This is a genomic window from Streptomyces sp. NPDC047525, from assembly GCF_040643025.1.
Lineage (GTDB): Bacteria > Actinomycetota > Actinomycetes > Streptomycetales > Streptomycetaceae > Streptomyces > Streptomyces durmitorensis.
Genome location: NZ_JBEYTL010000006.1, coordinates 296,668 through 408,273, shown reverse-complemented (window position 1 = coordinate 408,273; position 111,606 = coordinate 296,668). Strand labels below are relative to the sequence as shown.

At 70.6% G+C, this 111,606-nt stretch carries 107 protein-coding genes (2 of these 107 cut by a window edge); 49 read left to right on the top strand and 58 right to left on the bottom strand.

Features of this window, described 5'->3' with window-relative positions; translation table 11 throughout:
• Positions 1-768, top strand: partial view of a GMC family oxidoreductase N-terminal domain-containing protein gene (locus tag ABZ833_RS20055; RefSeq protein ID WP_361048424.1) — the end only. It extends 795 nt beyond the left edge of the window; only the last 768 of its 1,563 coding nucleotides appear in the window; the start codon falls outside the window, past its left edge; its stop codon occupies positions 766-768.
• An 18-nt stretch (positions 769-786) separates the two neighbouring features.
• Here ABZ833_RS20055 and ABZ833_RS20050 read toward each other — a convergent pair whose 3' ends face one another.
• On the bottom strand, positions 787-1,260 hold the full coding sequence (locus ABZ833_RS20050) for an NUDIX domain-containing protein (RefSeq protein ID WP_361048422.1): 474 nt from the start codon (positions 1,258-1,260) through the stop codon (positions 787-789).
• A 10-nt stretch (positions 1,261-1,270) separates the two neighbouring features.
• Positions 1,271-2,887, bottom strand: a complete 1,617-nt coding sequence (lnt, locus tag ABZ833_RS20045; protein ID WP_361048420.1) for an apolipoprotein N-acyltransferase — start codon at positions 2,885-2,887, stop codon at positions 1,271-1,273.
• A gap of 280 nt (positions 2,888-3,167) precedes the next feature.
• Between lnt and ABZ833_RS20040 the strand changes: the two genes are divergently transcribed.
• On the top strand, positions 3,168-4,235 hold the full coding sequence (locus ABZ833_RS20040) for an O-antigen ligase family protein (RefSeq protein ID WP_361048418.1): 1,068 nt from the start codon (positions 3,168-3,170) through the stop codon (positions 4,233-4,235).
• On the opposite strand, the gene ABZ833_RS20035 is transcribed toward ABZ833_RS20040, so the two are convergent.
• The gene (locus tag ABZ833_RS20035) at positions 4,192-4,746 is read right to left on the bottom strand and encodes a hypothetical protein (protein ID WP_249591560.1); all 555 of its coding nucleotides are present in this window, start codon (positions 4,744-4,746) and stop codon (positions 4,192-4,194) included. The genes ABZ833_RS20040 and ABZ833_RS20035 overlap by 44 nt on opposite strands.
• Positions 4,747-4,887: 141 nt before the next feature.
• Positions 4,888-5,673, bottom strand: coding sequence for an aspartate/glutamate racemase family protein (locus ABZ833_RS20030; protein ID WP_361048415.1), 786 nt, complete (start codon positions 5,671-5,673; stop codon positions 4,888-4,890).
• A gap of 58 nt (positions 5,674-5,731) precedes the next feature.
• Here ABZ833_RS20030 and ABZ833_RS20025 point away from each other — a divergent pair, with 58 nt between their 5' ends.
• Entirely contained in the window at positions 5,732-6,907 is a 1,176-nt protein-coding gene (locus ABZ833_RS20025) for a glycosyltransferase (protein WP_361048413.1), read from the top strand.
• On the opposite strand, the gene ABZ833_RS20020 is transcribed toward ABZ833_RS20025, so the two are convergent.
• Positions 6,908-8,212, bottom strand: coding sequence for a TerD family protein (locus ABZ833_RS20020; protein ID WP_361048411.1), 1,305 nt, complete (start codon positions 8,210-8,212; stop codon positions 6,908-6,910).
• Positions 8,213-8,517: 305 nt separating this feature from the next.
• Between ABZ833_RS20020 and ABZ833_RS20015 the strand changes: the two genes are divergently transcribed.
• The 4 genes from ABZ833_RS20015 to ABZ833_RS20000 all read left to right on the top strand — a co-directional run bounded on the left by ABZ833_RS20015 (position 8,518) and on the right by ABZ833_RS20000 (position 13,167).
• Positions 8,518-8,946, top strand: a complete 429-nt coding sequence (locus tag ABZ833_RS20015; protein WP_249591556.1) for a DUF6643 family protein — start codon at positions 8,518-8,520, stop codon at positions 8,944-8,946.
• 46 nt (positions 8,947-8,992) lie between these two features.
• Positions 8,993-9,817 (top strand): MOSC N-terminal beta barrel domain-containing protein, encoded by an 825-nt coding sequence (locus ABZ833_RS20010; protein WP_361048409.1) that lies wholly within the window; start codon positions 8,993-8,995, stop codon positions 9,815-9,817.
• A 141-nt stretch (positions 9,818-9,958) separates the two neighbouring features.
• Positions 9,959-10,564, top strand: coding sequence for a hypothetical protein (locus ABZ833_RS20005; RefSeq protein WP_361048407.1), 606 nt, complete (start codon positions 9,959-9,961; stop codon positions 10,562-10,564).
• Between the two features lie 176 nt (positions 10,565-10,740).
• Complete coding sequence (locus tag ABZ833_RS20000; protein WP_361048405.1) at positions 10,741-13,167, top strand: right-handed parallel beta-helix repeat-containing protein; 2,427 nt, start codon at positions 10,741-10,743, stop codon at positions 13,165-13,167.
• Here the strand turns inward: ABZ833_RS20000 and ABZ833_RS19995 are convergent.
• Positions 13,127-15,436: a hypothetical protein gene (locus tag ABZ833_RS19995; RefSeq protein ID WP_361048757.1), complete on the bottom strand. Its 2,310-nt coding sequence runs from the start codon at positions 15,434-15,436 to the stop codon at positions 13,127-13,129. The genes ABZ833_RS20000 and ABZ833_RS19995 overlap by 41 nt on opposite strands.
• A gap of 301 nt (positions 15,437-15,737) precedes the next feature.
• On the opposite strand from ABZ833_RS19995, the gene ABZ833_RS19990 reads away from it, so the two are divergent.
• Both ABZ833_RS19990 and ABZ833_RS19985 read left to right on the top strand, forming a co-directional pair.
• On the top strand, positions 15,738-16,631 hold the full coding sequence (locus tag ABZ833_RS19990; RefSeq protein ID WP_249591552.1) for a DeoR/GlpR family DNA-binding transcription regulator: 894 nt from the start codon (positions 15,738-15,740) through the stop codon (positions 16,629-16,631).
• A 64-nt stretch (positions 16,632-16,695) separates the two neighbouring features.
• Positions 16,696-17,184 carry an SRPBCC family protein gene (locus ABZ833_RS19985; protein ID WP_361048403.1) on the top strand — a complete coding sequence of 163 codons (489 nt, stop codon included), beginning with the start codon at positions 16,696-16,698 and terminating at the stop codon, positions 17,182-17,184.
• A 21-nt stretch (positions 17,185-17,205) separates the two neighbouring features.
• Here ABZ833_RS19985 and ABZ833_RS19980 read toward each other — a convergent pair whose 3' ends face one another.
• Positions 17,206-18,303, bottom strand: coding sequence for a PLP-dependent cysteine synthase family protein (locus ABZ833_RS19980; RefSeq protein WP_361048755.1), 1,098 nt, complete (start codon positions 18,301-18,303; stop codon positions 17,206-17,208).
• Between the two features lie 330 nt (positions 18,304-18,633).
• On the opposite strand from ABZ833_RS19980, the gene ABZ833_RS19975 reads away from it, so the two are divergent.
• Both ABZ833_RS19975 and ABZ833_RS19970 read left to right on the top strand, forming a co-directional pair.
• On the top strand, positions 18,634-18,963 hold the full coding sequence (locus ABZ833_RS19975; RefSeq protein WP_361048401.1) for a hypothetical protein: 330 nt from the start codon (positions 18,634-18,636) through the stop codon (positions 18,961-18,963).
• 201 nt (positions 18,964-19,164) lie between these two features.
• Positions 19,165-19,704, top strand: coding sequence for an ATP-binding protein (locus ABZ833_RS19970; RefSeq protein WP_361048399.1), 540 nt, complete (start codon positions 19,165-19,167; stop codon positions 19,702-19,704).
• Positions 19,705-19,742: 38 nt separating this feature from the next.
• Here the strand turns inward: ABZ833_RS19970 and ABZ833_RS19965 are convergent, their stop codons facing one another.
• From ABZ833_RS19965 to ABZ833_RS19955, 3 genes are read right to left on the bottom strand one after another with little or no spacing between them, the layout of a single operon-like run.
• On the bottom strand, positions 19,743-22,304 hold the full coding sequence (locus ABZ833_RS19965) for an FtsX-like permease family protein (RefSeq protein WP_361048753.1): 2,562 nt from the start codon (positions 22,302-22,304) through the stop codon (positions 19,743-19,745).
• A 5-nt stretch (positions 22,305-22,309) separates the two neighbouring features.
• Positions 22,310-23,206 carry an ABC transporter ATP-binding protein gene (locus ABZ833_RS19960; RefSeq protein WP_361048397.1) on the bottom strand — a complete coding sequence of 299 codons (897 nt, stop codon included), beginning with the start codon at positions 23,204-23,206 and terminating at the stop codon, positions 22,310-22,312.
• Positions 23,203-23,502 carry an SHOCT domain-containing protein gene (locus tag ABZ833_RS19955; protein WP_344523883.1) on the bottom strand — a complete coding sequence of 100 codons (300 nt, stop codon included), beginning with the start codon at positions 23,500-23,502 and terminating at the stop codon, positions 23,203-23,205. The genes ABZ833_RS19960 and ABZ833_RS19955 overlap by 4 nt, the downstream gene beginning before the upstream one ends.
• Positions 23,503-23,806: 304 nt before the next feature.
• On the opposite strand from ABZ833_RS19955, the gene ABZ833_RS19950 reads away from it, so the two are divergent.
• Genes ABZ833_RS19950 through ABZ833_RS19935 form a run of 4 tightly spaced genes read left to right on the top strand, consistent with a single transcriptional unit; the run spans position 23,807 to position 26,375 of the window.
• A complete protein-coding gene (locus ABZ833_RS19950; protein ID WP_361048395.1) occupies positions 23,807-24,379 on the top strand; it encodes a TetR/AcrR family transcriptional regulator in 573 nt (190 codons plus the stop codon).
• Between the two features lie 37 nt (positions 24,380-24,416).
• Positions 24,417-24,836 (top strand): cupin domain-containing protein, encoded by a 420-nt coding sequence (locus ABZ833_RS19945; protein WP_361048393.1) that lies wholly within the window; start codon positions 24,417-24,419, stop codon positions 24,834-24,836.
• A 19-nt stretch (positions 24,837-24,855) separates the two neighbouring features.
• Positions 24,856-25,440 carry a DUF4865 family protein gene (locus ABZ833_RS19940; RefSeq protein ID WP_361048391.1) on the top strand — a complete coding sequence of 195 codons (585 nt, stop codon included), beginning with the start codon at positions 24,856-24,858 and terminating at the stop codon, positions 25,438-25,440.
• The gene (locus ABZ833_RS19935) at positions 25,437-26,375 is read left to right on the top strand and encodes a phosphotriesterase (RefSeq protein WP_361048389.1); all 939 of its coding nucleotides are present in this window, start codon (positions 25,437-25,439) and stop codon (positions 26,373-26,375) included. Before ABZ833_RS19940 ends, ABZ833_RS19935 begins: the two co-directional genes overlap by 4 nt.
• Positions 26,376-26,387: 12 nt before the next feature.
• On the opposite strand, the gene ABZ833_RS19930 is transcribed toward ABZ833_RS19935, so the two are convergent.
• A complete protein-coding gene (locus ABZ833_RS19930) occupies positions 26,388-27,215 on the bottom strand; it encodes an alpha/beta hydrolase (RefSeq protein WP_361048387.1) in 828 nt (275 codons plus the stop codon).
• A 164-nt stretch (positions 27,216-27,379) separates the two neighbouring features.
• Here ABZ833_RS19930 and ABZ833_RS19925 point away from each other — a divergent pair, with 164 nt between their 5' ends.
• Positions 27,380-27,976 carry a TetR/AcrR family transcriptional regulator gene (locus ABZ833_RS19925; protein ID WP_361048385.1) on the top strand — a complete coding sequence of 199 codons (597 nt, stop codon included), beginning with the start codon at positions 27,380-27,382 and terminating at the stop codon, positions 27,974-27,976.
• A gap of 164 nt (positions 27,977-28,140) precedes the next feature.
• Positions 28,141-29,397 carry an MFS transporter gene (locus tag ABZ833_RS19920; RefSeq protein ID WP_361048383.1) on the top strand — a complete coding sequence of 419 codons (1,257 nt, stop codon included), beginning with the start codon at positions 28,141-28,143 and terminating at the stop codon, positions 29,395-29,397.
• On the opposite strand, the gene ABZ833_RS19915 is transcribed toward ABZ833_RS19920, so the two are convergent.
• Positions 29,394-30,626, bottom strand: a complete 1,233-nt coding sequence (locus ABZ833_RS19915; protein ID WP_361048382.1) for an ROK family protein — start codon at positions 30,624-30,626, stop codon at positions 29,394-29,396. The genes ABZ833_RS19920 and ABZ833_RS19915 overlap by 4 nt on opposite strands.
• Positions 30,627-30,802: 176 nt before the next feature.
• Between ABZ833_RS19915 and ABZ833_RS19910 the strand changes: the two genes are divergently transcribed.
• Complete coding sequence (locus tag ABZ833_RS19910) at positions 30,803-31,999, top strand: MFS transporter (protein ID WP_361048380.1); 1,197 nt, start codon at positions 30,803-30,805, stop codon at positions 31,997-31,999.
• An 88-nt stretch (positions 32,000-32,087) separates the two neighbouring features.
• Here the strand turns inward: ABZ833_RS19910 and ABZ833_RS19905 are convergent, their stop codons facing one another.
• Positions 32,088-32,459, bottom strand: a complete 372-nt coding sequence (locus ABZ833_RS19905; RefSeq protein ID WP_361048378.1) for a hypothetical protein — start codon at positions 32,457-32,459, stop codon at positions 32,088-32,090.
• 223 nt (positions 32,460-32,682) lie between these two features.
• Positions 32,683-33,246, bottom strand: coding sequence for a TetR/AcrR family transcriptional regulator (locus ABZ833_RS19900; RefSeq protein ID WP_361048376.1), 564 nt, complete (start codon positions 33,244-33,246; stop codon positions 32,683-32,685).
• Positions 33,247-33,396: 150 nt separating this feature from the next.
• Here ABZ833_RS19900 and ABZ833_RS19895 point away from each other — a divergent pair, with 150 nt between their 5' ends.
• A complete protein-coding gene (locus ABZ833_RS19895; protein WP_361048374.1) occupies positions 33,397-34,866 on the top strand; it encodes an MFS transporter in 1,470 nt (489 codons plus the stop codon).
• A gap of 244 nt (positions 34,867-35,110) precedes the next feature.
• On the top strand, positions 35,111-35,647 hold the full coding sequence (locus tag ABZ833_RS19890) for a hypothetical protein (RefSeq protein ID WP_361048372.1): 537 nt from the start codon (positions 35,111-35,113) through the stop codon (positions 35,645-35,647).
• Between the two features lie 159 nt (positions 35,648-35,806).
• Here the strand turns inward: ABZ833_RS19890 and ABZ833_RS19885 are convergent, their stop codons facing one another.
• From ABZ833_RS19885 to ABZ833_RS19875, 3 genes are all read right to left on the bottom strand, one after another.
• On the bottom strand, positions 35,807-36,670 hold the full coding sequence (locus ABZ833_RS19885; protein WP_361048370.1) for a carbohydrate ABC transporter permease: 864 nt from the start codon (positions 36,668-36,670) through the stop codon (positions 35,807-35,809).
• Positions 36,667-37,632, bottom strand: coding sequence for a sugar ABC transporter permease (locus tag ABZ833_RS19880; RefSeq protein ID WP_361048368.1), 966 nt, complete (start codon positions 37,630-37,632; stop codon positions 36,667-36,669). Before ABZ833_RS19880 ends, ABZ833_RS19885 begins: the two co-directional genes overlap by 4 nt.
• A 73-nt stretch (positions 37,633-37,705) precedes the next feature.
• Entirely contained in the window at positions 37,706-39,025 is a 1,320-nt protein-coding gene (locus tag ABZ833_RS19875; RefSeq protein ID WP_361048366.1) for an ABC transporter substrate-binding protein, read from the bottom strand.
• Positions 39,026-39,301: 276 nt separating this feature from the next.
• Here ABZ833_RS19875 and ABZ833_RS19870 point away from each other — a divergent pair, with 276 nt between their 5' ends.
• Together ABZ833_RS19870 and ABZ833_RS19865 are read left to right on the top strand one after the other, a co-directional pair.
• Entirely contained in the window at positions 39,302-41,731 is a 2,430-nt protein-coding gene (locus ABZ833_RS19870; protein WP_361048364.1) for a glycoside hydrolase family 2 protein, read from the top strand.
• Positions 41,728-42,762 carry a LacI family DNA-binding transcriptional regulator gene (locus tag ABZ833_RS19865; RefSeq protein WP_361048362.1) on the top strand — a complete coding sequence of 345 codons (1,035 nt, stop codon included), beginning with the start codon at positions 41,728-41,730 and terminating at the stop codon, positions 42,760-42,762. Before ABZ833_RS19870 ends, ABZ833_RS19865 begins: the two co-directional genes overlap by 4 nt.
• Positions 42,763-42,848: 86 nt before the next feature.
• On the opposite strand, the gene ABZ833_RS19860 is transcribed toward ABZ833_RS19865, so the two are convergent.
• Complete coding sequence (locus ABZ833_RS19860) at positions 42,849-43,886, bottom strand: glycoside hydrolase family 5 protein (protein WP_361048360.1); 1,038 nt, start codon at positions 43,884-43,886, stop codon at positions 42,849-42,851.
• A gap of 391 nt (positions 43,887-44,277) precedes the next feature.
• On the opposite strand from ABZ833_RS19860, the gene ABZ833_RS19855 reads away from it, so the two are divergent.
• Both ABZ833_RS19855 and ABZ833_RS19850 read left to right on the top strand, forming a co-directional pair.
• Complete coding sequence (locus ABZ833_RS19855) at positions 44,278-45,309, top strand: LacI family DNA-binding transcriptional regulator (protein WP_361048358.1); 1,032 nt, start codon at positions 44,278-44,280, stop codon at positions 45,307-45,309.
• Positions 45,310-45,373: 64 nt separating this feature from the next.
• A complete protein-coding gene (locus ABZ833_RS19850; RefSeq protein WP_361048750.1) occupies positions 45,374-46,108 on the top strand; it encodes a maleylpyruvate isomerase family mycothiol-dependent enzyme in 735 nt (244 codons plus the stop codon).
• 40 nt (positions 46,109-46,148) lie between these two features.
• On the opposite strand, the gene ABZ833_RS19845 is transcribed toward ABZ833_RS19850, so the two are convergent.
• Positions 46,149-46,553 carry a MarR family transcriptional regulator gene (locus ABZ833_RS19845; RefSeq protein ID WP_361048356.1) on the bottom strand — a complete coding sequence of 135 codons (405 nt, stop codon included), beginning with the start codon at positions 46,551-46,553 and terminating at the stop codon, positions 46,149-46,151.
• A gap of 89 nt (positions 46,554-46,642) precedes the next feature.
• On the opposite strand from ABZ833_RS19845, the gene ABZ833_RS19840 reads away from it, so the two are divergent.
• Together ABZ833_RS19840 and ABZ833_RS19835 are read left to right on the top strand one after the other, a co-directional pair.
• Complete coding sequence (locus ABZ833_RS19840; protein WP_361048354.1) at positions 46,643-48,139, top strand: MFS transporter; 1,497 nt, start codon at positions 46,643-46,645, stop codon at positions 48,137-48,139.
• Between the two features lie 76 nt (positions 48,140-48,215).
• Positions 48,216-48,488 carry a DUF6332 family protein gene (locus ABZ833_RS19835; protein ID WP_361048352.1) on the top strand — a complete coding sequence of 91 codons (273 nt, stop codon included), beginning with the start codon at positions 48,216-48,218 and terminating at the stop codon, positions 48,486-48,488.
• Here the strand turns inward: ABZ833_RS19835 and ABZ833_RS19830 are convergent.
• The 3 genes from ABZ833_RS19830 to ABZ833_RS19820 are packed head-to-tail and all read right to left on the bottom strand — an operon-like array spanning position 48,449 to position 52,595.
• Positions 48,449-49,114, bottom strand: a complete 666-nt coding sequence (locus ABZ833_RS19830) for a response regulator transcription factor (RefSeq protein WP_361048350.1) — start codon at positions 49,112-49,114, stop codon at positions 48,449-48,451. The genes ABZ833_RS19835 and ABZ833_RS19830 overlap by 40 nt on opposite strands.
• Positions 49,111-50,367: a sensor histidine kinase gene (locus ABZ833_RS19825; RefSeq protein WP_361048348.1), complete on the bottom strand. Its 1,257-nt coding sequence runs from the start codon at positions 50,365-50,367 to the stop codon at positions 49,111-49,113. The genes ABZ833_RS19830 and ABZ833_RS19825 overlap by 4 nt, the downstream gene beginning before the upstream one ends.
• A 53-nt stretch (positions 50,368-50,420) precedes the next feature.
• The gene (locus ABZ833_RS19820; RefSeq protein ID WP_361048346.1) at positions 50,421-52,595 is read right to left on the bottom strand and encodes an MMPL family transporter; all 2,175 of its coding nucleotides are present in this window, start codon (positions 52,593-52,595) and stop codon (positions 50,421-50,423) included.
• 150 nt (positions 52,596-52,745) lie between these two features.
• On the opposite strand from ABZ833_RS19820, the gene ABZ833_RS19815 reads away from it, so the two are divergent.
• Entirely contained in the window at positions 52,746-53,558 is an 813-nt protein-coding gene (locus ABZ833_RS19815) for a BTAD domain-containing putative transcriptional regulator (RefSeq protein ID WP_361048344.1), read from the top strand.
• A 30-nt stretch (positions 53,559-53,588) separates the two neighbouring features.
• Here ABZ833_RS19815 and ABZ833_RS19810 read toward each other — a convergent pair whose 3' ends face one another.
• Positions 53,589-54,287, bottom strand: coding sequence for a TetR/AcrR family transcriptional regulator (locus ABZ833_RS19810; RefSeq protein WP_361048343.1), 699 nt, complete (start codon positions 54,285-54,287; stop codon positions 53,589-53,591).
• Between the two features lie 174 nt (positions 54,288-54,461).
• Here ABZ833_RS19810 and ABZ833_RS19805 point away from each other — a divergent pair, with 174 nt between their 5' ends.
• A complete protein-coding gene (locus tag ABZ833_RS19805; RefSeq protein WP_361048342.1) occupies positions 54,462-54,947 on the top strand; it encodes a nitroreductase family deazaflavin-dependent oxidoreductase in 486 nt (161 codons plus the stop codon).
• Between the two features lies 1 nt (position 54,948).
• Here the strand turns inward: ABZ833_RS19805 and ABZ833_RS19800 are convergent, their stop codons facing one another.
• Positions 54,949-56,151, bottom strand: coding sequence for a geranylgeranyl reductase family protein (locus ABZ833_RS19800; RefSeq protein WP_361048340.1), 1,203 nt, complete (start codon positions 56,149-56,151; stop codon positions 54,949-54,951).
• Between the two features lie 135 nt (positions 56,152-56,286).
• On the opposite strand from ABZ833_RS19800, the gene ABZ833_RS19795 reads away from it, so the two are divergent.
• On the top strand, positions 56,287-57,642 hold the full coding sequence (locus ABZ833_RS19795) for a dipeptidase (RefSeq protein ID WP_361048338.1): 1,356 nt from the start codon (positions 56,287-56,289) through the stop codon (positions 57,640-57,642).
• A 150-nt stretch (positions 57,643-57,792) separates the two neighbouring features.
• On the opposite strand, the gene ABZ833_RS19790 is transcribed toward ABZ833_RS19795, so the two are convergent.
• Positions 57,793-58,836 carry an NUDIX domain-containing protein gene (locus ABZ833_RS19790; RefSeq protein WP_361048336.1) on the bottom strand — a complete coding sequence of 348 codons (1,044 nt, stop codon included), beginning with the start codon at positions 58,834-58,836 and terminating at the stop codon, positions 57,793-57,795.
• Between the two features lie 302 nt (positions 58,837-59,138).
• Between ABZ833_RS19790 and ABZ833_RS19785 the strand changes: the two genes are divergently transcribed.
• Positions 59,139-59,528 carry an STAS domain-containing protein gene (locus ABZ833_RS19785; RefSeq protein WP_361048334.1) on the top strand — a complete coding sequence of 130 codons (390 nt, stop codon included), beginning with the start codon at positions 59,139-59,141 and terminating at the stop codon, positions 59,526-59,528.
• A 161-nt stretch (positions 59,529-59,689) separates the two neighbouring features.
• Here the strand turns inward: ABZ833_RS19785 and ABZ833_RS19780 are convergent, their stop codons facing one another.
• Complete coding sequence (locus tag ABZ833_RS19780; protein WP_361048332.1) at positions 59,690-60,775, bottom strand: helix-turn-helix domain-containing protein; 1,086 nt, start codon at positions 60,773-60,775, stop codon at positions 59,690-59,692.
• A 99-nt stretch (positions 60,776-60,874) separates the two neighbouring features.
• Between ABZ833_RS19780 and ABZ833_RS19775 the strand changes: the two genes are divergently transcribed.
• Positions 60,875-62,116, top strand: a complete 1,242-nt coding sequence (locus ABZ833_RS19775) for an MFS transporter (RefSeq protein ID WP_361048330.1) — start codon at positions 60,875-60,877, stop codon at positions 62,114-62,116.
• 452 nt (positions 62,117-62,568) lie between these two features.
• Here the strand turns inward: ABZ833_RS19775 and ABZ833_RS19770 are convergent, their stop codons facing one another.
• From ABZ833_RS19770 to ABZ833_RS19750, 5 genes are all read right to left on the bottom strand, one after another.
• Positions 62,569-63,051, bottom strand: coding sequence for a hypothetical protein (locus ABZ833_RS19770; protein ID WP_361048328.1), 483 nt, complete (start codon positions 63,049-63,051; stop codon positions 62,569-62,571).
• A gap of 243 nt (positions 63,052-63,294) precedes the next feature.
• Entirely contained in the window at positions 63,295-63,624 is a 330-nt protein-coding gene (locus ABZ833_RS19765; RefSeq protein WP_361048326.1) for a hypothetical protein, read from the bottom strand.
• 12 nt (positions 63,625-63,636) lie between these two features.
• Entirely contained in the window at positions 63,637-63,891 is a 255-nt protein-coding gene (locus tag ABZ833_RS19760; protein ID WP_361048324.1) for a hypothetical protein, read from the bottom strand.
• A gap of 13 nt (positions 63,892-63,904) precedes the next feature.
• Positions 63,905-65,623, bottom strand: a complete 1,719-nt coding sequence (locus ABZ833_RS19755; protein ID WP_361048322.1) for a S8 family peptidase — start codon at positions 65,621-65,623, stop codon at positions 63,905-63,907.
• Positions 65,624-65,729: 106 nt separating this feature from the next.
• Positions 65,730-66,044, bottom strand: coding sequence for a hypothetical protein (locus ABZ833_RS19750; RefSeq protein ID WP_361048320.1), 315 nt, complete (start codon positions 66,042-66,044; stop codon positions 65,730-65,732).
• Between the two features lie 375 nt (positions 66,045-66,419).
• Between ABZ833_RS19750 and ABZ833_RS19745 the strand changes: the two genes are divergently transcribed.
• The 5 genes from ABZ833_RS19745 (at position 66,420) to ABZ833_RS19725 (ending at position 68,410) form a co-directional block, all read left to right on the top strand.
• Complete coding sequence (locus ABZ833_RS19745) at positions 66,420-66,641, top strand: hypothetical protein (protein ID WP_361048318.1); 222 nt, start codon at positions 66,420-66,422, stop codon at positions 66,639-66,641.
• An 82-nt stretch (positions 66,642-66,723) separates the two neighbouring features.
• Positions 66,724-67,134 carry a hypothetical protein gene (locus ABZ833_RS19740; RefSeq protein ID WP_361048316.1) on the top strand — a complete coding sequence of 137 codons (411 nt, stop codon included), beginning with the start codon at positions 66,724-66,726 and terminating at the stop codon, positions 67,132-67,134.
• Between the two features lie 46 nt (positions 67,135-67,180).
• Positions 67,181-67,522: a hypothetical protein gene (locus ABZ833_RS19735; protein ID WP_361048314.1), complete on the top strand. Its 342-nt coding sequence runs from the start codon at positions 67,181-67,183 to the stop codon at positions 67,520-67,522.
• Between the two features lie 184 nt (positions 67,523-67,706).
• Positions 67,707-67,832, top strand: a complete 126-nt coding sequence (locus ABZ833_RS19730) for a hypothetical protein (protein WP_361048312.1) — start codon at positions 67,707-67,709, stop codon at positions 67,830-67,832.
• A gap of 143 nt (positions 67,833-67,975) precedes the next feature.
• Positions 67,976-68,410, top strand: coding sequence for a hypothetical protein (locus ABZ833_RS19725; RefSeq protein ID WP_361048310.1), 435 nt, complete (start codon positions 67,976-67,978; stop codon positions 68,408-68,410).
• A 63-nt stretch (positions 68,411-68,473) separates the two neighbouring features.
• Here ABZ833_RS19725 and ABZ833_RS19720 read toward each other — a convergent pair whose 3' ends face one another.
• Genes ABZ833_RS19720 through ABZ833_RS19710 form a run of 3 tightly spaced genes read right to left on the bottom strand, consistent with a single transcriptional unit; the run spans position 68,474 to position 71,599 of the window.
• The gene (locus ABZ833_RS19720; RefSeq protein ID WP_361048308.1) at positions 68,474-69,400 is read right to left on the bottom strand and encodes a carbohydrate ABC transporter permease; all 927 of its coding nucleotides are present in this window, start codon (positions 69,398-69,400) and stop codon (positions 68,474-68,476) included.
• A complete protein-coding gene (locus ABZ833_RS19715; protein WP_361048306.1) occupies positions 69,397-70,311 on the bottom strand; it encodes a sugar ABC transporter permease in 915 nt (304 codons plus the stop codon). Before ABZ833_RS19715 ends, ABZ833_RS19720 begins: the two co-directional genes overlap by 4 nt.
• A gap of 19 nt (positions 70,312-70,330) precedes the next feature.
• Positions 70,331-71,599: an ABC transporter substrate-binding protein gene (locus ABZ833_RS19710; RefSeq protein WP_361048304.1), complete on the bottom strand. Its 1,269-nt coding sequence runs from the start codon at positions 71,597-71,599 to the stop codon at positions 70,331-70,333.
• A gap of 267 nt (positions 71,600-71,866) precedes the next feature.
• Here ABZ833_RS19710 and ABZ833_RS19705 point away from each other — a divergent pair, with 267 nt between their 5' ends.
• Entirely contained in the window at positions 71,867-73,948 is a 2,082-nt protein-coding gene (locus tag ABZ833_RS19705; RefSeq protein WP_361048302.1) for an NPCBM/NEW2 domain-containing protein, read from the top strand.
• A 153-nt stretch (positions 73,949-74,101) separates the two neighbouring features.
• Here the strand turns inward: ABZ833_RS19705 and ABZ833_RS19700 are convergent, their stop codons facing one another.
• Complete coding sequence (locus ABZ833_RS19700; RefSeq protein WP_361048300.1) at positions 74,102-75,067, bottom strand: ROK family protein; 966 nt, start codon at positions 75,065-75,067, stop codon at positions 74,102-74,104.
• A gap of 236 nt (positions 75,068-75,303) precedes the next feature.
• Here ABZ833_RS19700 and ABZ833_RS19695 point away from each other — a divergent pair, with 236 nt between their 5' ends.
• Positions 75,304-76,290, top strand: coding sequence for a LacI family DNA-binding transcriptional regulator (locus ABZ833_RS19695; RefSeq protein ID WP_361048748.1), 987 nt, complete (start codon positions 75,304-75,306; stop codon positions 76,288-76,290).
• A 21-nt stretch (positions 76,291-76,311) separates the two neighbouring features.
• Here ABZ833_RS19695 and ABZ833_RS19690 read toward each other — a convergent pair whose 3' ends face one another.
• Entirely contained in the window at positions 76,312-78,069 is a 1,758-nt protein-coding gene (locus ABZ833_RS19690; RefSeq protein ID WP_361048298.1) for a serine/threonine-protein kinase, read from the bottom strand.
• Between the two features lie 75 nt (positions 78,070-78,144).
• Positions 78,145-79,437, bottom strand: coding sequence for an aldolase/citrate lyase family protein (locus ABZ833_RS19685; RefSeq protein ID WP_361048296.1), 1,293 nt, complete (start codon positions 79,435-79,437; stop codon positions 78,145-78,147).
• 228 nt (positions 79,438-79,665) lie between these two features.
• On the opposite strand from ABZ833_RS19685, the gene ABZ833_RS19680 reads away from it, so the two are divergent.
• Positions 79,666-80,562 carry an endonuclease/exonuclease/phosphatase family protein gene (locus tag ABZ833_RS19680; RefSeq protein ID WP_361048294.1) on the top strand — a complete coding sequence of 299 codons (897 nt, stop codon included), beginning with the start codon at positions 79,666-79,668 and terminating at the stop codon, positions 80,560-80,562.
• Between the two features lie 62 nt (positions 80,563-80,624).
• Here ABZ833_RS19680 and ABZ833_RS19675 read toward each other — a convergent pair whose 3' ends face one another.
• From ABZ833_RS19675 to ABZ833_RS19660, 4 genes are all read right to left on the bottom strand, one after another.
• Positions 80,625-81,587: an electron transfer flavoprotein subunit alpha/FixB family protein gene (locus ABZ833_RS19675; RefSeq protein ID WP_361048292.1), complete on the bottom strand. Its 963-nt coding sequence runs from the start codon at positions 81,585-81,587 to the stop codon at positions 80,625-80,627.
• A gap of 61 nt (positions 81,588-81,648) precedes the next feature.
• Positions 81,649-82,434 carry an electron transfer flavoprotein subunit beta/FixA family protein gene (locus tag ABZ833_RS19670; protein WP_361041041.1) on the bottom strand — a complete coding sequence of 262 codons (786 nt, stop codon included), beginning with the start codon at positions 82,432-82,434 and terminating at the stop codon, positions 81,649-81,651.
• Positions 82,435-82,664: 230 nt separating this feature from the next.
• Complete coding sequence (locus tag ABZ833_RS19665; RefSeq protein ID WP_361048290.1) at positions 82,665-83,174, bottom strand: flavin reductase family protein; 510 nt, start codon at positions 83,172-83,174, stop codon at positions 82,665-82,667.
• 328 nt (positions 83,175-83,502) lie between these two features.
• A complete protein-coding gene (locus ABZ833_RS19660; protein ID WP_361048288.1) occupies positions 83,503-83,865 on the bottom strand; it encodes a thioredoxin family protein in 363 nt (120 codons plus the stop codon).
• 200 nt (positions 83,866-84,065) lie between these two features.
• Here ABZ833_RS19660 and ABZ833_RS19655 point away from each other — a divergent pair, with 200 nt between their 5' ends.
• Positions 84,066-84,794 (top strand): lysophospholipid acyltransferase family protein, encoded by a 729-nt coding sequence (locus ABZ833_RS19655; protein ID WP_361048286.1) that lies wholly within the window; start codon positions 84,066-84,068, stop codon positions 84,792-84,794.
• A gap of 13 nt (positions 84,795-84,807) precedes the next feature.
• Here the strand turns inward: ABZ833_RS19655 and ABZ833_RS19650 are convergent, their stop codons facing one another.
• The 8 genes from ABZ833_RS19650 to ABZ833_RS19615 all read right to left on the bottom strand — a co-directional run bounded on the left by ABZ833_RS19650 (position 84,808) and on the right by ABZ833_RS19615 (position 92,444).
• Positions 84,808-85,515 carry a phenylalanine--tRNA ligase beta subunit-related protein gene (locus tag ABZ833_RS19650; RefSeq protein ID WP_361048284.1) on the bottom strand — a complete coding sequence of 236 codons (708 nt, stop codon included), beginning with the start codon at positions 85,513-85,515 and terminating at the stop codon, positions 84,808-84,810.
• A 27-nt stretch (positions 85,516-85,542) separates the two neighbouring features.
• On the bottom strand, positions 85,543-86,139 hold the full coding sequence (locus tag ABZ833_RS19645; protein ID WP_361048282.1) for a transglutaminase family protein: 597 nt from the start codon (positions 86,137-86,139) through the stop codon (positions 85,543-85,545).
• Positions 86,140-86,229: 90 nt separating this feature from the next.
• Positions 86,230-87,300: a low specificity L-threonine aldolase gene (locus ABZ833_RS19640; protein ID WP_361048280.1), complete on the bottom strand. Its 1,071-nt coding sequence runs from the start codon at positions 87,298-87,300 to the stop codon at positions 86,230-86,232.
• A gap of 29 nt (positions 87,301-87,329) precedes the next feature.
• Entirely contained in the window at positions 87,330-88,100 is a 771-nt protein-coding gene (locus ABZ833_RS19635) for an SDR family NAD(P)-dependent oxidoreductase (protein ID WP_249591493.1), read from the bottom strand.
• On the bottom strand, positions 88,097-89,512 hold the full coding sequence (locus ABZ833_RS19630; protein WP_361048278.1) for a DUF6421 family protein: 1,416 nt from the start codon (positions 89,510-89,512) through the stop codon (positions 88,097-88,099). The genes ABZ833_RS19635 and ABZ833_RS19630 overlap by 4 nt, the downstream gene beginning before the upstream one ends.
• A gap of 81 nt (positions 89,513-89,593) precedes the next feature.
• A complete protein-coding gene (locus tag ABZ833_RS19625; RefSeq protein WP_361048276.1) occupies positions 89,594-90,604 on the bottom strand; it encodes an alpha/beta hydrolase in 1,011 nt (336 codons plus the stop codon).
• Positions 90,601-91,731, bottom strand: coding sequence for an LLM class flavin-dependent oxidoreductase (locus ABZ833_RS19620; protein WP_361048274.1), 1,131 nt, complete (start codon positions 91,729-91,731; stop codon positions 90,601-90,603). Before ABZ833_RS19620 ends, ABZ833_RS19625 begins: the two co-directional genes overlap by 4 nt.
• A gap of 161 nt (positions 91,732-91,892) precedes the next feature.
• Entirely contained in the window at positions 91,893-92,444 is a 552-nt protein-coding gene (locus ABZ833_RS19615; RefSeq protein ID WP_361048746.1) for a TerB family tellurite resistance protein, read from the bottom strand.
• Positions 92,445-92,589: 145 nt separating this feature from the next.
• Here ABZ833_RS19615 and ABZ833_RS19610 point away from each other — a divergent pair, with 145 nt between their 5' ends.
• Both ABZ833_RS19610 and ABZ833_RS19605 read left to right on the top strand, forming a co-directional pair.
• Positions 92,590-92,781 carry a hypothetical protein gene (locus ABZ833_RS19610; protein ID WP_361048272.1) on the top strand — a complete coding sequence of 64 codons (192 nt, stop codon included), beginning with the start codon at positions 92,590-92,592 and terminating at the stop codon, positions 92,779-92,781.
• On the top strand, positions 92,691-92,936 hold the full coding sequence (locus ABZ833_RS19605; protein WP_361048270.1) for a VOC family protein: 246 nt from the start codon (positions 92,691-92,693) through the stop codon (positions 92,934-92,936). Before ABZ833_RS19610 ends, ABZ833_RS19605 begins: the two co-directional genes overlap by 91 nt.
• Positions 92,937-92,948: 12 nt before the next feature.
• Here ABZ833_RS19605 and ABZ833_RS19600 read toward each other — a convergent pair whose 3' ends face one another.
• On the bottom strand, positions 92,949-94,115 hold the full coding sequence (locus tag ABZ833_RS19600) for an acyl-CoA dehydrogenase family protein (protein WP_361048268.1): 1,167 nt from the start codon (positions 94,113-94,115) through the stop codon (positions 92,949-92,951).
• A gap of 742 nt (positions 94,116-94,857) precedes the next feature.
• On the opposite strand from ABZ833_RS19600, the gene rox reads away from it, so the two are divergent.
• On the top strand, positions 94,858-96,318 hold the full coding sequence (gene rox / locus ABZ833_RS19595; protein ID WP_361048266.1) for a rifampin monooxygenase: 1,461 nt from the start codon (positions 94,858-94,860) through the stop codon (positions 96,316-96,318).
• Positions 96,319-96,346: 28 nt separating this feature from the next.
• Here rox and ABZ833_RS19590 read toward each other — a convergent pair whose 3' ends face one another.
• Entirely contained in the window at positions 96,347-97,537 is a 1,191-nt protein-coding gene (locus ABZ833_RS19590; RefSeq protein WP_361048263.1) for a hypothetical protein, read from the bottom strand.
• A 50-nt stretch (positions 97,538-97,587) separates the two neighbouring features.
• Positions 97,588-97,998 carry a nuclear transport factor 2 family protein gene (locus tag ABZ833_RS19585; protein WP_361048260.1) on the bottom strand — a complete coding sequence of 137 codons (411 nt, stop codon included), beginning with the start codon at positions 97,996-97,998 and terminating at the stop codon, positions 97,588-97,590.
• A gap of 122 nt (positions 97,999-98,120) precedes the next feature.
• On the opposite strand from ABZ833_RS19585, the gene ABZ833_RS19580 reads away from it, so the two are divergent.
• Positions 98,121-99,830 carry an Imm49 family immunity protein gene (locus ABZ833_RS19580; RefSeq protein ID WP_361048257.1) on the top strand — a complete coding sequence of 570 codons (1,710 nt, stop codon included), beginning with the start codon at positions 98,121-98,123 and terminating at the stop codon, positions 99,828-99,830.
• Between the two features lie 450 nt (positions 99,831-100,280).
• The gene (locus tag ABZ833_RS19575) at positions 100,281-100,853 is read left to right on the top strand and encodes a dihydrofolate reductase family protein (protein WP_361048254.1); all 573 of its coding nucleotides are present in this window, start codon (positions 100,281-100,283) and stop codon (positions 100,851-100,853) included.
• On the opposite strand, the gene ABZ833_RS19570 is transcribed toward ABZ833_RS19575, so the two are convergent.
• A complete protein-coding gene (locus ABZ833_RS19570) occupies positions 100,850-102,487 on the bottom strand; it encodes an ABC transporter substrate-binding protein (RefSeq protein ID WP_361048251.1) in 1,638 nt (545 codons plus the stop codon). The two genes, ABZ833_RS19575 and ABZ833_RS19570, sit on opposite strands and share 4 nt — an antisense overlap.
• 4 nt (positions 102,488-102,491) lie before the next feature.
• On the bottom strand, positions 102,492-104,582 hold the full coding sequence (locus ABZ833_RS19565; RefSeq protein WP_361048249.1) for a hypothetical protein: 2,091 nt from the start codon (positions 104,580-104,582) through the stop codon (positions 102,492-102,494).
• A gap of 186 nt (positions 104,583-104,768) precedes the next feature.
• Between ABZ833_RS19565 and ABZ833_RS19560 the strand changes: the two genes are divergently transcribed.
• Positions 104,769-105,146: an amidohydrolase family protein gene (locus tag ABZ833_RS19560; RefSeq protein WP_361048246.1), complete on the top strand. Its 378-nt coding sequence runs from the start codon at positions 104,769-104,771 to the stop codon at positions 105,144-105,146.
• Between the two features lie 18 nt (positions 105,147-105,164).
• Here the strand turns inward: ABZ833_RS19560 and ABZ833_RS19555 are convergent, their stop codons facing one another.
• Together ABZ833_RS19555 and ABZ833_RS19550 are read right to left on the bottom strand one after the other, a co-directional pair.
• A complete protein-coding gene (locus tag ABZ833_RS19555) occupies positions 105,165-105,578 on the bottom strand; it encodes a cupin domain-containing protein (protein WP_361048244.1) in 414 nt (137 codons plus the stop codon).
• A 64-nt stretch (positions 105,579-105,642) separates the two neighbouring features.
• On the bottom strand, positions 105,643-106,485 hold the full coding sequence (locus tag ABZ833_RS19550; protein ID WP_361048241.1) for an SDR family oxidoreductase: 843 nt from the start codon (positions 106,483-106,485) through the stop codon (positions 105,643-105,645).
• A gap of 196 nt (positions 106,486-106,681) precedes the next feature.
• Between ABZ833_RS19550 and ABZ833_RS19545 the strand changes: the two genes are divergently transcribed.
• Positions 106,682-107,542, top strand: a complete 861-nt coding sequence (locus ABZ833_RS19545) for a helix-turn-helix domain-containing protein (protein ID WP_361048238.1) — start codon at positions 106,682-106,684, stop codon at positions 107,540-107,542.
• On the opposite strand, the gene ABZ833_RS19540 is transcribed toward ABZ833_RS19545, so the two are convergent.
• Positions 107,476-108,324 carry a helix-turn-helix transcriptional regulator gene (locus tag ABZ833_RS19540; protein WP_361048236.1) on the bottom strand — a complete coding sequence of 283 codons (849 nt, stop codon included), beginning with the start codon at positions 108,322-108,324 and terminating at the stop codon, positions 107,476-107,478. The two genes, ABZ833_RS19545 and ABZ833_RS19540, sit on opposite strands and share 67 nt — an antisense overlap.
• 84 nt (positions 108,325-108,408) lie before the next feature.
• Between ABZ833_RS19540 and ABZ833_RS19535 the strand changes: the two genes are divergently transcribed.
• Complete coding sequence (locus tag ABZ833_RS19535) at positions 108,409-109,869, top strand: MFS transporter (protein WP_361048233.1); 1,461 nt, start codon at positions 108,409-108,411, stop codon at positions 109,867-109,869.
• A 43-nt stretch (positions 109,870-109,912) separates the two neighbouring features.
• Here the strand turns inward: ABZ833_RS19535 and ABZ833_RS19530 are convergent, their stop codons facing one another.
• On the bottom strand, positions 109,913-110,359 hold the full coding sequence (locus ABZ833_RS19530; RefSeq protein ID WP_361048230.1) for an SRPBCC family protein: 447 nt from the start codon (positions 110,357-110,359) through the stop codon (positions 109,913-109,915).
• 174 nt (positions 110,360-110,533) lie between these two features.
• Here ABZ833_RS19530 and ABZ833_RS19525 point away from each other — a divergent pair, with 174 nt between their 5' ends.
• Positions 110,534-111,606, top strand: the 5' portion of a protein-coding gene (locus ABZ833_RS19525; protein WP_361048227.1) for an amidohydrolase. It continues 175 nt past the right edge of the window; only the first 1,073 of its 1,248 coding nucleotides appear in the window; it begins with the start codon at positions 110,534-110,536; the stop codon falls past the right edge of the window.

Below are 111,606 nucleotides of genomic sequence, written 5' to 3'. Positions count from 1 at the left end.
GACTCGCCGAAGCTCCTGATGCTGTCGGGCATCGGACCCGCCGCGCACCTGCGGGAGTGCGGCGTGGAAGTGCTCGCGGACTCCCCCGGCGTCGGCGCCCACCTCCAGGACCACCCCGAGGGCGTGATCATGTGGGAGGCGAAGCAGCCGATGGTCACCTCCTCCACCCAGTGGTGGGAGATCGGCATCTTCGCGGACACCGAACCGGGCCTCGACCGCCCGGACCTGATGTTCCACTACGGCTCGGTGCCCTTCGACATGAACACCTACCGGCGCGGCTATCCGACCACCGACAACGCCTTCTGCCTGACCCCGAACGTCACCCGGGCCCGCTCCATGGGCACGGTGCGGCTGCGCACCCGAGACTTCCGGGACAAGCCGAAGGTCGACCCGCGCTACTTCACCGACGAGCACGACATCCGCGTGATGACGTACGGGCTGCGCCTCGCCCGCGAGATCGCCGCGCAGGCCCCGATGGCCGACTGGGCGGGCGCCGAACTCGCTCCGGGACCGGACGCCACGACGGACGACGAGCTGTTCGCCTACATCCGCCAGACCCACAACACCGTCTACCACCCGGCGGGCACCGTGCGGATGGGCGCGACGGACGACGCGGACTCGCCGCTCGACCCCGAATTGCGCGTCAAGGGCGTCACCGGGCTGCGCGTCGCCGACGCGTCGGTCATGCCGTTCCTGCCCGCGGTCAACCCGTGCATCACCACGATGATGATCGGCGAGAAGTGCGCCGACATGATCAAGGCGACCTGAGCCGCCCCGCGGCGCCCCTCAGGTCCGGTCGAACCAGGTGGGCTGTTCCTCCGCCATGGCCTGCTTGATCCGGAAGAGCCCGAACTCGTGCAGGTCGGGCAGCTGGTCCAGGGCGAACCAGCCCACTTCGAGGGACTCGTCGTCGTTGACGCGGGCCTCGCCGCCGACGGCGCGGCAGCGAACGGTGACGTCCATGAACTGGCACGTGTCGCCGTTCGGGTACGTCACCGGCTCCAGGGCCTCGACCAGCACGACGCGCTCGGGCACGCAGTGCACCGCGGTCTCCTCGAACACCTCGCGCACGGCACACGCGGCGGGCTGCTCCCCCGGGTCCGGGATGCCGCCGATCACGGACCACTTGCCGTTGTCGCTGCGCCGACCGAGCAGCACTCTGCCCGCGTCGTCGAAGACGATGGCGGTGACCCCGGGGAGCCACAACAACTGGTGGCCCGCGTCGGCCCGGATCGTACGGATGAAGTCAGGAGTAGCCATGCCATCGACCCTAACGGGCGCGCCTGGCCCGGACCGCGCCCGTCACCGCCCAGCCGAGTCCGCCGGCCGCGATCAGCACGAGGATGCCCTCGGGCAGTACGCCGTACCGGGTGGCCGGGGTCTGCGAGGACCGCAGCGGCACCTCCTCGACCAGTGAGTCGGCGGTGAACCACTTCGTCTTCTGCGATACCCGGCCGTCCGGCATGATGATCGCGCTCACACCGCTGGTCACCGGGACGGTGACGGTGCGGCTGTGCTCGACGGCGCGGATCCGCGACATGGCCAGCTGCTGGTAGGTCATCTCGCTGCGGTCGAACGTCGCGTTGTTGCTGGGCACCGAGATCAGCTGCGCGCCGTGGGTGACGGTGTCGCGCACGGCCCAGTCGAAGGCGGCTTCGTAGCAGGTGGCGAGGCCCACCTTCGTGCCTGCCATGGTGAAGACGCCGGGCTTCGTGCCGCGGCTGAAGTCCTGGCGCACCATGCCGACGTCGCTGCTGAAGAAGCCGACGACGTCGCGCAGCGGGATGTACTCGCCGAAGGGCTGGATCTGCCGCTTGTCGTAGGTGTCCGTGGGGCCCTTCTCCGGGTCCCACAGGATCTGCTCGTTGAAGAGCTTGCCGTCCTTGGACTCGACGACGCCGCCCACCGAGATGGGGGCGCCGACCGCCTTCACCGCGCGCTCGATCGCCTCGCGGGCGTCGGGGTTGGTGAACGGGTCGATGTCGGAGGAGTTCTCCGGCCACAGGACGAAGTCCGGCTGCTTCGCCTTGCCCGCCTTCACCCGGTCCGCGAGCCGCTCGGTCTCCCGCACGTGGTGGTCGAGCACGGCGCGGCGCTGGGCGTTGAACTCGAGGCCCGCCTGCGGCACGTTGCCCTGGATGGCCGCGACGGTCGCGGTGCCGTCCTCGGCGTCGTCGCTGACGAGCGGACGCGCGGCGAAGGCACCGGCGACCGGGACGAGCACGCTGAGCAGGGCCGCGGCGGCGGCGCCACGGCGTACGGAGCCGGTGCTGTGTGGGTCGCGGGCCTCGCGCACCTGGCGGACGAGCTCGTACAGGCCGAAGCCGCACAGGACCACCGCGAACCCGAGCACCGGGGTGCCGCCGAGCGCGGCCAGCGGCAGGAAGACACCGTCCGCCTGCCCGAAGGCGATCTTCCCCCACGGGAATCCGCTGAACGGCACGCGCGCGCGTGCCGCCTCACCGGCGATCCAGAGGGCCGCTGCCCAGAGGGGGTAGCCGGGCAGCCGCGAGACGGCGGCGATGCCCGCTCCGACGAGGGCGACGAACATCGCCTCGATGGCGGCGAGCGCCAGCCAGGGGCCTGGACCGACCTCCACGCCGGTCCACACCAGGAGCGGCAGCAGGAATCCGAGGCCGAAGAGATAGCCGAGCCCGAGGCCCGCCTTCCAGCTGCGGCCGTGCAGACACCAGGCGAACACCGCGAAGGCCGGCAGCGCGAGCCACCACAGGGTGCGTGGCGGAAAGCTGACGTACAGCAGCACTCCGGAGAGTGCCGACGCGGCGGCCGGGACGAGCGCGCGCAGGACGCGGGCCTTGCGCGAGAGGGGCGCGGACTGCGGTCCGAGCTGCTTCGACTCGTCTGCGGGGGTGGTGGTGGCGGTCACTCGGGGAGTGTACGGCGCGTCACTTGGACACGGACAGGATGGTCGTGTCCGGCCACCGCGGACGCTGTCCGGCCCTCCGGCGGCAGCCCCGCGGGCGTGCCGTGGGAGGCGTGCCGCGGGAGGCCTTGTCCATGCGATAGCCGGATCGTTCCTGCGCAAGACGTCCACATCTCACGTTCCCAGCGACTACGGTGTGCCCGAGTCCCTGACCTGCGGCGGATCCCGCCACAGCGTTCGGGGCCCGCACACAGCGGGGGGCGACGGGGTGGGGACAACGGGGATGGCCGCGACGGCCGGGCCACCGGGGGCGTACGAACGGCGCAGCGCGTCCGACGCGACGGGCTGCGCCCTGCTGGGCGTGTGCGCGGCCTGGACCTTGATCACCGCCGGGGTGCACGGCGGTCAGCCCGAGGGCGTGCTCCTTGCGGTGCTCGCCGTGGCCGCGGGGTACGCGGGCGGGCGGATCTGCGGCGCGCTCCTGCCGGTCGCCGCGCCCTGTGCCGGTGCGCTGGCCGGGATCGGCCTCGCGGCGGCGGCCCCGCACCTGTCGCCGGGGCCCGCAGGCACGGCGCCACTCGGCCACACCGGCGCCGCGGCCGCGCTCCTGATCCTGGCGTCGGGGGCGGCCTGCTCCGCGGCGTGGGCGGCCCGCAGGCCCGCGACCCGGCTCGCGATGCGGCTGCTCTCCGTGGGGATCGTGGTGGCCGCCGTGGCGCTCGGCTCGATGGCCGGATTCGTCGCGTGCACCGGGATCCTGCTCTGTTCGCTGGCGACCGCCCTGATGCGGCGCCGGGCGCTCGGCCTCGCGGGGCTCGCCCTGGCGACGGCGGTGGTGACCGGTCTGACCTGGGCGATCGCCGATGACGTACTCCCGGAGGGGCTGAGTGCGTCCCTGGTGGGCCAGCTCGACGGACAGCGGGTCCAGCTGTGGCACGACGCGCTCGCGCTCGCGGGCCGGGAACCGGCGCTCGGGGTGGGGCCAGGCCGGTTCGCCGACGCCAGCCCCACGGTGGCGGAGAACCTCCTCACGGACGGCAGGCCCCATTCGGCGCCGCTGCAGCAGGCGGCGGAGCAGGGCCTCGCGGGCGTGGTCCTGCTCGCTGCGGTGTTCTGCTGGCTTCTGTACGCCCTGTACCGCTCGCCGCGCTCCACCCAGGTCGTCCTGTCTGCGGGCGCTGCCCTGACGGCGCTGGCCGCCGTGGCATCGGTCGGCAACGCGCTGAGCGTCACGGCGGTGACGACGGGCGCCGGATACCTCGCGGGCATCGCCACGGCGAGACCGCTGGGCGACGAACCGGCGCAGATCAGGCCGCCGGGCTCCCCGCCACTCCCAGCCGCTCGCGGATGATCCGTACGGCCGCTTCGGCGTCGTCGACGGTGACCGTGAACGTACGGCCGTCGCCCAGGCTCAGCACCAGGCCCTCACCGCGGCGGACCACGACGGCGGTGCCGATCTCGGGCCGCGAGCGGTAGCCCCAGCCGCCCCACTGACGGGGGCTGACGGCCTGCGCGAACTCGGCGCCCACCACGTGGGAGAGAAGGATGCGGCGGCGCGGCAGCCCCATGTGGCCGCAGCGCACTTCCAGGGAGTCCTTGTCGACCTTCACGGCGACATGGACGAAGGCGAGGGTGCCGAACAGGATCAGAAGCCCTGCGGCGATGCACCCCACGACGGACATGGCCAGGGCCGCGATCCCGGTCGTCCACATGTTGTCGACGGCCAGTTCGATGCCCAGCGCCAGACAGAGGGCACCGGCCGACGCCAGCAGCCACTGCACGCGGTTGGTCGCGCTACCGGTCCAGACTTCCGGCGGGGCGTCGGCTGTGCTGCCCCGCTCGCCGTGGGTGTGGTCCCTCATGCGTCCGAGACTACTCACGTTCCGGAGGGAAGGCACCGCATCGCGGAGCGTTACTGCTCCGGGTGGACGGGCGACACCGTTCTGTACGCGGGGCCGGCGGGCCCTCGCACGCGGGCTCGGCGTGCGTCCGTACGGGACTGCTCAGCGCGCGGGGCTGACCGCCGCGAGCAGCCTGCCTTCGGCGTACGTGTGGGCGGCGACGGGCAGCTCGGACGGTCGCCCGCTCAGGATCACCGTCAGGCCGCCCTCCGTGCCGGTGCCCGGACCGGGGAGCTCTCCGGCCCTGCGCAGCCCCTGGGCGGCGACCGCTCCGGCGGAGCCGTGCAGGACGAGGGGCGGCAGGTCGGGCTGCTGGAGGGCCGCACGGATGCGCTCGCCGACCAGCTCGTAATGGGTGCAGCCCAGGACGACGGCCCTTACGTCACGCGGAGTCAGGGCGGCCGCGGCGGCGACCGCGCGGTCGATGGCCGCCTCGTCGGCGTACTGCACGGCGTCCGCGAGGCCAGGGCAGGGCACCTCGGTGACACGGGCGCCGCCGGCGAACTCCTCGATGAGGCCACGCTGGTAGGGGCTTCCGGTGGTGGCGGGAGTGGCCCAGATGGCGACGGGGCCGCCGCCTGCCGCGGCCGGCTTGATCGCCGGTACGGTCCCGATGATCGGCAGGCCGGGCTCGAACCGGGCGCGCAGGGCGGGCAGGGCGACCACGGAAGAGGTGTTGCAGGCCACGATCAGCGCTTCGGGGTGGTGCGCCGCGGCTGCCTCGGCGATGTCGAGCGAGCGCTGGATGACGTCCTCGGCCGAGCGCGGTCCCCAGGGCAGTCCGTCGGGGTCCGAGGAGAGGATGAGATCGGCGTCCGGCCGCAGACGACGGACCGCCGCCGCGGCGGGGAGCAGGCCGATACCGGAGTCGATGAGCGCGATCTTCACCCGGTCACCATAGTCGATCGGCCTCCGGCGCCCGATGCCGTGGGGCAGACTTCGGCGGATGAGCGCCGTTGTGTGGACCGCCGCCGCATCGCTTGCCGCCTGGCTGTGGCTCCTGTTGGGGCAGGGCTTCTTCTGGCGCACGGACCTGCGTCTGCCACCGCGCCGCGAACCGGACACCTGGCCCTCGGTCTGCGTCGTCGTCCCCGCCCGTGACGAGGCCGCCGTGCTGCCCCAGAGCCTGCCTTCGCTGCTGGCCCAGGACTATCCCGGGCAGGCCGAGATCTTCCTTGTCGACGACGGGAGTTCGGACGGCACCGGCGCCCTGGCCCGCGCGCTGGCCGACCGGCACGGCGGCCTGCCCCTGACCGTCGGTTCACCGGGTGAACCCCCGCCCGGCTGGACCGGCAAGCTCTGGGCCGTACGGCACGGAATCGGCCTGGCACGCCCACGCGCGCCCCGGTATCTGCTCCTTACCGACGCGGACATCGCCCATGAGCCGGACAGTCTGCGGGAGTTGGTCGCCGCGGCGGAGACGGCCGGATTCGACCTTGTCTCGCAGATGGCACGGCTGCGCGTCGCGAGCATGTGGGAGCGGCTCGTCGTCCCGGCGTTCGTGTACTTCTTCGCACAGCTCTATCCGTTCCGCTGGATCGCGAAGGAGGGCTCGCGCACGGCCGCAGCCGCGGGCGGATGCGTCCTGCTGAGCGCGTCGGCCGCCGAGCGTGCGGGGATCCCCGACTCCATCCGGCACGCGGTGATCGACGACGTGACGCTCGCCAGGGCGGTGAAGCGCTCGGGCGGCCGCATCTGGCTGGGGCTCGCGGAGCGCGTCGACAGCGTGCGCCCCTATCCCGGGCTCGGCGACCTGTGGCGGATGGTCTCGCGCAGCGCGTACGCCCAACTGCGGCACCATCCCCTGGTCCTGCTCGGTACGGTCCTGGGGCTCGCCCTGATCTATCTGGTGCCGCCGGTCGCGCTGTTCGCCGGCCTGGCGACCGACCGTGCGGTGCCCGCCGTGCTCGGTGGGCTCGCGTGGCTCGTGATGACGGCGACGTACATCCCGATGCTGCGCTACTACCGGCAGACTCTCTGGCTCGCTCCCCTCCTGCCGTTCACCGCTTTCCTCTACCTCCTCATGACGGTGGATTCGGCGGTGCAGCACTACAGGGGGCGCGGAGCGGCGTGGAAGGGGCGGACGTACGCCCGCCCCGATCCAGCTCCCGATCAGCGCTGATCACTTCCTGCCGGGCGTCCAGTTCATGCCCCAGCCGTACGCGTAGTCGATGGTGCGCTGCGGGCTCACGCCGCGCTCGGGCACCAGATAGCGGGCCTCGCGCTGGACGAAGAGATCGCCGTTGTTGTTCGTGAGCAGGGCGAGGGCGCACACCGTGGAGGGCACCGTGCACTCGTCGAGCGAGAAGTCGATGGAGGCGCCGTGCTGCGGCTGCAGGGTGACCGTGGCGTTGAGGTCGGCGAAGCTGCGCGCGCCTTCGTAGATCGTCACGAAGATGACGATGCGCTTGAAGTCCTTGATGTGGTCGAGGTTGACCGTGAGGTTCTCGCCGCTGGCCACCGCGCCGGTGCGGTCGTCGCCGTCGAGCAGGAGGTACGGGGGCTGGTCCAGCGCTCCGAAGGCGTTGCCGAGCGCCTGGACGACGCCCTTGCGGCCGTCGGACAGTTCGTACAGGGCGCACAGGTCCAGGTCGAGGTCCGCGTGCATCGCCACGGCACGGCCGAGCTTGCTGGCCCAGCCCTTGAACTGCTTGCGCACCTCCCAGTTGAGGTTCACGCGCATCGCACCCGATGTGCCGCCCTGCTTGGTCAGCGAGACGGACGGCGCGTCCTTGGTGAGCGTGACCTTGGTGAGGCGCACGGGCTGGGCCGCGGGAGCCGGAGCGGCGGCGGGCGGCGGCGGGGCCTGGACGGGGGCGGCCGGGGCCGCCGGAGTCACCGGGGCCGCGGGGGCCTGCACCGAGGCCGGAGCGGGGGGCGCCGGCTGCGGCTCGTCCACCGAGATCCCGTAGTCCGTGGCCAGACCCTGGAGTCCGCTGCCGTAGCCCTGCCCGACGGCGCGGAACTTCCACGCGCCCTGGCGGCGGTAGAGCTCCCCGAGGACGAACGCCGTCTCCACGGTCGCGTCCTCGCTGTCGTAGCGCGCGATCTCGGAGCCGTTCGCCGCGTCGACGACCCGGATGAAGAGGCCGGGGACCTGCCCGAAGACGCCGCCGTCCGTCGACGCGGCGAGCACCACGGTCTCGACGGCGGGCTCCACGCGCGCGAGGTCCACCACCAGCGCGTCGGTCACGCGGCCGCCGTCGCTCTTCTTGCCCTCGTGGCGCACGGCTCCGGAGGTGTGGACCGCCTGGTTGTAGAAGACGAAGTCGTCGTCCGAGCGGACCTTTCCGGAATCGGCGAGCAACAGGGCCGACGCGTCGGCGTCCGGTACCCCGGCTCCTGAGGCCCACCCCAATTCGACGCGCACGGCAGGTGCCGGCACAGGAACATTCGATCCCTTAGGCATTGTCATGTCCGCCCCCATCGCAAGTCACATCGTAAGTCGCCACGTCCGGCCAGGCCGCCGTCCCGTTCATGACCAACCTATTACCCGGACCCCCGAGTGGCCCATGTCCACCGCCGACACCCTGTCGCACGGCCTTCCCGTCAACCGTGCGTCAACCGCCGGTAACCCGTACGGAGCTTGGCTTTTACAGGATCCCTACGCCCGTGTGCGACCGATTTTTCCTAAGTTCGCTCGCATTGGGGATGCAGAGTCACTACCGACACGTAAAACAACCCTCTTATCGGTCTCCCCAACCAGCACATCAAGGGCTTAACTTATGTGTCATGACCTCCCCCCGCTCCACCTATGGCGGCGGTTACTACTCCGCGCCGTCCTTCCCGGACACTCCGATCTACGACTCCCTTGTCGCCGAGCGGGGTACTCCTCAGATCGCCCCGATCCGGGTCCCCTCTGCGTACGACACGGGCAGTCACCTGCCCGCGCTCCCGGTAGCAGCCCTGCCCGCCCTGCCGGCGGCCCCGTCCCACCACAACCCCGCGTACGGCTACGCGCAGCAGCCCGCGCCGCTGCAACAGGCGCCCGCGCCGTACATCCCGCAGCAGCCTTCGGCGCCGCGCGGATACCCGGGCCCGCAGCAACAGCAACAGCGTCCCCCGGCCGGAACGGGCTACGAGGCCATGCGCCCCGCGGCACCCCGCCCCGCCCCGGCGACGTACGAGGATCCGTACAACCGCCCCTACCGCGGCTACTGATTCGCCCGCATGCGCCCCTGTCAGCGGCTGCTGGCAGGATGACCGCATGCCGAATCCAGCGCTGCACTCGATCCACTACTACCCGCTCAAGGCGGTCGGGGGACACGCTCCGCGTGAGGCCGTCGTCGAGCCCTGGGGGCTCGCGGGTGACCGACGGTGGGTGCTTGTGGACGGCGATGGACGGATCGTCACGCAACGGCCGCATCCGAGCCTTGCGTTGGCCGCCGCCGAGCTCCTGCCCGGCGGCGGCATACGCATGTCCGCGCCCGGCCGGGAGCCGCTGACGGTCGCCGTGCCGCCCTCCGGCGAGACCGTCACGGTGGAGATCTGGAAGGACAAGGTCGAGGCGGTGCCCGCCGACGCGGCGGCGCACGCCTGGTTCAGCGCCTATCTGGAAACGGACGTCCGGCTCGTCCACCTCGACGACCCCGCGACCCGCCGCCCCATCGATCCCGCGTACGCCAAGGACGGCGAGACCGTCTCCTTCGCCGACGGGTATCCGCTGCTCCTGACCACGCTCTCCTCACTCGACGCCCTGAACTCGCTCGTCGCGCAGGGCGACCACTCCGACGAGGGCCCGCTCCCCATGAACCGTTTCCGGCCGAACGTGGTCGTGGACGGGACCGCGCCCTGGGCCGAGGACGACTGGTCGCGCGTCGCCATCGGCGACGTCACCTTCAGGGTGGCCAAGAAGTGCGGCCGCTGCGTCGTGACCACCACCGACCAGCGCAGCGCGGAGCGCGGCAAGGAGCCGCTGCGGACGCTCGCCAAGCACCGCCGGTTCGGTGATCAGCTGGTCTTCGGCCAGAATCTGGTGCCCGAGACGACCGGACCGATCCGGATCGGCGATCCGTTCACGGTCCTCGATTGAAGGTCCCCGGCTCGGGAACTCGAAGGCCGGGCACGGTCGTTGAGCATGGATGAGAAGGGTGATTTCCCTCTCTCTTCTTCCCGCCGACGCGTGGGCCGTGCCGTTCGCGGTTATGACGGACGCGGAAGGGGGTGCAGGACTGTGCGAGCACTCGTCGGACTCTGGCGCTGGCGGCACAATCCGCTGCGCCGGAAGACCGACCTCGTCGAGGCCTGGGTGGCCTGCGCGGCCGTGCTGCTCATCGTCGTCGCCGCGCCGCTGGCCGGTCTCGCGATCGGCGGGCTCACGCAGGACGCCCTGCTCCAGTCGGTGCGGGAACAGCGCGCGATGCGTCACGAAGTCGCGGGCACGGTGGTCAGGAAGGTCTCCAGACCCCCGGTCGACCCCGATCCCGAGACGTCGTCCGCGCGAGACAGGCACAGCCGTGTGCTCGCCGAATGGACGGCCCCGGACGGCACGGCGCACTCCGGCACGGTGCTCGCCGACCTCCGCTCCCCCGACCCGGGCGACCGCTTCCGGCTCTGGACGGACGAGCACGGCCAGGTGGTCGGCCGCCCGCTGGACGACGCGACCGCGACCACGCATGCGGCGCTTGCCGGATTCGGCGTCGCGGTGGCGGTCGCCGGACTCGTCGAAGGGGCGAGGCGGCTCGTCGTCTGGCGGATCGTCCTGCGGCGCTACGACCGCTGGGACCAGGCCTGGGACAAGGCAGGGCCCGACTGGGGACGGACCGGCACCGGCTCCTGAGAACACCGGCACCGGCTTCCGGGACCGGTGAGAGACCGGCGATGACCAGGTGAGAGCCTGGCGATCGGGTCAACTCGCCCTCGCCGCGCGCGCTACGGTGGACCGGCCGAACTCTTCGGCTCCTTGCGCGAGGTCGTGAGGTCCCGCGTACGACAAGGTGGGGGCAGAGCAACTCCATGGCACAGGGCACGGTCCAGGTGACGCACACCGGTACCTCGCGGTGGCGGCGCCGCACGGGTGAGTACGCATCGCTCGCTGCCGCCTTGGAGGCCGCGAGCGACGGGGACGTCCTCACCATCGCCCCCGGCACGTACCGCGAGAACCTCGTCGTCCAGCGGGCGGTGACGCTGCGCGGCCCCGAGGGCTCCCCCGGCTCCGTGCGCATCGCGCCGTCGGACGGGGTGCCGCTCACCGTCCGTTCGTCCGCCGTGGTGCAGGACCTGCACGTCGAGGGGCAGGACTCGGCGGCGCCCGCGCTGCTCGTCGAGGACGGGGCGCCCGAACTCGTCGACGTACGCGTGGTGACGCGTTCCGCGAGCGGCATCGAGGTGCGCGGCGGAGCGCGCCCGACGGTGCGGCGCTGCACGGTCGACAACCCCGGCGGCATCGGCATCGCCGTGCTCGACGGCGGGGGCGGTGTCTTCGAGGAGTGCGAGATCGTCTCGGCCGGGCAGTCGGGCATCGCCGTGCGCGGCGGTGCGCACCCCCGCCTCGAGCGCTGCCGGGTGCATCACGCGTCCGGCGCGGGGCTCTCGGTGACCGGTGAGCACTCGGGGCTCGAGGCCATCGGCTGCGAGGTCTACGAGGTCAAGGGCTCGGGCGTGCAGATCACCGGGCGTGCGGTGGCGCATCTGACGGACTGCGACGTGCACCGCACGACCTCGGACGGCGTCACGCTCGACACGGACGCCGTGCTCACGCTCGCCGACTGCCGGATCCACGACATCCCGGAGAACGCGATCGACCTGCGTTCACGCTCGGTGCTCACCCTGACGCGGTCCACCGTGCGGCAGTTCGGGCGCAACGGCCTCTCGGTGTGGGACCCGGGCACGCGCGTGGACGCCAACCAGTGCGAGATCCACGACAGCACGGGCGACTACCCCGCGGTGTGGGTCAGCGACGGCGCGACGGTCGTCCTGGAGTCCTGCCGCGTGCACGACGTGCCGGACGCCCTGTTCGTCCTGGACCGCGGCTCGCGCGCCGACGTCGTCGACAGCGATCTCTCCCAGGTGCGCAACACGGCGGTGTCCGTGAGCGACGGCGCGACGGCGCAGCTGGACGACTGCCGCATCCGCGAGGCCGCCACCGGCGCGTGGTTCCGCGACCACGGCAGCGGCGGCACCCTGGCCAACTGCACGGTCGACGGCGTCCAGACGGGCGTGATCGTCACCAAGGGCGCCGACCCCACCATCGAGCGCTGCACGGTCACTTCACCCGCGGAGGCCGGTTTCTACGTCTCGGCGGGCGGCCGCGGCAGCCTGCACGGCTGCCGCGTGACGGACAGCGGCGGCTACGGCTTCCACGTCATCGACGGATGCCGTACGACGCTGAAGAAGTGCCGCACGGAGCGGTGCGCGCGCGGCGGCTTCGAGTTCGCCGAGGACGGGCCGCTCGTCGAGGACTGCACCAGCGACGAGAGCGGCGGGGCGCGGACCGCGGCGTCCACGGCGTCCGCGGCGAAGGAGTCCGCCCCGCAGACGGCCACGCAGTCCGTGGGCCTGCTCGGCGCGATTCCCGGGCAGCGCACCACCGACCCGGCGGCCGAGAAGAGCGCGGCCCCTGAGCAGCCGTCCCGCTCGTCGAAGGACGTGCTCGGTGAACTCGACAAGCTGGTCGGCCTGGAGAGCGTCAAGCGCGAGGTGCGCGCCCTGACCGACATGATCGAGGTCGGGCGGCGCAGACAGCTTGCAGGGCTCAAGGCGGCATCGGCGCGTCGCCATCTGGTGTTCACCGGCTCCCCCGGCACCGGCAAGACGACCGTGGCGCGGCTCTACGGCGAGATCCTCGCGTCGCTCGGCGTCCTGCAGAGCGGGCACCTGGTCGAGGTGTCGCGGGTCGATCTGGTGGGCGAGCACATCGGGTCGACGGCGATCCGCACCCAGGAGGCGTTCGACCGGGCGCGCGGCGGTGTGCTGTTCATCGACGAGGCGTACGCGCTCTCGCCCGAGGACTCCGGGCGCGACTTCGGCCGGGAGGCCATCGACACGCTGGTGAAGCTGATGGAGGACCACCGCGAGGCGGTGGTGGTGATCGTCGCCGGCTACACGGCGGAGATGAAGCGCTTCCTTTCCGTCAACCCCGGTGTGGCGTCCCGCTTCTCACGGACCATCACCTTCGGCGACTACGCCCCCGAGGAGCTGCTGCGGATCGTCGAGCAGCAGGCCGACGAGCACGAGTACCGCCTCGACACGGGGACGGGCGAGGCCCTCCTGAAGTACTTCACCGCGCTCCCGAAGGGTCCCGCGTTCGGCAACGGCCGCACCGCCCGCCAGACGTTCGAGGCGATGGTGGAGCGGCACGCGGGGCGGGTCGCCCAGTTCGAGGAGCCGAGCACGGACGACCTCACCCTGCTGTATCCGGAGGATCTGCCGGAGCTGCCGTGACCGTCACGGCGGGCCCGGCGGCCTCGGAGGCCTCGGCGGTCTGCGGACGCGGGGCGGGCACGGCGGGCTTGAGCCGCGCGAGCAGCCGGGCGCGCTCCTCGGCGAAGGCCGGGTCGGCCTGGTAGTCCCCGTGGCCCAGGATCGGTGCGGGCAGGGGGTGTTCCTCCGTGCGTCCGTAGACCAGGGGGTCCTTGAGGGCTTCGCGGTCGACCTGCGGTCCGTCCCCGTCGGGGATGACCCGGACGGGGCCGCCGATCGGGTCGGTGGTGCGGTGCAGGTTGCGCCAGCAGTCGACCTCGCGGTGCAGCGAGCTGAGGGCGGCCGGGCCGAAGTGGGCGGGGAACCAGCGTCCGTAGAGGCGCTCAAGGGGTGAGCCGTACGTGAGGAGGGCGACCCTTTTGCGGACGGAGGGCCACAGCTGCCAGGCGGCAGCGGCGGCCAGGACGCTGCCCTGCGAGTGGCCGGAGATGACGAGTCTGCCGCCCGTGGCGCGCGTCGCGCGGGTCCAGGTGTGCATGCGCCAGGTGAGGTCGGGGACGGCCCGCTCGGCGTAGCAGGGCGGGGCGAAGGGGTGGGCGGCGCGGGGCCAGAACGTGCCGACGTCCCACAGGATGCCGATGGTGCGGCGTGCGGAGGGGTCGCGGTAGGCGCGGCGGCCCCAGGTCACGAACAGTATGAAGCCGAAGCCGATCAGCCAGGAGCCGAGCGCCTGGGAGGTCTCGGCCGCTCCTTCGAAGAAGAGGGGCAGCCCCTGCGCGGCTTCGCTCGGCACCTCGTCGCTCACCCAGGCGCCGACGAGCGCCCCCGCACCGAGCAGCAGCGTCACCGCCGAGGTGATGCCCACAAGGAGCGGGGCCCGGTCGGTGAGGGCGGCACGCGCGCGCGTGCCCGCGATGCGGCGGCTGCGGGCCGCGTCCTTCGGCTCGCCCGGGTATTCGCTCGGGATGGTCGCCCGGTCGCGGCGGGCCCGCCGCATGGTGCGGACGCCGAGCCAGCCGCAGAGCGCCGCGACGACCACGAGGAGGGGCGGGATCACGGACGCCTGCCAGGTCAGGAGCACGGGCGGGCCGTCGATGGTGCCGCCGGAGCCGGGCTCCCCCGAGCCGTCGAGCCAGTCGGCCACGCGCTGGGCGCCGCCGCCCGACATCACGCCGCCAAGGGCGCAGGACAGCATGGCGACGGCAGGTCCCGCGAAGCCCCGCAGGGCGGTGCGGGGGTCGGGGGCCGTGCGGTAGAGCGCGCGGGCGACCACTGCGAGGGCGATGACCAGGAGCCCCTGGACCAGGGCGATGCCGCCGAAGGTCGCGTTGCCCGGCAGCCTGCCCTCGGAGGTCCAGCCGGGGCGTGACCATCCTGCGTACAGGAGGGTCAGGACGAGGAGGGTGAGCGCGCCCAGGGGCAGCCGGCGGATCAGCTTCTCGTCGAGGTGCCGGTCGAGCTTGTTCTCGCTGCGGCCCCTGCGCCAGACCACATGGACGACGACGGCCGCTCCCAGGACGAGCGTCACGTCGAGGATCCAGCCGAGGGCATCGAGCAGCGCGGGTCCGCCGGGCCGCCGGTCGTGGCGAGCCGCCGATGTGCCGACCGCGGCGGCCACCGTGAGGAATCCCGCGGCCGTGTGCGCGGCGCGCAGCCGGGCCACCAGCCTGCGGCCGTACCAGAAGCCGGGCCTGCCGAGCGCGGTGCGCCCGGTCTCCTCCTCCGGGTCGGCCTGGTGGGGCAGCGGCGTCTGGGATTCGTACGCGCTCCAGGTGCGCTGGGAGAGGTACCAGAGGAGGCCGGTCAGCGCGGCGGGCAACAGCGCGGCGAGCGCGAGGCGGCGTCCCGGCTGGCTCCACCAGCCGCCGTGCCCGGAGGCGTCGGGCGCGAGGAAGCCGAGCCAGGAGCGTTCGGCCGCGCACTCGGGGGTGCCCGCGCACTGCCAGGCCGTCAGGTCGATGGCGACCTCGCAGGCGGCGGCGACGAGCAGGACGGTGAGGCTGAGTCCGGTCAGCCGCACCAGGAGGCCGTACGTACGGACCGTCTTCTTCATGCGCCGCGACGTGGGGCGCATCCAGTGCGCGAGGTTGACCACCATGAACGGCAGCAGCAGGAGCCACAGCGCCCGCGAGCCGTTCCCTGAGGTCAGATTGCACCAGACGTACGCCTCGGGGACCGGCTTGCCGCGGTAGTCGTCCGGGCGCTTCTCGGCGTCGGCGTCCTCGGTGCGGCGGAAGACGGCCGCCGTCTCGTCACCGGTGATGCGGACGGTCCTCGGGTCGCCCAGCATCTCTTCGGGTGTGGTGCCCCCGACTCCGTGGACGAGGAGTTCGAGAGCCGTCTCTTCTCTTTGGTCTGCTGCCACTGTTCGCTTCCCCCGAATGTGCGCGTGTTCCCCCGAACGTGCGCATGGTCAGGCCACAAGGATCTCCGCTGACGGCCCCGTCCACACCTCCCGTCACGTAATCTCCCCGTTCCGAGTGAGTGCGCGCTCTCGGGCGGTGGACCGCCTGTCGGTGGCGCATGCGAGGATGAGGCAGCGCAATGGACGGGCGCGACGGGCGTGACGAGGCAGAAGGGCCGGGACGGACGTGAGCGAGAATCAGAACCTCCTCGCGGAGCAGCGCCGCGCCTTGATCCTCGATGAGGTACGCCGCAGGGGCGGGGTCCGGGTCAATGAACTGACCCGCAAGCTGGGTGTGTCGGACATGACGGTCCGCCGGGATCTCGACGCGCTGGCCCGCCAGGGCGTCCTGGAGAAGGTGCACGGCGGCGCTGTGCCGGTGGTCGAGGCGAGCACGCACGAGCCGGGGTTCGAGGCCAAGTCGGGCCTGGAGCTGAACGCCAAGGAGGACATCGCGCGCACCGCGGCCTCCCTGGTGGCGCCGGGCACGGCGATCGCACTCTCCGGCGGCACGACCACGTACGCGCTGGCCCACCACCTCCTGGACGTGCCGGACCTGACGGTGGTGACGAACTCGGTGCGGGTCGCGGACGTGTTCCACTCCGCGCAGCGCACCTCGGGCCAGCGTCAGGGCGCGGCCACCGTGGTCCTCACGGGCGGCGTGCGCACCCCGTCGGACTCACTGGTCGGCCCGGTCGCCGACCAGGCGATCGGCGCGCTCCACTTCGACGTGCTCTTCCTGGGTGTGCACGGCATATCGGCGGAGGCCGGCCTGTCCACTCCCAATCTCGCGGAGGCGGAGACCAACCGGCGTCTGGTGCAGTCGGCGCGGCGGGTCATCGTGGTCGCCGACCACACCAAGTGGGGCACGGTGGGCCTCAGTTCGTTCGCCACCCTGGAGCAGGTCGACACGCTCGTGACGGACGCCGGTCTTCCCGCGGCGGCGCGGGTGGAGATCTCCGAGCATCTACGGCGTCTGGTGGTCACGGGCGAGCCCGAGGAGCCGGGCGTCGACGAGCGGGGCGAGCACGGCGAGAGCGTCGGGCAGCCGGAGAACGCCGGAAGCACCGCAGACATCTGACGGTCCGCCAGCTATGGTGACGGTGCCCGGTCAACCACCCGATGCCGCTTGGGGGCTGAGTTCGATGGCACGCCGACTGAGGCCCGTGGGGCTCGAGTTCGTCGAGTCCGCTCCGTTGCGTCTGGTCTTCGCCCGTGAGGTGAGCGCGCCCCCGGAGACGGTGTACCGCGCCCTCGCCGACGACATGACCGGCTGGCCCGAGTGGTTCACGGCGGTCACGCTGTGCCGACCCATCGACGGCGCGGACGGCGCCAAGGGCCGCGAGGTCCGCCTCAAGGGCGGCACGCGCTTTCGGGAGACGATCGTCGCGACCGACCCGGCGGAGCGGTACGCCTACCGCGCCGATGAGTCGAACGCCCCGGGCCTGAGCGCCCTCCTCGAAGAGTGGCGGCTGACCCCGGCGGGGACCGGCACCCGCGTGCAGTGGACGTTCGCCGCGGACGGCGCCGCACCCTTCCGCTTCGTCATGAAGCTCGGCAGGGCGGGCATGGGCCGGGCCTTCCGCGACGCCGTCACGGCCCTGGACCGACGCCTTGCGGCGGCCAACGCCTGACTCCCGTACGTCGGTTGAAGGTCAGTCGGTCCAGGAGCCGGTGGCCAGGAGCGACTTGATGGCGGCCTCGTACGGCGTGATGTCCATGCCCTGCTCGGCCAGCCACGCGTCCGAGTAGTACTTGTCCAGATAGCGGTCGCCCGGGTCGCAGATGAGCGTGACGACGCTGCCCGTGCGGCCCGCGGCCACCATCTCGGCGACGATCTTCAAGGAGCTCCAGAGGCCGGTTCCCGTCGAGCCGCCCGCCTTGCGGCCGATCGCCTGCTCCAGGGCCCGCACGGCGGCGACACTCGCCGCGTCCGGCACCTTCATCATGCGGTCGATCGCGCCGGGCACGAAGCTCGGCTCCATCCGGGGCCTGCCGATGCCTTCGATGCGGGAGCCGCAGTCGCTGGTGGCGTCCGGGTCGTGGTTGGTCCAGCCGTCGAAGAAGCAGGAGTTCTCCGGGTCGGCGACGCAGAGCCTGGTGTCGTGCTGCATGTAGTGGACGTAGCGGGCGATGGTCGCCGACGTGCCGCCCGTGCCCGCCGTGGCGACGATCCACGCGGGCTCCGGATACCGCTCCAACTTCATCTGCTGGTAGATCGATTCGGCGATGTTGTTGTTGCCTCGCCAGTCCGTGGCCCGTTCCGCGTAGGTGAACTGGTCCATGTAGTGGCCGCCGGTCTCGACGGCGAGAGCGGCCGACTCGGCGTACATCGTGCGCGAGTCGTCCACGAAGTGACACTGGCCGCCGTGGAATTCGATCAGTCGGCACTTCTCGGCGCTGGTCGTGCGGGGCATCACCGCGATGAAGGGCACCCCGATCAGCTTCGCGAAGTACGCCTCGGAGACGGCTGTCGAGCCGCTGGAGGCCTCGATGACCGGCCGCCCCGGCCGGATCCAGCCGTTGCAGAGGCCGTAGAGGAAGAGCGAGCGGGCCAGACGGTGCTTGAGGCTGCCGGTCGGGTGGGTCGACTCGTCCTTGAGATAGAGGTCGATGCCCCATTTCTCCGGCAGTGGGAAGCGCAGGAGGTGCGTGTCGGCCGAGCGGTTGGCGTCGGCCTGGACCTTGCGTACGGCTTCTTTGAGCCAGGCGCGGTACTCCGCGTCGCTGCGGTCCACGTCGAGCGTGGTCATCGGCTCATCGGCTTGATCCTGCTGCGTGGTGCTCACGGCGCGGCTCCTTGGCGTCAACCCGGCCGCGCTTCGAGCGGGCCGGACGCCTCGATCATATGCACCTTCCGCACGCTTCTCACCTGCATAAACACACCTTTGAGACCCTCAAAGGCACACCTGGCGCAGTCGATCGGCACGGGGGCACGGCACACTGGTGAGGGGACGGCGTCCACTTATGACCACGTCTTCATACGCACTGGTGCTCGACGCCAGGTGCGTGCAGACTGCACCGCACGGGACGGCGGTCCCGTGCGGAACGGCATACCGAATCGCTCAAGGGGGCGGAACGTCATGGCGGAGCCGGATTTCACGGCCACAGGCGTGCGGATCGGACGACGGCTGCGCTCCCTCACCCGGGCGGGTCAAATCCGTATCACAGACGGCAGGTTCGAGCTGCTGACCAGTTACGGCAGGGAGATCGACAGCGCGCCGGTCCAGACCGTGCGGGCCGGCAAACCGTGGTTCGCCGCCGACGACCGGGCCCTCGCCGAACTGAACGGCACGCGCTATCGCCTCACCCTCGCCGACCATGATCCGGCGCCCGGCAAGGCAGGTCCGCCGACGGTGCGCAAGTTCATCGACGCGGTGCGCCGGGCCGGAGGCAGCAGGGCACGGGCCTGAGGAGGCCCCGCACTCCGGCTGGGGCGGTGCGAGTTGCACGCCCGCACCCCCTGAGTCACTCTGGTCTCACATCACTCTGGGTTCACCGGCGATGACGCTGCGAACCAGCCCGCCGGCCACGAACAGCAGCCGGCAGACCCCGCGGCCGCTGCTGAATCCGATCGTCGCCTTCTTCCGGACGCAATTCGGGGAGTCGCAGCCGTGATCAGCCAGCCAAGCAGGTATTGCACGGTGGAGCTTCAGGCTCTGCCGTCGCGGATCGGCCAGGTCCGCAGAATCGTATCGGCGCAGTTGCGCTACTGGCATCTCGATCCGTTGATAGACCAGGCCGCGCTCGGTGTGACCGAGCTCCTGACCAACGTGCACCGGCACGCACAGCCGGACAAGGTGTGCACCGTGGAGATCGAGCTGCTGCTCGACCGCCTCACCGTCTCCGTGCACGACCACGACCCCCGCCTTCCCCAGGTGCGCGACGCCGAGGCGTTCGCGACCTGTGGCCGCGGGCTCGCCATGGTCGCCGCCGTCAGTGAGAGCTGGGGGGTGCGCCCCCACGGTGACACGGGCAAAGTCGTCTGGTTCACCCTCCCGGCCCCTGCGTCGGCCGCGGCACTGCCGTCCAGGTATCCGGCGTACGGCGCGGCCACGGCCGGTCCCTTCGCGGACCTGGGCGCCGGGCCGCAGTCGCTCGCCGACGGGCACGCGCCCGGACATGCTCCCGCCCGGTCGGCCGTTGTCGGCTGACCGGGCGGTGACAGGCTCCGCCGGGCGGGCGTCCTACGTCACTCGGTGGCGATGGCACGCAGCACGTCCAGGCGTGCGGCCCGCCGTGCCGGACGCAGACCCGCGAGGGCTCCTGCCGCCAGGCCCACCAGGACGACCACCGCGAGCTGGACCGGCGGCACCGCGAACGCGAAAGCACTGCTCGTCGCGCCGTCCGAGGCCTTGACGAGCACCCAGCCGAGGAAGCCGCCGAGCACCAGGCCACCGGCCGTGCCGAAGGCGGCGACCAGCACCGACTCCCAGCGGACCATGGCCCGCAGCTGCGCCCTCGTCTGCCCGACCGCACGCAACAGGCCCAGCTCACGGGTGCGTTCGTGGATCGCGAGGGTCAGCGTGTTGGCGATGCCGAGCAGGGCGATCAGGACGGCGAGCGCGAGCAGGGCGTAGACCAGCGTGAGCATCATGTCGATGCCGCCCGCCGCCGACTGCGCGTACTCACCGCGGGTCTGCACATCCGGATTGCCGTACTCCTGCGCGGTCTTGGAGACCGCCGCCTTGCCGTCGGCCGCGCTCACACCGTCCTTGAACGTGACGGACACGAGACTGTCGGCATCCTGCATGCGGTGCGGCGCCCAGGCCTCACGGGTGATGACGTAGTCCCCCGCGAGCTCCGACCGGCCGAACAGCGCGCGGACGGTGAAGGTCGCCTTCTTGCCGTCGGTGAAGGCCAGCTCGGCCTTGGAGCCGACCTTCAGGTCCTGCTTCTCGGCCGCCGAGCGCGTGATGGCGATGCCGTTGGTGCCGAGGTCGTCGAGGGACCCTTCGACCTTGCCGAGGTCGAAGGACTTGGCGAAGGGGCCCGGGTCGGTGACGGTCAGGGCGCGCCCTTCCCCGTCGACCTCCGCAGCGCCCTTGCCGAGCCCGACCGCGGTCTCGACCTCGGGCTGTTCGGCGAGCGCCGGGGCCAGCTTGGGGCTGAGTCCGCTGCCGCCCGCGCCGAAACCCGGGGTGCTGATGGCGAGGTCGCCGGCGAAGGAGCGGTTCACCGTCTGGTCCATGGTGGCCTTCAGCGAGGCGCCGAAGACCGTGAAGAGCGAGACGACGGCGACCCCGATCATCAGGGCGCTCGCGGTGGCGGCGGTCCGCTTGGGGCTGCGCAGGGCGTTGCGCCGGGCGAGCCCGCCCGTGACGCCGCGCAGCCGGTCGAGGGGCCCGCCGAGAATGCGTACCGCCCGCGAGGACGCGACCGGACCGAGCACGACGAACGCGGCGAGCGCGAGCACCGCCCCGGCCCCTGCCAGCCACACGGACGGACTGACCAGGACGCCGGTCAGCGAGAGACCGACGGCGGCGAGCGCGAGGACCGACCCCGAGACGGCGCGCCCCCGCGAAGCCCCGGAGTGGTCGACCGCGGTCTCGCGCAGCGCGGCCAGGGGTGCGGTGCGCCCGGCGCGGACGGCGGGCAGCAGGGCGGAGCCCAGACAGACCACGATGCCGACGGCCAGCGGCAGCAGCATCGACAGGCCGCTGATCACCAGGTCACCCTCGGGGAAGGGGAATCCGATGGCAGGGAAGAGTGCCTGAAGCCCGGCCGCGATCCCGATGCCGCCCGCGAGGCCCGCGGCGGACGCCGCCACGGCGACCACGCTCGCCTCGACCAGGGTGGACGCGGTGACCTGTCGGCGCGAGGCGCCGAGTGCGCGAAGGAGGGCGTTCTCGCGGGTGCGCTGGGCGACGACGATCGCGAAGGTGTTGTGGATGCTGAAGGTGGCGACGAGCAGGGCGACGCCGGAGAAGACGAGCAGGAAGCTGGTGAAGAGCGTCAGGAACTGACCGGAGATGTTGTCGGTGTTCTCCGCCGCCGACGCCTCACCGGTGATCGCCTCAACTCCCTTGGGCAGTACGGGACTCAGCGCGTCGACGAGTTCCTGCTCGCTCACTCCGGGTCCGGCCCGCACCTGGATGGTCGCGGCCTCGCCTGGCTTCGGCGTCAGGTACTTCTCGGCGTCGGCCTGCGCCATGCCGGTGAAGGTGGTCTGCGCCATGCCGTCCTCGCCACCGAAGGTCGCGAGGCCCACGATCGTCACCTTGACGGGGTCGGGGGTGCGCAGCGTGGTGGTGTCGCCGATCTTCAGGTCGCCGGATTCGGCGGCGCCTCGGTTGACGACGACCTCGCCGGACTTGGCGGGGGCGCGGCCTTCGGCCAGCCGGTAGGCGTTCAGCTCTTTGTCGTCGATCCAGTTGCCGGCGAGGGTGGGCGGGCCTTCACCGCCTATGGGCTCCTTGTCCTTGCCGAGGAGCTGGCCCGCGCCCTGGATGGCGGGCGCCGCGGCGGCCACGCCGTCGGTCTGCTCGATCTTCTCGACGAGCGAGGTCTTGACGGGCTGCCGGGTGCCCTGGCTGTCGTCGGGGGTCGTGATGGTGTCCGCACTGCGGACGACTGCGTCGGTACCGCTCGTCGCGTTGCCGAACATCGTGTCGAAGCTGCCGCGCAGGGTGTCGCCCATGACGAGCGTGCCCGCCAGGAAGGCGACACCGAGCATGACCGCGAGGAACGTACCCGCGAAGCGCCGCTTGTGGCCGCGCAGCGAGGACAGACTGATGCGCGCGGAGGCGCTCAGGGAACTCATGACGGTGCCCCCTTGGTGCCTGATGTGGTGGTACCTGCTGTGGTGCCACCGGATGTCGTGGTGCCGGATGCGGTGGTGCTGGATGCGGTGGTGCTGGATGCGGTGGTGCCAGAGGTCGCCGAGGCCTTCGTGTCGAAGGCCTTGAGCCGGTCGAGGACCTTGTCGGCGGTCGGGTCCGTCATCGTGTCCACGAGACGGCCGTCGGCCAGGAAGACGACCTCGTCGGCGTGGGCGGCGGCCACCGGGTCATGGGTGACCATGACGACCGTGCGGTTCATCTGCCGCACCGCGCGGCCGAGGAGGCGCAGGACCTCCTCGCCGGAGCGCGAGTCGAGGTTGCCGGTCGGTTCGTCGGCGAAGACGACGTCCGGCTGACCGGCGAACGCCCGTGCCACAGCGACGCGTTGCTGCTGACCGCCGGAGAGCTCGGCGGGCCGGTGGTGGAGCCGGTCGCGCAGCCCCACCACGTCGATGAGGGCGTCGGTCCACTCCGCCGCCGCACCGTCACCACGCCTGCCCGCTAGGTCCATCGGCAGCGTGATGTTCTCGGCCACGGTCAGCGTCGGCACCAGGTTGAAGGCCTGGAAGACGAAGCCGATGCGGTCGCGGCGCAGCAGAGTGAGGCGTCGGTCGTCGAGCGCGCCCAACTCGGTGTCGCCGATGTAGGCGGCCCCCGAGGTGAGGGTGTCGAGGCCCGCGGCACAGTGCATCAGGGTGGACTTGCCCGAGCCCGACGGGCCCATGATCGCGGTGAAGCGTCCGGCGGGAAACCCGACGCTCACCCCGTCCAGGGCCCGTACGGCGGTGTCGCCACTGCCGTAGACCTTGACGGCCTCGGTGACGCGGGCGGCGTCGAGGGTGGTGGTGCCGCGGTGTCCGGTCGCGGTGGTCATGCCGCACCGCCCTTGGACGTACGCCCGAACTCCTCGTTCAGGACGGACAGACGCCGCCAGTACTCGTCCTCGTCGATCTCGCCGGAGGCGAAACGACGGCCGAGCACGGCGATGGGCGAGTTCTCGTCGATGCGTACGTTGCGCTCGGCGCCGTCCCGCTGCCACGGAGCCCGGCGGCCGCGCCACACGGTGCGGCGCAGGAGGGTGATGCCGCCGATCACGACGGCCGCCCAGATGAGCGGGAAGAACAGGATCCACGGGCCGGGCCCGCCATCGAAGTGAGCCAGGGTGTTCATCGTGTCCATCTCCTCGGGAGCGATTTCTGCGGCGTGTTGTGCGATGTCTTGAGACTCGCGCTCCGAGGGGGTCCGAGTCGTCGTACGGCCAGCGGCAGTGCGTGTACCACTGCGGGAGTACGTGGGGGCTGGGGGGCTGCTCCCGGTGGGGTCGGGGCAGCGATGGGGAGCCGTGGCCGGGCGCTGTACGTACTGGTATGTACAGGGCTTCGGTGGCTTCGCCGGTGAGGGCGAAGGGCAGCCACACGCACAGCTGGGGGCCGCCACCTAGACCTCTGTACCTACTAGTATGTACAGTACGTTCATGAGCACCCCGGAGCGTCTGATCGAGTCCACCCGCGAACTGCTGTGGGAGCGCGGCTACGTCGGCACGAGCCCCAAGGCGATCCAGCAGCACGCGGGCGCCGGACAGGGCAGCATGTACCACCACTTCGCCGGGAAACCCGACCTCGCGCTCGCCGCGATCCGGCGCACGGCGGAGGAGATGCGCGCCACCGCCGACGGCGTCCTCGGCGGCACCGGATCGGCGTACGAACGCATCGAGGCGTACCTCCTGCGCGAGCGTGACGTCCTGCGCGGCTGCCCCGTCGGGCGGCTGACGATGGACCCGGACGTCGTCGCGAGCGACGAGCTGCGCGCGCCCGTCACCGAGACGCTCGACTGGCTGCGGGACCGGATCGCCGGGATCGTCCAAGAGGGGCAGGAGCGGGGTGAGTTCGCGGCCACGCTCGACGCGCAGGCGATCGCGGCGACCGTCGTCGCCACGGTCCAGGGCGGTTATGTGCTGGCCCGCGCCTCGGGGTCGCCCGCGGCTTTCGACACCGGAGTTCGAGGCCTGCTGGCCCTCCTGTTCGCCGCCACCATCCCTGCCCCGTAGGCGCCACCACCCTTACCCCGCAAAGGAATTGAAGAGCGTGCGCATCACTCGCAACCGCCCCGAAAGCAAGGCGGGCCCCGCCGAGAACTTCACCGGCACGGTGTGGCTGGACGAGATCGCCGCGCCGCCGTCTCCCTCCCGGCTACGGATGTTCAACGTCCGCTTCGCCCCCGGAGCGCACACCGCCTGGCATCGCCACCCGCACGGCCAAGTCCTGCACGTCCTGGACGGCGAGGGTCTGGTGCAGCGCGAGGGCGGCGACGCGGAGACGATCCGCGCGGGAGACACCGTCTGGATCGAGCCGGACGAATGGCACTGGCACGGCGCCGCGCCCCGCACCTTCATGACACATCTGGCGGTCGTCGAGGCCACGGACGACGGCACGACCACGCACTGGGACGCGCATGTGGGCGCGGACGAGTACGCGGCGGCCTCGGACGAACACCCGGCGGCCTGAGCCCGAGGAGCGAACCACCATGCACGCGATGCAGTACGAGATCACGCTTCCGGCCGACTACGACATGGGCATCATCCGCAACCGGGTGGCGGCCAAGGGCCACTTGCTGGACGACTACCCGGGCCTCGGCGCCAAGGCGTACCTGATCCGTGAGCGCGGCGTCGACGATTCCCCCGTGAACCAGTACGCGCCGTTCTACCTCTGGAACACACCCGAGGGCATGAACTCCTTCCTCTGGGGCCCCGGATTCCAGGGCATCGTCGACGACTTCGGGCGACCTGAGGTGCAGCACTGGACGGGCCTCGCCTTCGCCGAAGGGTCGGCGTCGGGCGCCCCCGCGAAGTCCGCCGTGCGACACCGGATGCGCATCCCGGCCCGCACCCACCTCGGCGGCCTGGCTGCCGAACTCGCCGAGGAGGCAGGGCGTTTGGCACATCGCGAAGGGGCTGTGTACGCCGCGGCGGCCATCGACCCGCGCACATGGGAAGCACTGCTCTTCTCCGTCTGGGACCACGGCTCCCCCACGGGAGCGGGCGACGTGTTCCAGGTCCTGCACCTGTCCGCGCCGGAGCGCGACCTCCTCCCGGGAGGGCAGCAGTGGTGAGCGCGGACCGCACGGTCGGCACGGCTCGCACCGTACGTACGGTCCTGGGAGACGTCGCACCCGAGAGCCTCGGAATCTGCGACGCCCACGACCACCTTTTCCTGACGAGCCCTCAACTCCCCGGCCAGGAACTGGACTCGGTCACCTCGGCGGACCAGGAACTGGCGGCCTTCCGTGAGGCGGGCGGCGAGAGCCTGATCCAGTGGACGCCTTACGGGATGGGACGCCACGCGGGCGACCTGCCCTCGCTGTCCCGGACGACGGGCGTACACGTCGTCGCGGCCACAGGCCTGCACCAAGCGGCCCACTACACACCGGAGTTGCTGGACCGCCTGAGGGCCGAAGGGCTCGCAGACCTCTTCGTACGGGAGCTGACCGAGGGCATCGCCGACACCGGCGCAAGGGCGGGTCTGACCAAGGTCGCGGGCGGCTTCCACGGCCTGGACACGCACGCCCGCTGGACGATGGAAGCGGCGTCCGAGGCCCACCACGCGACCGGCGCCCCCATCGCCGTCCACCTGGAGCTGGGCACGGGCGCACTGGACGTACTCGACCTGCTGTGCGGGAAGTTGGACGTACCCCCGGGGAAGGTGATCCTCGGCCACCTGAACCGCTCTCCCGACCTCGCGATCCACCACCAGGCCGCCGAAGCCGGCGCGTACCTCGCCTTCGACGGCCCCTCCCGGGCCCATCACGCCACAGACTGGCGCATGCCGGAAGCCGTACAGACCCTGACCGAGGCAGGTTTCGCGGACCAGCTGCTCCTGGGCGGCGACACGACGACATCCGGGGCACGCGCGACGAACGGCGGACCCGGGCTGCCGTACCTGCTGCGCGGGGTGCGACCGCGACTCGAACTCGCCGTGGGGAAGGACGTGGTGGAGCGAATGCTGACGGTCAATCCGGGGCGGGCGTTCGCGGTGGAGTGGGCGTAGGAGCGGCCGCGTTCAGACGACCTCGGCCCGGAAGTCCGCCGCCAGGTGCGAAAGCAGCCGCGCCGGTGCGTCGTCCTGGATCGTGTGGCCCGCGCCGTCCACCCAGGTCAGTTCGGCGTGCGGGATGCGCGCGTGCAGGAACTCGGCGAACTCCGTTGGCAGCAGGCGGTCTTCGCTGCCCCAGATGATGCGGGTCGGCACGGTCACGTTGCCGAGGAGGGGCTCAAGCACGTCCGTCTGGGACTGTGCGAACTGGCGGTACTGACGGTAGAAGGCCGCCTGCCCCTTCATGCCGCGCCACGGGTCGATGTACGCGTCCAGGACGCCCGGTTTGTAACCGGTGTGTGTGGCGTGGCGGAGGTGGCTGGCCACCAGTGACTCATGGGCGTAGTCGGGGAGTTGCTCGAAGACGTGCGCGTTCTCGCGGATGAGCTTGAAGTAGCCCGTCCCCCACGCACCCCCGCCGACCGCGTCCACCAGCGTGAGGTCTCCGTACTCCGCACCCTCCAGGAGCAGCGCCCGCAGCGCCACCGCACCGCCCACATCGTGGGCGACGACACTGGGGCGGGACACGCCCCAGTGCGCGAGGAGACCGGCGAAGATCCTTCCCTGTGCCGCAAGACCGACGTCCTGCCCTTCCCGCTGCTCCGACTGCCCGAAGCCGAGCAGATCCCAGACGTAGACCTTGCGCGTGCGGGCCAGGGCGGGGGCGATCTCGCGCCAGATGTACGACGAGAACGGCGAGCCGTGCAGGAGGACCACCGGGTCGCCCTCACCGAACGATGCCCACCTCACGTACCCGTCCGACGTCTCGAACCTCTCCGCCAAGTGCCATGTCACTGGGTACCTCCCGCTGGCCGGAATCCGCAGTCCGCCCTGTCGTCCACTTGTCTTGGAGATCGACGTTACCAGTAGACGTACTTAAGGGGTAACCCCCGCCAGCCCTCGCGGAACCCTTGATTCGCGTATTGCACTGGCCGTTCCAAAACCGGTACCGTACCGACATGGCCCGACCGAGAACCTTCGACGAGGAACGGGCCCTGGACGCTGCGATGCACGCCTTCTGGGCGAATGGCTACGAAGCCACCTCGACCCAGGATCTGTGCGACGCCACCGGCCTGGGCCGCAGCAGCATCTACAACACCTTCAGCAGCAAGCACGAGCTGTTCCAGCGAGCCCTGGCCCGCTACATCGACTCCATGACATCCATCCAGGTCGAGATCCTGGAGGACGCGGAGCAGCCCCCGATGGACCGCCTCCGCGCCCTGTTCGCCCGCATCGTCGACTCCGAGTTCGAGTGCCGCAAGGACGGGCACAGCATCGGCTGCCTGACCGTCAACACGACCGTGGAGCTCGCCGGGCGCGACCCCGAGGCCGCCGAGATGCTCGCGCGTGACCTCGCGATGCGGCTGGCCGCGATCAGCGCCGTCATCCGTGCAGGACAGAGCGGCGGCGACATCACGTCCTCGCGGGACGCGGGCGATCTGGCCCGCTTCGTGAACGCCATCATCGGGGGCATGCGGATCGCCGCCCAGGGCGGCGCCGATCGAGACGCCCTCACCGCCATCGCCGAGACCGCCTTGGACGCGCTGAACCGCTGAGCCGCCCGCATCCCCACCCGTCGGCCTCCCGACCCGCCGACCTGCCGGTTTCCCGACTCTCCCCCGGCAGCGATCCCGCACGCCTTCATTGTGAACTGATTTTGAACTGTTCAGTCCATAACCAGCCGCACCCCCTCTCCACCCCACCCCTGACAGGAGCCCTCATGCCCCGCGCCGTCTATCTCCTGGCCCTAGGCATCTTCGCCATGGTGACCAGCGAGTTCGTGGTCGCCGGTCTGATGCCGCAGATGGCCGACGGACTCGACGCCACGATTCCGGAGATCGGCTACCTGATCACCGCCTTCGCCGCGGCGATGGCCTTCGGTGGGCCCTTCCTCACCATCGCGCTGCTGAAGATGCGTCAGAAGTCAGCGCTGACAGTGCTGTTCGGTATCTTTCTGGCGGGCAACGTCCTCGCCGCCCTCGCCCCGGACTACCGCACCATGCTGGTGGCCCGCGTCATCACCGGCGTCGCATCGCAGGCCTTCTTCGGCGTCTCCATCTCGCTGTGCGCACAGCTCACCCGTCCCGAAGTCCGGGGCAGGGCCATCGCGGTGGCTCTCAACGGGCTGATGCTGGGCACGCTCCTCGGCCTGCCGCTCTCCACCGTCATCGGTGAACACCTGGGCTGGCGCGCGGCGTTCTGGGCCATCACCGGCCTGACCGTTCTCGCCGCGCTTGCCACCCTCATCGGGGTTCCGCGCATCGAGCGCGCCGACGACGGCGGCAACCTCCGTCAGGAGCTCGGCGCCTTCCGCAACCCCCGCCTCTGGCTGACCCTCACCACCAGCACCTTCATCATCGGCGCCACGTTCTCCGCCTTCAGCTACCTCAACCCGATCCTCACCGAGGTCACCGGCTTCTCCACGGGCACGGTTCCCCTGCTGCTCATCGCGTACGGAGCGGCCACCGTCATCGGCAACACCATCGTCGGCCGGTTGGCCGACAAGCACACCGTCCCTGTCCTGCTCACCGGCCTGCTGCTCAACCTGGCGTTCCTCGCCGGTTTCGCCGTCTTCGCCCAACTGAGCGTGGCCGCCGTGGTGTTGATGATGGGGATCGGCCTGGTCGGGGTCACGATGAACCCGGCCCTGGTGACCCGCGTACAGCGCACGGGCAACGCCCGGCCGCTGGTCAACACCGTCCACTCCTCGTTCATCACCCTCGGCATCATCATCGCCACGTCCGCCGGCGGACCCGCCATCGATGCATTCGGTCTGCGGGCGCCGCTCTGGATCGGCGCCGTCCTCGCCGCACTCGGCCTCATCACGCTGCTGCCCGACCTGAAGCGGATGCGCAAGCTGCGCGACGACCGAACTACGCCCGCCGCAAAGGCAGTTGAGGCGCCGAGCAGCCCGGCCACGAGGAAGTCCGCGCAGGGGTCCGCAAAGGATTCCGCGAAGGAGTCCGCGCGCGTCTAGCCCAGCGCCCCGAGGGGGTCGTCGAGCACTGACTGCCAGGCCAGCTCGGCGGCCCCCACCAGGCTGTTGTGGTCCAGCGTGCAGGCCAGGATCGGTACGCCGCCACTGCGCCCCCACAGGCTCCGGTCGGCGACGACGGCACGCAGGCGCTCAGGGTCGGCCTCAAGGAGCGCGCGGTGCAGGCCGCCCAGGATGATGCGGTCCGGGTTGAGGATGTTCACCAGGCCCGCGAGCCCCAGGCCGAGGCGGTCGATCAGCTCCTCGGCGGCCGATCGGACCGCGGGGTCACCACCCGCGTCGCGCAGCAGTTCGCGGGCCTGCACCAGCAGCCCTTCGGGGCCGGGCTCGCGGCCCGCCGCCGTGAGGAAGGCCAGCGGGTCCGTCTCGACGTCCAGGCAGCCCCGGCTTCCGCAGTGGCACGGGCGGCCCTCCGGATTGACGGTGAGGTGGCCGACCTCGAGCGCGAGCCCCGAACTGCCCGTGTGCAGGCGCCCGTCGAGGACGAGCGCACCGCCCACACCCCGGTGCCCGGTCGCGACGCACAGCAGATCGCGGGCTCCGCGCCCGGCGCCGTGCCGGTGCTCGGCGAGCGCCGCGAGGTTGACGTCGTTGGCGGCGAACGCGGGTCCCGTGATGCCCGCGTCCCGTACGCAGTCGGCGAAGATCTGGCGCACCTGCGATCCCGCGGGCCACGCCAGGTGCAGCGGATTGAGCGCGGTGCCCTCCGGTTCGGCGACGGCCGACGGCACGGCGAGGCCCGCGCCCACGCAGCGCCTGCCCGTCTCCCGCAGCAGTTGCGCACCGGCGTCGATGACCGAGCCAAGCACCTGCGCCGGGTCGGCGTCGATCGTCTCGCAGCCGGGAGCGGTGGCGACGATCCGGCCGCCGAGCCCGACGAGGGCGGCCCGGAACCCGTCCGAGTGCACCTGCGCGGCGAGCGCCACAGGACCGTCCTCCGCGATGGAGAGCCCGTGCGAGGGGCGGCCCTGCGAACCCGCGGGCGCGCTCGGCCGCGCGTCGATCCGGATCAGGCCGAGCGCCTCGAGCTCGGCGGCGACGGCGCCCGCGGTGGCACGAGTGACGCCGAGTTCGGCGGTGAGCACGGCACGGGTCGGGGCGCGCCCGGTGTGGACGAGCTCAAGGGCGGGACCGAGCGCGCCGCGCCCGCGCTCCAGGCGCGTACGCGTGGACAGATCCCCCTCGGTACGGGAGGCAGCCTTGCCGTTCATGAGGGCGAGTCTCCCATGATCCGTACGCCGCCTCGCCGTTCACTCGTCATCTGCTCGTGCACTGCGCTTCCGCCGCCCTTCCCCTGCCGCCTCACGAGAACCTTCCGCTCACCGGTGACCGCCGCCTCACAGGAACTGTCTTGTACGCCATGGGGGCACACCTCTACTCTGACTTTGTGCCGCTCCTAAACAAAACCACGTCCGCAGCGTCGCGGGCCACTCCCCCGGGCCTCGCCCGGCTCCGTGTCGCACTCACCGTCTTCTTCGCGCTCGACGGATTCATCTTCGCCGGGTGGGTCGTCCGCATCCCCGCCATCAAGGAACAGACCGGCGCTTCGGCGAGCGACCTGGGCCTCGCTCTGCTCGGGGTCTCAGCGGGCGCCGTCATCACGATGACGCTCACCGGGCGGCTCTGCCGCCGCTTCGGCAGCCATCCGGTGACGGTGGCTTGCGGGGTGCTGCTGGCGCTGAGCATCGCGCTGCCGCCGCTGACGCATTCGGCGCTCGCGCTCGGGCTCGTGCTCCTGGTGTTCGGGGCCGCCTACGGCGGGATCAACGTGGCGATGAACAGCGCCGCCGTCGACCTGGTGGCCGCCCTGCGGCGCCCGATCATGCCCAGCTTCCACGCGGCGTTCAGCCTGGGCGGCATGGTCGGCGCGGGGCTCGGCGGGCTGATCGCCGGCTCCCTCTCCCCCACACGCCACCTGCTCGCACTCACCGTGATCGGCCTGATCGTCACCGCCGTCACCGGACGCATCCTGCTGCGCCTCGGGCCCCCGGCCCCGCCGAGCGACGTCCGCCGCGAGGACGCGACCGGTGCCCCACGGCGCCTGGACAGCCGCACCCGAGGCCTGGTCGTCGTCTTCGGCCTCATCGCCCTGTGCACGGCGTACGGCGAAGGAGCACTCGCCGACTGGGGCGCCCTCCACCTCGAACAGGACCTGAACGCCCACCCGGGCATGGCAGCCGCCGGCTACTCCTGCTTCGCGCTCGCCATGACGATCGGCCGCCTCAGCGGAACGACCCTCCTCGAACGCCTCGGCCAGACCCCGATACTCGTGGCCGGCGGCACCCTGGCCGCCGCCGGCATGCTCCTGGGCGCACTCGCCCCCTCCGTCTGGCTGGCACTCATCGGCTTCGCCGTCACCGGCCTCGGCCTGGCCAACATCTTCCCCGTCGCCGTCGAGCGCGCGGGCGCACTGGCCGGCCCCAGCGGAGTCGCCACCGCCTCCACCCTCGGCTACGGCGGCATGCTCCTGGGCCCACCCGCCATCGGATTCATGGCGGACTGGTTCACCCTGCCCACGGCCCTCACCAGCGTCGCCGTACTCGCGGCCCTCGCCGCGGCCATCGGCTACACCACCCGCCGCTGACGTTGCCGCGAAGCGGGCGTCCGGCCGGCCTCCACCGGCACGCCGGAGGTGACCGTCGCCTGCCACCGGTCCGGCCCGGGACGCGCTCTCAGGCAGGGACGAAGACGTCCTCGTGGGCCCCGTCGAGGATGAACCCGTTGTCGAAGCGGACCCGCACGCTCACGCGAGGCGCCCGTTCCTGGAAGGCGGTCCACGCGGGCTCCAGAGAGCCGACCTTCTCTTCGAGCTGCCTCCTGGTCTCCGTGGGCATCTCGTACCCGAAGGTGTCGAGCAGCGACTTGAGCCGCTCGTACTCGTGCACGTCGTCGCTCGCGTCCTGGTGGCCGACCACCTGCTCGACGGTCCCGCCGGTGCCCGCCGCCAGGGACAGGAACCCGACGACGACCCCCGACACCTCGGCCGAATCGGTCAGCGGGGTGTCCGCTGCCAGCACCACCCGCTGGCCTGTCTTCAGAGTCATCTGCTCCCCATCTCCCCTGCGTCGGCTACGTCCGCTACGTCCGCGCGGTGCAGGAACGCCTCGACGAGGCGGTCGGTGAAAGCCTGGTCGACGGGTCCGCCGTCACCAGGACGCGGTGGTAGAACGGTCCCACGAGTTGGTCGATCTCCGCCGCCATGCCGAGTCCGGCGGCGAGCTGGCCGCGCGAGCAGGCCGAGGGCTGATCCCCGGGGACCGGTCGAGGTCACAGCATTCGGTCGACAAGCCCGTCGACGTAGTCCGGGGTGAACTCCATGCCGAACAAGACGCGGATGTACATCGGGGCCAGGATGTGGTCCAGCACGCCGAGCGCGTCAGGTGCGTTCTCGCCACGCTCGCGGGCGCGATCGAGCATGGACTGCAGTTGCCGGGTGCGTTCGGCGCGGAGTTCCTCACTCGCCTCCAGACCCTGCTGACCACTGCTCGACAGGGCGACAGCCAGGCGCACCAGCAACAGACCGTCGGGTCCGGTGATCTCGCGGGCCACGTTGGCCGCGTAAGTGCGCAGGTCGCCGGCCAGGCTCCCGGTGTCGGGCATCGGCGACTGCGCGTTGAGGCGGGTGAGCACCACATCGCTGAGCAGGTTTTCCAGGCTGCCCCACCGGCGGTAGATGCTGCTGTCGGCTACGCCCGCGCGGGCTGCGACCTGGCCGACGGTGAAGTTGCCGTAGCCGCGCTCGTTGATCAGGTCGATGACGGCCTGGTGCACCTCCGCGCCGACGCGGGCGCTGCGCCCGCCGGGCCGCCGGGCTCGCTGTCGTTCATTCATGCCCTCACCTTAACGCAGTTGCCACTTGCGTTTACGAGGCACCCTCCCTACAGTCTCCTAACGCAGCCACCGGCTGCGTTAGGGCGCCCGGAGGCTGGCCACGTCGGCTCGGCCGTGGAGGGGCGCAATTGACGATGGAGAGGAATCCCCATGGCTGCATCGCCTGAGGCCGTAGGAAGTCGGCCGAACCGGGCCGTGCTGCTCACGGTGACCTGCCTGGGCCAATTCATGGTCCTGCTCGACAACACGATTGTTGGAGCAGCGCTGCCCGATATGCAGCACCGGCTGCACACTGGGCTGACCGGTCTGCAGTGGATCGTCGACGCGTACGTACTGCTGGTCGCCATGCTGCTGCTGTCCGGCGGTATCTTCGCCGACCGGTTCGGCCGCAAGCGGGTGTACCTGACCGGCGTAGCGGTGTTCACCGTCGCGTCGGTGCTGTGCAGCCTCGCGCCCTCGGTCGGCTGGCTGGTCGCCGGCCGGGTGCTGCAGGGCATCGGGGCCGCGGCGCTGGCCCCTGCCTCGCTCGCCCTGCTCGCCGCCGCCCATCCCGTGCCGCAAGAACGCATCAAGGCGATCGGGCTGTGGGCCGGATTCAGCGGAATCGGTCTGGCCGCAGGCCCCGTGGCCGGCGGCGTGCTCACGGATGCCTTCGGCTGGCCCGCCATCTTCCTGGTCAATCTGCCCATCGGCGCGGTCCTGCTGCTGGTCGGTCTGCGCAGCCTTGAAGAGACCCGCAATCCGAGCGCCCCCGCGATCGATGTCCCGGGGACGGTGCTGTCCGTTCTGGGGGTGGGGGCTCTGACCTACGGGCTGATCGAGGGTGGTGCCCGCGGCTGGACGTCGCCGGTGATCCTGGGCAGCTTCACCGCCGCGGTGATCCTCCTCGGCGCCTTCGTCGCCGTCGAAGCGCGTCGCTGCGCTCCGATGCTGCCGCTGCCGCTGTTCCGGCAGCGCCTGTTCACCGTGTCCAACACCGCCATGGTCGTGGTGGGGTTCGCGCTCATGGGTTCGTCGTTCTTCTTCTCCCAGTTCTTCGTCTACGTCCAGGGCAGCTCGATCCTGCGCGCCGGCCTCCAGACCCTGCCGCTGTCCGTCGCCATGGTGATCGTCAGCCCGTACGCGGGCCGGCTCGCCGCCCGGTACGGCTTCCGAATCCTGGTCACCACCGGCCTGGCCCTGGCCGGCCTGGGCCTCCTTGCGCTCGGCATGGTGCACGCCGACACCGGCTACGGGAACGTGTGGTGGCGGCTTGGAATCGTCGGCATCGGCTTCGCCCTGACCATGTCCCCACTGACGGGAGCCGCCATCCAAGCAGTCAGCCCGCAGGAAGGCGGCCTCGCGTCAGGCATCAGCAGCACCACCCGGCAGATCGGCGCGGTGCTCGGCGTGGCGGCACTCGGAGCCATCGTCCGCACCCGGCAATCCGGCGGCGCCTCCTTCGAGACCGGCCTCAACAGCGCCTTCCTCGCTGCCGGAGCCGTCACTTTGGCCACCGCCGTGTTCACCGGCCTGTGGCTGGCGAGGTCCGGGCCCGCGGAAGGCGCCGCGGCGCCGCAACGTCCCACCGGTCCAGGTGCGGTCACCACCTCGAACGAGGCATCCGCGAACAGCCGTTGACACCTCCCGGCCAACAAAAGGATCACGCTCCGCGCCTCTCACAAAGAAGTGACGTCGGTGAGGGTTCTGAGAACGGCCCTCGGGTGATCACGTTCCCGCAGGTCGCCGCGCGAAAGTGCTCTCTCCCTCACTCCGCCTGCTCCCTGCGCCTACGGGAAGGTCCCCAGGACCAGGCCAGATCAAGGTGCTGGGCGCAGACGTGACGGGGTAGAACGATGGGAGGTCAACGAGAGGGGCGCGCCGAGTGGACGCCAGCGTTGCAGCGATACTTGGTGCAGCGATCGGTGCTGCCGGCGGTGTGGGCGGCGGACTGCTCACCCTCAGCACGCAGCTCCGGAGTCTCGACGCTCAGCATCGCGCAGAGGAGAAGCGCTGGCTCGCGGATGTGCGCCGCGAGACCTATACGGGCTTTGTCACTTGCGCGAAGCAACTTTCCAATGCCGTCTGGAAGGCGTCCGATCTGCTGCACGGCGAAGGCGGTGTCGAAGACTGGGAGAGTGCCCGCGGCAGCGTGCACGACGCCTGGACTCAGTTCAGTGCCGCGTCAGCGGCGGTCACGATGGCCGGCCCGCACACGGTGGCCGCGGCCGCTGAGGATCTGCGAGAAGCCCTGCGGCAGTGGGAGCTGTTGACTGGCAGCTGGATTCGAGCCGCGATCCAGCAGGGTACGGGTCGTCTCGCGGAGCACGACCGGCAATTCATGGCGGGGTTCGAGGCCAAGAAGCCCCTGGAGGTCGCGTTCCAAGTAGCCGCACGGCGGGCATTGGGAACCGATACCTGAGTCTCCAGAGGCCGGGGGCAGCTCGCAGAGACGGCAAGCAGTCGAGTACCCGTACTTCGACCAGCTCGTCCGGGCCGGTCCTCCGAGGGTCTGCCGGTGGAGTGGGCCCACGGGTGGGGAGCCGGGACGGGGCACGGTCGTCACCGGCCCCGTCGAGCCCTACTTCGTCGCACCTTGTGCGAAGCCGTTGTAGATGTAGCGCTGCAGGGCGAGGAAGACCAGCAGGGTCGGCAGGATCACGAGGATCGCTCCGGCGGAGATGTTCTCCCAGTGCGCGCCGAACGGCCCCTTGAAGCGGAACAGGGCGGTGGACATGGTGCCGTGCTCCTCGGAGGGCATGTAGAGGAAGGGGATGTAGAAGTCGTTGTACGTGGTGATGCCCTTGACGATGACGACCGTGGCGATGGCCGGCTTCAGCAGCGGCAGGATGATCTTGCGGTAGATGGTGAAGGTGTTGGCCCCGTCCAGACGGGCCGCCTCGTCGAGCGAGGTCGGGATGGAGCGGATGAACTGCAGGAAGATGTAGATCGACACGATGTCGGTGCCCATGTAGAGCAGGATCGGGGCCCATCGGGTGTCGAACAGGCCGAAGCTGTTGACCACTTGGAAGGTGGCGACCTGCGTCGTCACGCCCGGGACCAGCGTGGCGATCAGGAAGAGCGCCATCACCGTCTTCTTCAGACGGAAGTCGAATCGGTCGATCGCGTACGCGGTCATGGAGCCGATGAGCACGGTGCCGGTGATCGAGAACAACAGGATGAACGCCGTGTTCCCGAACGCGGTGAGCATGTGCCCGTCGTTGAAGGCCGTGGCGTAGTTGGAGAAGTTCAGCCAGTCGCCGGGCAGACTGAACGCGCCGCCGCCGTCGCTGACTTCGCGTGAGGTCTTCAGCGAGGTGAGGAAGACGACGACGAGCGGTACCAGCACCACGAGCGAGGCGACGGCCAGGGACAGGTAGGTCAGGGCCGTGCCGAGCCGGGGCCTTCTGGCGGTGCGCCGGTCGGAGGGCGCGAGTGCGGTCATACGAGGTCCACCTTGTCGTCGGGCACGAGCCGGCGCTGGATCCAGGTGATCACCAGGATGATCAGCAGGAGCACCACGGCACAGGCGGAGGCCAGGCCCGTCTTGTTGAACTGGAAGGCGAGCTTGACCGTCTGGATGACGAAGGTCGAGGTGCCGGTGGCGCCGCCGGTCATGATGTACGGGATCTCGAACACGGCGAGCGAGCCGGAGATCGCCAGGATGACGCTGAGGGAGAGCACGGGCTTGATGCCCGGCGCGATGATGTGCCGGAACTGCTGCCAGCGGCCGGCCCCGTCCAGTTGGGCCGCCTCGTACAGCTCGCCGGGTATCGACTGGATGGCGCCCAGGAACAGCACGAAGTTGAGGCCGGTGAAGCGCCACACGGACACCCCGGCGAGCGAGGTGTTGGCCGACCGGGGATCGCCGAGCCAGGCGTGGTCACTGCCGACGCCGAACCAGGACAGGAGCGAGTCGAGCGTGCCGCCGTCCTGGAAGAAGTAGAGGAAGACGAAGCCGATGGCGACGCCGTTGATGAGGTAGGGGAAGAAGAGGATCCCCTTGAAGAAGTTGCGGAAGCGCAGATCGAAGCTGAGGAGAGTTGCGAAGTACAGCGCGATCACGATCTGCACGGCGGACGCGGCCAGGTAGTAGAAGCTGACGAAGAACACCCGGAACAGCTCGGGGCGCGTGAACAGTTGGGTGTAGTTGTCCAGGCCGGTGAAGTTCCGGTCGGGGCTGACGCCGTCCCAGTCCGTGAAGCTGTAATAGATCATGTTGCCCACGGGGACGTACGTGAACGTGATCAGCAGGGCGAGCGGCGCCAGCAGGAAGAGCCACGGGGTCAGCCGTCGCAGCGGATGGTCGCGCCAGGAACGGACGGGAGGGGCCGGGTGCCGTTCCGGCTTCCGGCGCGGGGAGAGCTCACGGCCGGCGGCGGGCGCCTTGCGGGTGGTGTCGGTCATGTCGGGCAGAGCCTTTCGTCGTCCGCGGAAGCGGAGCGGTGCGCACGGCTCGTCGCACCGTGCGCGCCACCCGTCAGGAACCGGCGGTGCTCGCCGCGTCGGCCCAGCGCTTGTCGAGGTCGGCGAAGTAGTCCTTGAGGCTGCCCGGCTGGGCGCCTCGGGCGATGTCGATCAGCTTCTGCCGGTAGTCCTGCTTGGCCAGGCCGATCTCGGAGGCGTTGTCGATCGCGTTGACCTGCCCGGTCTTGGCCTCGGACCGCTCGATCATGCTGACATCGTTGTCGACATAGGGCTTGAGGGTGTCCGGCATGGGCGCGGACTTCAGGGCGGAGACGGCACCCTCCTTGGCGGAGTAGCCGGACTGCTCGGTGAACCAGTCGATCCAGGCGCGGGCGGCGCCCTTGTGGTCGGAGTGGATGTTCACCGCCTGCTGGTAGTCGGAGAGCAGCGTCGCGCAGAACGTGCCGTCCTTCTGGGCGGGGAAGGGCAGGAACCCGATGTCGTCCGGGTTCTCGCCGGCCTTCTTCGCCGCGTCCCGCATCTGTGTGATGGCCCAGGAGCCGAGCAGCATGCTGCCGACCTCCCCCTTGGCCAGGAGGTTCTTGGAGTTCTCCCAGTTGGTGGTGGTCGGGTCCTTCTCGGCGAGCTTGTCGTGCACGATGTCGTGGAGCAGGGTGTCGATGACGTTCAGCTCACTGCCCCCGGCCCACGGCTTGTCGGAGGTGGCGAGTGCGTCGGAGGCCTTCTTGTCGCAGCTGACCGAGCCGATGCTGTTGGTCCAGGGGCTGCTCAGCGGCCAGCCGTCCTTGAAGTTGGTGTAGTACGGGGTCGCGCCGGTCTTCGACTTGACCGCCTTGAGGTCGTCGAGGAACTGGGCGGGCGTGGTGGGCCAGTCGGTGATGCCGGCCTTCTTCCAGAGCGCCTTGTTGTAGACGAACCCGTTGGCGGTGCCGAAGCTGGCGATGCCGTACGTCTTGCCGCTGACATCGGTCTTGCCGGTGAAGCGGTACTTCTCTCTCATCCCGGCGGTGTCACCGAGCGGGGCGAAGAACTTCGGGTAGTCGTTCTTGGCGATGACGGCGGGGATCATGAGGACGTCGCCGTAGTTCTCCGTGTTCATACGGATCTTGACCTCGCCCTCGTAGTCGGTGATGCCCTCGAACTTGACCTTCACCTTCGGGTAGGTCTTTTTGAACTCGGCGGCGTACTTCTTCATCGCGCCGCTCTGCACCAGGTCCGTGCGGTGTGTCAGCACGGTGATGTCGCCCGACACGCCCCCCGGTTCCGAGGGCGCGGTCGCGGTCTCGTTCGACGGCGTGCCTCCGCCACTGCACCCCGCGACGGCCAGCATCGCGGTGGCAAGCAGCGCGCCGGTCAGCGTCTTCCTCCCCATGTGCCCAACTCCTTCCAAGGGTTACGGCTCAGGCGGCCCCAGACGGGCTGTCGGAACTATGGCAGTGATGCATGAACCGGTAAAGCTCCAGTTTCGAGCACGATGCCCAATCGTTACCTTCGTTCGCATCGAGGTTGCGAACACCCGCAGCCCACCTGGGCCCATTCAATGGCAGCTGATTCAACAGGAGGACTAGACCGGTTTACTAAACCAGGGCTAGGTTGACCGGCGTCGTACACGACCCGGGCACTCTCGCCTGCCGATTGGAGCCGCAGCATGAAGGACGTCACCCAACTGCCGGAAGGCTGGAGCCTCAGCCACGACGGGGCATCACTGGATGCCCGCGTACCCGGCTGCGTCCACACCGACCTGCTCACCGCGGGCCTGATTCCCGACCCCTTCCTCGGCCTCAACGAGCGGGAGATCGCCTGGGTGGGGCGCCGCGCGTGGACGTACAGCCGCACACTGGCCGCGGACGAGACCGGCCAACAGGGCTATGAGCGGGCCGACTTGGTCTTCGACGGCCTGGACACGGCGGCCCATGTCAGCCTCGCCGGCGAGACGCTGGGGCGCACCCGCAACATGCATCGCTCCTACCGCTTCGACGTCACGGGCCGCGCGGGCGAACTGCGGGTCGAGTTCGCGTCCGCCTACGAAGAGGCGGACGCTGTACGGGAGTTGACCGGTGCGCGGCCGAACGTCTATCCCGAGCCCTCGCAGTACATCCGCAAGATGGCGTGCAGCTTCGGATGGGACTGGGGCCCGACCGTGGTCACCGTCGGCATGTGGCGCCCGGTGCGCCTGGAACGCTGGTCGACGGCCCGCATCGCGCGCGTCCGCCCGCTGGTGACCGTCGATGGCACCACCGGGCGCGTAGAGCTGTGTGTCGACGTCGAGCGCTCTCGTCAGGGCGCTGACCGCCGTCTGATCGCGCGTGCCGCGGTCGCCGGGGCCGAGGCGCGGGCCGAGGTGGAGGGCGACGCCGTCACCCTGGTGCTCCAGGTCCCCGACGTGGCGCTGTGGTGGCCGCGCGGCTACGGCGAACAGCCGCTCCACGACATCGAGTTGACGCTCTTCGAGGCCGCGGCCCAAGACGCGCCGCTCGACACGTGGAATCGCCGGATCGGTTTCCGCAGCGTCGAGCTCGACCGTGAGGCGGACGCGCACGGCACCGGCTTCACCCTGGTCGTCAACGGCGTCCGCGTCTTCGCGCGCGGGGTCAACTGGATCCCCGACGACGTCCTTCCCTCGCGCGTCACCCCCGAGCGCTATCGCACCCGGCTCGCCCAGGCCGTCGACGCCAATGTCGACCTCGTCCGCATCTGGGGCGGCGGCATCTACGAGGACGACGCCTTCTACGACGCCTGCGACGAACTCGGCCTGATGGTCTGGCAGGACTTCCTCTTCGCCTGCTCCGCGTACCCGGAGGAGCAGCCGCTGCGGGGCGAGGTGGAGGCCGAGGCGCGGGAGAACGTCGTACGTCTCATGCCCCACCCCAGCCTCGTCCTGTGGAACGGCAACAACGAGAACCTGTGGGGCTTCCGTGACTGGGACTGGGAGCCCGAGCTGGCCGGGAACTCCTGGGGTGAGGGCTACTACCTGGGGCTGCTGCCACGCGTGGTCGCCGAGCTCGACCCCACCCGCCCCTACACCGCCGGCAGCCCCTGGTCGGGCTCCTGGGACCACCACCCCAACGACCCCGACCACGGCACCCATCACTCCTGGGAGGTGTGGAACCGCCAGGACTACACGGAGTACCGCGCGAACGTGCCGCGCTTCGTGGCCGAGTTCGGCTGGCAGGCGCCCCCCGCGATGGCCACGCTGCGCCGCGCCCTGCCCGGCGAGGAACTCGCCCCCGACTCCCCCGGCATGCTCCACCACCAGAAGGCCGAGGACGGCAACGGCAAGCTCAACCGCGGTGTGGCGCGCCACTTCGCCCTGCCTGAGGACGACTTCGACCGCTGGCATTACCTCACCCAGGTCGTCCAGGCCCGTGCCGTCGCCACCGGCATCGAACACTGGCGCTCCCACTGGCCGCGCTGCGCGGGCACCGTCGTCTGGCAGCTCAACGACTGCTGGCCGGTCAGCTCCTGGTCCGCGGTCGACGGCGACGGCCGCCTCAAACCGCTCCACCACGAACTGCGCCGCGTCTACGCCGACCGGCTCCTCAGCCTCCAGCCGCCCCAGGACGAGGGCGGCGGGCCGGAACTGGCGTTGATCAACCAGTCCGGCTCACCCTGGAGCACCACGGTGACGCTGCGCCTGATGCGGGCCGACGGCACGGTCGCCGCCCGGACCAGCCTGGAGCGGACCGCCGCGCCACGCTCGGTGCTGCGTCTCGCGGTGCCACCGGAGGTCGCTGTGGCCACGGGCTCGGCCAAGGAGTACCTGGTCGCCGATGCCGACGGTCTGCGCGCGCTGCACTTCGGCGTCCGGGACCGGGACTTCTCCTACCCGGAGCCGCGCTTCGAGGTCGTCGTGGAGTCCGTGGCCGGCGACCGGGATACAGTCGACGTCGTGGTGACCGCTCAGACCCTGGTACGTGACCTGCTGCTGCAGGCCGACCGCATCGCACCGCACGCCCGCGCGGACCGGGGCCTGCTGACGCTGCTGCCCGGCGAGCGGACCCGTATCCGCGTGCACGGCGCGCGGGACGCGGGGGCCAACCGGATCAGGGCGGCGCTCTACTGCGTGGAACCCGCGTGAGCGCGCCCACCGACCGCGTCACGATCAAGGATGTCGCGGCCCGCGCCGGGGTGTCCAAGGGGGCCGTTTCCCTGGCGTTCAACCACAAGCCGGGCGTCTCGGAGGCGACCCGCGAGCGGATCTTCGCGGTCGCGCGTGAGCTGGGCTGGGCACCGAACTCCTCGGCGCGGAGCCTGTCCAACCAGCGCGTCGACACGATCGGCCTTGCCATCTGCCGCCCGGCCCGGCTGCTCGGGCTCGAACCGTTCTACATGGAGTTCATCTCCGGCATCGAGAGCGTCCTCGCCGAGCGTTCCTGCTCCCTGCTGCTGCGTCTGGTCAGCGACCTGGAGGAGGAGATCACGCTCCAGGAGACCTGGTGGAAGGGGCGCCAGGTGAGCGGCTCGATCCTGGTGGACTTCCACGAGAACGACCCCCGCATCGAGCCGCTCCTGGCTCTTGGCCTACCGGCGGTGGCGGTCGGGGACCCCGAGCTCACCGGCGGCTTCCCGTGTGTGTGGACCGACGACGCCACGGCGGCCGCGGAGGCCGTGCGCTATCTCGCCGCGCTCGGGCACCGGCGCATCGCACGGGTCGGCGGGCCCGCGGGTCTCGGCCACAGCGCGATCCGTGCCACCGCGTTCAGCGGCACGATGCGGGAACTGGGCCTGGACGCCGGGCTGCAGATCTCGACCGGATTCGCGGGAGAGGAGGGCGCGCGGGCCACGCGCTCGCTGCTGCTCGGCCATGACCGTCCGACGGCCATCGTGTACGACAACGACATCATGGCTGTCGCCGGTCTCGGCGTCGCCTCGGAGATGGGCATCCCCGTACCGGAAGAGTTGTCGCTGCTCGCCTGGGACGACTCGCAGCTGTGCCGTCTGACGCATCCGACGTTGTCGGCGATGAGCCACGACGTGCACGGCTTCGGCGCCGAGGTGGCACGCCAGCTCTTCACCGTCATCGCTGGTTCCCCCGCCGCCTCCCACCCCGTTCCCACCCCTGCCCTGACGCCCCGTGGTTCCACGGCGGCGCCGCCCTCCGCGCACTGAGACGCTCGGTGGGTCGTGCCCGCGGGCACGACCCACCGGGCCTCCGCCGTCGCGGACGGACGCACTGACCGCACTGACCGCGCTGGTCAGTTGCGTGGCTCGCGGTGCTTCTCGCCTCGCGCCTTGCTGAAGACGCCCGCTTCCTCGGCGGTCTCCTTGATGCCGTCGGGCCCGTTGAACAGGCGCTCGCCCCAGGGGGTCAGCCGGCCGCCGTCGAAGTCGCTGACCAGGTCGAGGTACTCGACCCCGCCGCCGTTGCCGCTCCAGGACCAGCCCATGTAGCCGACACCCAGGGACCGGGCTGTGGCCATGATGGCGGCCTCGTCCGGATTTCCGTCCGAGTGCATGTCGCCGAACTCACCGACCACAATGGGGAGTTTCGCCGAAGTGAACCGTCCCAGATAATCGCTGATTTCTTCCTTGGTGTCGAACACGCCGTACATGTGGATCGAGAAGACGGTGTTCTTGTCGGGATCCGCGGCAAACACACCCGCCGCGTTGTCCCGCATCGTGAACGACCAGTCCTGACCCCAATTGGGCGCGTCGACCATCAGGGTGTTCGCGATTCCCGCGGCTCGCATCTTGGTGATCGCGGACTTGGTGTCGCCGGTCCAGCCGCCGTATCCGGTATTTCCGTACGGCTCGTTTCCGATGTTGACGATGACGTACTTCTCCTGGCCCTTCACGCCGTCCTGGACACTGAGCCAGTACTCGACCGCCTTGGCCAGCGAGACGGCGCTGCCCTGCTCCCCGTAGCCGGTGGTGTCATGGGCCTCCAGGACGCAGATGAGGCGGCTTCGCTTGCACTCGCCCACGACACGGGCGACGTCGGCGGTATCGTTCTTGGTCCACTGCGCCCCGGTGCTCAGCACCACGCGCACGGAGTTGGCGCCCTGTGCCTTGATGTCCTTGAGTGCCTGGTCGGTGCGGTCCGGGTACCAGGTGTGGGCGTGGTTGACGCCGCGCAGGACGAAGTCGTCCCCGTTGGCGTCCAGCAGGCGTCCGTCGCTCACCCGGAACCCGGGCACCTCCGCTGCCGCCTGGGCGGGTTGGGTCGCAGCGCAGAGGGCGGCGCACAGGGCGAGTGCGGCTCCTGCCGCGGTGGTCAGTCGCGTTCTCTTCATGGGCGTGCTCCCGGCACGGTCATGCGTACGCCGAATCAGGTCAGTCGCATTCGGCGACGCTGGGTCTTGTTGTGGGTCGGCCGCCCTCCAGTGGAATTCCCCTGCTTCTGGAGGCGCGGTCGCATTGCTGTCCTTTCAAGCCGAGAAACGGCACTCGGGCAGCATTCATCTGCCTTCGAGGCGGCACACGGAACACTCGAAGTCGCGGTACACGCACGGAAGTTCCGTGGGTTCTCCCCTTCGGCAGTTCACGAGGCTAGGGCGATGCGAGGGGCTGCACAACACTTTCAACGGAACCGGTTAAGTAGCTCTCGCGAACGGCAGCCCGCGGGACCGGCGGGTAGGGTCGACTCCCGCACGACGAACCGGTTGAGTACGTACGGGAGAATCAATGAAGCGGCCGACGATCGCGGACATCGCTCAGCGGGCGGGCGTCTCCAAGGTCGCGGTGTCCTATGCCCTCAATGATCAGCCCGGCGTCTCCGCCCAGACCCGCGCGAGCATCAAGGCCATCGCCGACGAGCTCGGCTGGCGGCCCAGCAGCGCGGCACGGGCCCTCACCGGGGCCCGGGCGCGCGCGGTGGGGCTCGCGGTCTGCCGGCCGGCCCGCACCCTGAGCGTCGAGCCGTTCTTCATGGAGCTCATCAGCGGCATCGAGTCGGTGCTCGCCCCGCTCTCGTACGCACTGATGCTCCAGACGGTCACCACGGCCGAGGACGAGATCGAGCTGTACCGGCGCTGGTGGGGCGAGGGGCGGGTGGACGGCGGGCTCTTGGTCGATCTGCGCGAGGCCGACCCGCGGGTGCCCGCCCTCGAGGACCTGAAGCTGCCCGCGGTGGTGCTCGGGCCGCCGGAGGCCGCGGGCCGGTTCCCCTCCGTGTGGTCCGACGACGGCGCGAGCATGCGGGACACGGTGCGCTACCTCGCGACGCTGGGCCACCGCCGCATCGCACGGGTGGCGGGGCCCGCCCGGCTCGCCCACACCGCGGTGCGCGATGCGGCGTTCCACACCGCGTGCCAGGAAGCGGGGCTGCCCCGGCCGACCGTCGTGCACACCGACTACACCGGGGAAGAAGGAGCGCGGGCCACCCGAAGACTGCTGATCGCACCCGAACGCCCCACCGCCGTCGTCTACGACAACGACATCATGGCCGTGGCCGCACTCTCGGTCGCCCAGGAGCTCTCCCTCCACGTCCCCCGCGATCTCTCGGTCGTGGCCTGGGACGACTCTCCCTTCACCCAGGTCGTGCGCCCCCAACTCACCGCCCTGACCCGCGACATCGCGGCCTATGGCGCACACGCCGCCTCGACCCTCCTGGCGTCGATGGACCAGGGTTCGGCCCCGAGCGTGGTCGCCACCGCGGCGCGCCTCGTGCCGCGCGGCAGCACCAGCCCACCGCCACGCACCCCGAGCACCGGTTGACCGCGCCGGTCCCGTACTCGCGCACACTCCATCCGGCACAATCCCCCGTATGAAGACTGCCGGTATGGAGATCGCCGAACACCTTGAAGTCCTCGACGCGGAAGGCACGTTGCTGGCCCGCGCAGCCGAAGCGGCCGGGACGAGTGCCAAGGTGACCACCTGCCCCGACTGGACCGTGCGCGATCTGCTGCGGCACACGGGAGCGGTGCATCGGTGGGCGGCGGCGTTCGTCGCCGACGCGCACACCTCGCCGCGGCCCATCGGCGACGCGCCGGACCTGGACGGCGCGGACCTGCTCGACTGGTACCGGCAGGCGCACGGCGACCTGGTCGCCACGCTGCGCGCCGCCGCGCCCGACGTGCAGTGCTGGGCGTTCCTGCCCGCTCCGAACCCCCTCGCGTTCTGGGCGCGGCGGCAGGCGAACGAGACGGCCGTCCACCGCGTGGACGCCGAGTCCGCGCGCGGGGGTGCGCCGTCACCGATCGGTACGGAGTTCGCGGCTGACGGGATCGATGAGCTGCTCCGCGGGTTTCACGCGCGCGCCCGCAGCAGGGTGCGCACCCAGGAGCCCCGGGTCCTGCGCGTACGGGCGACGGACGCGGGCGCGGACGCCGTGTGGACCGTGCACCTGTCCCCGGAACCGCCCGTCACGGAGCGGGGCGACGACGGTCCGGCCGAGTGCGAGCTTTCGGGGCCCGCCGAGCACCTCTACCTCGCACTGTGGAACCGCGCGCCGATCCCGCACGTCACCGGCGACACCGCGCTGAGCACCCTGTGGAGCGAGACGTCGGGCGTGTGAGACCCGGGCTGCCTGCACCCGGGGCTACTTACGCCCAGGGCTACTTGGAGCCGGGTTCCGCCAGCATCCGGCCGAGGACCGCGCGCTGCAGCGGCCGCACCTCCGCGTGCAGTTCGCGTCCCTTGCCGGTGAGCACGACCCGCACCCCGCGCCGGTCCTCGCTGCACATGGCGCGCTCCACGAGGCCGTCCTTCTCCAGTCGGCCGATGAGGCGGGACAGCGCGCTCTGGCTCAGGTGCACCCGGCCCGCGATGTCCTGCACGCGGTAGGCGCAGTCACCGTCGGCCGCGGCGCCCTCGGAGAGCACGTCGAGGACTTCGAAGTCGCTGGCCCCGAGGCCGTGCTCACGCAGGGCGTTGTCGAGTTCGCACAGGGTGCGCGCGTGCACCGCGAGGATGTCGCGCCATTGGTCCACGAGCCCTTGCTCGGCCTTCTTCGCCGCCATGACATCGCACGGTAGCAGAAAAGGCCCCCTTTGTTGCATCGGAATTAAATGCACTTGCACTCAATGCACACGCATGTACTGTGCTCCGCATGACTTCTCCGCTCACAGCTGTCTCCGCGTCCCCGGAGCGCTGGTCCCCGCGTCTGTGGGGCACGCTGCTCGTGCTCTGCGCCGCGATGTTCCTCGATGCGCTCGACGTGTCGATGGTCGGCGTCGCCCTGCCCTCCATCGGCTCCGAACTGAACCTCTCCACCTCGACCCTGCAGTGGGTCGTCAGCGGCTACATCCTCGGCTACGGCGGCCTCCTGCTCCTGGGCGGCCGCGCCGCCGACCTGCTCGGCAGGCGTCGCGTCTTCTTGATCGCACTCGCCGTCTTCGCCCTCGCCTCGCTGCTCGGCGGGTTCGTCGACTCCGGTCCGCTGCTGATCGCCAGCCGCTTCATCAAGGGTCTGAGCGCCGCGTTCACCGCGCCCGCGGGCCTGTCCATCATCACCACGACGTTCGCCGAGGGCCCGGTCCGCAACCGCGCGCTCACCATCTACACCACCTGCGCCGCCACCGGCTTCTCCATGGGTCTCGTCCTGTCCGGACTGCTCACCGAGGCCAGCTGGCGCCTGACGATGCTGCTGCCCGCGCCCATCGCCGTCATCGCGCTGATCGCCGGACTCAAGCTGATCCCGCGCAGCGCCCGCGAGAAGAACGTCGGCGGATACGACGTGCCGGGCGCCGTCACCGGCACGGCGGCGATGCTGCTGCTCGTCTTCACCGTCGTCGAGGCGCCGGAGGCCGGCTGGGCCTCGGCCCGCACCCTCCTGTCGTTCCTCGCCGCGGCCGTGCTGCTCGCCGTCTTCGTACGCATCGAACTGCGCACCGCGAGCCCGCTGATCCGCCTGGGCGTCCTGCGCTCGGGACCCCAACTCCGGGCGCAGATCGGCGCGATGACCTTCTTCGGCGGCTACGTCTCCTTCCAGTTCCTGGCCACGCAGTACTTCCAGACCCTGCTCGGCTGGTCCGCCCTGGAGACCGCGCTGGCCTTCCTGCCCGCGGGCGCCCTGGTCGCGCTGTCGTCCACGAAGGTCGGTTCGGTGATCGACCGGTTCGGCACACCGCGGGTCATCGTGGCGGGCTTCGTCCTGCTCGTCGCCTCGTACGTCCTGTTCCTGCGCGTCAGCCTCACCCCGTCGTACGCCTCCATGATCCTGCCGTCCATGATCCTGCTCGGCTTCGCGTGCGCCCTGGTCTTCCCCTCGCTCAACATCCAGGCCACCAACGGCGTGCACGACGACGAGCAGGGCATGGTGTCGGGCCTCCTGAACACCTCGATCCAGGTGGGCGGCGCGATCTTCCTCGCCGTCGTCACTGCCGTGATCACCGCGGCCTCCCACGGCGCGGATGCCTCGCCGCAGGCCGTGCTCGACAGCTACCGTCCCGGCCTGATCGTGGTCACGGCCATCGCGGTGGCCGGGCTCCTGATCACCCTCACCGGGCTGCGGCCCCGCCGCAGGCGTCCCGGACAGGAGACGATCGTGGTCGTGAAGTCCGTGCGGCGTGAGGCCGACGAGGAGCGGGTGGCCGTGCGCGACTGACCGCACCGATCATCAAACCCCGGCCTCCGGTGGGCAGTTGCTTGCCCACCGGAGGCGCACCCCTGACACTCGGGACATGGGGCAACGGACGCAGGCCCAGCGCGACGAGGCCACCGTGGAGATCGGTTTCGCACTCTTCGTCGCCACGACGCTCGCGGGTGCCGCCTTCTTCGCCGTGCCGGTGGCGGCCCACTTCCTCGGCATGTCATCGCCCTCGGGGCACACGCTGAACCGGCTCGGCAGGATCGCCGCCGCCGCTGTCTTCGTCGTGTCCGTGGTGACGGTTCTCGTGCGCCACCGGCGGGCGCGTCAGCCGAGCCAGCCGGGGCGCACCAGGCCTGACTCGTAGGCCAGGACGACCAGTTGGGCGCGGTCTCGGGCGCCGAGCTTCACCATGGTCCGGCTGACGTGGGTTTTCGCGGTGAGCGGGCTGACGACCAGACGACGGGCGATCTCCTCGTTCGACAGGCCGATGCCGACCAGCGCCATCACCTCCCGTTCCCGCTCGGTGAGTTCGCCGAGCGGCTCGGGGCCCGTGGGCTCCTTGGAGCGGGCGGCGAACTCGGCGATCAGACGACGCGTCACGCCGGGCGACAGCAGCGCGTCGCCGTCGACCACCGCGCGGACGGCGCGCAGCAGTTCCTCCGGCTCAGTGTCCTTGACCAGGAAGCCCGACGCCCCGGAGCGGATCGCCTCGAAGACGTACTCGTCCAGCTCGAAGGTGGTGAGCATGACCACCTTCACTTCGTTCAGATCCGGCTCGTCGGTGATCCTCCGGGTCGCGGCGAGGCCGTCGAGCAACGGCATGCGGATGTCCATCAGGACGACATCGGGGCGCAGTTCGCGCACCATGCGCACCGCCTCCTCGCCGTCCGCCGCCTCGCCCGCGACCTCGATGTCCCGCTGGGCGTCGAGCAGCGCCTTGAAACCGGCCCTGACCAGCGACTGGTCGTCGGCGAGCAGTACGCGGATCACTGGTCCTCCTGAGGTGCCGAGCGGGTGGGCAGTACCGCGGTGACCCGGAATCCACCGTCCGGGCGCGAGCCAGCCTCGATCGTGCCATTCAGGGCGGCGGCGCGCTCGCGCATCCCCGCAAGACCGTTGCCGCTGCCTCCCGCGTCCGCGCCGGTGGCGGGGCCGTCGTCGTCCACGCGCAGGGTGAGCGCCGCGGCCTCGTACCGCACGAGCACGCGCGCGTGCCGCGATCCGGAGTGCCGTACGACGTTGGTCAGGGCCTCCTGGACGATGCGGAAGGCGGCGAGGTCGACGCCGGGCGCCAGCTTCTTGCCGGTGCCCTGTGTGTCGACCTCGACGGTGAGTCCCGTACTGGCGGCCTGCTGCACGAGTTCGGGCAGGCGGTCGAGCCCCGGGGCCGGGGCGCGGGGTGCCTCACCGGGCGTACGCAGGGTGTCCAGGACCTGCCTGACCTCTCCGAGTGCCTCCTTGCTCGCGGCCTTGATGGTGGTCAGGGCGGTGCGGGCCTGCTCGGGATCGGAGTCGAGCAGCGCGAGGCCGACGCCCGCCTGGACGTTGATCACGGAGATGCTGTGCGCGAGGACGTCGTGCAGCTCGCGCGCCATGCGCAGGCGCTCCTCGTCGGCGCGCCGCTTGGCGGCCTGTGCGCGCTCGGCACGCTCCTTCATCCACTGCTCGCGGCGCACGCGGGCCAGCTCGGACACGGCGATGATGGCGACCACCCAGACGGCGACGACGGTCTCCTCGCCCCAGGTCCGTGCGTTGTCGCCGTCCGGCGGCAGCCATCTGTAGAGCCAGTGCGCGACAAGGAGATGTCCCGCCCACAGCATCCCGACGGCCCCCCACGCCGCGCGCCGGTGCCCGGAGACGACCGCGGCGAAGCAGCCGACGGCGACGGTGATCAGGACCGGGCCGTACGCATACCCGGCGCCGAGGTAGACCAGCGCGGTCCCTGCCGTGAAGTACGCGACCGGGACGGGATGGCGGTGGCGCAGCAGGAGCGAGAGCGTGCCCGCGAGCAGCAGGAGCCGGGCCCAGATGTCCAGGTCCTGCCGGTCGAGCTGGCCCTCGGCGGCGTACTTCGAGCCGACTTGCACGAACGCGGTGATGGCCAGCGTCGTCAGCCACGGCAGCCTGCTGACGTCCCCCGCGTCGTCGCGTCGGTTCCACCAGGGCGGCCCCTGCCGCCATGCCGGCGGTCCGCCCCAGGGCAGGGGCGGACCGCCGCGCCTGTGTTCGCGCTGCTCATCCATGACGGCAACGCTAGACCGCGCGGTGGGCGGCGGGCGTCAGCCGAGCGTGGCGATCACGCGTACTCCCGCTGGAGTACCTCGGGGGTCTTGTCACCCTCCGGGACTTCGTGCAGGCCGAAGCGCCGGTGCAGCCGGCGCAGCGGACCGGGCGCCCACCAGTTGGCGCGGCCCGCGAGCCGCATGGCGACCGGCAGCAGGACGACGCGGATGAGGGTGGCGTCCACGAGGATCGTCAGGGCGGTGCCGACGCCCAGTTCCTTGAGGAAGACGACGCCCCCGGTCGCGTACGTGAGGAACGAGAGCGCGAGGATCCCGGCCGCCGCGGTGATCAGCGGGGCACTTTGCCGGATCCCGGTCGCCACCGCCCGCTCCGTGTCGCCGACCCGCTCGTACTCCTCCTTGATCCGCGCCAGCATGAACACCTCGTAGTCCATCGACAGGCCGTAGGCGACGCAGAACATCAGCACCGGGATGCTCGGCTCGATCGACCCGGTGGGCGTGAAGCCGAGGAGCCCCGACAGGTGGCCCTCCTGGAAGACCCACACCAGGCACCCGAACATCACCGACAGGCTGAGCAGATTGAGCACGGTCGCCTTGGCGGGCAGGAGCAGGCTGCCGGTCATCAGGAAGAGGATGGCGAAGGTGGCGACGAGGATCAGGCCGACGGCGTACGGAAGGCGGTCCAGGAGGGTGGCGCGGAAGTCGGTGGTCTCGGCCGGGTAGCCGCCGACCAGGGCGGCCGCGGGGGCCGGGGTGTCACGGACGGCACCGACGAGGGCGGGTACGTCGCCGCGCATCGCCGCCTGGGCCGGGATCAGCGCCAGGCGGGATCCTCCTCCTCTGGGTGCGATCTCCGAGGGCCCGGTGCGGTGGCCGTCCTGGTAGCTGCCGGTCGGGGCGTCCACCTGGAACACGCCCTGGATGCGGGAGAGTTCGGCGGCGTACCGCTGCGTGGCCCCGGCGCTCGCCGCCTCCCGGAGCACGACCTGGACGGCGTCGGTCGGTTCGGCGGGGAACTCCTTGTGGATGGTCTCGGAGGTGGTGCGGGACGAGGTGCCGGTGGGCAGGGTCCGCTCGTCCGGCAGCCCGAACCGCAGGCCGAGCAGCGGTGACGCGGCGAGCAGCAGGAGGCCGACCACGGCCGCGCCCGCGGCGACCGGGTGGCGCATCGCGGCGAGGGCGACCCGCTGCCACAGGCCACCGGCCGTGCGCTGCGGGCGCTCCACGCGGTGGCCCCAGCGGGCGAGCGCGGCGGGCAGCAGAAGCAGCGCTCCGGCCACCGCGGTCACGACGACGAGCACTCCCGCGTACGCGAAGGAGCTCAGGAAGAAGAACGGGAACACGAGCAGGGCGCAGAGCGAGACGGCCACGGTGACCCCGCTGAAGATCACGGTGCGTCCGGCCGCGGCGGTCGCGCGGACCACGGCGTGCGGCTGGACGTGCCCCGCGTGGCGTTCCTCGCGGTAGCGGTTGATGACGAAGAGGCTGTAGTCGATGCCGAGTCCGAGGCCGAGGACGAGTGCGAGATTCGCCGCGAACGTCGACACCTCGGTGACCTGCGCGATCGCCCGGAGCCCCGCGAGCGTGCCGACGACCGAGAGCAGCCCGACGCCGACGGTGAGCAGGGCCGCCGCGGTGCGCCGGTAGACGAGGATCAGCAGGAGCACGACGGCGGGCAGGGCGAGCATCTCGGCGCGCAGGAAGTCGGTGCGTGCCTGCTCGCCGACCTGCCGGGAGATCTCCTCCTGCCCGCCGACGGAGACCGTCAACTGTGCTGTGGTGCGGGAGAGTTGTGGCGAGAGGGTGGCGAGCCGCTCGCGGGTGTCCGTGGCGTTGCCCTCCAGGCGGGCGAGGATCAGGGCGCGTTCGCCGTCGGAGGCGCGCAGGGCCGGGCTCTTGCCGGTCCAGTAGGCGCTGACATCGGTGATGCCGGGGATGTCCCGTACCTCGGCGGCCAGTTGGCGCGCAGCGGCCGTCGTGCGCGGTGAGTCGACGTCGCCGTCGCGGGCCGTGACGAGGAGCGCGAGGTTGGGGTTCCCCGTGCCGTACTCCTCGCGCAGGATGTCGGCCGCGCGCACGGACTCGGTGCCCGGCGCGTCCCAGCGCGCGAGGTCGAGGTCGGCCTGGGCGCCGGCTCCGTAGGCGCCGAGGCCGAGGAAGGCCAGTACCACGCCGATCAGCACGGCGCGGCTGCGCCGCACCACGAAACGGCCGAGCCGGGTCAGCATCGCTGTCTGCCTCTCTCCCGGGACCCCCGTACGGGATCCGGTGCCGCCACCGTCGCGGCCACCGCTGGAAGGGCCACTGGAAGACCCGCTGGAAGATCCACTGGAACGCGGGCGGGCGGGTGCGGGCGGGTGCCGGGTTACGCTCGGCGCATGGGTGGTGTGGGGATGTCCGCGGGGATGCGCTTCGAACTGCTGGGTCCGCTGCGGGCGTTGCGCGGCGCCGAGGAGGTGCCGCTCGGCCCGCCGAAGCAGCGCGCCGTGCTCGCGGTCCTGCTCCTCCAGGAGGGGCGGCCTCTCTCGTACGAGGGCCTGGTCGACGCCGTATGGGGTGACGAACCCCCGGTCCATGTGCGCAATCTCGTGCAGAAGTACGTCTCCGGGGTGCGGCGCGCCTTCGCGTCCGGGGGCACGACGGACAGCCCGGCCCTGACGTGGACCGGCAGCGGCTACCGGCTCTCCGGAGCGGTCGCCGACGATCTGCGCGAGCGGCGGCAGTTGGTCGACGCGGCGCTCGCCGCGCGTGACGCGGGGCAGCTGCGCCACGCGGGCGAACTCGTCGACCGAGCCGAGGCGTTGTGGCGCGGCGAGTTCGCGGAGGGGCTCAACGCCCCGTATCTGGCGGCGGAACGGCTCCGGTGGCGCGAGAAGCGGCTCACCGTCCTGGAGGCCCGGATCGCCGGGGAGATCGAACTCGGCCGCTCCTTCGAGTACGTCCACGAACTGATCAGGCTCGTCGCCGCCCACCCTCTGCGCGAGCGCTCGGTCGAGCTCCTGATGAACGCCCTTTACCGCACCGGCCGTTCCTCGGACGCCCTGCTCGCCTTCGAGGAGGCACGGCACCGGATCGCGGACGCCATGGGCGCGGACCCGGGCCCCGCGCTGCGGTCCCTGCACGAGCGGATGCTGCGCCAGGACCCGGAGCTCCTCACCACGCGGACGTCAGCTCCCGTGCCGGCGGCCTGAAGGCGCTCACTCCGATCGATGGGCCGGAGGCTACTTCTGCTCCAACAGGCCCACACCATGGGCGAGTTGAGTGACCGAGTAGGAGAAGAAGACCGAACGGTCCTCGACGACGCGATTGAACTGCCCGAACACCTCGAAGCCCACGAGCCCGAACAGCTGGGCCCATGCCGCGACCATCGCCGCGATCACCGCGGGCGGCAGATCGGGCGCCAGATCCGCAGCCATCCGCTCGGCCTCGGGACGCAGCCCGCCCGGCAGCGGCCGCACGGCGACTCCGCGCCCCTGATGGGCGTCGCGCACGATGCCGATGAGCAGCAGCCCGACGCGGGCCGCGGCCTCGATCGTGGAGGCGGGCGCGCTGTAGCCGGGGACGGGCGAGCCGTAGATGAGGGCGTACTCATGGGGATGCGCGAGCGCCCAGGACCGCACGGCCTCGCACACGACCGTCCAGCGCCGCACGGGTTCGGCCGACGCGACCTCGGCGTGCGCACCCTCGGCGGCGGTACCGAGGGAGTCATAGGCGTCGATGATGAGGGCGGTCAGGAGCTCGTCGCGGCTGGGGAAGTAGCGGTAGAGGGCGGAGGAGACCATGCCGAGTTCGCGGGCCACGGCGCGCAGCGAGAGCTTGGCGGCGCCGTCGGCCGCCAGCTGTCTGCGCGCCTCGTCCTTGATGGCGGCGGTGACTTCGACTCGGGCGCGGGCCCTGGCCCCGCTGGTGGCACTACTCATACGGGCAGTGTGCCACGGGTTCGGAGCAGTGCGCTAAAACGGGAGCGGCGCACTCATTCAAGAGCGCCGCACATTTTCGAGAGCACTGCTCTTGAAATAGGGCACCGATCTCGTGCACACTGCTCTTAAGCGAGAGCAGTGCTCTCGGAACCTCTCCCGACTCAGGCGGTCACCATGTCTTCCTCCTCGTCCTCAGCGTCCTCCTCCGGCTCCCCCGCCCCCTACTACCTCAAGGGCAGCCCCCTTAACGTGCGGCTCAACAGCATGATCGGCTGGCTGGCGCGGCGCGGCGTCAGCCTGATGGGGTCGGCCGAGCTCTCCGTACGGGGCCGCAAGAGCGGCCAGATGCAGCGCGTCCCGGTGAACCCGTTCACGTACGAAGGCAGCCAGTACCTGGTCTCGGCCCGTGGGCACTCGCAGTGGGTGCGCAACATGCGCGTCGCGGGCGGCGGCGAGCTGCGCGTGGGGCGCAAGGTCCGGGCGTTCACGGTCGAGGAGGTCGCGGACGCCGAGAAGCTGCCGCTCCTGCGCGGCTATCTGGAGAAGTGGGGCTGGGAGGTCAACCAGTACTTCAAGGGCGTCACCGCCAAGTCCACGGACGCGGAGATCGAGGCGGCCGCCGCCGACCACCCCGTCTTCCGCGTCACCGTCACCAAGTGACCTACCGGTCGAGCGCGCTCAGTGCCCGTCCCGCCAGCGGATGGTTCCGCACCAGCTCGCCCAGCGTCGTCGAGCCACGGGTGATCCTCGCGAACGCGTTCCACGCGGGCCGGAACCCGGTGATCGCCGCGTGCAGCGCGCCCGGACGGCGCTCGAAGAGGGTGAGCATGCGCCGCCCGACGCTCATCTCGACGCCGAGTCCCGCCTTGACGGCGAAGGCGTAGTTCAGAGCCTGGCGGCGGGCGTCGACCGCGTCGTGCGCCTCGCCGATCCGCACGGCCCACTCCCCCGCGAGGCGCCCCGAGCGCAGCGCGAAGGAGATGCCCTCGCGGGTCCACGGCTCAAGGAGCCCCGCCGCGTCACCGCACACCACGACCCGGCCGCGCGAGAGCGGCGAGTCGTCGCTGCGACAGCGCGTCAGGTGGCCGGAGGAGATGCTCGGCTCGAAGCCCGCGAGGCCGAGGCGGGCGATGAAGTCCTCCAAGTACCGCTTGGTGGCCGAGCCTTCGCCGCGCGCGGAGATGACACCGACGGTGAGCGTGTCGCCCTTGGGGAACACCCATCCGTAACTGCCCGGCATCGGGCCCCAGTCGATGAGCACCCGGCCCGCCCAGTCCTCGGCGACGCTCTGCGGCACCGGGATCTCGGCCTCCAGACCGAGATCCACCTGGTCGAGCTTCACGCCGACATGTGCTCCTATGCGGCTCGCGCTGCCGTCGGCCCCGACGACCGCGCGGGCGAGCACCGTCTCGCCGCCCTGCAGCACCACGGCGACCGTGCGCCGGTCAGGCACCGATGAGCCGTGCTGCTCCACGCGCGCGACGGTGACGCCGGTGCGCACCTCGGCGCCCGCCTTCTGCGCGTGCTCGACCAGTTGCTGGTCGAACTCGGGGCGGTTGATGAGCCCGAAGAGCATCTGCTTCGAGCGGCGGGTGCGGGAGAACTTGCCGTCCAGGGAGAACGTCACCGCGTGCACCCGGTCCCTGAAGGGCAGTTCGAACCCGGGCGGGAGCGCGTCACGCGAGGGGCCGATGATGCCGCCGCCACACGTCTTGTACCGGGGCAGTTCGGCTTTCTCCAGGACGAGGACGCTACGTCCCGCGACGGCTGCCGCATAGGCCGCCGACGCCCCGGCGGGCCCTGCTCCCACCACGACGACGTCCCACACGTACTGAGCGTCGTCCGCTGAGTTCTCGCTGCTCACGTTGGTCTACCGCTCCCGATCCAGCTGTTGGCCGCGCTTTCCAAGGCATCCTACGGCGGGCACCTCCGGCACCCTCCTGTGGGAGGATCACCACACCCGCATACGTACAACGTCGCACCTACGAGGAGCGTGCCCATGTCGCCGGATCCGATCGCCGAGACCGTCGCCTCACTCATGCCGAAGGCGAAGGCGGAGCTCACCGAACTGGTGGCCTTCAAGTCGGTGGCGGACTTCGATCAGTTCCCCAGGAGCGAGAGCGAGGCCGCCGCGAACTGGGTGGCGGACGCGCTGCGCGCCGAGGGGTTCCAGGACGTTGCCCTGCTCGACACCCCGGACGGCACGCAGTCGGTGTACGGCCTGCTGCCGGGCCCCGAGGGCGCTCCCACGGTGCTGCTCTACGCGCACTACGACGTGCAGCCGCCGCTCGACGAGACGGCCTGGACCAGCCCGCCGTTCGAGCTGACGGAGCGCGATGGCCGCTGGTACGGACGCGGCAGCGCCGACTGCAAGGGCGGCGTCCTCATGCACCTGCTCGCGCTGCGCGCCCTGAAGGCGAACGGCGGCGTCCCGGTGACCGTCAAGGTGATCGCCGAGGGTTCCGAGGAGCAGGGCACGGGCGGTCTCGAGCGGTACGCCGAGGAGCACCCCGACCTGCTGACGGCGGACACGATCGTCATCGGCGACGCGGGCAACTTCCGGGTGGGCCTGCCGACGGTCACCGCGACACTCCGCGGCATGACGCTCGTACGCGTCCGCGTCGACACTCTCGAGGGCAATCTGCACTCGGGACAGTTCGGCGGTGCGGCCCCGGACGCCCTCGCGGCGCTGGTGCGCGTCCTCGACTCGCTGCGTGCGGAGGACGGCTCGACGACGGTCGACGGGCTCACGGGCGACGAGGTGTGGGACGGGCTTCAGTACGAAGAGGACGACTTCCGCAAGGACGCCAAGGTCCTCGACGGCGTCCGGCTGGTCGGCAAGGGCACGGTCGCCGACCGCATCTGGGCGCGCCCCGCGGTCACGGTGCTCGGCATCGACTGCCCGCCGGTGGTCGGCGCGACGCCGTCCGTGCAGGCGGCCGCGCGGGCGCTGATCAGTCTGCGGGTGCCGCCGGGCGTGGACGCGGCCGAGGCCACCAAGCTGCTGCAGGCGCACGTGGAGGCGCACACGCCGTGGGGTGCGCAGGTGACCACCGAGCAGATCGGGCAGGGCCAGCCCTTCCGCGCGGACACCACGAGCCCGGCGTACGCGGCGATGGCGGAGGCGATGGGCGAGGCGTACCCGGGCGAGGAGATGCAGTACGCCGGACAGGGCGGCTCGATCCCGCTGTGCAACACCCTCGCCGCGCTCTACCCCCGTGCGGAGATCCTGCTGATCGGTCTGAGCGAGCCCGAGGCGCAGATCCACGCGGTCGACGAGAGCGTCTCCCCCCAGGAGCTGGAGCGGCTCTCGGTCGCGGAGGCACTGTTCCTCCAGAAGTACGCGGCGAACTGAGCCACCGGGCGGGCAGGGCTGATCGGCTGTGGGCAGGGGTGCTGGGGTGAATCCCGCTGCCCACAGCCAAGACCCCTCGCCCGCCACGCGGTCTCTTGCTCGCCGCCGTCGACGGGTACGACCCGGGCTGACGCCGGGGGCCTCCGACGGTCACTGGGGGCCGACCGGGACTCCCGCCTCCAGGTACAGGGCGACCCCGCGCTCCCGTGCGCGCAGGGCCCAGCGCAGCCGTTCGTAGCGCACGGGAGGCAGGAGCCGTGCCGCCTCTTCCTCGGTGACGAAGCGGCAGTCGCGGAGTTCGGGGCCGGGCAGGAGCAACTGCCGGGCCTCGCCGCTGTCGAGGCTGCCGCCGTCGAAGAGGAACCGCATCCCTCCGTAGCCGGGCGGTGTGGGCGGCTCCCAGTCGACGACCAGGAGCCGGGGGGCTTCGGTCAGTTGGATGCCGGTCTCCTCGGCCACCTCGCGCATGCCCGCGCGCGCGGGCGCCTCGCCCGGTTCGACGACGCCGCCGGGGAACTCCCAGCCGGCCTTGTACGTCGGGTCGACGAGCAGCACCCGGTCCTGCTCGTCGAAGAGCAGCACCCCGGCGGCGAGCGTCTCCGCGGTGGGCTCCGGGGTCTGCACGATGTCGCAGACGGACGCGGCCCCGGTGCGTACGGCGTCGGCGATGCGCTCGGCGGTCTCGTACGGGGTGAGCGCGCCGGTGTCGATGCGGTGGGCGTCGGTGCCGAGCCAGCCCGCGAGTGCGGCGCGGTAGGGCTCGATGTGGTCGAACGACCACTGCCGCACGCGCATCTCGCCGTCCGGGAGGTCCGGGACGGGGCGGGCGGATATGCGTTGGCGCAGGATCGTTTCATCCGGGGCGAGGACAACGTGTCGTACGGCGATCCTGCGCGAGGCGAGGCCGCCGAAGATCTCGTCACGGTAGTCCTGCCGCAGCAGGGTCATGGGCACCACGAGGACGCCGCCGACCTCGGCGAGCAGGGCCGCCGCGGTGTCCACGACGAGCCGCCGCCAGATCGGCAGATCCTGGAAGTCGCTCACCTCGGCGAGGCGCTTGGGCGGCAGCAGGTCGGGCAGTCCGCCGCCGATGACCTCGGGGTCGAAGAGTGTGCTGTTCGGGATCAGCTCGATCAGTTCCCGTGCGGCGCCGGTCTTGCCCGCACCGAACGCGCCGTTGATCCAGACGATCACGGTTCCCCCTCTTCTGTTGGCCCCCTGTGGCTTGCCCGCAACACCCTGCCACGGAAACCAGGCCCTGATGAGGCGGTCATCGCCCAGGCCGAAAGGCGCCACGACATGTCAAGTGATTCGCATCCACTTCACCCCATCGGGTGGCAGTCACCGTGCATGAATCGTTCCCTCACTCCGGGGGAGGCCCTCCCCCGCTAGCGTGATCCGCCTGGCGCCCCAGCCCCTGGTGACCTCCTGAATCCGGCTCTGTCGAAGCACACCGCTGCCGCGAGGACCCGGCGACGTCAACCCTGGGGGGACACGTGCAACTCGATGCACTGAACGAATTCGCCTTCGAGGACTCCGACCACCAGCCACGCGTGTACGGCCATGACGGCGCGGTCGTCATCGAACTGCACGGTGAGATCGACCTGTTGGCCTACCAGCAAATGGCCCCGCTCCTCGACCCCATCACCGGTGGAACCGCGACAACCGTGGTCATCGACCTGACCCGGACCACGTTCTTCGACTGCTCCGGCGTCACCCTGCTGGTCCGCGCGCACCGCCGGACGACCGCGAGGGGCGCTCGCCTCTCCGTGGTCTGCACCCACCACCTGACGCTCCGCGTCCTGCGCCTCACGGGCCTCACTCCCGTGCTGTCACCGGTTCCTTCGCTGGAAGAGGCACTGGAGAGGGCGCCGGAGAAGGACTGAGTCCGCCCGGCAGGGTGGCGAATTCTCCGCTGGGGTGGGGCAGGGGTGCTGCGGGGTCCGGGCAGCATCATCAGCCTGCCCTGTATACGCCGTTGTGGGGAGTAGTCGCGCACGATGCATATATGCATTCCGTTCACACCCCGTGTGAACCGAGTGCTGCCTCAACGCAGTACGGCTGCCAGCAGGTCGCCGCCCAGTGCCGTCAGATCGGGCAGCTTGAGGGTGTAGCGGACGTAACGGCCCTGCCGCCGGTCCGTGACCAGGTCCGCGCGGCGCAGGACGGCGAGGTGACGGGAGACCTCCGGAGGCGAGAGTTCCCAGGCGTGGGCCAGCTCGCGGGTGGTGTGCGGGCCGCGGGCCAGGGTGCGAAGCAGCCGCAGCCGTACGGGATGCGACAGGGCCTCAAGGCGCAGCGTGACCGTCTCGAGCGACACCGGCTCCGACGGGCTCGGCTCGGCCACGGGGTACTGCACCACCGGCTGCCACCCCGGGGAGTGGACCGCCACCAGGTGCGGGCGGCCGAAGACACTGGGGATGAAGGTGACCCCGACGCCGTGGGCGGCGGTCGCCTTGTCCTGCAGCTTGTCCACGACGACGCAGACGCCGTCCGGTGTGAGGGTGACCGCGTCGGAGACCGAAGCGAGTGCCGCCCCGATGCCCTGGCGCTTCAACAGGTCGTTCTTCAGACGCAGGTCGGCGGCGAGCCGCACGACGACGCCCGCCCAGGCGGCGTCGAAGAAGGCCTCGGCGCACTGTTCGAGAGTGTCGCGCAACCGTGCCCGTACGGCGGCCGGGTCATCGAGCAGCCGTTCCGCGAAGGCCTCTTGCAGCGGGCCCCGGGCCTGGGCCAGGTCCAGGGCCCGCTCGCGCGCGGTCGGGTCGGTCAGCGGCGACACGGTGGCGAAGTGGGCCCGGGTTCTGCCGCACGTGGTGACGAGCGCGGCGGTCACATACGTCTCGTCGTCGATCCGGTCCACGTCGTCCAGCTCCTCGGCGAGGGTCGGCCGGGGGCGGGCGGGGACCAGGAAGTCGGCCTGCGAGGAACGCCAGAGGAACTCCGCCTCCCGCAACCGCTCGGCCAGCTCCGGCCGCAGCCCGGCCCAGACATCCCCTGCCCAGCCGGCGAGCTGCGGATGGTGCCCGGGTTCGGCGAGCACGTGCAGCATCGCGGTCAGTTCGGCCAGCGGGGACGCGGCGAACCGCAGCCGCTCGGACGGCAGTCCCCTGATGTCGATCCTCAGCGTCATCCCCGCATCATCACTGACGGGACGGCCCGCGAAGGCGTCGATTGACGGAGTCCGTCAACCGACGTGGCCGGACCGGCGGCCGAACGCACCGTTGTCGCCATGCCAACGCCAAGCACCACCAAGATCCGCCCCCGCACCCTCGTCCGTGCCTCCGGAGGCCCGCGCTATGCCGTCGCCCTGGCCGTGGACGCTCTCGGCACCGGCCTGCTGCGGCCCTTTCTGCTGCTCTACGGAGTGACGGTGCTGAGGCTGTCCGCACCGGCCACCGGCATCGGCATGACGGTCGGCGTCGTCATGGGACTCGTGTGCATGCCCGCGGTGGGCCGATGGCTGGACCGAGGCGCACGCAGCACGGTCGTGGCGGCGTCGATGCTGGTGCGGGTGGCGGGCGTGGCGCTGCTGCTCGCCACCCCGGCGGGACACGTCGGGCTGTTCGCGACGGCGGCGCTCCTCCTCGGCATCGGCAACCAGGCGTGGCCTGCCGCCCACGCGGCTCTCGTCGCCACGGTGGCCCACGGCCGGGAACGCGACACCGCTCTCGCGGCAGGCCGCGCCCTGCGCAACGCCGGCATGGGCGTGGGCGCGCTCATCGCCACCGCCTGCCTGGCGGGCGGCACCACCGCGTTGCAGGCGCTGGCAGCCGTCACCGGACTCGCGTACCTCACGGCGGCGGCCTTGGCGTGGTCGGTCCACCTGCACGCGCATCCGGCCGCCGCTCAGGCCGAGGACATGGACGGGGAGACCGGGCCCGCACCCCGGATGCGCGCGCTCCTGTCCGCCAACGTGATCTACGTCTTCTGCCTCAACGTCCCCGAAATCGCGCTCCCTCTCATCCTGGTGACACAGCTGCACGCGTCCCCGATGTGGTCGGCAGCCATCTTCGTGGCGAACACGGTGCTGGTGGTCACCCTGCAGGTGCCCGTCACCGTCCTGATGGCCCGCTTCTCCCGGCGGACCGTACTGGCTCTCTCCGGCGTGGTGCTCACCGCGTCCTACCTCGGCTTCCTCGCGGCCACCTCGCTCGGACACGGCTGGGGCGCCCCCGCCGTCGCCGCGGTGTCCGTCGTCTGCACCATCGGCGAGATCGTCTACGCCGGAAGCGCCACCGCGCTCGTCGCCGCCCTCGCGCCTGCCCATGTCCTTGGACGCGCCCTCGCCCGCTTCCAGCTCTCCACGGGCTTCGGCCTGGCCGTCTCCCCCATGGCCATCACCGCGCTCGCACCTCATGGCCCGGCCGCGCTATGGGGCAGCCTCGCCGCTGCCACGCTCGTCTCCGCGGGCGCCGTCGCCACCGAGAAGGACCAGGTCGCCCCGGTCAACCGGGTCGCCCCACCCTCCTGACATGCCCTCACCTGCGCTCCGTCGCGGCCCGGGCAGCGCGTGCACGGTTGGGCCACCTGGTTCTGGTGTACGCGTGGAAGTGGTCGCCTGCGTGGTCCTGCCCAAGGGTGCAGTGAAGGACATCACCGGGCCTCTCGTCCCAGCACAGGCCGGGAATGTCACGTGCGTACTTCGGGGCTTTCATGCGGAGCGCTCCGTCTGCTGGAGATGGTCGGTGTGCACCGTCCGACGATCTCAATCCCGCTGATCAGTGCGGGACATGACGGCCCGTGACACGGAGTGCATCATGCGGACGGCCGCGCGCTCGCAGCCTTCGCGGACGAATCCACGACGACAGATATTTCGACAGCGCTGTGCCCCGTCCCGGAATTCCGGGGCGGGGCACGGACGGGACGGGACACTGCACTGCACTGCACTGCACTGCAGAAATGCTGCGGTCCAATCGCTTTGGTCTAATACTTGCTGGTGCGCCAGCCACTCCAGGTGCCGTTCGCATTGCGCTCGTTGTACCAACGCGACTTGTTCTTGGCGAGGCAGGTGACGGCGAAGTTCCACTTGTTCGCCCAGGCCACGTCGATGGAGTGGCTGCCCGGGTAGTAACAGAAGCCGTTCTTCTTGGGGAGCTCCGTCCAGGCGCTCATGCCGCCACCGGGCGAGCTCCACTTGCTGTACACCCGGTGGTTGGTGCCGATCACGAAGACCTGGTTGTGCCCGTTCGGCAGCTTGTACCAGACGCTGCTCTTGCAGAGGAACCTTCCGCCCCAAGGCGCGGGGAATATACAGTCCCCGTTCGATCCGACCTCGGCGAGTTCACCGGTCTGCGGCGGCGGCACTTCTTCCGCCTGAACCGGCCCGCTGGAGGCGACAGCCGCGCCGCCGGCGAGGGCCAGCGCGGAGACTGAGCTTGCGATGATGTGGCGCGTTTTCCGGGCCATGAGCGACCTTCCCCCTGAGCAGTCTCTTTGTGGACTGCTTCACCGGAAAAGGTAAGGCCGCCATGAATTCGGTTCGTCAACCCAGTGATGGGCCGTGCGGTAAACCTTGGCGGTAGGGCCGCAAACCGGCGCAGTACCTGAGGTGTTACGGACGCGAGGGCCGCCGCGTGATCCGCGACGGCCCCGCTCGTCACCCTCCGGTACCGCCCGCACGACCCGTCGACGCGGACCGGCGATGACCGCTCAGCCCGGAGCCGGCCCCGCGCTCCCGGCATCCATGACCAGTCCCTCCGAGGGCCCTCGCGCAGGAGACCCTCGGGTCTCCTGCGGCTCCTCACCGGGGCGGGCCACCTCTCCGGCATCGGCGAGCCGGACGAGTTCGGCGAGCCAGCCCGGGGACTCGCCGCCGTCCATCACCGACCCTGCCGGGGCCTGCTCGGCCCCCGCCGCCCCGGCGGGCCCGGCGTCCACGGCGCCCGTGGCAGCGGTCTCCCCCGCCACGGAGAGCTGCCGCTCCGACGCGGCTTCCGGGGCCGCGCCCGCGTCCTCCGAGATCGTGACGTGCACCTTCATGGCTTCCCCCGTCTAGTTGAGAACCGCGTACCGGCCTTCGAAGTTCATCTGGGTGCTGCCGATGTTCTTCACCGTCAGCCAGTACGTGACCGTCGTGGCCGTGGCCCGTTCGACCTCGGTCTCCCACTCGATCTGCGAGCTGCCCGTCTGCGGTGTCGTCGGCATGAAGTACCAGATGACGTGCCAGCCCTGCGGCCAGTTGAAGGTGAACCAGCGCCCCGTCTGCCCGGGGTTGAGTGTTCCGGTGAACTGTGTGCCTACGCGCATCGTCGTTTTCCTCTCACCATCCGAGAACCGCGAACCGGGCCTCGAAGTCGACCGAGTCGGCCACGAGGTTCGTCACGTCGATCCAGTACGTCGCGTACGTGTCGTTGGCCCGCTCGACCCGGACCTTCCAGCCGATCTGCGGGGCGCCGGTGCGCGGACTGGTCGGGACGACCGTCCACACCACGTGCCAGTGGGCGGGCCAGTTGAAGGTGAACCAGCGGCCGGTGCGGTTCCCGGCGAGGGTGCCGCGGAACTGGACGCCGACCCAGCTGCTCGTCTGAAGGGCCGCCGGGATGAGCTGCCGCAGGTCGGGCCGCCTGCCGATGCGCTGGGTCGCCGGGCGGCCGGGCGCGTCCTGCTGCGGTGAACCGGTGGCGCGCAGCAGCTGCCGGGCCCGCGAGGGCGACAGCGGGATACGGCCACCGGCGCGCAGGACGCCCTGGGTGCTCGCCAGCGCACCCACGACGATCGGCGAGGCGCTGGACGTGCCACTGAACTGGTCCGTGTACCAGAAGTCTGGATTCGTGCCCGCCTGGAGGTCGCCGTATCCGGTGGTGGTCACCTCGCGTCCCCAGCCCTGCGCGTCCACGCAGGCGCCGTAGTTGGAGAAGTCGAGGCGGGACCGGTCAGGGCCGTGCTGGCGGCCGTGGGTGCCGGGCGGCGGCGCCCCGGCTCCGACGATCACGGCGCCGGCGTCCAGCGCGGTGCGCCGGAAGGGGTTGCGCCACCAGGAGGGGAAGCCCGCCCTGGGGGTGTCGTAGTCGGCGTGGTCCAGGTTCTCCGCGCCGTTGCCCGCGGCCTCGACGACGGTGATGCCCTTGTTGACGGCGTAGCGGATGGCCAGATAGTCGTCCGGCCACCACTCGACGGCTATGTACCCCACCTGACCGACGCCGGTCGCGTGCGGCCCCGCGCGGTGGATCTCCAGCAGGATGATGTCGCCGGGGCCCAGGCGGTCGGCGGCGTTCCGGATCGCCGTGGCCGTGGGGATCGAGAAGGCGGAGGCACTGGTGACCGCGTCCGGCGCGATCCCGGTGATCCCGAACGCGTTGACGTCGCCACCGATTTCGCCGAGCACGGCGGTGCCGTGGTTGGTGTCCGTGCTCCCGGTGCCGGAGACGATGCCGCCCTGGTTCAGCCGCAGGTCCTCATGCGTGAAGCGCCAGCCCCACTCGCAGTCGATCACCCGCACGCCGGAGCCGCGCCCGCCCGGCTGTGTCCACGCGTAGCGGGCGTCGACGCCACCCGGAGCCGCGTCGAGATAGCCCTGCCGGACGGTGAAGTCCGGGCTCACGGGCGGCGCGTCGGCGCCCGAGGGCTGCATGAGGTTGAGCGGTGAGAGCTCGGCCTCCTCGCTCTCCTTGCCCTCCTTCTTCTTCGGTACGACCTCGGGGACGGCGAGGGCGGCAGCGGGCTTGACGTAGGCGCCCTCCACGGCGTCCGACGCGCGGAGCCGCTCGGCCAGCTCGTCCAACTGGTCGGCCGGCGCGTCGACATGGAAGAAGAGCGCCATCCTGTCGAGGATCTCCATCGTGGCGTCGTCGGCCCCGGCGCCCACCGCGGCAGTCTCCGCCTGGGCGCGCAGCCTCTCCTGGTCGGCGCCGAAGAGCGGCCTGATGGTGACGTCCGCCTGGGCCGCCACGGCGTCGAGAGCGCTGACGGAGATGTCCGACGCGGCGGTCGCGCCGGTCGGGGTGATGCGTACCCCGGCGTCGGCGCGCGTGACGCACACCAACTCAGGGCGTCCGAGGGGTGGTTCGAATCCTGGGGCCGGGCGGTTGTCCCCCCGGCTGTTCCCCGCACCTGATCGCTGTGGCACAGCTGACTCCTTCACCACGTTACGGAAGGTCCGCCGGTGGTTTCACATAGGCGGCCTCGACTGCCGGGTGGCCGCGCAGAGCCGTGGCGACGGCCTCGGCATCCACGCCGGCGGGGACGGCGACCCGTTGCCATCCGATGAGGGCGGGGTCGCCGACGCCGGGGTGCAACGGCTCCGCGGTGACGCCGAAGCGCCGCTCCAGCAGCCGCCGGACGTCCGGGGCATCAGAGACATCAGGGACGTCCACCGTCCCGGCCGTCTCGGGACGCGACGGCGATCGGAGTTGGACGATGACTTCGGCATCGGCATCGGCGTCGGCATCGGCATCGGCCACAGGTCTGCCCCCTCCCCCGGACACCTCCGGTGACCGCGAGCGAGCGGGTCGCTCGCGGTCACGAGGCCCGGCCGACCCTAATGAGGGACCGTCACCGGACCGTCTGCCGCGGCGTCACGGCGCGCGGAGGACCTCTGTGCGGCGTGCGACCGCACCCTCCGGTCGGCTGATTTCGGCTTGTGTGGCGCGAGGGCATTTCCTTCATTCATTCGAGTGAGGGGAACCGTGGACTTGCCCCCGTAACGCAAGGATCTCCGGCATCGTTCTTGGTGTGCCGGAACAATAGAGATCAGCCTTGCCCAATCTCGATCAGGAGGCCGATCACTCCCAGCACTGCTGTTGGATCGGGCGTGCAGGCAAGGAGAGTGGGACCCAATGGCCGGATGGAACTTAGCTCCGATAGTCGCCAGTTCGTTCGCTCTGGCCGTCTCCGCATGGATGATCATTGTCGGACGCAAGCTTGTGACGGCCGCGCGCGACAGCGCCAGACTCGCCGAACAGGCCGCGAAATCAGCGGAAGTCACATCCAACCTGCTGACTGCCACACAGAAGACGGGTGGCGTCAGGCAACCCGAGCGGGCTACCACGCGAGAGTGAAACCTTCGGGCGCCCCAGTTGCCTTGGCGCCTCTTTGTCGTTGTCAGCATCGGAATGTTCGCGCTGACAGAGGAAGCCAAGCATGGAGCCGGTTTCTATCGGCGTTTCGGTGGCCTTGGGCTGTGCGCAGCTGTTGCTGGGGCGGAAGATGCTCAAGGTGGCGAAGAGGAGCACCGAGGCTGCCGAGCGGTCCGCCGCCATCGCGAGGAGCGCGCTCCAGAGGGCCGCGGAGTTCAGCATCGAGCAGGACCACTCCGGGAATCTTCTTCGATACCTGGGTGACGAGACGATTCGCTTCGAGTTGCTCTCCCGAGACCTTCCCGGGGCCATCTCGCTGACGCCGTCCCGCAGCGAGCTCGACCCCGGCGAAGCCGTCCGGTTCTCGGTGGTTCACACCTCAAGCACAGATCACCCTCCGCAGCTCTGGGTCAAGGTGTGGCGTGACACGCGTCAGTTCGAGATCGCGGTCCCCTGGCGAACCCAGTCACCTTGAGCAGGCTCGCGGGGCACCTCACCACCACGGATTCCGGAGCCCTGCCATGCCTCAGTCCCTCTCAGGACCGACCGAAGCGGACGCCTTCCTGGCCGTGTGCGGACACACGCACCTCTTTCCAGGTGCCCGCTGCCGCGTTCAGGGACTCCCCGATCCCCGCACCTTCGCAGCAGACCCGTGGCCGATCGAACTGGAACTGCGCCTCGCCGACGATGTGGTCACCGAGGCGGAGTTGCACATCGCAGAGCCGACAGGCCCCGTGCTCACCGTCCTGGCCTACACCACCGGCGCAGGTACCCCCATCGACGAACGCACCTGGCTGATCCGGGAGATCATCCGAGCGGAAGACGACGTCGAGCTGACGATCGGTGGTCGTGTCTCGCCCTGAGCACCGCACCCGAGTGCGAACCGGCCGGGGTCTCTGGACACCGGTTTCGGGCAGCTCGATCCTCACGGCCATGGCTGTGATTGTGGTGATCGGCGTCGCCGGGAGGTTTGTGCGGGGCAAATCGGCAGGTTCACCCCAATCCAGCTAAACTCGACCGCCCACTCTCAACGCCAGGAGCTGTCTGATGCCGCTCGCCCTGTACCTGCCCGGCTCCGGCTCCCTGCCGCGCTGGGTGCAGATCACGGTCGGCGTCGTGGTCCTGGGTCTGATCGCGGCCCGAATCTGGCTGACGTTCCGCCGCCGGAAGTAGCCGTCTTCGCCGGTTCCCGCCCCGCTCCCCCACCCGCCCCGTCACACTCCAGGCATGGACGAGGTCGTCTTCGTGGTGCGGGTCGCGAGCAGGGCCGTCCGCGTCGCACGCGCCGTACCTGCCCGCGAGAGCGCTGACGCCGAATGACGTCGGTCTTCACCAGCCTCATCGCCGTCACCGGCACGTTGCTCGGTGCGGCGCTCGGCTACTTCCTGCAGCGGCGCTCCGCGAACCGTGCCGAGCAGCAGGCCGCCGTACTCGCCTTCGCCAACGCCATCACCGCCGTCATCCTCAACCAGCAGGACCGTTGGCATCGCGCCGCCGAGGACCCTGGCGGCCCCGAAGACCTAGTTGCGCAACGCGAGAGTCACCGGCTGCGCAACGTCGCTCGGCAGGCCATGAACGGAGTGGCCCTGCACGTCCCGATTGCCGCCGTACTCAATCAGGCAGAGGCGACGTTCTGGACCGCGAGCGAAGTTCACAGCGCCCCAACCGCAGCTGATCGCACCACACGGTCCAGGGCGGCGCACCAGTCCGTCCGCACCTTCATCACCCTCGCCAGCAAAGCCGTCCGCTAGAACACGGGGAGGTTCTCGACCCCACCTGGACGCCGGCTGTCGCCTCCCAGAAGCCCAGGGACTTCACCCCTTGCTCGACCCCAACGTCAGCCCCGCGATGAAGTGCCGCTGCAACAGCAGGAAGACAAGGACCGTCGGCAGCGCCACCAGGACCGAGCCTGCCGCCAGGAGGTTGTAGTCCGTGAAGAATTGGCCCCGCAGGTTGTTCAGGGATGACGTGATCGGGAGTTTGTCGGGGTTCGAGATGAAGATCAGGGCCCAGAGGAAGTCGTTGTAGATCCAGGTGAATTCCAGTGTGCCGAGCGCTGCAAGCGCGGGGCGGCACAGCGGCAGCGTGATGCGCCAGAACTGGGTCCATACGCCCGCGCCGTCCACGATCGCCGCCTCCAGGATTTCCTGCGGCAGCGTCCGCATGAAATTGGAGAGCACGAAGACGCAGAAGCCCACCTGGAAGCCGATGTTGACGATGATGATCGCCCAGTACGAGTCGTACAGGGTGAGGGAGTCGGACATCCACCAGGGCAGGGGGATTTTCAGGAAGAGGACGTAGAGCGGGGTGACGAGGACCTGCGGCGGCAGCAGGTTTCCCGCCGTGAAGAACATCAGCAGGATCATTCCCCCGCGGATGCGCAGGCGGGAGACGGCGAACGCCACGAACGACGCGAGGAAGAGCGTGACGAGGACCGCCGGGACCGCGATGAGCAAGGTGTTGGTGAAGTACTTGCCCATGCCGGAATCGCTGTAGGCCTGGCGGTAGTAGTCGAACGACAGGCTCTTCGGGAACGAGAAATAGCCGTGCTTCGCCGTTTCCTCGTACGGGCGCAAGGAGGCGTAGACCGCCAGGAGCAGTGGCGCAAGGAAGCCCAGGGTCACCGCCATCAGGAAGATGTGGACCCCGAAACGGCCGGGGCGGCGGCTGCGGCCGATTCGCTTGGCCGTGGGCGGCGCGGATGCGGTGGCGTGCGGCGTGGTCTGGATGTCGGCGGTCATCGGTCGCGCGCACCTCGCAGCTCTTGGACCAGGAACGTCACGATGAATCCGAGCGAGACGGTCAGGAGTACGACCGCGATGGCCGAGCCGAATCCGATGCGGCTCGCCTCGCCGATGATGTTGTCGGTGATGAGAACGGAGAGCAGTTCAAGGCCGTTGCGGCCCTTGTTGACCGCGTAGACGATGTCGAAGGCACGCAGGGCCTCGATGACCGTGATGACGCCGACGATGACATTCACGGGGCGGAGTGTCGGGAAGACGACGCGGAAGAATGTCTGGCGGGCGTTCGCGCCGTCTATCTGTGCTGCTTCTTTCAGGGCCGGGTCGACGGATTTCAGGCCGGCCAGGTACAGGATCATGACGTATCCCGTGTGCCGCCAGCTCGCCGCCAGCATCATCATCCAGATGTTGATGTCGGAGTTCCCGAGCCAGTCGATCGGGTCGTTCTGGTTGTCGAGGATGGTGTTGACCACGCCCTGGTCGGTGCCGAGGATCAGCTGGGCCATGAAGCCGACCACGGCGAGCGAGAGCACCACCGGCATGTAGAGCACGGACTGGTAGAAACGGCTGAAGCGGACTCCTCGGTCGATGACCACCGCGAGGAGCAGGCCGAACGGCGTTGCCACCAGGCCGAGGAAGGCGATCCACAGCAGGTTGTGGCGGACGGCGGGCCAGAACGCCGGGTAGTTGTCGACCAGGTTCTCGTAGTTCTTTCCGCCCACCCACTGGATGTCGCCTATGCCGTCCCAGGACGTGAAGGACAGGCCGACGGAGGCCAGGGTCGGGCCCCAGATGATGAAGACGTCAAGGAGGACGGGAATTCCCAGAAGCACGCCGAGCACGGCGATGTCACGGCGTGTGAAGCGCCGTGGTCCTCGCCGTCCGGCGCGCCGCGCGGTTTTCTGCGGCACGGGTGCGATCCCTCGCTACTCAGCTGACGTCCGACGAGAAGATGTCCTTCTTCTGGCGCTCGATGCTGTTGACCAGGCCGTCGACGTCCTTGGGATTGTCGATGAAGTCCTGCAGCGCCTTGATCATGACGGTCTGTGCGAAGTCGGGCCGGGTGTCACGGTCGAGGAACTGCGAGATCTGTTTGGCCCCGGCGACGAGTTCGGCCGATTTCTTCTGCAGCGGGCTGTACTTGCTGGTGTCGGCGCCCTCGTTGACCGCGACGTTGTTCGGGTCCCCGGCCAGATAGACATCCTCGGCCTTCGGCGTCCCGAGCCACTCCAGGAGTTCCTTGGCGCCGTCGACGTTCTTCGACTTCTTCGCCACCAGGAATCCGTCGATCGGCGCCTCCACGGCATCCTGCCCGTGCGCCGGATCGATCTCGGGGAAGGCGAAGAAATCGATGTCGTCGCGTTCGTTCGCCGGGAACTGCTGGCCGGGGTGCGGCATTCCGAAGACGGCCATGGCCGTCTTGCGCTGCTGCAGTCCCTGGCCCGCCTCTTCCCAGGTGCGGCCGAGCGCGCCCTTCTGGTAGTACGGCATGAGTTCGCGCCACAGGTCGAAGACCTTCTTGACCTTCGTGTCGGTCCAGGCTTCCTCGCCGGCCATCAGGGACTTGTGGAACTCGTATCCGTTCAGGCGCATGTTGATGTAGTCGAAGGTGCCCATGGCGGGCCAGCCGTCCTTGTCGCAGAAGGCGACCGGTATGCCGTCCTTGCTCATCTTCTTGGCGAGCGCGATGAACTGGTCCCAGGTCTTTGCCTGTTCGTAGCCCTGCTTCTCAAAGAGGCTCTTGCGGTGGAAGACGGCCCATGGGTAGTAGTAATACGGCACGAAGTACTGCTTGCCTTCGTGTGTGGACTGCTCACGCAGCGCGTCGGAGAAGCCCTTGAAGCCCTTCCATACGTCGCTGATGTCGATCAGCAGGCCCTTCTCCGCGAAGTACTGCATGCGGTAGCCCGCGAACCACATGAAGACGTCGTCGGGCGTGCCCTGCAGATAGCGCGTGATGTTCTGCTGGAACTCGTTGTGCTCTGTCGTGTTGACCTTGACGGTCTTCCCGGACTTCTTCTCATAGGCGTCGAAGGCGGCGGCGAACGCCTTCTTGGGCACGGCGTCCGATGAATTGGAGCCCATCGTGACTTCGTTCTTGTTGCCGCCCGGGCCATCACCACAGGCCGTGAGCAGGGCCGGAAGGGTGACCGCTCCGGCGCCGGCGGCCGCACCGCGCAGGACATTCCGCCGTGACATCCGATGTCCTGACATGCTTCGAGGCGTGGCAGGACCCATGAACGATGACTGTGCCATGTCCCCCTCCAAGGGGTGCAAACGAACACAACCGAACGCAAGGGTTGGATCCCACTCCCAAGCGCCACCGCAGTCAAGGGTTTCGGCGTCCGGGTGCTCGAACCGTTACGGCTCCTCTTCCAACAGAGTCCAACACGGCCTACCGTAAGCGCGCACCTCTGACACGTACATGCAGTCCCCCAACTTCTGCGAGTACGGAGGAATGTAACGATGCGTCACATCTCACCCCTCACAGCGCGTCGAAGAGTCGTCGGGTCACTGGCCGCCGCACTGCTGTGCGCCGCAGGGCTCGCGGCACCGGCGGCGGCGCGCGACACGGGCAGCGCTAGTGACACGAGCGGCGTGCGTGACACGGGCAGCCGGAGCGCGGCCGAGAGGCCTGCCACCTCCGGGGCGAAGCTCCCCGACGATCTCGCCCTCACCCCGCCCATGGGCTTCAACAACTGGAACTCCACCCATTGCAGGGCCGAGTTCGACGAGGCGATGGTCAAGGGAATCGCGGACATCTTCGTGGAGAAGGGCCTCAAGGACGCCGGATATCAGTACGTCAATCTCGACGACTGCTGGGCGCTGCCCGAGCGGGACGCGAACGGCAAACTGGTGCCCGATCCCAAGCGATTCCCCAATGGAATCAAGGGAGTTGCCGATTACGTCCACGCCAAGGGGCTCAATCTCGGCATCTACACCAGCGCAGGCACCAAGACCTGCAGCGACATCGGCTTCCCGGGCGCGCTCGGCCATGAGGCCAGCGACGCCCAGCAGTTCGCCGACTGGGGCGTCGACTACCTCAAGTACGACAACTGCAACAACCAGGGCGTCGACGCCAAGAAGCGGTACAACACCATGCGCGACGCACTGAAAGCCACCGGCCGCCCCATCGTCTACAGCATCTGCGAGTGGGGCGAGAACAAGCCCTGGGAGTGGGCCGCCGACGTCGGGCACCTGTGGCGCACCACCGGCGACATCAGCGACAACTGGTCCTCGATGCTGTCGATCATGAAGCAGAACCTGCCGCTCGCCAAGTACGCGGGCCCGGGCCACTGGAACGACCCGGACATGCTCGAGGTCGGCAACGGCGGCATGACGGACACCGAGTACCGCACGCACTTCTCGATGTGGTCGATCATGGCCTCGCCCCTGCTCATCGGCTCCGACCTGCGCAAGGCCACGCCCGAGACCTTCGAGATCATCGGCAACAAGGAAGTCATCGCCGTCGACCAGGACCCGCTGGGCAGACAGGGTGAGGTGCTGTCGTCGGAGGGCGGCCGCTGGGTCGTGGCCAAGGAGATGAAGGACGGCAGCCGGACGGTCGCGCTCTTCAACGAGACAGGCACCGCCCAGTCGATCGCCACGTCGGCGAAGGCCGTCGGCCTCCCGGCCGCGGACGGGTACACCCTGCGCGACCTGTGGCAGCACAAGAGCTACAACACGGCGGGCAAGATCTCGGCGACCGTCCCCGCGCACGGCACCGTACTGCTGCGCGTCGCGGCGGACGGCAAGTGGGCCAAGAACCCGCCCGCGGTCGAACTCGGCCTGGACGGCGCCCCGTTGGTGGAGGCGGGCAAGCCGCAGAAGCTGACGTCGAAGGTCACCAACCTCGGCCGCACCCCCGCGCAGAAGGTGTCCGCCACCTTCGTCGGCCCCTCCGGCTGGCGGATCAAGGCGACCTCGCCCTCGACCGCGAGCTCCCTGGGGACGGGCAAGTCGCTGAGTACGTCCTGGTCGGTGACCGCACCGCAGGGCGCGGCTCCGGGGGCGTACGACCTGACGCTCAAGGCCGCCTACCGCTCCCCCGCCGGCACGCGCGCCGAGAGCGTGCTGCCGCTCACCGCCCATGTCGTCGTGGCACCACCCGCGGGCGAATCGGCGGTCAGTGACCTGCCGTGGATGTCGACGGTCAACGGCTGGGGCCCCGTCGAGAAGAACACCAGCAACGGCGAGAGCGAGGCGGGCGACGGCAAACCGCTCACCATCGGCGGGGTCGTCTACGCCAAGGGGCTCGGGGTGCACGCCGACAGCGCCGTCGAGTACTACACCGGCGGGTCCTGCGAGAAGGTCACCGCACAGGTGGGCGTCGACGACGAGAAGGATCCGAAGGGCACGGTCACCTTCGAGATCTGGGCCGACGGCAAGAAGGCCGCTTCGACCGGCGTCCTCACCAACGCCGATGCCGCGAAGGGCCTTTCGGCCGACGTGACAGGAGCCCAGGTCGTACGCCTCGTCGTCACGGACGGCGCGGACGGCAGGGACTCCGACCACGCGGACTGGGCGGAGCCGGTGCTCAGTTGCTGAACTCCTGCTCCTGAACTCCTGCTCCTGCTCCTGCTCCTGATCTGCTGAGCCGCATCGCGTGGGCCAGTAAGTGCGGGCCGGGCCGATGAACTTCGGCCCGGCCCGCGCTCGATCCGTCCCCTCCGGGCCCCATGGGGGCGGGCCCGGAGCCGGTCAGCTCCCCACAGCGGGGCGCAGGTCCGCCGCACTGGCCTCCTGGCTGAGCGCGGCCGCCGCGGCCCCCACGAGTCCCGCGTCCGTCCCCATCAGGGCCGGACCCACGGTCAGATGACGTACGAACGAAAGCGTGGCGTAGTCCCGCAGCGACCGGCGCAGCGGGTCGAAGAGCACGCTTCCCGCCTTCGCCACCCCGCCCCCGATCACGGCGATGTCGATCTCGACGAGCGTCGCCGTGGCCGCGATCCCCGCGGCGAGCGCCTGTGCCGCCCGCTCGAAGGAGGCGACGGCGACCGGGTCACCGGCCCGCGCGGCGACGGCCACCGCGGCGGCGGACGTGTCGCCGTCGGCCCCCGGACGCCATCCGCCCTCGATCGCGCGCCGCGCGATGTTGGGCCCACTCGCTATGCGCTCCACGCAGCCACGCGCACCGCACGGGCAGGGGTCGCCGTCCAGATCGACGCTGATGTGCCCGATGTGGCCCGCGTTCCCCGTGGGGCCGGGGTGCAGCTTGCCGCCGAGGATCAGTCCGCCCCCGACTCCCGTGGACACCACCATGCACAGCGCGTTGTCGTGGCCCCGGGCCGCGCCCTGCCAGTGCTCGGCCGCCGTCATCGCGACGCCGTCCCCGACCAGCTCGACCGGGAGGCCGCCGGTGGCCGCGCGCACCCGCTCGACCAGCGGGTAGCCGCGCCATCCGGGGACGTTCACGGGGCTGACCGTGCCCGCCGATGCGTCCACGGGACCCGCACTGCCGATGCCGACCGCGCGGGCTCCGCCCCACAGCGGGGAGCGCGTGAGCTCGCCCAGAACCTCCTCCACCGCCCGCATCACGGTGTCGCCGTCCTCGCGCGCGGGCGTGGGCCGCTGGGCGCGCAGCAGGATCCGGCCGCGGCCGTCCACCAGGGCGCCGGCGATCTTGGTGCCGCCGATGTCGAGTGCGGCGACGAGGTCCGTGTGCATCAGTGTCAGATCTCCCGGTGGAAAGGGCAGGCCGCTCTCCTGGTGAAAGTGCAGGCCGGAGAATGTGATGGACAGTCTCTCTCGCATCTGACAACGTTGTCCAGGTTCTATGCTCGACGCCACATCACTTACGCACCACTTTCAGCTCACCTTCGTCGACGACAGGACAGCGCACCGTGGCCGAGACCGCCAGCCGACCCGAGCGACCCGAACCCCGCTACGGCAACCGTCCGACCATGAAGGACGTCGCCGCCCGCGCAGGGGTCGGCCTCAAGACGGTCTCCCGCGTCGTGAACGGCGAGCCGGGCGTCACCCCGGACACCGAACGCCGCGTCCAGGAGGCCATCGACGCCCTGGGCTTCCGTCGCAACGACAGCGCGCGGGTGCTGCGCAAGGGCCGCACGGCCAGCATCGGCCTGGTCCTCGAAGACCTCGCCGACCCGTTCTACGGGCCGCTCAGCCGCGCCGTCGAGGAAGTGGCCCGCGCCCACGGCGCGCTCCTGATCAACGGTTCGAGCGCCGAGGACCCGGACCGCGAGCAGGAGTTGGTGCTCGCCCTGTGCGCGCGCCGGGTCGACGGTCTGGTCGTCATCCCGGCCGGTGACGACCACCGCTATCTGGAGCCGGAGATCGCCGCCGGTGTCGCCACCGTCTTCGTCGACCGTCCCGCCGGGAAGATCGACGCCGATGTCGTGCTCTCGGACAGTTTCGGCGGCGCGCGCGACGGCGTCGCCCACCTCATCGCCCACGGCCACCGCCGTATCGGCTTCATCGGTGACCAGCCGCGCATCCACACCGCCATAGAGCGCCTGCGCGGCTACCGCGCGGCCATGGAGGACGCGGGCATCCCCGTCCAGGAGGAGTGGATGTCGCTCGGCCCCACCGCCCCGGACCGCGTCGAGCAGGCCACCAGGACCATGCTGGGCGGCTCCGAACCCGTCACGGCGATCTTCGCGGGCAACAACCGTGTGACGGTGACGGTCGTCCGCGTCCTCGCCGGTCTCCCCCGCCCCGTGGCCCTCGTCGGCTTCGACGACATCGAGCTCGCGGACCTGCTGCGGCCGGGCGTGACCGTCGTCGCCCAGGACGCCGCGCAGCTGGGCAGGACCGCCGCCGAGCGCCTGTTCCGTCAGCTCGACGGCGCGTCCGACGCCCCGGAGCGCATCGAGCTCCCGACGCGTCTGATCCAGCGTGGGTCGGGCGAACTGCCGCCCGCGGGCTGACAGTTGGCGGCGCGGGGGCGGTCAGCAGACCGGGAGGCCGGGCAGCGGCTTGTCGTTGTCGCCGCCCTTGATGTAGACGTCGCTGATGAAGACGTTGCTGTTGCCGCTGTCGTCGTCCGTCTTGGCCCACCAGACGTTCGTCCACTCGCCGTGCGTCTCGCGTCGGCCCAGGTTCTGCTGGCAGTAGAAGTAGTTCGTGCCCGCGTTCAGTACGCCCGCCTCGGCGCCCGACGCGGTGTACGAGGTGGCGCTGCGCCAGACCGAGCAGTCGTACTTGCCGCCGCCCGCGGCGTGGCAGGCGGCTTCCGGGGCCGGGTCGCCGCCGCCCGATGTGCCGCCGGAGCCGTCGGAGCCGCCGCCCGTCGTGCCGCCGTCCTCGGTCGGCCCGGAGGAGGGCTTGGGACCGGCCGTCGGTCTCTTGGTGGGCTTGGGGTCGTCCTTGCCGGAGGAGGGCTTCGCATCCGGCTTCCGGGTCTTCTCGTCGCCCTGCTTCGAGGGCTTGGGGCCGTCCGTGCCGTCCAGCTCGCCCCTGCTGGTGTCGGCCTCCGGCTCGGCCGCGTCCCGGTCCCCGGAGGAGGCCGGTCGCTGGGCCTGGCTGCCGCTGTCGCCGCCGTTGTTGACGAGGGCCACGGTGACGCCGGTCGCCGCCAGGACGACGGCGACGGCCACCGCGGCGAGCAGCGCACGGCCGCGGCGCGGTCGTCGCTCTGGGGGTGGTGTGGCCGCCTGGCCGGAGGGAGGCAGGGACGGTCCGGAGGGGTGCGCCGCCGGTCCGGAGGGATGCGCCGCTGGTCCGGAGATGTGCACCGGCGGGGCCGATGCCGCGAGCGGTGGGCCGAAGCCCGGGGGCGGCCCGCTCGGGATGCTGCGCTCCGTGGTCTCCCTCGGCCGCGGCTCGGGCTCGCGCAGTGCGGCGGTCACCGCGCCGCCGGCCGCGTCGGCGAGGATCAGCGCCGCCTGCTGTGCGTCCGGCCGCGCCTGCGGGTCCTTGTGCATCAGCTGTTGAAGCACGGGGATCAGAGGGCCCGCCCACTGCGGCTCGGGCAGCGGGTCGGTGACGATCGCGGTGAGCGTGGACCACGTCGACGTACGGCGGAACGGGGATGCGCCCTCGACCGCCGCGTACAGCGTGGCGCCCAGGGCCCATACGTCGGAGGCGGGTCCTGGGTCCTGGCCCTGGGCGCGCTCGGGCGCCAAGTAGTCCAGGGAGCCGACCAGTTCGCCGCTGCGGGTGAGGTGGGTGGCGGAGCCGTCGCCCGGGTCGTCCATCGTGGCGATGCCGAAGTCGGTCAGGACGACGCGGCCGCCGGTCTCCAGGAGGATGTTGCCGGGCTTCACGTCGCGGTGCAGGACTCCGGCGCGGTGGGCGGCGGCGAGCGCCTCCATGACCTTGGCGCCGATGGCCGCCGCATCGCGGGGATCGAGGGTGCCGCGCTCGCGCAGCACGTCGTCCAGGGAGGGCCCTTCGACCAGTTCCATGACGATCAGGGGCCGCCCGTCGACCTCCGCCACGTCGTGCACGGCGACGACCCCGGAGTGGCGCACGCGGGCTGCCGCACGGGCCTCGCGCTGCATCCGCACGCGCAGGTCGGCCAGTTCGGGACCGGCCGCGTCCGTGTACGTGCGCAGTTCCTTGACGGCGACCTCGCGGCTGAGCACCTCGTCCACGGCGCGCCAGACGACGCCCATCCCGCCGCGCCCCAGCTGAGCCGTCACGCGATAGCGCCCGGCAAGCAGCCGTCCGACACCGCCCGTCTGTTCCTGATCCCCCGAAGTCACCGCTGCCCCGTTCCTGTGACACCACTTTTCGTGGCTCACAGACTACGGGGCAGGGGTGACAGCGCGTGCCGGGAGTTACTTGCCGTGCGGCGTGAGGTCCCCGCGGCGCGGGCCAGAGAAGCTCTGCAGACGGGCCAGCGTCAGGCCGGTGAGCCGGGTGACCTCGCCGACGTCGAGGGCGCCGCAGTCCAGGCCGCGCAGCAGGTAGCCCGCGAGCGCCTTGGCCGACGCCGGCTCGTCCGCCACGTCGCCGCCCTCGCGGTGGGCGGCGTACGCGGACAGGCGCGCGGCGGCCTGCTCGAAGCCCTCGCGGTAGAAGGCGAACACGGCGGCGTAGCGCGTGGGGATGTGGCCGGGGTGCATGTCCCAGCCCTGGTAGTAGGCGCGGGCCAGGGCGCGGCGCGTGAGGCCGTAGTGCAGCCGCCAGGCGTCGTGGACCTTCTCGGTGGTGCCGACGGGCAGGACGTTGGTGGAGCCGTCCGAGACGCGTACGCCGGTGCCCGCCGCCGCGACCTGCATGATCGCCTTGGCGTGGTCGGCGGCCGGGTGGTCGCTGGTCTGGTAGGAGGCGCTGACACCGAGGCAGGCGCTGTAGTCGAAGGTGCCGTAGTGCAGGCCGGTGGCGCGGCCCTCGGCGGCGCCGATCATGCGGGCCACGGTGGCGGTGCCGTCGGCGGCGAGGATGGACTGGCTGGTCTCGATCTGGATCTCGAAGCCGATCCGGCCCGGCTCGAGGCCGCGCACCTTCTCGAACTCCTCAAGGAGGCGCACCATCGCGGTGACCTGCTCGGGGTAGGTCACCTTGGGCAGCGTCAGGACGAGGCCGTCGGGCAGGCCGCCGGCCTCCATGAGGCCGGACAGGAAGATGTCCAGGGTGCGGATGGCGCGGTCACGCACCCCCTCTTCGAAGCACTTCATGCGGATGCCCATGTACGGGGCCGCGGTGCCGTTCTTGTAGGCCTCGGAGATCATCCGGGCCGCGCGGGCGGCGTCCTGGTCCTCGTCCGCGCCCTTGTAGCCGTCCTCGAAGTCGATGCGCAGGTCCTCGATGGGCTCGCGCTCCAGCTTGGCGCGTACGCGGTCGTAGACCGGCGCGGCCAGGTCGTCGGCCAGGCCGAGGACGGACGCGAAGGTGGCGGCGTCCGGGGCGTGCTCGTCGAGGGCCTTCAGTGCCTGGTCGCCCCACGTGCGGATGGTGTCGGCGCCGAAGAGCTCGCCGGGGACGTACACGGTGTGGACCGGCTGGCGGGTGCCCGGGTCTCCGGGATAGCGGCGCTCGAGCTCCGCGTCCACCGGGGCGAGGGAAGCGCTGATGCCCTCGCTGACCGCGCCCGCGAGACTCGTTGCCACCTTCTCTTGCTGACCCATTCCTGCACCCTCCACACGCTCAGGACCACACACTCAGGACCACTCAGGATTGCCGAGTTTCCGCTTCACGGAATCAACAATCCGTATGGCGAAGTTATCCGGCGACCTTCCCGCTGGTCAACACCCTCTCGTCTGCCGGACCTCGTCCGTTCACCCGTGTCTCAGATCCTGCTTCCGCACTCGTGTGCCCGCACCTCATCCTGACCGTCACCCATCGAAGGAGCCCGCGTGCCGAACGACACCCGAGTTACGCGCCGCCTCGGCCTGCAGACCGCGCTCGCCGCGGTGGCAGTGCCCTTGTTCACCACCGCGCTCGCCGCCTCACCCGTGCACGCCGTGGAGCGCGCGGGGCGCCGCCTGGAGGTCATGTCGTTCAACCTGCGCTACGCGGGCACCACGCCGCCCAACACCTGGGCCGACCGGCGTCCGGTGACCCGGGAACTGCTGCGCCGCGCGCGCCCTCATGTCATCGGCACCCAGGAAGGCCTCTACCAGCAGGTGCGGGACATCGCCGATGACCTGGGCCCGCACTACGACTGGATCGGCACCGGCCGTGCGGGCGGCAGCCGCGACGAGTTCATGACCGTCTTCTTCGACAACCGCAGGCTCGCGCCGATCGAGTACGACCACTACTGGCTCTCCGACACCCCCGACGTCATCGGATCGAACACCTGGGGCGGCGGCTCCATCCGCATGGTCACCTGGGTCCGCTTCCACGACCTGCGCACGGACGGCGAGCTGTACGTCCTCAACACGCACCTCGACAACGCGAGTCAGTACGCACGCACGCGTGCCGCGAGTCTGATCTCCGAACGGATCGCCGCCCTCGACCCGTCCCTGCCGCTCCTGGTCACGGGTGACTTCAACGTCGCGGCCCACAAGAACCCGGTCTACGACACGATGCTGGGCGCCGGTCTCGTCGACACGTGGGACGCGGCGGACGAGCGCAGCAAGGCGTACGCCACCTTCCACGGCTACAAGCCGCTGGTGCCGGACGGCGACCGGATCGACTGGATCCTGGCGACGCCGGAAGTGCGGGTGCACTCGGCGACCATCAACACGTTCTCGGCGGGCGGGCAGTACCCGAGCGACCATCTGCCGGTGCAGGCGAGCCTGACCTTGTGACGCGGCGAGGCCCCCGTCTCCGCTCAACGCGGTGGCGAGGGCCTCGTTCTGCTCTAAGCGGGTCAGCCCTTGCGGGTGTTGACCTCTTCGGTCAGGGCCGGGACGACGTCGAAGAGGTCGCCGACGACGCCGTAGTCGACGAGGTCGAAGATCGGGGCCTCGGCGTCCTTGTTGATCGCCACGATCGTCTTGGAGGTCTGCATGCCCGCCCGGTGCTGGATCGCACCCGAGATGCCCGAGGCGATGTACAGCTGCGGCGAGACACTCTTGCCGGTCTGGCCGACCTGGTTGGAGTGCGGGTACCAGCCCGCGTCCACCGCGGCACGCGAGGCACCCACAGCGGCACCCAGCGAGTCGGCCAGCGACTCGATGAGGTGGAAGTTCTCCGCGCCGTTCACGCCACGGCCGCCGGAGACCACGATGGCGGCCTCGGTCAGCTCCGGGCGGCCGGTCGACTCACGCGGCGTACGCCCGGTCACCTTCGTGCCGGTGGCCTGCTCCGAGAAGGACACCGCCAGGGCCTGGACGGCGCCCGCGGCCGGGGCGGCCTCCACCGCGGCACTGTTGGGCTTGACCGTGATGACCGGGGTGCCGGTCGTGATCCGCGACTTGGTGGAGTACGACGCGGCGAACGCGGACTGCGTGGCCACCACACCCTCACCGTCGGCCTCCAGGTCGACGGCGTCGGTGATGATGCCGCCCTTGACCCGCAGCGCCAGACGCGCCGCGATCTCCTTGCCCTCCGCGGAGGAGGGCACCAGCACCGCGGCCGGGGACACGGCGTCGTAGGCGGCCTGCAGCGCGTCCACCTTCGGCACCACCAGGTAGTCGGCGAACTCGGCGGCGTCACTGGTGAGGACCTTGACCGCGCCGTGCTCGGCCAGCGCGGCCGCCGTGTCAGCGGCGCCGTTGCCCAGCGCCACGGCCACCGGCTCACCGATACGGCGGGCCAGCGTCAACAGCTCCAGGGTGGGCTTGCGGACGGCACCGTCCACGTGGTCGACATAGACGAGAACTTCAGCCATGGGACTTCAATCTCCTGCGGTTACAAGGAAGTGCGGCGGATGATGAGGGGGCAGCCGTAGCTCAGATGAACTTCTGGCCCGCGAGGAACTCAGCGAGCTGCTTGCCGCCCTCGCCCTCGTCCTTGACGATCGTGCCCGCGGTGCGCGCGGGGCGCTCGGTGGCGGAATCGACCTTCGTCCAGGCACCCTCCAGGCCCACGTCCCCGGCCTCCAGGTCCAGGTCGGACAGGTCCCAGGCCTCGACCGGCTTCTTCTTGGCGGCCATGATCCCCTTGAAGGAGGGGTAGCGCGCCTCGCCCGACTGGTCGGTGACCGACACCACGGCGGGCAGCGAGGCCTCCAGCTGCTCGGAGGCGGCGTCGCCGTCACGGCGCCCCTTGACCACACCGTCCTCGACCGAGACCTCGGACAGCAGCGTCACCTGCGGCACACCCAGACGCTCCGCAAGCAGCGCCGGAACCACACCCGCGGTGCCGTCGGTGGACGCCATACCGGAGATCACCAGGTCGTAACCGGCCTTCTCGATCGCCTTCGCCAGCACCAGCGACGTACCGATGATGTCGGTGCCGTGCAGATCGTCGTCCTCCACATGGATCGCCTTGTCCGCACCCATCGACAGCGCCTTGCGCAACGCGTCCTTGGCATCCTCCGGACCCACCGTCAACACGGTGATCTCCGCGTCGTCCGCCTCGTCCGCGATCTGCAACGCCTGCTCGACCGCATACTCGTCCAGCTCCGACAGCAGGCCATCGACGTCATCCCGGTCGACGGTCAGGTCATCGGCGAAGTGCCGGTCGCCGGTGGCGTCAGGCACGTACTTCACGGTGACAACGATCCTCAAGCTCACGCCGGCTCTCCTACTGCATCGTCTTTACTGGGCTGCTGCCTTGCTCTGGCCACTGCCTTCTTGCAGGCAGCATAGGCGCCTGAAGGGGCGGATCCCGGTCGGGGCGGCCCGCGCACCGACCAGAATATTACTCGCCAGTACACCCAGTACTTTCCCACTAAGCAAGCGCTTTGAACTGTGACCTTCCCAACGCTCTGTAATCGGGCGCGGAGGGGGCCATCCGGGAACTCTCAGTCGCGCAGCGCGTTGAAGCGCCCTTGGTGGTAGAGCAAGGGCCGGCCCGCGCCCGCGGGGTCCCCCACCACCGCCTCGGCCAGGACGATCCGGTGGTCACCCGCGGGCACCCGCGCCGCGACCCTGCAGACAAGCCAGGCCAGCGTGCCGTCCAGCACGGGCACGCCCTCAGGCCCCTCGTACCAGCGCGTGCCCGCGCCGAAGCGGTCGGCGCCGCTGCGCGCGAAGGTCGTGGCGAGGTCGAGCTGGTGCTCGCCGAGTATGTGGACGCCGACGTGTTCGGCCTCCGAGACCGCGGGCCAGCTGGAGGCACCCGTACCGATGCCGAACGAGAGCATCGGGGGCTCGGCGGAGACCGAGACGAGCGAGGTGGCGGTGAAGCCGACGGGCCCGGAGGGACCCTGGGCCGTGATCACGGCGACCCCCGCCGCGTGCTGCCGGAAGACGGAGCGCAGGAGGTCGGGGGATGCGAGCTGGGGAGTGCGGAGATCGGGCGTGGCCGTCATGGAATTGTCCTTCTGCAGGAGGTACGAGCGATTCCGTGGCTGCTCAGCAGCCCGGACAGCGCGCACTTGCATGACGGGCGAGGTCCACGTGGACGCGCTCGTAGAGAAGGAGCTCCGGAGGCATGGGAGAAGGCTGGCGACAGATGCCGGGCGCAGTCAAGTCCGTTCCGCGATGTGAAAGACGGCTCGCCGCGCCCTGGACCTGCGCCGTCGCGGTCTCGCGCCCTCTCCTCATCGCGGTCTGCCGCCCCTGTGGCACGCCGCCCCCTCTCTGTCCCGCGCCGTTCCGTCCCTGCCTCATGGCGCTCCTCCCCCACGCACCGCGGTCTCACACGGCCTTGCCGAGGGCGGCGATCACATCGACCTTGCGCGGCTGCCCGGTCGCGCGCAGCACGACCTGTCCGTCCGCGTCGAGCACCAGCACCGTCGGCGTCTTGAGGATGCGCAGCTCCCGTACGAGATCCAGCTCGGCCTCGGCGTCGATCTCCACATGGGAGACGCCGGGAACCATTCCGGCCACCTCGGCGAGGACGCGGCGTGTGGCACGACAGGGCTGGCAGAAGGCGCTGGAGAACTGCACGAGCGTGGCGCGCACCCCCAGTTCGTGGCCCGCCCACGCGCCCGGTGCCGGCGCGTCGAGCCGGTCTCCCGCATCGCGTATCCGCACGTCAGCCTCCCGCCCCTGTGTCATGATCCAACTGTCCCCGTCTTCAGCGTCCGCGCGCCCTCAGACATTCCCGACGTGACGAGAATCTCGCGCTCCCCGGGCACGATGGGTGGCCAGCCGTCCGTTCTTGGGGCACGATCTGCGCAACGCCGAAAAACCTACGGCTGCGTAACTTCCCGCCGGGAGCCCCCTCCCAAGGCAGAGACGAAGGGCCCTCCCCACCCATGGCAGAGCTTGTCTACCGTCCGGTCATCGGTGCCGCGAAAACGCTGTTCAAGGCATGGGACCTGAAGATCGACTGCAAGGGGTCGGAGAACATCCCTCGCACCGGCGGTGCGGTCCTCGTCAGCAACCACATCAGCTATCTCGACTTCATCTTCGACGGCCTCGCGGCCCTGCCGCAGAAGCGGCTCGTGCGCTTCATGGCCAAGGAGTCGGTGTTCCGGCACAAGATCTCCGGCCCGCTGATGCGCGGAATGAAGCACATCCCCGTCGACCGCACGCAGGGCGAGGCGGCCTACCAGCACGCGCTCGACTCGCTGCGCTCCGGGGAGATCATCGGCGTCTTCCCGGAGGCCACGATCTCGCCCTCGTTCACGCTGAAGTCCTTCAAGTCGGGCGCCGCGCGCCTGGCGCAGGAGGCGGGCGTCCCGCTGATCCCGATGGCCCTGTGGGGCACGCAGCGGCTGTGGACCAAGGGACAGCCGCGCAACTTCAAGCGCAGCCACATCCCGATCACGATCCGGGTCGGCGAGCCGGTCGAGGCCCCCACGGACCAGTTCGCGGGCGCGATCACGCGGCGCCTTCGCGAGCGCTGCCAGGAGCTCCTCGAAGCGGCGCAGCGCGCCTATCCCGTACGCCCCAAGGGCCCGAACGACACGTGGTGGATGCCGGCGCACCTCGGCGGCACCGCGCCGACTCCGGCCGAGGTGAAGGCCGCCGAGGCGAGCTGAATCGATTACTCGATTACTCCGGGCGCTTCGACGCCCGCTCCGGCGCGTGGACGGTGAGCCGCGCGCCGGGGCTGAACTTCTCGAGCAGTTCGGCGAGTTCGGCGCCCGCGGCCTCGACGCCGGAGTCCGGCCCCATCCCCTCCAGCAGGAAGATGGCGTTGACCGACTCCTCCGTGAGGCGGGTGCGCGGCCCCTGGCGCCAGTTCCAGCGCCGGCAGGTGACGCCCTCGTCGTCGCACCAGACGACCTCGCCCGCGTCCGGGTGCTCGACGGCCTGCTCGCCCGCGGCCATGGTGACGAAGTCCTCGGTACCGGTGGCCCGCACCAGGCGCATGCCGCCCTTGATGTGGTCCAGGTCCTCGCCGCCGACCGGGATCAGGTGGGCGACGCTGATCGCGTTGTAGACGTCGACGAGGGTGTTGATCCGCGGCAGGCCGCCGTCGGCGAGGGCGCGCTTGGCCAGCGCCTCGGCGGAATTGCGCGTACGGGACGGCTTCGCGCCGAAGGCGGTGTACGCCGCGCGCCAGGCCACCATGTGCGGGTCCTCGTGCGGGGCGCGGCCGTCGAGCCGCTCGGCGAGGCGGCGCGCGGCCTCGTCGAGGAGGACCGAGGTCGCGTCGGTGCTGGGCTGGTTGACGAGTCCGTAGGCCTCGATGGCGACGTGGGTGAAGCCGGGCGCGAGGGCGCGGACCTCGTCGGAGACGGTCAGGTCGATGGTCATGGTCCGTCGTGCCTCACAGTTCGTGCGTCACAGTGCTGAGGGGTAGATCTGCCAGAGGTGCGTCCGGTCCCGGGCTTCCTTGAGGACACGGAGCGCCACCGGGCTCGGTTTAGCATACAAGACTGGGTAGTCCATTTCATTGGACTCCGGATCCACGGGCCAGGCCAGCCGTTCCTCGCCGAGACAGAACTGCGCGTCGACCCCGGCCGGGATGTTCCCGCGCGGGTCCTGCCGGTGCCAGGCGCCGTCGAGGCGTACGGCGACGAGGCCGTGCAGGGAGTAACCACTGGTGTTGTCGTCACGCAGCCGCTGGTAGCAGAACGCCGTCGGGATGTCCTCGGCCCGCAGCAGGGCGGCCAGGGCGTGGGACTTGGCAGTACAGATACCGGTGCGCTCCCGAAAGACGTCGGAGGCACGCCAGGTGACCTCCATGCGGCCGGAGTCCTGCGAGTGCGGGACGGCGTCGCGCACGAACTCGAAGGCGGCGCGGGCGTATGCGTACGTATCAACGGATGACTTTGCAAGGCCGGCCGCCACCTCGCGGACCAGTGGATGCCGGTGGTCGACCACGTCGTCGGCGGCCAAGTACACCGACAGGTCAGGGTTTTCCTGGATCAGCTGCATGGCACGGGAGCATAGGAATACGACCGACCGCACGTCAATGCAATTGCGGTCGGCCGTATATCTATGCACATGGAGGGGTGGTGGCCCCGATCAGCGCGCCATCTCTTCCTTGAGCGCCGCCACGAACCCGTCCACGTCCTCCTCGCGCGTGTCGAACGCGCACATCCAGCGGACGTCGCCCGCCGCCTCGTCCCAGAAGTAGAAGCGGTACTGCTTCTGCAGCCGCTCGCTCACGTCGTGCGGCAGTCGCGCGAAGACCGCGTTGGCCTGCACCGGGTAGAGGATCTCCACGCCGTGGACGGCGCGCACGCCTTCGGCCAGGCGCTGCGCCATCTCGTTCGCGTGCCGGGCGTTGCGCAGCCAGAGGTCCTTGGCTAGCAGCGCCTCCAACTGCACCGAGACGAAGCGCATCTTGGAGGCGAGCTGCATGGACAGCTTGCGCAGATGCTTCATGTGGCTGACGGCGTCCTGGTTGAGGACGACCACGGCCTCCCCGAAGAGCGCGCCGTTCTTCGTGCCGCCCAGGGAAAGGATGTCCACGCCGACCGCGTTCGTGAACGTCCGCATGGGGACGTCGAGGGACGCGGCGGCGTTCGATATGCGCGAGCCGTCGAGGTGCACCTTCATGCCGAGCCCGTGCGCGTGCTCGCAGATGGCGCGGATCTCGTCGGGCGTGTAGAGCGTGCCCAGTTCGGTGTTCTGCGCGATGGACACGACCTGCGGCATCGCCCGGTGCTCGTCGTCCCAGCCGAAGGCCTGCTTGTCGATCAGCTCGGGCGTGAGCTTGCCGTCGGGCGTGGGCACCGTGAGCAGCTTCAGGCCGCCCATGCGCTCGGGGGCGCCACCCTCGTCCACGTTGATGTGCGCGGACTCGGCGCAGATCACCGCGCCCCAGCGGTCGGTGATCGCCTGGAGCGCGACGACGTTGGCCCCTGTGCCGTTGAAGACCGGGAACGCCTCGGCCGTGGGGCCGAAGTGACCGCGGATGACCTGCTGGAGGTTGGCGGTGTAGTCGTCCTCGCCGTACGCGATCTGGTGACCGCCGTTGGCCAGGGCGATGGCGGCGAGCACCTCCGGGTGGGCGCCCGCGTAGTTGTCGCTGGCGAACCCCCGTACGTCCGGGTCGTGGTGACGGCGCGCGTCGGTCTTCGGAGGGTTCACGGCTTCTCTGTCACGGGTGTCGCGAGCGGTCACGGCTTCTCGGTCAGCCACAGGCGGTTTCCGTTCACTTCTCCGGCGGGCCGCTCCCAGACTCCGGCGATGGCCTCGGCCAGCTCCTTGACGTCCGTGAAGCCCGCGAACTTCGCGTTGGGCCGCTCCGCGCGCATCGCGTCGTGCACCAGCGCCTTGACCACCAGGATGGCAGCCGCCGATGTCAGGCCCTGCTCGGCCCCCGCCTTGCGGAAGGCGTCGCCGAGGGCGAGCGTCCAGGCCTCGGCGGCGGCCTTCGAGGCGGAGTACGCCGCGTTGCCCGCCGTGGGCTTGGAGGCGCCGGCCGCGCTGATCAGGAGATAGCGGCCGCGGTCGCTGCGCTGCAGGCCGTCCTGGAAGGCGAGCGAGGTGTGCTGCACGGTGCGGATCAGGAGCTTTTCGAGCAGGTCCCAGTCGGCGAGGTCGGTCTCGGCGAAGGTGGCACTGCCGCGCCAGCCGCCGACGAGGTGGACCAGGCCGTCGATCCGCCCGAACTCCTTCTCCGTGCGGGTCGCCCACTCCCGGGTCGCGCCCAGGTCCAGGAGGTCGACCGTGTCGCCTATGACGGTGGCCCCGCCGTGCGCGTACCGAGCGGCGTCCACGGCCTCCGCGAGGCGTGCCGCGTCGGCGTCGGACGCCACGACCGTGGCTCCGGCCTCGGCGAGCCTGAGCAGCGTGGCCCGGCCTGCCGGACCGCCTGCCCCCGCGACCGCGACCACGGCTCCATCGAGTGCGGACATCGTCCTCGCCTCCTTGGTGCGGTCGCTCATGCGGCGACCTGCTCGGCGCCTGCCGCGGTGATCCCCTTGGTGGAGGCGATCACGTGCTTGAGCTTCTTGGAGAGCGCCTCATAGAACATGCTGAGCGGAAACTCGTCAGGAAGCACCTCGTCGACGAGTTTCCGGGGCGGAAGCTGTGTGTCGAGGGCGTCCGGACCCTTGGCCCAGCGCGATCCCGGGTGCGGGGCGAGGTACTGGGAGACCAGGTCGTACGCGGCGAACCAGTGGACCAGCTTGGGGCGGTCGATGCCCGCGCGGTAGAGCTCCTCGATCTCGGAGCACAGCTGGTTGGTGACCTGCGGCGCGCGCTCCCAGTCGATCTTGAGCTTGTTGTCGGTCCAGCGGACGACGTCGTGCTTGTGGAGGTACGCGAAGAGGAGCTGGCCGCCGAGACCGTCGTAGTTCTTGACGCGGTCACCGGTGACCGGGAAGCGGAACATCCGGTCGAAGAGGACGGCGTACTGCACGTCACGCGCCTGCGGGACGCCCTCGGCCTCCAGCTTCACGGCCTCCTTGAAGGCGGTGAGGTCGCAGCGCAGCTCCTCCAGGCCGTACATCCAGAACGGCTGCCGCTGCTTGATCATGAAGGGGTCGAACGGCAGGTCGCCGTGGCTGTGGGTGCGGTCGTGGACCATGTCCCACAGGACGAACGCCTGCTGGCAGCGGTCCTGGTCGCCGATCATCTCGCGGATGTCGTCGGGCAGTTCGAGCCCGAGGATGTCGACGGAGGCCTCGGTGACGCGGCGGAAGCGGGCCGCCTCGCGGTCGCAGAAGATGCCGCCCCAGCTGAAGCGCTCGGGGGCCTCGCGCACGGCGATGGTCTCCGGGAAGAGCACGGCCGAGTTCGTGTCGTACCCGGCGGTGAAGTCCTCGAAGGTGATGCCGCAGAACAGCGCGTTGTCGTAGCGCGTGCGCTCGAGCTCGGCCAGCCAGTCCGGCCAGACCATGCGCAGCACGACCGCTTCGAGGTTGCGGTCCGGATTGCCGTTCTGCGTGTACATCGGGAAGACCACGAGGTGCTGCAGGCCGTCCTCGCGGTGTGCCGCGGGCTGGAAGGCGAGCAGCGAGTCGAGGAAGTCGGGCACCTGGAAGCCGCCGTCCGCCCAGCGGCGCAGGTCGGCGCCGAGCGCCTGGTGGTACGCGGCGTCGTGCGGCAGGAGCGGGGCGAGCTGGTCGATCGCGGATATCACGCGGTCGACGGCGAGTTCGGCCACGGACTTGGCCGGGGCACCCTCCGCGTCGAAGTCGATCGACCCGTCCGCGGACTGCCACGGGCGGATCTCTTCCACGGCGTCCTTGAGCATCGGCCAAGCCGGGTGCTCCACGACCCTTTCCACGGGGGCACCCCCGCTCACGGGAGGAACCGACCCCTCCGTAACCCTCTGCACAAGAATTTCCGTCACTTGTCAACCTCCACGGGAGAACCTCGCGTCAGAACACCGTATGCATGCGAGGCTCTCCACCACAAGAGGAGGCTCGGGAAATTATCCTGTGACACCCCCAACATCACCGCTGTTTTTCCTGTCGTACACCGCTGAGGCAACCGCTTCTGCCACATCTGCCACCGCTGCCCGCGCATCCTCCAGGAGCCGCGTGAAGCCCAGGAAGCCGTGGAACATCCCGGGGTAGTGCCCCTGCGTCACCGGAACCCCCGCCAGGCGCAGCCTGACCGCGTACGCCCCGCCCTCGTCGCACAGCGGGTCGCACCCCGCGGTGACGATGTGCGCGGGCGGCAGCGCGGCGAGGTCCGCGCCCAGGGGCGAGGCGTAGGGGTGCGTGCCGTCGCCGTCCGGTCCGAGGTACTGCTGCCAGAACCACCGCATGTGCGCGGCCGTGAGGAAGTAGCCGGTCGCGTTCGACGTATACGAGCCGCTGCCCTGCCCCGCGTCGAGCACCGGATAGATCAGCACCTGGAGCGCCACGGCGGGCCCGCCGCGATCCCGCGCCATCAGGGCCGCGACGGTGGCGAGGCCGCCCCCGCTGCTGTCCCCCGCCGTCACCACGGCGCCCGGATCCCCGCCGAGCGCACCCGCCCGCGTCTTGGCCGCGGCCCAGCACAGGGCCGCGTACGCGTCCTCGGTGGCCGCGGGGAAGCGGTGCTCGGGAGCGAGGCGGTAGGCGACGGAGACGACGACGGCGCCGGACTCGGCGCAGAGGGTGCGGGCCGTGGGGTCGTGGGTGTCGAGGCCGCAGAGGGTGTAGCCGCCGCCGTGGAAGAAGACGACGGTGGGGCGTGGCCGGGGCGGTCCCTCGGGGCGGTAGACGCGCACGGGCAGGCCGGGAGCCCCGGCGGGACCGGGAACGCTCCGGTCCTCGACCGTGCCCACGGGCGGTGCGGCCTTGCCCGAAGGAGGCGTCGCGGCCAGGATGCGCCGGGCCTCGGCGGCGTCGGTGACGGCGCCGCCGAGGTCGGGGAACGCGGCGCTCAGCGCGTCGACGAGGGGGCGCGCGCCCGGGGCGAGACGATCACCGCCCGCGGCCGGGGCCGTCGTCACCCCGCCTCCTGGGCCCGGAAGTACGGGATGACCTTCTCGCCCCACTGCCGCAGGGTCTCCATGCAGGCCTCCTGCGGGACGGTGCCCATCTGGATGAGGCACATGATCTCGTCGGCGCCCGCGTCGCGGAGCCGCTCCACGTACGCGATGGCGTCGTCGGCGGTCCCATAGGCGTGATCGGCGTTGAAGGTGGCCGTGGACGTGGGCCGCACCGGGATGTCGTGCTCGTGCAGCCGCGCGACGACCTGCTCGGCGGCCTCGCGCATCGCGGCCGCCTCGTCGGCGCCCTCGACCACGGCCTCATCGGGAATGCCCGCCCCGCCGTACCAGTGTCCGATGGACTGCGCGAAGAACCGCTGTCCGCGGATGCCCACGCGCCGGGCCGCGTCCCCGTCGTCGAGCACGATGGTCGGGCAGAGCACGGAGAAGTGGTCGTTGACGACGCCGGACACGAAGCGCTCGTCGCCGCGGCCCGCGATCGCGGCGTCGTAGGCGGCCCGCATCCCGGCGATCGAGTCAGGCCCCGCGAAGCCCATCACCAGGGCGCCGATGCCGAGTTCGGCGGCCTGCGTCAGGGTCTCGGTCCTGCTGCACGCGAGAAAGAGCGGCGGGTGCGGGGTCTGCTTCGGCCGGGGCAGGATGGGGTGCGGATCGATGTCGAGCAGCGCCCCATGATGCTCCAGCTCCTCGCTCTCCCAGGCCTTCCCGATGATCTGCAGCGCTTCCTCGACCTCCTGGGTCGTACGTTCCTTGTCGACGCCGCAGAGCGAGGTCTCCTGCTGCGTTCCGCCGCGCCCCGCACCGAGGTCGAGCCGACCGCCGGACAGCAGATCGAGCATGGCGGCGCGCTCGGCGACCCGCGCCGGGTGGTTGAAGTTGAACGGCATGCAGACCACGCCGTGCCCGATGCGGATGGTGCTTGTGCGCGCGGCGACCCAGGCCAGGAAGATCTCCGGGGCGCTCATGTGGGCGTACCACTTGAGGGAGTGGTGCTCGACCGCCCAGATGCGGTCGAAGCCCATCTCCTCTGCGAGGACGGCCTGTTCGACGCTGTCATGGATGAGTTGATGCTCGCGCTCGACGGTGGGGTCGGCGAGCTGTGCTTCGAATATGACGGAGAACTTCACGTGCCCTCCAGGGAGTTGACCCGCTGCGGCCTGACCGCCGCACTTGCTTCGATCAGCCATATGACTAGTCGTCATATGCTGAAGTCGCAAGGGCCGCGCGGAAACAGCTGGGGCCCGCACCTTCCGGTGCGGGCCCCAGCTGCACACAGTGCACTCCGTGATCAGAGGCCGAACTCCTGCGGCGAGACGCCGAGTGCCGCGCAGGCCTCCCGCAGGACCTGCTCCTCGGCCGGGGCGATGTACCCGTCCGCGCCGGCGACGACGAACCCGGTCTGCACGACCGCCTTGGCCTCCATCGGCTTCTTCGCCGCCTTGGCGATCTCCTGCATGACCTCGGTCTTGCCCTGCTGGAAGTTGAACGTCAGCTGGTCGACGTGCTTGTTGAACCGCTGCTGCAGCTGCTCGGGCGGGAAGTTCTTCAGGACGTCGTTCTGCAGGATCAGCGACTCCACGTGCTGCCGCTCGGCCGGGTCGACCGATCCGTCGGCGGCCGCGACCAGGGCGCACATGGCCATGCTGGCGTCGCGGTAGGCACCGCTCTTGAGCTCCGTCTTGAGGGTGGCGAGCTGGGACTTGAGCACGCCCACGAGCTGGGCCTTCGACCCCCCTCCGGACCCTGACCCCGACCGTCCGTGACCACCGGAGCCGCGCGCCCCCTGGGACTGCTGCTGCATCCCCTTGGCCTGGTCCTTGATCCGGTCCCACATCGCCATCCGTGCCACCTCTGCTACCAGTTCGCTCGTACGCGCGCGTTCCACGCGTCCTCCTGCCAACGCCTCCCCGACCTTCGAAGTTCCTCCGGGGGCTCCCCGCACACACGTAGGGTGCCGGCACAGCACCTGCCGAGAGGAGTCACCCATGTCCATCCGCCGGGCCATGCCCGACGTCAGATCAGAGGCCATGGAGGAGAGCCGGGACTTCTACGGACTCCTGGGGTTCGAGGAGGTCATGAACCTCGGGTGGGTCATGACGCTCGGCTCTCCCTCCAACCCCACGGCGCAGGTCACCTTCATGACCCACGACGCGACCGCGCCCGTCGTGCCCGACTGAGCGTGGAGGTGGACGACGTGGACGCGGTCTACGCGGCGGTGCGCGCGAGTGGCGCGGAGATCGTGCATCCCTTGCAGGACGAGGAGTGGGGAGTGCGCCGGTTCTTCGTGCGCGACCCCAACGGACAGGTGGTCAATGTACTGGGCCACCGGTGACCGCGGTGCCGTTCACGCGTCGAGGCCTCCGCGCTTGACCAACTGGCTCGCGATGACGTTGCGCTGGATCTCGTTCGTGCCTTCGCCGACGATCATCAGCGGGGCGTCGCGGAAGTAGCGCTCCACGTCGAACTCGGTGGAGTAGCCGTAACCGCCGTGGATCCGCATGGCGTTGAGGGCGATCGTCATGGCGGTCTCGGAGGCGAAGAGCTTGGCCATGCCTGCCTCCATGTCCACACGGCGGCCCGCCTCGGCCTCCTGGGCCGCGTACAGGGTGAGCTGGCGGGCCGCGGTCAGCGATGTGGCCATGTCGGCCAGGTGGTTGCCGATCGACTGGTGCTTCCAGATCGGCTCGCCGAAGGACTCGCGCTCCTGGGCGTAGGCGAGGGAGTCCTCGAACGCGGCCCTGCCGACCCCCAGCGCTCGCGCGGCCACCTGGAGCCGTCCGGTCTCCAGGCCCTTCATCATCTGCGCGAAGCCCTTGCCCTCGACCCCGCCGAGGACGGCGTCGGACGGCGCACGGTAGTCGTCGAACGACAGCTCGCAGCTCTCCACGCCCTTGTAGCCGAGCTTGGGCAGGTCGCGCGAGACCGTCAGGCCCGGGCCGTGCTCGACCAGGAGGATCGAGATGCCTTTGTGGGCGGGGCTCGCGGCCGGGTCGGTCTTGCACATCAGGGCGATGAGCCCGGACCGGCGGGAGTTGGTGATCCAGGTCTTCGACCCGTTCACCACGTACCCGTCCGTGGCCCTGCGGGCGGAGGTTCGCATCGCCTGGAGGTCCGAGCCGCCGCCCGGCTCGGTCAGCGCCATGGTCGCCCGGATCTCACCGGTGGCCAGCTTCGGCAGGTAGCGGCGCTTCTGCTCCTCCGTGCCGAAGTGGAGCAGCAGCTTGACGACCACGGTGTGGCCGCCCATCGCACCGGCCAGGCTCATCCAGCCGCGGGAGAGCTCCTCGGTGACGAGGACGTAGCAGGGCATGGAGACGGGTGTGCCGCCGAATTCCTCGGGGACGGCGAGGCCGAAGATGCCGAGCCGCTTCATCTGCTCGATCAGGGCTTCGGGGTAGGTGTCGGAGTGCTCCAGTTCCTGGACGACCGGCTTCACCTCCTTGTCGACGAAGTCCCGCACCGTGCTGACGACGAACTGCTCGTCCTCGGACAGGATGTCGAGAGTGCTCATGCTGGGACGCTCCTCGTTGAGTGACAGGTGTGTGTGACGGCAGTGGTGTGCTGGTGAGCCGGGTTCTGGTGTCGCCCCTGACGGGCCCTTTGGCGCCGCACGTCAGATGACTCGCCCGGCCCGCGGGCCCTCGACCTGGCTCCCCCGGGGATCCGTACGTCGCGCCAGCGGTCCCGCCCGCCGAGCACGGGGTGGGCCAGGAACTCCTCGATGCCGTTGACCCCGGCGTGGGCGATGCCCGCCTCGTCCAGCAGCTTCTGCACGCCCCCGCTCTCCAGCTCGCCGAACCGCTCGGGCCGACGAGGTCTGCGCCGCTGCCGGTGTCAGCCGGGCCGCCTTCGGCAACGTCGATCTGGCCGCACAGCTCGGCGTCGCCCACGACGACCAGGTGGCACTGGTCCACGCACGCTCCAGGCTGGTGCTCGCCTGGGCCGCGGCGGGCATCTGCGCGCCGGTCGACGGCGTCACCACGGCCGTACGGGACGCGGACGTGCGGAGCGGGAATTGCGGTGGGCCCGTGCGGTTCTCGGAGCCGGTGAATCGGTCACCATGGTCGACGGGCAGACGGTCGACAAGCCGGTGCTCGACCGCGCGCGGCGGGTGCTCGACGGCTCTTGAGACGGGCAGGACGAATACATCCTCCTTGCCACTCTCAAGGTATAGCTCACGGGGGGCCTTGCGGCAAGGCCCAGGTCATGCCGCAGAATCAGCGCCTCAAGGCAAGAAACCATGGGGGGTCTTCATGATTGATGTCATCGTGGTCGGTGGCGGACCGACCGGCTTGATGCTGGCGAGCGAGCTGCGCCTGCAAGGGGTGCACACCGTCGTCCTGGAGAAGTTGACCGAGCCGACCGGGGAGTCGCGCGGGCAGGGCCTGCACGCGCGCAGCGTCGAGGTGATGGACCAGCGCGGACTGCTCGACCGGTTCCTCGCGGTCAGTGAGAAGTTCCAGGTCGGCGGTCTCTTCGGCGGCATCATGAAGCCCTGGCCCGACCGTCTGGACACGGGGCACCCGTTCGGTGTCGCCACCCCGCAGCCGCTCACCGAGCAGCTGCTCAACGAGCGTGCGCTCGAACTCGGTGCCGAGATCAGGCGCGGCTGCGAGGTCCGCGGGCTGAGCCAGGACGAGAACGGCGTGACCGTCGAGTTGGCGGACGGCACGTCCTTGCGCACGCGCTACCTCGTCGGGTGCGACGGTGGCCGCAGCGCCGTGCGCAAACTGCTCGGGGTCGACTTCCCCGGCGAGCCCGCCACGATCGAAACACTCCTCGGCGACATGGAGTTGACCGAGGACGCGGAGACGATCGCCGCCGTCGTCGATGAGGTCCGCAAGACCCAGCTGCGGTTCGGCGCCGGACCGGGCGCGGACGGGACGTACCGCGTCGTGGTGCCCGCCGACGGCGTGTCCGAGGACCGTGCCGCCCCGACCATCGAGGAGTTCAGGCAGCAGCTGCGGGCGGTCGCGGGCACCGACTTCGGCGCGCACTCACCGCGCTGGCTCTCCCGGTTCGGCGACGCCACCCGACAGGCCGAGCGCTACCGGGCCGGCCGGGTGTTCCTCGCCGGCGACGCGGCGCACATCCACCCGCCGACCGGCGGGCAGGGGCTCAACCTCGGTGTGCAGGACGCGTTCAACCTCGGCTGGAAGCTGGCCGCCGCGGTCAATGGCTGGGCTCCGGAGGACCTTCTCGACACCTACCAGACCGAACGGCACCCGGTGGGCGCCCGCGTCCTGGACAACACCCGCGCGCAGATCACGCTCCTCGGGACCGACGCGGGTCCGACCGCGCTGCGGGAGCTGTTCTCGAAGCTGATGGACTTCGAGGAGGTGAACCGGTACGTGACCGGGATGATCACCGCGGTCGACGTCGGCTACGACTTCGGCGAGGGCCACGAGCTGCTCGGCCGCCGGATGAGGGACGTGGAGCTGAAGCAGGGTCGCCTGTACGAGCTGTTGCACGCAGGGCGCGGACTGCTGCTCGACCGGACCGGCCGCCTTTCGGTCGACGGGTGGGCGGACCGGATCGATCACGTCGTCGACGTCAGCGAGGAACTGGACGCGCCCGCCGTCCTGTTGCGGCCGGACGGCCACGTGGCGTGGGTCGGTGAGGACCAGCAGGACCTGCTCGACCGGCTGCCGAAGTGGTTCGGCGCACCGAGCCGCGACGACTCGGGCACCGGCACGCCGCCGTCCGCGGCATGAGCGCGGGGGCCATGGGCGTGACCGGGCCTCAGCCGACCTGCGTGTGGAACTGCACGAGTCGCTGCTGAACGAGGTTCACCGTGCCCCGCTGGCGGCCGGGCACGCGGCGCCGCAACGCGACGAGTGCCGGGCCGAGTTCGCGCACGGTGTCCGGGTCGCGGACCTGCTCCCACTGATGGTGGGCCAGGTCCGCGGCGGCCTCGACATCGGGGCCGTCGGGGGCTTGTCCCGCCGTGAGTCTGGCGGAGACCACGGCGAGCCAGATCTGACAGCTGCGGCCCGGGTCCCTGGCGAAGATCGCCAGATGACCGCGGACCTCCATCCAGTGCACCACCTCGGGTGAGGACGGCCCGTACGTACGCAGCGCGTCCTGCTCCCATGCCGCCGCCATGGCCGCGGCCTCGCCGTGCTGTCCCGCCTCCACCGCCTTGGTGATCGCCGCATGCGGATCCGCGCCGGCGGTCACCGGGGCCTGCGAAGGCGGTGCGCCGGGGGCGGGGCCCTGCTGTTGGGCGGGCACGGGCATCCGGTTCCGCATGTCCCCGAGGCCGTTCGCGTGCGGGGCGACAGCGGGGTCGGCGGCCAGCACGATGTCGGTCGCGCCGTCCTCCAGCGCCTGGGCGACGACGTGTTGATGCAGGTCGGGCAGCGGCGGCCGGTGTCCGCTGCGCAGGACCGTCGCCAGCGCCTTCATGTACGAGGGCACCGCGACGGCACGGCGACCGGGCGAGGGAGCGATCCGCCCGTACAGGGCCACGCCCGTCCCCACGTCCAGAGGGCGCTGGGCCAACTGCTGCCAGCTGTCCGTGTCGGCGTGCAGATCGGCGATGACGGTCGTGCCGCCCGGCGGGCGCAGCCGCAGTTCCTGGGCGATCCAGTGCCAGGGGAAGCCGGTGTAGCGCACCGTCGCCGCAGTGGTCCGTGCCAGGGCCACATGCTGCAGTTGCTGACGGCGGTCGAGATGCAACTGCCCGACCAGGTACACCGTCAAAGGCCCCGGCGCCATCGCCGCCGCCCGCAGCCGGGTGAGCACGGTCTGCGGATCGAGCGGGTCGGCCAGCTCCACGACACTCGCGGTCGCGGTCCCCGCGAGCACCGCGGGCGACACCGCCGCGAGCACGGGCAGCACGGAAGCCGCGTCCACCATGCGGGCCTTGCCGAGCGGCGCCGCCGCGATCAGCAGCGCGGTGCCGGGCGCTGTCCCCTCCCCATCAGTCACCAGAGCACCGTATCCGCTGCTCACCTCGCGAGTGGCAGCGGGAAGACGGTTCACTTCGAGCGCCCGCTCAACGGCACCCGCCGTGCGACGACCTTGCGGTGGCTGATGCGCCAGCCCTGACCGGTGGACACAAGGGTGTCCTCGTAGGTGACGCTGCCGCTCGTGCCGTCCGCGTTGATGCCGATTCCCTTGGATCGGGCGCGTACTTGGCCTTCGTCGCCCTCGGTCAGCACGATGTTCGTGACGTGATGACCCACGGGGTTCGCCTCGCCCAGGGCGAGTGCCGCCGCACAGATGGCCTCCACTCCCACCAGCGGCTCGAGCCCGAAGTCCGTGAGGTCGTAGACCACGTCATCGGTGAACAGCTCGTCAAGGCGTTCCAACTCCCCCTCGTCGCAGAGGTGGCCGTGCATCGAGATCAACTCGGAGATGGCGGTGCGGTCCTCAATGGTCAGTGCCATGAAAGTCCTCGAAGTCCTCAAAGGTGTCCGTGTTCGGGGCAGCCACAGCATCCTCCCAGTTCACGGCCTCGTGCGACACGCTTTAGGCTGCGGCAACGAGTTACCTACGGGGGAGCAGGGCCGTGCGCATAGAACGCCATCACATCGACGAAGCCGCCGTCCTGGCGGCGCGCGAGGACTTCACCCACCAGATCGGCCGGCGGGTCCGCTCGATGTCGAAGGCGGGCCCCATCACCGGGTACGACTGGGGGCTGCTCGCGGAGGAGTTCGTCAGCTACCTCGGCGCGCTCTCCGTCGAGACCCCGGACCTGCACACCCCCGAGGCGAAGGCCGCTCTGCGCGACGCGTCCGAGGCAGCGGCCGGCAAGGTCGCGTACGCGGCGTACTACCCGGTCGCTTCCTTCCACGTCTCTCTGGACTACGTGAACTTCGGGATGGGCTACGACGCCGGATCCGACGGCGAGCGCGAGACCGTCTCCGCGTACGAATGGATCGACGCCTTCTGCCTGGCCGTCCTGGCCGGACGGGCCGAATGGCACGGGGAAGCCTTCCACTTCGCCCGCGAGACGCCCCAGCAGGACGCGGCGGGACGCCCGGCCGTCGAGCTCATCAACGGGCTGATGGCCTACGTCATGGGGGACACCGGGGACGACGACGCGAGCTATCCGCCCTCGAAGGAGGAGAAACTGGCCGCGCTCGACGCCGCGCTCGCCCGGATCAAGGACCTGGACCGCGAACTCGACGCCGGACTCATCGACAAGCCCGAGAGCACGGCGCTGCGCGGCCTGCGCGCCCTGGCCGCCCATGCCCAGGAGGAGTTCGCCGCCGCGCTGACCACCCTGCTGACCCGGCACAGCAGTGTCTCCGCCCGCAGTACCCAGCCCGACACCCTCCTGCCGCTGCTCCCCCTGACGCTGGCCGCGCTCGCCTACCGCCGCGAGGGGTGGCAGGTGCCGGTCGAGACGGACTACCTGCCGCACGCGCTGGTCACGGGGTTCGAGACACCGGGCCCCCGGGTGGGCGCCTTCGGCCGCGACCGCCGCCCGGACGCGGTGGCACAACTCGCCTCCGGGCCAGTCGAGTTCGCCCGGCCGGAACATCCCCGGCCGCTCACCGACGAAATCGTGGCGCTGTTCCAGCGGGACACCGATGAGGTGCTCGCACCGGACCGCGAGGAGCCGGTCTCCGCCGCGGACTGGTCGGACGCGATGAGCGACCAGGAGTCGCTGTTCCGCTTCCGCTCCACGCTGACGTCCGACGTCACCGACGAGCAGCTCGCGAACCTCGCCCTCGCCTCCCGCCTCGGGGCCGAGGCCTTCGTCGCCGCGCAGGGCGAGGCCCGCCGTGACCCGCACTACACCGGGCCCTGGCGCTGGCTGACCGCCGTCGGTTTCGCGCTGATCACGGGGGCGCGCGAACACCTCGCTCCTCTGGTCCTGATCGATCCGGCGCTGCTCGCCGACGGGTCCGCCTACGCGTCGTACTACCAGGCCCTGCACGCCTACCTGCGCGGCACGGACCCCGAGGAGGCCGCCGAGCGTGCCGTGGCGGACCGGGAGAACTGCGTCCGGTGGGGTTTCTTCCCGCCGCCGTCCGTGCTTCTGTCCCAGCTCGTCGAGGGCGACGAGGAGAGCTTCAACCTCGCGCTCATCGACGCCCTCGAAGCACACCGCGACCACTACCGCGTGGCGGACCGCGCGGAGGACCCCAACGCCGCGATCAACCTCAACATCCTGGCCCTGACCTGCCACGCGCGTCGCCGGGGCTGGAACATCCACGTCTCGTCCCCGTACCTCCCCGCACGCCTTCTGCACGCCGCGCAGCCGCTGTAGGAAGAGCGCGCGGGAGTGGACCGTGCGGCCGGAGCCTGCGGCCGCCGCCGGATTCGGCAGCGGCCGCGGCGCTCCTGAGGGCAGGCTCCCCCTGTCCCCGGAGCAGGTGTCCGCACCGGCTGATGGCCGGGAGCCGCGGGAGTGGCCCCTGATGCACCAACCGGCGGGACGTGCCGGTGTCCGTGCGTCCGCTGCAAGGAAGGACGGAACCGGCGGCCTGCGTCACCGATGTGCTTTCCGCTCGGCGCCGGAGCGTGAACGGTGTGGTCGGGCCGTTCCAGGGGCTGGGGGCGGGCCTCCGCGCCAGAGTAGAACGAGCGGGCAGGAGCGGACAACGCCTTTCCGACCTCCTGGCCGCCACCGATGAGTTCCCGCGCGCACCGCAGTCAGTACCTCCGTAACCGCGAAGATGAAGCGGCGACGGGAATCGACTCACCAGGAGATCTTGAGATGCGTACGTTGATCAGCACCGCTTTCGTCTCGCTCGACGGCGTCGTGGAGGCCCCGGGCGGCGAGCCCGGCTACCGCAACTCCGGCTGGACCTTCAAGGACATCGAGTTCCTCCCCGAGGCGTACGAGATCAAGGGGAAGGAGCAGGAGGAAGCCACGGCGCTGATGCTCGGCCGGGTCAGCTACGAGGCGTTCAGCCCGGTCTGGCCCGGCATGGCGGAGTTCGCCGACTACAAGGTGATGCCCAAGTACGTCGTCTCCACCAGCCTCACCGAGGGCGACCTGGTGTCGGGCTGGGGCGAGACCACGATCCTGCGCTCCCTGGACGAGGTGGCCGCCCTGAAGAAGACCGAGGGAGGACCGATCATCATGCACGGCAGCGCCGCCCTGAACCGGAGCCTCTCCGACGCGGGCCTGATCGACCGCTACCACCTGCTCGTCTTCCCGCTGCTGCTCGGCGCGGGCAAGCGGCTCTTCAGCGACACGGACAAGGACGCCCAGAAGCTGCGGCTCGTCGAGCACGAGGCGTACGCCAACGGCCTGCAGAAGAACGTCTTCGACGTCGTCCGCTAACCGCCGCGTACTACACAGTCCTCCGGCTGCGGCTTGCCGGTCGGCCAGGCCAGGTCCACGAAGTCCAGCGTGCCCGGTCCCGCCTTCGTGCCCGGTTTCAGCGCGACCACCGCGAGCGGCTTGTCGTACGGGTTGCCCGCCTTGGTGAGGCAGATGCGGCCGCTGGTGCCGTTCACGCGGTTCTTCGACTGCATCGTGGCCCAGCGGTTGCCCACCTGTTCGGCGGAGGGTGCCGCCTCGCCGGTGGGCTTCGCGCCGCGGATCGCCTCGATCGCGGTGCGTACCCCGTCGTGCACCATCATCGTGCGGGAGTCGCCCAGTTCGACCTCCCCGATGTCGCGGCCCGCCGACTTCAGCGCGGCGACCGTGTCCTCCAGCCTGGTCAGCTCGTCCAGCGGATCGCGCAGCGAGCCGGGCGCCTTCGACGCGGGCGGCTTCTTTCCGGTCCGTTTCTCCTCGCTCTCCTGCCAGCTCCGTATCTTGGTGCGCCAGGAATCGGGGTGGGCCGGAGCGGCGTACTGCACGGTCAGGCGGGGCTTGCCCGAGCCGTCCCGGAGTTCGGCCCAGTCCTCGTCGGTCATCCGGTTGTTCAGGGAGGCCGCGTCCGAGCCGGAGACCACGGTGAACCTCCGCTCCGCACAGGCCTCCTTGGCGAGGCGCTTGAGGAAGAGGCGCAGATGGGTGGAGCGGCCCGCGAAGTAGACCGTGTCCGCGCCCGAGTTGCAGATCGTGTTGACCGTCGGCCTGAACTGGTTGTCGACGTCGCCCGGGTCGGCCACCCCCGGGGACGTGAAGGTCATGTCGTCAGGGCCTGCCGGTCCGTCCTCCGGCAGCCCCTGGAAGGCGCGGGCGAGCGAGCGGACGTAGGGGTCGGGCCGGGTGTCGCGGACCAGGACGGTCTGGCGGTCCTTGCGGCTGCCGTTGAAGGCGGCCAGCGCCCGCGCCTGTTCCTCGTTGGTCGGGATGATCCGGGCGAGGCCCTTGAAGTCGTACGTCCCGTCCTTGCTCTCCCGGTTGGCCAGGGAACTCGCCGAAGCCCGCGCCACGAGCACCGGGACCTGCTGCTCGGTGAGGCTGCGCACCGCGTCCTTGGTGGCGTCCAGGGAGAGGTTGAAGCCGGTCACCGCGCGCAGGTTGTCCCGGCCGGAGCGCGCCATGCGCACCAGGTCAGGCACCACCTCGTCCTGCCGGAGGTAGTCCTTGCCGGGGTTGGCGAGCACGAGGCGCACCACCGGCTTCCCCGGCTCCCGGTTGGCGCGGTACTGCGCCAGGAAGGCACCCTGCAGCTCGCTGCGCAGCTGCCGCCGCTCGGCCTTCGAGTCCGGCTGCATCGGGAGCATCATCGCCACGGTCACGTGCGGCTGCTCGTCGATACGGCGGTTCTCCTCGGCGATACGGTCGGCGACCGGGGCGATCTCCGGCTCCCCGAAGTCGTAGCCGGAGCCGTTGACGCCGACGCACTCGCCGCCGGACTCGGTGACGCCGTCGGCGCAGCTGTCCGCCTCCTCGGTGAGACGCGAGACGAGGCCGTACGCCCCGAGGGCGAGGACGGCGGCCACGGCACAGGTGACGATCTTCTTCAGGAGCGTGTTCCACAGGTGCTCGTGCAGCCAGTCGGCGGCGGTCTGCAACATCCGCTCAGCTCCCCTCTCCGATGTGGGCCGTACAGGAACAGGACTGCAGCGGCTGCCGGTTGCGGGCGCGACGGTCCCAGACCCCGGCCCGCGCGGTGAGCACGGGCGCGGCCCCGGCGTACTCCCTGGCCAGTTCCCGCAGGAGCTGCGCCATCCGGTCGGCCGCGGCGATGTCCGGCGGCCGGGTGCGCTCCTCGCAGAGCCACACGGCGTGCAGCAGCTCGTCCAGCTGGCGCTCCAGCTTGGTGCCGTCGACCCGGGCCACCGTCATCCGGGCGTGCCGCTCGTCGTGGCCGCCGGGCGAGGGCGCCTGGGCGAGCGCGAGCAGCTGGTCGCACCACTCCTCGGCGCCCGTGCCGTCCGCAGGGAACGTGGCGGCGAGGTGGTGGACGGCGCGCTCGGGGCCGTTGGCGACCAGGTCGTGGTTGAGTCCGTGTGCCGCCGTGGTGCCGAAGGCACGGTCGGGTGACTCGGCCCGGCTGCGGTAGTGCGCGTGCACCAGGGTGTGGTTGCGGCGCCATTCGACGCCCGCTTCCGGCGGACCGTGCAGTCTGCTCATGAGCAGTTGCCGGAGGCCGAAGTCGCCGATGAAGTGGCGCTCGCAGGCGGGCCAGCCGCTCTCCAGGAGATGGCGCCCCACCTCGTCCGCGGTGAGTCCGCCGGCCAGCTGTTCCAGCTGCGGGCCGCGAAGGAGGGCGCGGGCGCAGTCTCCGGTGTGCGCGACCGACAGCTGGGTCAGCAGGTCGAGCCAGCGTTCGGTGTGCTCGACGGGCAGCCGCTCGGGCAGCTGGCGCAGCACCAACTCGGCGAGCAGGACGTCCCGTACGGCACGGGTCTCCCCGTCGAGCGCCGCGGGCTGGTCGAGGAGCTCGCGGTCGTTGTCCAGCTCCGGCAGCTCCCCCGCCGCCTCGACAAGCCGCTGCACCATCCGGGGGCGGCGGCCGGAGAGCCGGTGCACCGCGCTCTGGGCCCGCCGCAGCCGCGCGGCCTCGGGTGCGCCGCCGGTGTGCTGTTGCAGCTCTTTGTGGATGTGTTCGGTGGTGAGCCGCGGCATCCGAAGCAGCAGCACGCCCTGCCCCAACCGGCCGCGCGCGGAGAGTCGTTGCCAGCTGGGCGGCTCCTCCTGGTCCGGCCGGTAGGCGGCGATCCCTTCTGTGCGCGGCTCGTCGGCAAGGAACAGCGGCTCCGCCATGCGTTCGCTCGCCACGAGCACCGTGCGCTCGCGATGGCCGTCGGCCCGGTCGGCGAGCGCCGCCGCCAGGAGTGCGCGGCCCACCGGCCAGTTGGCGTGCTGGAGCAGTACGGCGGGGCGGCCGACCCGGGTGAGTGCGGCGCCGAGTCCGGTGTAGGCGGCGTCCAGGTCCTCGCGCAGCGCGCGGAAGAGGAAGCCCTCCGCGAACCGCCGCTCCTCGCCGCCCTGTTGGAAGTCGTTGGCGAGCAGCCGCAGCCCGGTGCCCGCGCTTCCGGCGGCGCCGGGATAGTCGCCGTAGGTCGCGCGCACCGGTTCGGCGCCGGTGCTCGCCAGCTTCTCGAGGAACTCCGTCAGCGCGGCTCCCACCAGCGGCGCCGCCGCGGGGGCGACCACACCGGCGAGCGCGGACAGATAGCCGGTCAGCAGATTGCGCACGAACCGGCCGAGCGCCCTGCGCGGCTGCAACAGCACGCGGTAGCGGGCCAGTTCCTGCTCCAGCTCGCGCCGCCGCAGCCGGGCGCCCGCGGCCACCGCCGCCATCCCGGCGAAGAAGCGGGGCGTGGGCAGGGCACCGCCCGGCCCCTCCCACTCGCTCATCCTGAGGGCGACGTCGTACATCGTCTCGGTCGCCTCCGAGCGGCAGGACGGGCGCCGCGCGGCCTCCTCGGCGTACCGCGCGTCCGCGCAGTCCACGTATGCCACCGGCACCTTGCGCCCGAACCGGTCGCGCAGCAGCTCGAGAAGCCGCTGCTTGCCCATGCCAGGGCCGCCGGTGATCAGCACGACGGGCAGGTCGGGCCCGTACAGGAGCTTCTCGTCGCGCCCCCGGGCGTTCCGGCCGAGCAGCCTGGGAAAGAAGCCCTCGTCCTCGATGAGCCCCTCGAATCCCAGCTCCCGGCTCATCCGGCCTACCCCCGTGCCGTACGTGGCCGCTGTGCGGCGAGTGGTCAATGTCGCACGGAGCGTACTGGGCTTGCCTTCCGAATACATCAACTTTCGTGCAGGAACGATCGGTTGGCGCGCTTCCTGGGCAGGAAGGGAGTCGGTCGCACTGCACTGCACCGACAGCGGGTACGAGATGTTCGTTCGTTGCGTCGGTGGACGGGACTTGAGTCGCTGGAGGAGCCGTTGCCGGTCGGGGCCACCGTGGCCGCGATGGCCGCCGCCGATGTCGAGACCGGCCTTTCGGTCGCCTGGCACGGGCGCCGGCCCATCCCGTACATCGACCAGGTCGCGCTCGACTTCCCCGAACTGACCATCGTGTGCGGGCACATCGGCTACCCGCGGACCACGGAGATGATCGCGGTGGCCGACAAGCACGCGCGTCTTCATCGACGCCAGCGCCTACACCACCCGCCGCTACCCGCGCGAACTGGTCGACTACCTGCGCGGCCGGAGCCGCGGGAAGGTGCTGTCCGGCAACGCGTGGCGGGTCTTCGCGCTCTGACCGGTCCTGACAGGTCCTGACCGGCCCCAGGGTGCTGGTCAGCGGGTGTTGGTGCGCGGCCCGTCATATGTGGCGTCGGTGACCTTCTCCAGCCAGGTCGTCTCCGGGCTGCCGTCGGTGGTGCCCTCCCACAGGGCCAGGTGCTGCATGAAGCGGTCGGGGGTGGCCCCGTGCCAGTGCTCCTCGCCGGGCGGGCAGCTGACCGTCTCCCCGGGGTGGGCCTCGATGACGGTGCCGTCGCGGGTGCCGATGAGGGCGACGCCTTCGACGACGTGCAGGGTCTGGCCGACGGCGTGGTGGTGCCAGTCGGTACGGGCGCCGGGGGCGAAGCGGACCTTGTTCATGCGCAGGCGGGAGGGCTCTTGTCCGGCGCAGATGACGTCGAACCAGACGTCGCCGGTGAACCAGTCCGCGGGGGCCTTCACGGTGGGCTGCTGCTTGAGGAGTTCCATGGGGTCGTTCCTTGCGTAGGTGGGAGCGGGTGGCCGGGCGTAGGCGGCAGTGGGTGGTCGGGGGTCAGGCCGCGTCGTCGTGGGCCAGGTCCGCGCCAAGCGCGCGGGAGGCGCGGGCCTGCGCGAGCAGTTCCTCGCCCTTGGCCTCGGCAGTGGGGATGGCATCGGCACCGGCGACGAACCGCAGCGGCGGCTGCTCCAGAGCGGCGACCTTCAGGAGGGCGTCGGCCAGCTTGGCGGGGTCACCGGACTGCTGGCCGTTCATGGACTCCCACACCTTCCTGGTGGCCGCGGTGCGCTCGGCGTAGTCGTCGATGGACAGCTCCGCCCAGGTGGTGGAGGCGTCCACCAGCAGCTCGGTGCGGAAGAAGCCCGGTTCGACGACGGTGGTGCGGATCCCGAACGGCTCGACGTCGAAGCGCAGGGACTCCATCCAGCCCTCGACGCCGAACTTGGCGGCGGCGTAGGCGACGCAGAACTCCTGGCCGACCAGTCCTGCGATGGAGGAGAGGGTGATGACGTGGCCATCGCGCTGGGCGCGCATGACGGGCAGGACGGCGCGCGTGACGTTCATCGGGCCGAACAGGTTCGTCTCGATCTGGTGGCGCATCTGCGCGTCGGAGATCTCCTCGAAGTAGCCGGCGTAGAAGTTCGCGGCGTTGTTGACCAGGACGTCGATCCGGCCGAACGTCTCCACGGCCTGCCGTGCGGCCTGCCGGGCCTGCTCGGGGTTGGTGATGTCTAGCGCGGTCACGAGCAGGTTGTCGTGCTCGCCGCCGATGGCTTCGCGCACCTGGTCGGGCCTGCGTCCCGTGGCGACGACTCGGTGCCCGGCGGCCAGGGCCTGGCGGGCGATGTCGGTGCCCAGGCCGCGGCCCGCGCCGGTGATGAAGAAGACCTTGCTCATGGGGGTGTGCTCCAGAGGGGGAGGCTGGACAAAGGGAATTCACCGGGATGTCCGGTGGCCTTTCTCCGCGGCTTCTCTTTCACGTTCACACAGGCCACCGGGTGCGGAAAGAGGAGAATTCCTTCCTGGGAGGAGAACATCCTGGGAGTAATTGCTCCTCCCCACGATCGCGGGGGCCGGTGCGAGACTGGAGAACATGACCAGCAGCGCGCATCTCAAGGAGCTGGGCGAGTTCCTCAAGGCACGGCGGAGCGAGCTCAGCCCGCGTACCGTCGGCCTGCCCGACAGCGGCACACGTCGGCGCGTGTCAGGCCTGCGCCGCGAAGAGGTCGCGCAGCTCGCGTCCATCAGCACGGACTACTACACCCGTCTCGAGCAGGGACGCATGCAGCCGTCGGTCCACGTGCTGCAGACCTTGGTGCGGGTGCTGCATCTGGAGGACGACCAGCGGGACTACCTGCTCGACCTGGCCGGCAAGTCCGGCGCACGTCCGCGCACGATGGCGCGGCAGAAGGTCCAGCCGCAGCTGCGGCGCCTGCTGGATCTGACCGCCACTCCCGCGATCGTCCTGGGACGGCGCATGGATGTGCTCGCCTGGAACGCACTCGGCGCGGCCCTGGTCACCGATTTCGCCGAGGTGCCGGAGAAGGAACGCAATTACGTCCGGCTGATGTTCACGGACCCCGCCCTTCGAAAGCTGTACCCGGACTGGGAAACGGTCGCCCGCACCGCTGTGGCGCAGCTGCGGAAGGAAGCGGGGAAATATCCGCAGGACCCGCGCCTTGTGTCGCTGGTCGGTGAACTCTCCGTACGCGACGAGGACTTCCGCACCTGGTGGGCGAGCCACGAGGTCTCCGCCCTGAGCGTGGGCACGAAGAAGCTGCGGCATCCCCTGGTCGGCGAGCTGACCCTGGACTGGGACACGCTGACCGCGAGCACCGACGCCGACCAGCAGCTCGTCGTGTGGACCGCCGAACCCGGCACACCGTCCTACGACGGCCTGCGCATCCTGGCCTCCTTGGCGGCCGACCCCGCGGACGTGCGCCGACCCGGCTGACGGGCGGCGTGCGGCCCGTCGGCGTCTCCGTCGAGGTAGCGCTTCGGGGACGTGCCGACGGTCCGGCGGAACGCCGCGAGGAACGCGCTCGGCGTCGCGTATCCCACGGCATGCGCGACCCGGGAGACGGGTTGGCCCTCGGCGAGCAGGGGCAGGGCGGCCCGCAGTCGCACGTGGGTGCGCCAGCGGTCGAAGCTCATGCCGGTGTCGCGCACGAACAGCCGCGTCAGGGTGCGCCGGCTCACCCCGACCACCCGTGCGTGCGCCTCGAGACCCCGCGGGTCGGCGGGGTCGGCGAGCAGCGCGTCGGCCACGGCGCGTACGCGCTCATCGACGGGATGCGGCACGTCGATGGGCAGGGTCGGCAACGGGTGCAGCAGATCCAGCACGACCGCCTCGGCCCGCAACCGCGCCTCGTCGGCGAGGTCCTGCCGGTTGAGGTGGTCGATCAGGTGGGCAAGGAGACCGTCCACGCCGACCGGCGTGGGCTCCGCCCAGTTCAGGGCGCACCGGTCCGGTTCGAGGTAGAGACTGCGCAGCACCGCGTCGCGGGTGGCACCGGTGCGGTGGACGACACCGGCGGGGATCCACAGCGCCCTGGTGGGCGGCAGAACCCAGTGGGTGTCGTCGACGGCGACGCCGAGCACGCCGCGACGTGTCCAGGCCAACTGGTGCTGCGGGTGACTGTGCGGGGAGATCCACTGCCCCGCCGACAGGGGAAAGTTCCCCACGACGATCGCCCCCGCCCCCGTCGGGGCGGCGCCGCATTCGGGCTCGGTCATGCCCTTCAGCGTATGTCCTCAACACGACATGGTGTGGCCCCATAGCGGATTGTGGCCATCAGAGCCTGTCCATAGCGTCGTTCCATGCCGCCAAGTCGCCCGCCACGTCACGTACTCAGCCTCAATCGCCCGCGTGAGGACCTCCGGTCCGCACCGGCCGGCGCGGGTCGCCGCAGACCGGCGCTGATCGTGCTGTGCCTCGTGCAGTTCATGCTCGTCCTGGACGACAACGTGGTGAGTGTCGCGCTGCCGAGCATCCGGGACGAACTCGGGTTCGGCTCCGCGGGCCTCGCCTGGGTCGTCAACGCGTACTTCCTCGCCTTCGGCGGGCTCCTGTTGCTGTCCGGCCGGGCCGCCGACCTCCTTGGCCGCCGACGCGTCTTCCTCGTCGGAGTGGCGCTCTTCGGTGCCGCGAGCCTGGCCTGCGGAGTCGCGCAGGAGCCCTGGCAGCTCGTCGCGGGGCGGTTCGTCCAGGGCGCGGGATCGGCCATGGCGAGCCCGGCCGCGCTGTCGCTGATCACCCTCCTGTTCACCGGCACCGAGGAGCGCGCCAAGGCCTTCGGCATCTGGGGCGGGATCGCCGCTCTGGGCGGCTCGACGGGCCTGGTCGTCTCCGGTGTGCTGACCGGCCTGACCTCCTGGCGCTGGATCTTCCTGATCAACCTGCCGGTGGTCGTCATGGCCCTGGTGCTGCTCCCGCGCCTGGTCGCGGAGAGCCGGGCCACCCGCCGGGCACGCCTGGACGTACCCGGTGCGGTCCTCGGCACCGGAGCCGTCCTGTCCCTGGTCTACGGTCTGCTCCAGGCCGGGGAATCGGGGTGGGGCGACGCGGCCGTCGCCGGTCCGCTGCTCCTCGCCGTCGTCCTGGCCGTCTCGTTCTTCGTGACCGAGGCCCGCGTGGCCGAACCGCTGGTGCCGCCGGCGTTCCTGGCCTCCCGCACCCGCGCCGTCGCCAACGGCGCGACCCTGCTGTTCTCCGCTGCCATGTACGCGATGGCCTTCCTGCTGATGATCCATCTGCAGACCGTGCTCGGCTACGGCCCACTCAAGGCAGGCCTCGTCTATCTGCCCTTCGGGGCCGGGATCCTCTCCGGCATGTGGCTCTCGTCCCGGGCGGTGGTCAGGCTCGGGACGCGGCCGGCCCTCGTCATCTCCTTCCTGATCACCTCGGCCGGGCTCCTTCTGCTCTCCGGTGCGGCTCCGGGCGACGGCTACGCGACAGGCGTACTGCCCGGCATGCTCGTCACGAGCGTGGGGTGCGGCCTGAGCCTGCCCGCCCTGACCATCGCGGCGGTCACCGGCACCACCGAGGAGAACGCCAGCCTCGGCTCGGCGGTCGTCAGCTCCGTCCAACAGGTCGGCGGTGCCGTCGGGTTGTCCGTCCTGGTCACGCTGGCCGCACGTCGCAGCGACGCCGTGGCCGACTCGGCCGGTCCCCTGCACGCCGCGACGGAGGGCTACTCACTGGCGCTCACCGTGGCGGCCGTCCTGCTCGCCGTCGGCGCCGTGTTCATCGCCGCACTGCTGGGCAAGGGCCGCGAGTGACGGCTCCCCGCGGCGGTCGGACCTTCCGGTTCGGCCCCGCCGGTCAGACGTTCCTGCCGTGCTCCCCCACCGCGATCCGGGCCAGCTTCGTCAGCATCATGCCGTTGCGGACCGCGACCGCGTAGTCCACGGGCAGTCCGTGCATCCGGGTGCCCGGCCCCCGCAGCGGATGCCAGTCGAGGATGAAGAGGGTGTGCTCGCCCCAGGGGATCAGCCGCATGGCGATGCGGGCCGCTCCGAAGGGGCCCGCCTTCGCCTCCAGCTCCAGGCGGCTCTCCGGTTCGCTGATGCGCACGACGCAGGTGTCGTCGAGGACCAGCGGGCCGACGCCGACCCGTACCTGGAGGCGGGCGCCCACCGCCGGCCAGTGCGGGTCCGCGGCGAGGACCTCCTGGGTTCCCGTCACCCACTCCCCGTACCGGTGGCCGTCGGACAGCAGGCTCCAGACCTCGCCCGGCGAGGCCAGGATCAGGCGGCGGTTCCGGGACACACTGACCACGCTCCTCCTGGAGGGTTCTGGCACGATTTTTGCACTTTGTCACCTGAGGCACCTTCCGAGACGGCCCCTGCCGGGCAGCTGCCGGGCTGCACGCCCTGTGCGAGGGTGAATGCCTCACCGAACGCCTCACCGAACGCCTCACCCGCCTCGGACGCAAGGAGTCGCATGCCCCCGGCAGCCACCACCGCAGCGAGCCTGGCCCTGGACGTGACCTCAGGGTTGAAGACGCGTGACCTCGAGGATCTGTACCAGGACCTGCACCGCCACCCCGAGCTCTCCTTCCAGGAGCACCGCACGGCCGGGATCCTCGCCGAACGGTTGCGGAGCGCCGGGTTCGCGGTGACCACCGGTGTGGGCGGGACGGGCGTCGTGGGCGTCCTGCAAAACGGTGACGGGCCCGTGGTGTGGCTGCGCGGCGACATGGACGCGCTGCCCGTCACGGAGACCACGGGCCTCGCGTACGCTTCCACCGTCGACGGCGTGATGCACGCCTGCGGCCACGACATGCACGTCACCTGGCTGACGTTCGCAGCCGATGCGCTTGCGGCCGCCCGGGAGACCTGGTCGGGCACGCTCGTGGTGATCGGGCAGCCCGCCGAGGAAGCGGGCGGCGGGGCGCGGGCGATGGTCGCCGACGGACTGCACGAACGCTTCCCCCTCCCCGACGCCGTCTTCGGCCAGCATGTCGCCCCCGGCCCCGCGGGGCTCGTCGCCCATACGCCGGGGCTGATCATGTCGGCCGCCGACGACCTGCACATCGTGGTGCCCGGCGTCGGTGGCCACGGTTCACGGCCCGAGGCCACCGTCGACCCGGTGGTGACGGCCGCCTACATCGTCACCCGGCTCCAGACCGTCGTGTCCCGCGAGGTGGCCGCATCGGAAGCGGTGGTGCTCACCACGGGGCAGTTCCACGCGGGGCAGCGGCCCAACATCATCCCGTCGGAGGCCCGGCTCGGGCTCAATCTCCGTACGCAGGACGTGAACGTGCGCGAGCGGGTCCTGTCCGCCGTCCGCCGCATCGTCGAAGGAGAGTGCCAGGCCGCCGGGTGCCCCGCGCCGCCCGAGGTGAGCATCGGCGCGAGCTTCCCGGCCACCGTCAACGACGCGGCCCTCGACGCGGAGATCGCAGCCCTGCACCGCGAACTGTTCGGTGCGGGCAGCGTGATCGACTTCGGGCCCGCGATGGGCAGCGAGGACTTCTCCCTCCTCGTGCCCACCGGGGTGCCCTACGACTTCTG

What these genes read in the sequence shown, in the direction of transcription:
- ABZ833_RS19820 (WP_361048346.1), bottom strand. Translation starts at nt 52,595, where the DNA reads ATGCTGACCCGGCTCGGCCGTTTCGTGGTGCGGCGCAGCCGCGCCGTG.
- ABZ833_RS19905 (WP_361048378.1), bottom strand. Translation starts at nt 32,459, where the DNA reads ATGACTCTGAAGACAGGCCAGCGGGTGGTGCTGGCAGCGGACACCCCG.
- ABZ833_RS19960 (WP_361048397.1), bottom strand. Translation starts at nt 23,206, where the DNA reads ATGACCACCGCGACCGGACACCGCGGCACCACCACCCTCGACGCCGCC.
- ABZ833_RS19705 (WP_361048302.1), top strand. Translation starts at nt 71,867, where the DNA reads ATGCGTCACATCTCACCCCTCACAGCGCGTCGAAGAGTCGTCGGGTCA.
- ABZ833_RS19565 (WP_361048249.1), bottom strand. Translation starts at nt 104,582, where the DNA reads ATGAGCCGGGAGCTGGGATTCGAGGGGCTCATCGAGGACGAGGGCTTC.
- ABZ833_RS19940 (WP_361048391.1), top strand. Translation starts at nt 24,856, where the DNA reads ATGCACGCGATGCAGTACGAGATCACGCTTCCGGCCGACTACGACATG.
- ABZ833_RS19740 (WP_361048316.1), top strand. Translation starts at nt 66,724, where the DNA reads ATGGAGCCGGTTTCTATCGGCGTTTCGGTGGCCTTGGGCTGTGCGCAG.
- ABZ833_RS19805 (WP_361048342.1), top strand. Translation starts at nt 54,462, where the DNA reads ATGTCTTCCTCCTCGTCCTCAGCGTCCTCCTCCGGCTCCCCCGCCCCC.
- ABZ833_RS19725 (WP_361048310.1), top strand. Translation starts at nt 67,976, where the DNA reads ATGACGTCGGTCTTCACCAGCCTCATCGCCGTCACCGGCACGTTGCTC.
- ABZ833_RS19995 (WP_361048757.1), bottom strand. Translation starts at nt 15,436, where the DNA reads ATGCTGGGCGACCCGAGGACCGTCCGCATCACCGGTGACGAGACGGCG.
- ABZ833_RS19710 (WP_361048304.1), bottom strand. Translation starts at nt 71,599, where the DNA reads ATGTCACGGCGGAATGTCCTGCGCGGTGCGGCCGCCGGCGCCGGAGCG.
- ABZ833_RS19760 (WP_361048324.1), bottom strand. Translation starts at nt 63,891, where the DNA reads ATGCGCGTAGGCACACAGTTCACCGGAACACTCAACCCCGGGCAGACG.
- ABZ833_RS19860 (WP_361048360.1), bottom strand. Translation starts at nt 43,886, where the DNA reads ATGAAGAGAACGCGACTGACCACCGCGGCAGGAGCCGCACTCGCCCTG.
- ABZ833_RS19540 (WP_361048236.1), bottom strand. Translation starts at nt 108,324, where the DNA reads ATGACCGAGCCCGAATGCGGCGCCGCCCCGACGGGGGCGGGGGCGATC.
- ABZ833_RS20025 (WP_361048413.1), top strand. Translation starts at nt 5,732, where the DNA reads ATGAGCGCCGTTGTGTGGACCGCCGCCGCATCGCTTGCCGCCTGGCTG.
- ABZ833_RS19770 (WP_361048328.1), bottom strand. Translation starts at nt 63,051, where the DNA reads ATGGCCCGGAAAACGCGCCACATCATCGCAAGCTCAGTCTCCGCGCTG.
- ABZ833_RS19915 (WP_361048382.1), bottom strand. Translation starts at nt 30,626, where the DNA reads ATGAACGGCAAGGCTGCCTCCCGTACCGAGGGGGATCTGTCCACGCGT.
- ABZ833_RS19585 (WP_361048260.1), bottom strand. Translation starts at nt 97,998, where the DNA reads ATGGCACTGACCATTGAGGACCGCACCGCCATCTCCGAGTTGATCTCG.
- ABZ833_RS19850 (WP_361048750.1), top strand. Translation starts at nt 45,374, where the DNA reads ATGGAGATCGCCGAACACCTTGAAGTCCTCGACGCGGAAGGCACGTTG.
- ABZ833_RS19980 (WP_361048755.1), bottom strand. Translation starts at nt 18,303, where the DNA reads ATGACCACGCTCGACGTGGACCGCAGCGACGCGGAGTACCGCGCCTGG.
- ABZ833_RS19700 (WP_361048300.1), bottom strand. Translation starts at nt 75,067, where the DNA reads ATGCACACGGACCTCGTCGCCGCACTCGACATCGGCGGCACCAAGATC.
- ABZ833_RS19615 (WP_361048746.1), bottom strand. Translation starts at nt 92,444, where the DNA reads ATGGCGATGTGGGACCGGATCAAGGACCAGGCCAAGGGGATGCAGCAG.
- ABZ833_RS19880 (WP_361048368.1), bottom strand. Translation starts at nt 37,632, where the DNA reads ATGACCGACACCACCCGCAAGGCGCCCGCCGCCGGCCGTGAGCTCTCC.
- ABZ833_RS19955 (WP_344523883.1), bottom strand. Translation starts at nt 23,502, where the DNA reads ATGAACACCCTGGCTCACTTCGATGGCGGGCCCGGCCCGTGGATCCTG.
- ABZ833_RS19665 (WP_361048290.1), bottom strand. Translation starts at nt 83,174, where the DNA reads ATGACGGCCACGCCCGATCTCCGCACTCCCCAGCTCGCATCCCCCGAC.
- ABZ833_RS20015 (WP_249591556.1), top strand. Translation starts at nt 8,518, where the DNA reads ATGACCTCCCCCCGCTCCACCTATGGCGGCGGTTACTACTCCGCGCCG.
- ABZ833_RS19775 (WP_361048330.1), top strand. Translation starts at nt 60,875, where the DNA reads ATGCCAACGCCAAGCACCACCAAGATCCGCCCCCGCACCCTCGTCCGT.
- ABZ833_RS19545 (WP_361048238.1), top strand. Translation starts at nt 106,682, where the DNA reads ATGACCAGCAGCGCGCATCTCAAGGAGCTGGGCGAGTTCCTCAAGGCA.
- ABZ833_RS19730 (WP_361048312.1), top strand. Translation starts at nt 67,707, where the DNA reads ATGCCGCTCGCCCTGTACCTGCCCGGCTCCGGCTCCCTGCCGCGCTGG.
- ABZ833_RS19555 (WP_361048244.1), bottom strand. Translation starts at nt 105,578, where the DNA reads ATGGAACTCCTCAAGCAGCAGCCCACCGTGAAGGCCCCCGCGGACTGG.
- ABZ833_RS19840 (WP_361048354.1), top strand. Translation starts at nt 46,643, where the DNA reads ATGACTTCTCCGCTCACAGCTGTCTCCGCGTCCCCGGAGCGCTGGTCC.
- ABZ833_RS19855 (WP_361048358.1), top strand. Translation starts at nt 44,278, where the DNA reads ATGAAGCGGCCGACGATCGCGGACATCGCTCAGCGGGCGGGCGTCTCC.
- ABZ833_RS19870 (WP_361048364.1), top strand. Translation starts at nt 39,302, where the DNA reads ATGAAGGACGTCACCCAACTGCCGGAAGGCTGGAGCCTCAGCCACGAC.
- ABZ833_RS19825 (WP_361048348.1), bottom strand. Translation starts at nt 50,367, where the DNA reads ATGGATGAGCAGCGCGAACACAGGCGCGGCGGTCCGCCCCTGCCCTGG.
- ABZ833_RS19550 (WP_361048241.1), bottom strand. Translation starts at nt 106,485, where the DNA reads ATGAGCAAGGTCTTCTTCATCACCGGCGCGGGCCGCGGCCTGGGCACC.
- ABZ833_RS19535 (WP_361048233.1), top strand. Translation starts at nt 108,409, where the DNA reads ATGCCGCCAAGTCGCCCGCCACGTCACGTACTCAGCCTCAATCGCCCG.
- ABZ833_RS19900 (WP_361048376.1), bottom strand. Translation starts at nt 33,246, where the DNA reads ATGAATGAACGACAGCGAGCCCGGCGGCCCGGCGGGCGCAGCGCCCGC.
- ABZ833_RS19885 (WP_361048370.1), bottom strand. Translation starts at nt 36,670, where the DNA reads ATGACCGCACTCGCGCCCTCCGACCGGCGCACCGCCAGAAGGCCCCGG.
- ABZ833_RS19950 (WP_361048395.1), top strand. Translation starts at nt 23,807, where the DNA reads ATGAGCACCCCGGAGCGTCTGATCGAGTCCACCCGCGAACTGCTGTGG.
- ABZ833_RS20050 (WP_361048422.1), bottom strand. Translation starts at nt 1,260, where the DNA reads ATGGCTACTCCTGACTTCATCCGTACGATCCGGGCCGACGCGGGCCAC.
- ABZ833_RS19660 (WP_361048288.1), bottom strand. Translation starts at nt 83,865, where the DNA reads ATGACACAGGGGCGGGAGGCTGACGTGCGGATACGCGATGCGGGAGAC.
- ABZ833_RS19695 (WP_361048748.1), top strand. Translation starts at nt 75,304, where the DNA reads ATGAAGGACGTCGCCGCCCGCGCAGGGGTCGGCCTCAAGACGGTCTCC.
- ABZ833_RS19650 (WP_361048284.1), bottom strand. Translation starts at nt 85,515, where the DNA reads ATGACCATCGACCTGACCGTCTCCGACGAGGTCCGCGCCCTCGCGCCC.
- ABZ833_RS19575 (WP_361048254.1), top strand. Translation starts at nt 100,281, where the DNA reads ATGCGTACGTTGATCAGCACCGCTTTCGTCTCGCTCGACGGCGTCGTG.
- ABZ833_RS19610 (WP_361048272.1), top strand. Translation starts at nt 92,590, where the DNA reads ATGTCCATCCGCCGGGCCATGCCCGACGTCAGATCAGAGGCCATGGAG.
- ABZ833_RS19920 (WP_361048383.1), top strand. Translation starts at nt 28,141, where the DNA reads ATGCCCCGCGCCGTCTATCTCCTGGCCCTAGGCATCTTCGCCATGGTG.
- rox (WP_361048266.1), top strand. Translation starts at nt 94,858, where the DNA reads ATGATTGATGTCATCGTGGTCGGTGGCGGACCGACCGGCTTGATGCTG.
- ABZ833_RS19835 (WP_361048352.1), top strand. Translation starts at nt 48,216, where the DNA reads ATGGGGCAACGGACGCAGGCCCAGCGCGACGAGGCCACCGTGGAGATC.
- ABZ833_RS19975 (WP_361048401.1), top strand. Translation starts at nt 18,634, where the DNA reads ATGGCGGAGCCGGATTTCACGGCCACAGGCGTGCGGATCGGACGACGG.
- ABZ833_RS19720 (WP_361048308.1), bottom strand. Translation starts at nt 69,400, where the DNA reads ATGACCGCCGACATCCAGACCACGCCGCACGCCACCGCATCCGCGCCG.
- ABZ833_RS19765 (WP_361048326.1), bottom strand. Translation starts at nt 63,624, where the DNA reads ATGAAGGTGCACGTCACGATCTCGGAGGACGCGGGCGCGGCCCCGGAA.
- ABZ833_RS19895 (WP_361048374.1), top strand. Translation starts at nt 33,397, where the DNA reads ATGGCTGCATCGCCTGAGGCCGTAGGAAGTCGGCCGAACCGGGCCGTG.
- ABZ833_RS19655 (WP_361048286.1), top strand. Translation starts at nt 84,066, where the DNA reads ATGGCAGAGCTTGTCTACCGTCCGGTCATCGGTGCCGCGAAAACGCTG.
- ABZ833_RS20010 (WP_361048409.1), top strand. Translation starts at nt 8,993, where the DNA reads ATGCCGAATCCAGCGCTGCACTCGATCCACTACTACCCGCTCAAGGCG.
- ABZ833_RS19735 (WP_361048314.1), top strand. Translation starts at nt 67,181, where the DNA reads ATGCCTCAGTCCCTCTCAGGACCGACCGAAGCGGACGCCTTCCTGGCC.
- ABZ833_RS19845 (WP_361048356.1), bottom strand. Translation starts at nt 46,553, where the DNA reads ATGGCGGCGAAGAAGGCCGAGCAAGGGCTCGTGGACCAATGGCGCGAC.
- ABZ833_RS19645 (WP_361048282.1), bottom strand. Translation starts at nt 86,139, where the DNA reads ATGCAGCTGATCCAGGAAAACCCTGACCTGTCGGTGTACTTGGCCGCC.
- ABZ833_RS19925 (WP_361048385.1), top strand. Translation starts at nt 27,380, where the DNA reads ATGGCCCGACCGAGAACCTTCGACGAGGAACGGGCCCTGGACGCTGCG.
- ABZ833_RS19570 (WP_361048251.1), bottom strand. Translation starts at nt 102,487, where the DNA reads ATGTTGCAGACCGCCGCCGACTGGCTGCACGAGCACCTGTGGAACACG.
- ABZ833_RS20040 (WP_361048418.1), top strand. Translation starts at nt 3,168, where the DNA reads ATGGCCGCGACGGCCGGGCCACCGGGGGCGTACGAACGGCGCAGCGCG.
- ABZ833_RS20000 (WP_361048405.1), top strand. Translation starts at nt 10,741, where the DNA reads ATGGCACAGGGCACGGTCCAGGTGACGCACACCGGTACCTCGCGGTGG.
- ABZ833_RS20020 (WP_361048411.1), bottom strand. Translation starts at nt 8,212, where the DNA reads ATGGGGGCGGACATGACAATGCCTAAGGGATCGAATGTTCCTGTGCCG.
- ABZ833_RS19815 (WP_361048344.1), top strand. Translation starts at nt 52,746, where the DNA reads ATGGGTGGTGTGGGGATGTCCGCGGGGATGCGCTTCGAACTGCTGGGT.
- ABZ833_RS19875 (WP_361048366.1), bottom strand. Translation starts at nt 39,025, where the DNA reads ATGGGGAGGAAGACGCTGACCGGCGCGCTGCTTGCCACCGCGATGCTG.
- ABZ833_RS19795 (WP_361048338.1), top strand. Translation starts at nt 56,287, where the DNA reads ATGTCGCCGGATCCGATCGCCGAGACCGTCGCCTCACTCATGCCGAAG.
- ABZ833_RS19685 (WP_361048296.1), bottom strand. Translation starts at nt 79,437, where the DNA reads ATGGGTCAGCAAGAGAAGGTGGCAACGAGTCTCGCGGGCGCGGTCAGC.
- ABZ833_RS19600 (WP_361048268.1), bottom strand. Translation starts at nt 94,115, where the DNA reads ATGAGCACTCTCGACATCCTGTCCGAGGACGAGCAGTTCGTCGTCAGC.
- ABZ833_RS19675 (WP_361048292.1), bottom strand. Translation starts at nt 81,587, where the DNA reads ATGGCTGAAGTTCTCGTCTATGTCGACCACGTGGACGGTGCCGTCCGC.
- ABZ833_RS19985 (WP_361048403.1), top strand. Translation starts at nt 16,696, where the DNA reads ATGGCACGCCGACTGAGGCCCGTGGGGCTCGAGTTCGTCGAGTCCGCT.
- ABZ833_RS19780 (WP_361048332.1), bottom strand. Translation starts at nt 60,775, where the DNA reads ATGACGCTGAGGATCGACATCAGGGGACTGCCGTCCGAGCGGCTGCGG.
- ABZ833_RS20035 (WP_249591560.1), bottom strand. Translation starts at nt 4,746, where the DNA reads ATGAGGGACCACACCCACGGCGAGCGGGGCAGCACAGCCGACGCCCCG.
- ABZ833_RS19635 (WP_249591493.1), bottom strand. Translation starts at nt 88,100, where the DNA reads ATGAGCGACCGCACCAAGGAGGCGAGGACGATGTCCGCACTCGATGGA.
- ABZ833_RS19810 (WP_361048343.1), bottom strand. Translation starts at nt 54,287, where the DNA reads ATGAGTAGTGCCACCAGCGGGGCCAGGGCCCGCGCCCGAGTCGAAGTC.
- ABZ833_RS19745 (WP_361048318.1), top strand. Translation starts at nt 66,420, where the DNA reads ATGGCCGGATGGAACTTAGCTCCGATAGTCGCCAGTTCGTTCGCTCTG.